Here is a 94,069-nt window from a genome sequence, read left to right as displayed (position 1 = left end):
CCCCACTACTAGGTAGATTCCCAAGCATTACTCACCCGTCCGCCGCTCTAATCAGTCCGAAGACCTTTCGCGCTCGACTTGCATGTGTTAGGCCTGCCGCCAGCGTTCAATCTGAGCCATGATCAAACTCTTCAGTTTAAATATAGCAATCTCTTCATCACCGAAGCGATAGATGAGATCAAATCTTTTTGAACGCAAATAACTTTTAACATCAAAAAATAATTCTTAACGTTAATACTGCTGCATTACTGCTGCTGTGGTCACTTGCGTTAATTTTTTACTTACAATTACACAAGCGCCCACACGCTTTGCTTGATCTGTCTTGTTAAAAAGCGATAAGAGCGTTAAGCTTCTTATCCTTTACCCTTTCCGGCTGCGCCGTATCGGGGTTGCGAATTCTACGCTTTTCAGTGTTGCTTGCAAGCTTTTTTTCGATTTATTTTTCAGTGTTTTTTCGGTGGCCTATCCGAAGATAAACAACCAACCAAACAACCCGAATGAATAACGAATCATCCTGCCCTCAGCCTGACTGAGCGAGGCGCGCATTATACGCAGCGCCAAACGCTTTGCAAGCGAGTGATCAAATAACCTTAAAGATAAAAACACTTTAAAAACAACAACTTGACCTACTCAACGGACGCCCTAGAAACCCTTCTCGATGACGTTTACCCCGTGAGGAGGCGCGCATTATAGGCACTTAAATCATCCGCGCAAGCTCTTTTTTATTAATGCTTTGATTTTTTACTCCGCAGAGTCTTTATTAGCCTCCGCAGGCGGCGCTTTTTCGGCCTTTTGTGCGCGCAAAAGGCCGAAAACCCAGGCCACCGGCCCCGAGAAACAATAAGTCACAGCCATAAGAAGAAGCATTCTTGCAGGATCAACTGTGACCAACACAAAGATCAATACCGCAGCAAACAAGACAACAAATGGAACCCGCCCCTTTAAATCCAACCCTTTAAATGAGGTGTAGCGAATATTTGAAACCATCAGCAAGCCAATGACAGTCGTCATTAACGCCAATGCAATAGACACCTCATAAGAAGGAACTGTATCCGACCAACTCCATACTGTAGCTGCCAAAATAGCCGCGGCAGGAGGGCTCGCCAAACCAACAAAATAACGCTTGTCGACAACCTCGACCTGAGTATTGAAGCGCGCCAAGCGCAATGCCGCGCAAGCACAGAAGATGAACGCCGCCGCCCAACCAAGCTTTCCTAAAGGCTCTAACCCCCAGCTAAACATGACCAATGCTGGCGCAAGCCCAAAGGAAACCATATCCGAAAGACTGTCATACTGAACACCAAACGCGCTAGTGGTATTGGTCATGCGGGCAACGCGGCCATCAAAACCATCGAGCATTTGGGCGGCAAAAATCGCCATGCCTGCATTAGCAAAATCACCATTCATACCCGAAACAATCGCGAAAAAGCCAGCAAAAAGAGCAGCAGTGGTAAATAAATTAGGGAGCAAATAAACGCCCTTACGGCGAATTTTCTTTCCCTTTTCCTCTACCTCTTCAACATGCTCATCCACAATCTGTGAGATTGGATGCTCTTCCACATCGTTAAAGTTGTTGTCATCTGGATTCGACATAATAAGTTCAACTCGCAATAGTTGGGACAATCCCGTTAAATTCACCAGCGCATCATACTCTTGCTAACGATGATGCCAAGCCCTGCCAGCAATAGATAGTTGCCACACCAATCACGCAGCCATCAATTAACACTTGGTATATTGATGGCTTGACCTGCAATAACAAATCGAGCCTTACTATGCGCACAATCGAGATTCCAGGCTACACCATAAAACGCCCTCTAGATAAAGGCGGTATGGCGACGGTCTATTTAGCAGTACAAACATCGCTCGCAAGGCAAGTCGCCATTAAGGTTATGAGCGAAGAGCTTAGTAAAGACCAAAGTTTTGCTGAGCGCTTTGACCAAGAGGCCAAAATAGCTAGCAGGCTAGCTCACCCTAACATTGTCACCATTTTCGACTATGGGTCGATTAGCACCGAGAAAGAGTCTACCTCGTACCTTGTAATGGCTTTTATTGACGGTCAAGACTTAAAAACACTGCAACCTAAACTTCCTTTGGTGACACGGTTACAGGTCATTCAAGATATTGCCAATGCGCTCCACTACGCGCACCAGCAAGGAGTTATTCACCGCGATATAAAACCACAAAATATATTGTTACAAAAAGATAGTCATCGAGCACTACTGACCGATTTCGGTATTGCTAAAGCCCACAAAAATACGCAAGAGCTCACACAAACAGGGATGACACTGGGCACCCCCCACTATATGAGCCCAGAGCAAGCTCTTGGCAAAGTGATTGATCATCGAGCCGACATTTATAGCTTGGGCGTGGTACTGTATTTTTTATTAACAGGGCAAACGCCCTACAACGGGGACTCCGAAGTAGAAATAGGTATTAAGCACTCTATTGACCCAATCCCCAATTTACCTGAAATATTCGCATGCTTTCAGGCCATTATTGACAAATCCCTCGCTAAATCTCCTGAAAACCGATACCAAACAGCGCAAGAATTTTCAGAAGCTATTGGAAGGGTATCGATCGACAACTTAACTACGTTGGTGCAGTCAATAAATAATCAAAGCGAAGCCCCAACCCAAATATCCACAGCACCACCACAATTACACCAAAGCACAAAAGAACAAAGCCGCCTAAATAATATTAAAACGACCGCAATCAGCACCGTCGTCACAACCACACTATTGCTTTTAGCATTTTGGTTTTTTCAGCCCATAATGCAAAAACAAGACGCACCCCCGCGTGAGCCTGAAAAAAAACGCCTAACACTTCAAACGGAGCCGGCACGAGCAGAAGCAAATAGAAACCGCGACACCATCAAAACCGCACTAACTTGCCAATACACAACAATTAATACTTGGGGGAATGGCTGGCAGGGACGTATATCACTATCGAATACGTCCAACCAAACGATTAACCAATGGAGGATTACTTTTACGCTGCCTTCAAATAGCCGTATTACAAATTCTTTCGTCACCCAAATTGCCAGCAACGAAAACGCAATAACTTTAACGCCGCACGACTGGAATAAGATAATAAACGCCAACACTACATTAAAACTAGAATTCCAAGGGAACGGGGCAGCACCAAACCAGTTAAGTGATCTACACTGTAATGGTTAATTAAAAGTACGTTTTATCTAATCACACAAGGATGCTAGTGATGATATTCAACCTTCGGTTTCTGCTGCTCGTTATATTTTTCTGGCTGTCACCACACAGTCAAGCACAACCACCACGGCTAATGCTGGCCAATACATATCACTTAGAACAAGCCATAGACTTAAGCGATTACTGGGTCAGCGAAAAACTGGATGGCATTCGTGCTTACTGGGACGGCACAGACCTTAAAACCCGCAATGGGAATACGATAAAACTGCCAGTCCATCTAAAAAACACACTACCCAACACACCTTTAGATGGAGAGCTATGGCTAGGCAGGCAAACATTTGACAAAATCAACGCGCTAATCCACACCCGCACACCCACTTCACAGCAGTGGCTCGGCGTTCAATATAAAGTTTTTGACCTCCCTCAATATGCAGGCGAATTCAACGAACGGCTATCGACTCTTCAGGCAATGTACGCAGAATCCCCTAATACTTTCTGGTCGCCAGTCGAGCAATTTAAAGTCGAAAACCAAACGCAACTGGAACAACATCTACTAGACATCGAAAAACTCGGTGGCGAAGGCCTAATGCTACACAAAGGCAGCAGCCTCTACGCCGGCACAAGAACCAATGATTTACTCAAACTTAAAAGCTTCCAAGATGCTGAAGCCGTAGTCATTGGCCATACTGCAGGCAAAGGGAAATACACCGGAATGGTCGGGGCACTTATCGTAAAAATAGAAGGTGGCGTAACATTCAATATTGGCACAGGCCTGAGCGACGCGGATCGCGCCACCCCACCAACAATAGGCAGTGTTATCACTTACAAATATTTTGGCTTAACGCATAAAGGCACGCCGCGTTTTGCCAGCTACCTGCGAACACGCACTAGCAAAGTCGCAAACTAGTGAGTCACAGCTATACTGTATAAAAAAACAGCACAAGGAAAGTTATGTCTCTTGCCGTTATTCATACTCGCGCGCTGCTAGGCGTAGAAGCCCCCTGCGTACAAACCGAGGTCCATCTCGCCAATGGTTTACCTGCATTTACCATTGTTGGCCTGCCAGAAACCGCCGTAAAAGAAAGTAAAGATCGCGTACGCAGCGCCATTGTGAATAGTCACTTTGAATTCCCTCAGCGCCGCATTACTGTGAATCTTGCGCCAGCAGATCTCCCAAAACAAAGTGGTCGCTACGATTTAGCCATTGCATTGGGCATTCTTGCTGCATCAGAGCAAATCCCTTCAACCCAATTGAACAATTACGAATTTATTGGCGAGCTTGCTCTAACAGGAGAACTACGCGGTGTTCGCGGCGCCATTGCTAGCGCAAAAGCCTGCGTCAACGCCAACAGAGTACTTATTTGCCCTAAAGCCAACGAACCAGAGGCCGCATTTTGCGCAGCACAAAATAGCCTAGTCGCAAGCACATTACTCGAAGTTGCCGCACACCTGCATCAACGCGTAAGCCTACCCAACCCAGAAGTTAATTTAGCCCCGCAAAGCGCTACAAGCTACCCAGACCTTGCCGATATAAAAGGCCAACTACAAGCCCGCCGCGCGCTCGAGGTTGCCGCAGCTGGGGGGCACAACTTGCTTTTTTTTGGCCCGCCAGGAACGGGGAAGAGCATGCTGGCAGCCAGGCTTGGCGGTATTTTACCGCCTCTTAGCAATGACGAGGCGCTGGACGTTGCCACTATTCAGTCAATCATCGGCAATAGCCAACCAGAGCTATGGCGCCAACGGCCATTTAGATCTCCGCATCACACCGCCTCTGGCGTAGCGTTAGTTGGCGGAGGCGGGCAACCAAAGCCAGGCGAAATCTCACTCGCCCATCAAGGTGTACTGTTCCTTGATGAACTACCTGAATTTCCACGCTCGGTCCTTGAGGTATTGCGTGAACCCCTCGAAAGCGGCCGTGTCTCAATATCGCGCGCCAACGCACAAGTCGAATTCCCGGCACAATTTCAACTTATTGCAGCAATGAATCCGTGCCCGTGCGGTTATGTTGGTGATCAAACACAACGCTGCCGGTGTAGCCCGCAACAAATAGCCCGCTATCGGCAAAAAATATCAGGCCCGCTATTAGACCGTATTGACCTACACGTACCTGTGGCCACCCTCCCGATTAGTGACCTACATAGCAAACCGCAAGGCGAATGTAGCGCAACCGTAAGAGCGCGAGTTGAGCACTGCAGGGCACATCAACTCCAGCGGCAACAGTGCCCAAACAGTCAGCTCAAGGGCAATTTATTACAGGAACATTGCAGCCTAGACCTAGCCAGCAAAAACCTACTTGCGCAAGCCGTGACGAAACTTAACATGTCTGCTCGTGGTTACGACCGCATATTACGCGTATCCCGAACACTGGCCGATATGGCTGGCGAAGCCCATATATCGGCAACACATTTAGGCGAGGCGCTCAATTACCGCGCACTCGACCGTTCACAGCAACTCTAAAGCAATGGCTGTCGCCTCACCACCACCAATACACAAACTCGCTATACCGCGCTTTTTTTGCTGCGATTGTAGCGCCGCAATCAGCGTTACAATAAGTCTCGCACCCGAGGCACCTAGCGGGTGCCCCAACGCACACGCACCGCCATGAATATTCACCTTATTGGCATCCAAAGCTAAGTCATGTATCGCAGCCATCGTCACCACGGCAAAGGCTTCGTTGATTTCAAACAAATCAACATCGGCGATATCCCAGCCGCTCTTCGCTAATACCTGCTCAATTGCCCCAACAGGCGCCGTTGTAAACCATTCGGGGGCTTGTGCATGCTCTGCGCAGGCTTTTATTTCTGCTAAAGGGGCAAGGCCTCGCGCTAGCGCTTCGCTTTTAGGCATCAATAATAATGCTGCAGCGCCATCGGCAATTGAGCTGGCATTTGCCGCCGTAACCGTGCCGCCAGTTTTAAAGGCCGGCTTTAAAGTGGGTATTTTTTCGGGCTTGGCTATTTCGATTGACTCATCACGCTCAACAGTCACTACCCCCTTACGCCCTTCAAGCGTTATTGGCGTTATTTCTGATTTGAAATGATTGTCATCTACCGCTTGCCGCGCGCGCCGCAGCGACTCTAAAGCAAAGGCATCTTGCGCTTCGCGTGAAAAACCGTACTTTTCCGCTGTAGCCTCCGCAAATACGCCCATTAGCTGCCCGCTATAAGCGTCTTGCAAGCCATCGGTAAACATGTGATCCAGCAGTTCACCATGCCCTAAGCGATAACCACTTCTAGCCTTTGCCAGCATGTGCGGCGCATTGCTCATACTCTCCATGCCACCAGCAATCAGTAACTTCGCGCTACCCGCTCGGATAGCATCTACGCCTTGCATAACGGCCTTCATCCCAGAACCGCAAACCTTATTCACCGTGGTAGCACAAACACTGGCAGGCAAACCGGCTTTGAGCACAGCCTGCCTAGCAGGCGCCTGCCCCACACCGGCCGGTAAGACGCAGCCCATAATAGCCGCCTCTATTTGATCAGACGCCAAATCACCATTTCGCAACGCGCCAGTGATAGCCGCCGCGCCTAAATCCGCTGCAGTGCAAGTACTTAAAGCCCCTTGCATAGCGCCCATAGGGGTTCTCGCCATGCCTACAATCACTACATTATCTAAAAGAGCCGTCATATTGCCCCTCCTTATTGAGTTCTCAGCTTAACGAGTTTGTTTTTTTATTTCACACTCTAACAGTAAAGTCTAACGGTTTAGCGTTTGCTTACTTGATGGTACACTTGCGCCCATTTTTTGGCTTACGTGAATACAATGGCTTACCCCTTGTTAGTGCGTGCGCCGCAACAAACGTAAACGCGGTAGACCGGCATCATGAATTTAAATTACCTAAGCTTTGAACAAGATATCGCCAAATTTGAAGGCCAAATTGCTGAGCTGAAGCTCGCCAGCACAGATCAAGATATCGACATATCGGATGAAATTGACAGCTTGCGACAAAAGCTCAAAAAAGAAACCGAAAGCATTTACAACAATTTAACCCCGTGGCAAACGGTGCAAGTAGCCCGTCATCCGCAACGCCCTTACACCAGCGATTACATATCGCGTATGGTTGACGATTGGGACGAATTGCATGGCGATCGTCACTTTGGTGATGACGCCGCTATTATCGGTGGCATTGGTCGTATTAACGGTCGCAGCGTAATGATTATTGGCGAAGAAAAAGGCCGTAGCGTACAAGAAAAAGTATCGCGAAATTTCGGCATGCCCCGCCCCGAAGGTTACCGCAAGGCTTTGCGTTTAATGGAAATGGCCGAACGTTTTAAGCTTCCAATTATCACCCTTATTGACACACCAGGAGCCTACCCCGGCATTGATAGCGAAGAACGCGGTATTAGTGAAGCCATTGCGCAAAACCTCGCCGTTATGAGCCGCTTGCGCACCCCAATCATTTGCACGGTTATCGGAGAAGGATCATCTGGCGGCGCATTGGCCATTGGCGTGGGCGACCACCTCAATATGCTGCAATACGCAACTTACTTTGTTATCTCCCCCGAAGGCTGCGCCAATATCATTTGGAAAACCGTAGAAAAAGCACCACTTGCTGCAGAAGCTATGGGTGTAACCTCAAGTAAACTTGAAGAACTTGGCATTATCGACGAAACCATTTTAGAGCCACTCGGCGGCGCGCACCGCAACCCCGATGAAATGGCCAATGCCCTAAAGGAACGCTTAAGCGCACAACTCGATGAACTTTGCGCAACAGACCCAGACGAGCTTCTAGCAAAACGCTACGAACGCCTAATGAGTTACGGCAACGAATAAACATCTAACGCCCTTCGGGGCGTTTTTTATAAGCGAAGAATGAGGACTAACACATGCATATCGTGATTACCGGCGCAAACCGTGGAATTGGATTAGCACTCACGCAGTACTACCTAGCACAAGGCCATAAAGTCACCGCCGTGTGCCGCCAAAATTCAAGCGCCCTTGAAGCAACCCAAGCACATATCATTAGCAACATCGATATGAGCAACGAGGCGACCCTTACCGATTTAACCCACCAACTTCAAGACCAGAGCATCGACATCCTCATTAATAATGCCGGCATATTGCACAGCGAAACATTGCACGAATTCAATTCAAACACTATCGAGCAACAATTCCAGGTTAATGCATTAGCGCCAATTAACGTCACCCGCATGCTACTTCCGCAATTACACAGCGGCAGCAAAGTCGCTGTGATTACAAGCCGAATGGGCTCTATTGCTGATAATGGTTCTGGCGGTTACTACGGCTACCGAATGTCTAAAGCTGCATTAAATGCTGGAGCAAAGTCGCTAGCGATCGATCTTGCACCGCAAGGCATCAGCGTTGCTATATTGCACCCTGGGTTTGTACAAACCGATATGGTTGGGCATGCAGGTGACATATCGGCAGAAACAGCAGCGCAACGTCTAGCGGCAAGAATTGAAAACCTAAAACCAGAAAATACAGGCACCTTCTGGCACTCCAATGGCGAAGTTTTACCCTGGTAATTCATTAACAACAGTACTCAATTATGCTGCCTGCGGCCAAAAAATATCTCGACCAATATGCCGAGCCTTTAATTCACCAAACCGCAGCGCAGCGCAGCGAATGTTTTGCCGGCGCACCAACAGCGTATACTCACGTTTTAGTTATACCCTCTTACAACGAAAGCACAGCATTTGTTCGCCGCCTAACAACACAAATATTTGATAGCTGCAAAAAGCTGCTTGTTATTGTTGTAATTAACCAGCCTAAAGAGCGACATCGCAGTAGCACGCGCTTAAATCAGCGTTTGTGGGACTTTTGTCATTCCTCCTTACAAGGCGCAAGCCATAAAAAGGGTATTTATTCCCTAACGACACGCAGTAGTAAACAGTGTGATTTTTTGTGTGTTGACCAATTTAGTGAAGGCATTTCCAGCAAACAGGGTGTTGGTTACGCGCGCAAATTGGGATGCGACATTGCTGTCGACTTAATCGCAAAAGGGTATCTCAGTGAAAACTGGCTACATTGCACCGATGCAGACGCAACCCTTCCAAACGACTACTTCAGCGCGCCTTCAATAAACAAGCATTACAGCGCACTAAATTATGGCTTTACACACAGTTTTGCTAAAGTACATAAAAGCCAACACCAAAAAACCACCGAAGCCGCCAGCCTACTTTACGAAAGCAGCATACGCTATTACTGCAAGGGCTTAACCTATGCGGGTTCGCCTTACGCTTTTACAACGCTTGGTAGCGCAATTGCAATTCAACCCAATTATTACTGCTTGGTAAGGGGCTTTCCAAAACGTGCAGGCGGAGAAGATTTTTACCTTTTAAATAAACTAGCCAAATTAGCGCCCATCTTTACCATGCCGCAAACGATCCAGCTCAAACCAAGAGCTTCGCTGCGCGTACCCTTTGGCACAGGGCCTGCTGTTTGCGCATTATTGAAGAATAATAAGCTTACTGACTTCAACCCTTGGGTATTTAAGCACCTCAAAGAATGGCTAGAGTTTTCCCCTAAATTGCATTCACACATCACCGACGTTAGTAACTCCCCGCTGGCCTCCCTAAGCCATGCTACGCAGCAAGCTTTAAGTGACATTAAAGTACAGGCATTACTCGAACATATCGGGAAGCAATCGAAGAATAGCGCTCAAACAGAGCGCATGATAATGGACTGGTTTGACGGCTTTAAAACCCTCAAGTTTATTCATGCACTAACGCACAACAACTACCCCAAAATGGGGCTAGCCGAATTACAAAAAAATAAATCTTTTAACGCGCTTTTCAGCAACACTTTATAGTCACAATTAAGTTTGCGGAAATGCGCAGTCCAAAGCCGCCAATAAATCGCGTTTAACTGCAGGCAATTCTTGCCCTGCATTGACAACTAAGTAACGTTCTGGATCTTGCGAAACGCGAGCTAAGTAACCTTTGCGCACACGCTCAAAAAAATCGACATCTTCTTTTTCAAAGCGGTCTAATTCGCCGCGTGCGGCTGCCCGAGCCAGCCCAACTTTAACGTCAACATCCAAATAGACGGTAATATCAGGGCGAAGTGTTTTTTGCACTAACACTTCTAATTGGGAAATTAATGCTAAATCCAAACCCCGACCACAACCTTGGTAGGCATAAGTTGCATCAGTAAAACGATCACTCAACACCCAAGTGCCAGCATCTAAATGCGGCTTAATTAAAGTATTTAGGTGTTGCGCTCTGGCTGCGAACACCATCAATAATTCAGCAGTCGCATCGACTGATTCATCCCTATTGGCTAGCAACAACTCGCGAAGCGACTCAGCCAACGGGGTTCCGCCAGGCTCTCGCGTTGCGACAAATGGAATACTGCGTTCGTTTAACCACTCTTTAATAACAGCAATATTCGTTGATTTCCCAACGCCCTCGGTACCCTCTACGGTAACAAATCGTCCTTGCATATTACTTACCTCCCTTCGCCGAAACGGAACTGGATGCAGCCGTTGGCGCAACAGGTTTAACCGTAGAGGAATAATCCGCTCTGCGCTTTAACTGGTATTTTCGAACCGCTTTATTGTGCTGCTCAAGCGTTGCTGAAAACTGATGGCTGCCATCGCCTTTAGCAACAAAATATAACGCAGCCCCATCGGCAGGATTTACAGCGGCTGCAATGGCTTCTCTGCCCGGGTTAGCAATAGGTGTCGGCGGCAAGCCTTTGATGACATACGTATTGTAAGGCGTGGGTGTCTCTAAATGTATGCGCCGAATACGCCCCGCATATTCATCCCCCATTCCATAAATAACTGTAGGATCGGTTTGCAAGCGCATCCTCTTTTGCAAGCGGCGAACAAATACACCGGCGATATCAGGGCGCTCATAGGGGACGCCCGTTTCTCGCTCAATAATAGACGCCATAATTAAGGCTTCGTAAGCGGAATCATACGGTAACGATGGCTGTCTACGCGCCCACTGACTTGCCAACTCTATTTGCATTTTATTGTAAGCGCGGCGCAAAACATCTAAATCGCTATCACCTTTTTCAAACCGATAAGTATCAGGAAAAAACCATCCTTCAGGGTTTAATTCAGAAATCCCCAGTTCACCAGCAATTTGCGCGGCAGTCATATCGCCCGTAATCTGCTTAAGCTTTGGCTCGGCCTTTAGCAAAGCAAGCCATTGCTTTAAGGTTAAACCTTCAGCAAAAGTGACGTTATAACTAATGACTTCACCACCTTGCAGCCGAGTAAGCAGCGTAATGGGCGATTCATAGGCCGCTAACGCATACTCCCCAGCCTTGAGTGTTTCTGGCTGTAAAAAACGAGCATACAGCCGCCAAACCAAGGGCCACCGCAATAAGTCGCGCTGAGTAAGCGCATTGGCTACGCTGCCAACGCCCTGCCCTTTTTCCACCACTAAAATGCGGTTTGATGCGGGAACTGCCTGCTCCGTTTGAAGCCATTGCCACAAATAGACGCCAGCAAGGCCAAACATAATCAGCAGCCACGCAACGATCGCAACTGTAACTCGGGTAAAGGTAGAATTAGCCATGAACAGATTGTAAATACAGTTGATGTGATTTTTGAAATTGACGACAAATATTGCCAATTGACCAGTTCACGATTTTTTTATTCGCAGCCAACTGTGTTACAGGCCAAAAGCCTCGCACACTATTGCCAATAAAAACTTCGTCCGCCGCCATTATTTCATTAAGCGAAACACAAGCTTCGCGCATATTAATATTTAACGACGGTACAATTTTTTGCTGCGCAAATTGTTTAAGCACACCCTCAACACCGCAATGCATTAAATGCGGCGTAATGACTTCGCCTTCACGCACTAAAAAAACATTATGAGACAGTGTTTCGATGACATATTCATCCGCATCTAACAGCAAAGGTAATTGACCGGCCGGTGCCCGATCGGCTGCCAATACGTATTCCAAGCGATTTAAATGCTTGAGCCCAGCCAATAGCTTTTGCTTTGCTAAACGCACATCACTAACGCATAAAGAAACACCATTTTGCGCTTCTGTGGATGGAGCCGCAGCAGGAAGCCACTGCCAAATGAGCGTTGTTTTGGAGTTTTCTGGGGGCAAATAACCTTTGCCGCCCGCACCTCGAGTGACAATAAGCTTAACAATGCCATGTAAGTTTGGCTCTTGTTTTTGAATATTATTTAAAAACGATTGGAGGTCTGCCAGTAATCGATTTTTATCGAGTGTAATGGATAAGCGTTCACAGCCTTTTAGCAGGCGCGCCCAATGCTGATCAGCTAACGCGCAAAGCCCTTTTTGAAAACGCATAGTTTCAAAAAGGCCGTCACCATAAGCCAAGCCTCGATCGGCCATTGGCAGGCTGGCACCGAATTCGCCATTCACCTGCCAATAACTTTTTAACTTTGCGTTAGAAGCGGTCATTATGCATCACTATCACAAGCATAAATCCCTCGATCAATGATTACTCACTCACCTTAGAAAAAACCAAAGTGCCATTAGTACCACCAAAACCAAAAGAGTTGCTCATCGCGACATCAATGGTCATTTTCTGGGCGGTATGCGGAACAAAATTGAGGTCACACCCTTCATCGGGTGAATCTAAATTAATTGTGGGCGGGGCAACTTGATCAACAATGGCCATAACACTAAAAATGGCTTCGATAGCACCAGCAGCACCCAACAAGTGGCCAGTCATAGATTTTGTTGAACTTACCGCTATGTTGTTGGCGTGCTCTGAAAACACACTTTTAACAGCAGCACATTCGGCTTTATCGCCAGCAGGTGTCGATGTTCCATGCGCATTAATGTAGTTAACTGCACTGGAATCCATCCCCGCATCGCGCAATGCGTTAATCATAGATTTTGCCGCACCGGCGCCGTCTTCAGGCGGTGAAGTCATGTGGAAGGCATCGCTGCTTGTACCAAAACCAGATAGCTCGGCATATATTTTTGCACCGCGCGCTTTAGCATGTTCGTACTCTTCCAGCACCAATACCCCAGCACCATCACCCAGCACAAAGCCGTCGCGGTCTTTATCCCAAGGGCGGCTGGCTTTTTGAGGATCATCGTTGCGTTTTGATAAAGCACGCGCCGCAGCAAAGCCGCCAATACCTACTGGGGTAGTGGCCATTTCTGCACCGCCACACACCACGGCATCAGCATAACCAAACATAATTTCTCGCGCGGCCAGCCCTATCGCATGGGTGCCAGTGGTGCATGCCGTTGTCACGGCGAGGTTTGTCCCTTTAAAACCATATTTGATCGACAGGTTGCCGGAGATCATATTAATGATTGAGCCAGGCACAAAAAACGGCGATACACGACGCGGCCCGCGCTCTTTAATTAAAATGGAGGTATCTTCAATAGACCCCAAGCCGCCAATACCAGAGCCAATCACACAACCGATGCGTTCGGCATCTGCATTGTCAACAGTCAGGCCGGAGTCCTCGATGGCTTGTATACCGGCAGCCATACCAAACTGAATAAACGGGTCGTTTTTTCTCGCCTCTTTTTCATTCATGTAAGGCGACAAATCAAAGTTTTTGACAGAGGCACTGAACTGCGTAGCAAAGGCGCTAGCATCGAAGTGCTCGATAGCGCTCACGCCACTTCGACCATTTACCACAGAATCCCAAGATTCGGCCACAGTATGTCCGACTGGGCTTACCATTCCCATCCCGGTGATTACAACGCGCTTGCGGTCCACTTTAACCCCCAAAAACCTTTATAAACCCATCTTGCACTCTGCCCACACAGTCAATTAACTTGAGCGGCCTGAGAATGCAGGATGTATACGTAAAAATGAAAAGCCCTTATACAACAAAAGCCGTGCTATTTGCATAGACGGCTTTCGCAAGAGCTAAAACTACGAAGAGCTAGGCTTATGCCAAGTTCTCGTTGATGTAGTTGATAGCAAGCTGAACAGTAGTGATTTTTTCAGCTTCTTCGTCAGGGATTTCAGTTTCGAATTCCTCTTCCAAAGCCATAACTAGCTCAACTGTATCCAATGAGTCGGCACCAAGGTCTTCAACGAAAGAAGCTTCAGTTTTAACTTCGTCTTCTTTAACGCCTAATTGCTCGGCAACGATTTTTTTTACGCGTTCTTCGATGCTGCTCATGTTATTTAGTAACTCCTAAAGTCGCTTTAAATGGTACAAAATTTAATAACAAAAATAACTACAAAATTTGTTGCAGTGCTAATGCAGATTAGACTCTGCCTCAACCCCATAAAATTTGTGCTTGTACACCGCCAACAATCACACAAACAACCCACATTTGGCGCTGACGGGGTAAACTGAGGCGCGCATTTTAGCGCGATTTTCTCAATGTTGTAATGCACCGCACACAATTTATTAGTTATAAGTAAAATTTGCTTTTATAAACAGTAAGTTAAAGCAGAAGACTTACAGCAAAAGCCTTCTCTAAATGTGTTACTGCATGTACATTCCGCCGTTTACTTGAACAGTTTCGCCCGTGACATAGGCTGCTGCATCACTGCATAAAAAGGCAACGACACCAGCAATTTCTTCTGGCTGACCTAGACGGTTCAAAGCAATGGATGACTCTAGTTTTTTGCGCTGCTCTTCTGGTAGCGCCTTAGTCATATCAGTATCAATAAAACCCGGCGCCACAGCATTAACAGTGATATTGCGCGACCCAACTTCTTGCGCCATTGAGCGTGCAAAGCCTGCAACGCCCGCCTTAGTTGCGGCGTAATTTGTTTGCCCTGCGTTACCCATGCAGCCAACAATAGACGTAATGCTAACAACACGGCCCCACTTAGCCTTCAACATCCCGCGCAAGCAGGCTTTTGTTAAACGGAAGATCGAGTTTAGGTTGGTATCAATGACATCAAACCACTCCTCATCGCTCATACGCATCAATAAGTTGTCTTTCGTAATGCCGGCATTATTGACCAATACAGTAACGGCCGAATACTTCTTGGCGATATCGGCCACTACAGCATTTACAGACTCGCTATCGGCAACATTTAAGACCATACCCTCGCCTTCAATACCTGAGGCGGCCAATTTTTCGCTAATAGCACTCGCCCCATTCGCGCTTGTGGCTGTACCAATAACAATAAAGCCATCTGCACCCAGTTTCTGCGCGATAGCCGCACCAATCCCACGGCTTGCACCGGTCACTAACGCTACGCGCTTTGCATCACTCATGTTTAACTCCTCACTATTATTGTTGTTCGCGCTTCACCCAATAAGGCGATTAAACAGCTAACGCCGCTGCACTACCCAAAGCCACACAATTCAAAGGCTTATGTATTCGCTTATTCAAACCAGAAAGCACCTTGCCAGGGCCGCATTCAACAACGGTTTCAACCCCTTGCTCGACCATAACATTGACCGACGCCACCCAAGGCACGGCAGAATAAATTTGCTGTATCAAGCGCTGCTTTATCCCTTCGGGATCAGATTCTGTAGATACCCCTACATTGTGAAGCACAGGTATTTTCGGCGCATTAAAAGTGGTATCAGCAATGTGCTTTGCCAAATTATCGGCTGCCGGCTTCATCATCGATGTATGAAAGGGAGCGCTAACGGCTAACGGCAAGGCACGTTTTGCACCGACCTCTTTACAAAGTGCCATCGCACTTTCTACTGCGGCAACTTCCCCTGCAATCACCAATTGGCCTGGCGAGTTGTAATTAACAGTTTCTACAACACCTTGCTCAGCCGCTTTTCGACAAACCTCCTCTACAACAGCATCGTCTAAGCCAATAATGGCAGCCATAGTACCCACTCCAACCGGCACCGCCTGCTGCATATACTGGCCGCGTAAGCGCACAAGCTTGATGGCATCAGCAAAGTCGATAACGCCAGCACACACCAGTGCAGACCACTCCCCTAAACTGTGACCTGCCAAAATTGCAGGCTGAGCCTTGCCTTGCTTTTGGTAAATACGCCACAAAGCAACACTGGCTGCTAACAGCGCAGGTTGAGCATTTTCGGTTAAACCTAAAGTTTGCTCGGGGTCTTCCTGCACCAAAGCCCATAAGTCGAAACCTAACGCCTCACTAGCTTGCGCAAATGTTTCTTCAACCTCGGGGTATTGTTGTGCCACATCGGCCAACATGGCGACACTTTGCGAGCCTTGCCCGGGGAATACAAAAGCTAATGCGTTATCTGTCATTTTCAAAACCTTAAATCTATTACAAATTTTAATCGTCGAACCACAAGCTATGCCGATTGCGATAGCCAACTCGCCAATAACTGATCTGGACGCCGCTGCGCCTGATCGTTAGCCACCCTTAAAGCAGCCTGAAACCCTTTGCCATCAGCACCGCCATGGCTTTTTACCACCACGCCTTTTAACCCCACCAACAAAGCACCGTTGTAACCTGCAGGGTCCAAACGCTTAAACCAGCCAATAGCCATAAGCCCAAGTAATGCCCCAAGAAACTTACGCCACCAAGAGGCCGCGAAATATCGGCGCAAATCTTGAATAAGATAGCGAGCCAACCCCTCACTAGCCTTCAGCGCCACATTGCCAGCAAAGCCATCACACACAACTACATTGGCAACGCCTTCAAAAATGGCATTACCTTCAACAAACCCCAAGTATTGGTAACGCGGGTCGTCTCGCAACAGTTTGTCCGTCTCTTGCAGGACCTCAGTCCCCTTTTGCAGCTCCTCGCCAACATTAAGCAGCCCGACCTTAACCGGAGCCACGCCTTCTACCTCCGCCAAGGCTGCGCCCATCAACGCAAATTCGCGCAGTTGCTTTGCCCCAACCTTAACGTTTGCACCTAAATCCAGTACAAAACAAGGCGCACCCGATACTGGCATACGCTTACAAATAGCAGGCCGTTCTATACCCTCAAGGGTTCCCAGTAGGTGCCTTGCCATCGCCATTAAGGCGCCGGTATTACCAGCACTTAAAACAGCTTGCATCTCACCACTAGCAACCGCGCTAAGCGCCAACCACATTGATGAGCGCTGCTTCGATCGCAAGGCAACGCCGGGCTTTTCTTCAGGCGTGACTATTTGCCCTGCATGAACTACGTTCAGCCGAGAAGCTACAGCGTTAATATCTAGTGTGCTCAACGAAGACTCTAGCGTGGCTTTATCACCAAACAGAGTAATATGGGCAAGAGAGTGGAGCTTTAGGAAAGAAACCGAAGCGCAAACGAACGAGTGGGGACTTTCGTCCCCACCCATTACATCAACAGCTAAATAAGTTGGCGATGCCAAACTTACTCGTCGTCTTGAGTATTCAAAACCTTACGGCCACGGTAAAAACCGTCTGGCGTAATGTGGTGACGCAAATGCTTTTCACCAGTAGTTGCATCTACCGACAAGTTAGTTGCAGTTAATGCATCATGTGAACGACGCATACCGCGCTTAGAGCGGGTTTTTTTCGACTTTTGAACAGCCATGGTGTACTCCTGGGCTTATTGACTTTGCGCCTCTCGGCGGTTTAGTTTTTTTGATCTTTACTACTATTGCCCTTCAAAGCGGCTAACGCTTGAAAAGGGTTGTTTGTTAATTCTTTTTCATTTTCGATAAGCTCTTCGTCACCACTACTTAACAAAGAGCTTTCTATACACAATTCTGGGTGCATGGGCGCTGTTGGTATAGCCAGCAGCAGCTCATCCTCTATCATTGCGTATAAATCTTCGGCTTCCTCACCCGCAATCCAAGGCTCTAGACGCGACGGTAATTGTTTTGCCTTTTCCTCATCCCAAACTACAGCCCAGCTCACCTGAATATCAACACTGTAGGGCATTGGCTCTAAGCAGCGCTGGCACTCTAGCGACAGCTGCCCGCTCACAGTACCTGCTACTGTGCGGTGGCGCTCCTGATCAAAACCAAACTCCAGCTCTACATTTAAACAATTAACCACGGCAGACGCCGCTGATAATCGCTGAAATCCATTCCCAGGTACTTCACCCGCGAGCAACACGGCCTGCGCACAAAATTTGCGCGGTTCAATGTACTGCGGAACTGTTCTTTTTGGGGTGTCATCTGACATAAGCGCGCGATAATATTGATTTGCAATAAGGATGTCAAAATTAATTGATCAATTTTCGACAAATGATTAAGCGTAGATCTCGGCCTGCAACTTCGCAAGGGCTGATTTCAACGCTAATAAATTGGGCGCAGTCACATTAATGTGACCCACTTTTCGCCCCGAGCGTACTTCTTTACCATACCAGTGCCAGTGATGATTGGCCCGCAACGCTTGCTCGGCAGTGGCTTGCACACCCAGCAAGTTCAGCATGCCAGCAGCGCCGCTCATCTCAGGCGGTGCCAACGGGAACCCCAATACAGCTCTTACATGTTGCTCAAACTGACCCGCCGGTACTGCATTTTGTGTCCAATGCCCACTGTTGTGTACCCGAGGCGCCAATTCATTCGCCACAATGCCTGACTCTGTTACGAAACACTCCATCGATAACACGCCAACATAATCCAACTCTTGCAACAAACGCGTAATATGGCGCTTCACTTCATCAGACTGCGCTTGCGAAATAGATTCGACAGGCACCACGCTGGTTAGCAATACGCCGTCGCGGTGAACATTCTCCGCCAGAGGGTAAACCTCAACCTGCCCTGCCGACGAACGCGCAGCCACAACAGACACTTCACACTCAAAAGGGACGACCTTTTCTAGCAGCCATGGACCCGAAGCCTCGGCGCCTTGCATTGATGCAATATCAGCCTCAGAGCGCAACCACCACTGCCCCTTACCGTCGTAACCATTTTCTTGTGTCTTAACAATAACGGGGTAGCCAAGCCGCTCTGCGGCGGGGGCAATCTCTTCCAAACTTGTCGCAGGGGCAAACTCAGCTGTCGGCACCCCCTGATCATTCAGAAATGTTTTTTCACGCAATCGATTTTGACTAATCCACACAGCTCTTGAAGACGGATAAACCGCGCAATGCGACGAGAACTGCTCGTAAAAATCGACATCAACGCCCTCTTTTTCTGTTGTGATAACATCAGGGCAACCCAAAGCCTCAAACAAAGAGGCGCACGAATCCTGCGGCCCAGCAGTCACAACCGAGCCCAAGCAATCCACACAGCGAGAATCCTCCCCTGGCAGCTTGAGAAAGCTGAACTCAACGCCCATTGCAATGCCGTCCAGCGCCATCATTCTAGCCAGCTGACCAACACCCAGTATTGCAATGCGCATCAGTCGATAACCTCCCAAGGCACGCTATCGGTTTGCTGCTGGCGCCACTCCTGTAAACGCTCAGCCAGCTGCGGATCTGTTAGCGCCAATATTTGCGCCGCCATTAAGCCAGCGTTGTAAGCTCCTGGCTCACCAATTGCCTGCGTCGACACTGCCACACCTTTGGGCATTTGCACCATAGACAACAAACTATCCACACCCTGCAAACGACCCGCAGGAATAGGCACAGCGATTACAGGTATCCACGTCATCGCCGCCGCCATACCCGCCAAATGCGCAGCACCGCCAGCACCGGCAATCAATACCTTCACACCGCGCTCTGGCGCACTTTTCGCAAATTCCAGCAGACGCTCAGGCGTGCGATGGGCAGAAACCACCTTGCACTCAAACTCAACACCCAACTCTGTCAGCGGCGCAGTTGCTCGCTCCATAATTGGCCAATCGGAGCGCGAACCCATAATAATATTGACGGGGATAGACATATTTACCTCAAACTGAAAACGGTTCGCTAATTGCGCATCTCTGCGCAAAATACCGCAAGCGACAAACCCGTAACAAAAAGAAAGCCGCGCATCATTCCAGAAAACACGAGCGCTGAAAAGTAGATTTTTTAATCAATGCCATATTAAAACTGTTATTGCTCAACCCGAAAGGGGCTGGATAACACTAAAAACACGACACCAGAAACAAAAAAAGCGGAGGAAAATGCCTCCGCTTTTCACCAAACGGAAACAAAACTAGCCTGGACTGCTATCAATAATATTCAGCAGTTCAGCCGTCTTTTGTTCCATCAGCTCTCGATCACCACGAGCTTCAACATTCAAACGAAATAAAGGCTCTGTGCTTGAACAGCGCAAATTGAAACGCCAGCGATCGAAAGCCATAGACAGGCCATCCACGTGCTCAATATTCAGCGCGTCACCCGCGTATTTAGTTTCAATTTGCTCGAGCAAGGAGGCCGTATCGGCAACGCGTCGATTGATTTCGCCACTACAAGGGAAAGCGGCAATACGCTCACCAATAAGCTCAGAAAAGGGAATATCTCGCTCGCTAAGCATTTCGGTAATTAGCAGCCACGGTATAGTTCCGTTGTCGCAATAAGCAAAGTCTTTAAAGTAATGGTGCGCACTCATCTCACCGCCATACACAGCATCTTCTAAGCGCATGCGCTCTTTAATAAAGGCATGCCCAGTTTTACTCTGCACCGCGCGGCCACCACTAGTTTCCACTAGATCAACCGTGTTCCATGTTAAGCGCGGGTCGTGAACGATGGCGGAGCCTTCGTGCTTAGCCAAGAAAGACTGCGCCAACAGGCCAACAAGGTAGTACCCCTCCATAAAGTTACCGCGCTCATCAAAGAAAAAGCAACGATCAAAGTCACCATCCCATGCGATACCCAAGTCGGCGCCGTGCTCTCGCACCGCATCCGCCGTTACCCCTTGGTTTTCCAGCAGTAACGGGTTGGGAATACCATTTGGGAAGCTCCCATCCGGCGTATGGTGAATTTTAATAAACTCGAACGGCAAGTGCTTTTCAATGGCATCTAACACCATTCCGGCACCGCCATTACCCGCATTAACAACAACTTTCAAAGGCTTGAGCTTAGACGTATCAACATACGTAAGCAGGTGCTCGATATACGCAGGGCGCATATCTTTGTGAACAACAGCCCCCTTGGCAGCCTCTTTGAAATTACCTGCTTCAGCCATAGCTTGAATATCATTCAAGCCGGTATCACCCGAAATGGGTTGCGAGCCTTTGCGGACCAACTTCATGCCGTTGTAATCCATAGGATTATGGCTTGCGGTTACACAAATACCGCCATCTACACCTAAGGCAAAAGTCGCAAAATACACTTCCTCCGTACCACATTGACCAATGTGCGTGACATCGGCACCACCATCGGTTAGCCCGTTCACCAAAGCATCCGTTAAGGAAGCGCTCGTCAAACGAATATCGTGGCCCACAACAACTGTCTTGGCACCCAAAAACTCCACATATGCGCGGCCAACCCTATAAGCAACATCATCATTCAGCTCATCAGGAACACGGCCGCGAATATCGTAGGCTTTAAAACAGGTAATCTTCATTAACTCACTTAACCTTTTGTATATATATTTTCGTAAACAAAATTTGTAGCATCTACAAAACCTTCGACACTACCGCAATCGAAGCGCTTACCTTTAAATTTATAACCCAATACACAGCCTTGCTTAGCTTGTGTTAACAAGGCGTCTGTTAGCTGCACTTCACCGTTTTTGCCCGGTGGGGTTTTTTCGATAATTTCAAAAATATCGGGAGTAAGAATGTAGCGGCCAATAATGGCAAGGTTCGTTGGCGCCTCTTCTTTTGTTGGCTTCTCAACCATATCAGAAACCTGATAAATGCCATCTTTGATGGACTCGCCAGCGATAACACCAAACTTATGAATCTGATCTTCAGGCACTTCCTGAATAGCGACAATACTGCAGCGAAACTGCTTATACAGCGCAACCATTTGCGATAGCACACCGTCACCGCCTTCATCGGCAACACACAGGTCATCCGATAAAACAACACCGAAGGCCTCGTCACCAATTAAACGCTTACCGTTCAAAATCGCATCACCTAGGCCGCGCATTTCACGCTGACGAGTGAAAGAGAATGCCCCTTTCGCCATGACGCCGCGAATCGAGCTTAAGTACTCTTCTTTTGCCGAACCCGCAATTTGATGCTCCAATTCATAGCTCACATCAAAATGGTCAGCAATGGCTCGCTTGCCACGCCCAGTGACAAAACCGATATCTGTTAAACCTGCACCTAACGCCTCTTCGACACCGTATTGAACCAACGGCTTGTTCACAACAGGTAGCATTTCTTTGGGCATAGACTTAGTGGCTGGCAGGAAACGAGTACCGTATCCAGCAACAGGGAATAAACACTTCTTAATCATAAAACTTCCTTAAAGATAATGATTGATTTGCTCGGCAGGCGCCGAATATAACACAAGGGTTATTTGTCATGTATGCAAATAGACGGCCGACTTCTACGCCAGCAAACAATTACCCAAAAGGCTTGGTGCTGGACAAGTACGCCCTAGGCGTTAGAATGGCAGCCCTTTAGTGACAGGCCTATGACAACAGGCCAAACCTCAAACCACCCAGGCGCACCATTTTGATGCATTTGGGCCCAGCTGCAAACATCTAACGAGTCACCTATGCACACCTTTGAACCAAAGTCCTCTTACGAGCGCGATGAACTATTAGCGTGCGGCCACGGCGAACTTTTCGGCCCAGGCAACGCGCAACTCCCTGTACCCAACATGTTAATGTTAGACCGGATCACCTCTATTAGCGCCACCAACGGTGAGCACGGTAAAGGCGAAATAGTCGCGGAGCTGGATATCAACCCAGACTTGTGGTTTTTCAGTTGCCACTTCCCTGGCGACCCGGTAATGCCAGGCTGCTTGGGCTTAGACGCCATGTGGCAACTGGTTGGATTTTTCCTAGCTTGGAAGGGTAATCAAGGCAGAGGTCGCGCATTGGGTTCTGGCGAAGTGAAATTCACCGGTCAAATTTTGCCGACGGCCAAGAAAGTGACATACCGCATCACCTTAAAGCGCGTTATTGAGCGCAAACTGGTCATGGGGATTGCAGACGGCTCGGTAGAAGTCGACGGCAAAGAGATTTACACCGCAAAAGATTTACGCGTCGGCCTATTCACCAATACCGATAGCTTTTAAGATCGACTCAATAATAAAACTTACCCGCTGCGTAAGGCAGCAGAGTAAACGACCCAATTGTATTTAAAGAGGCTACTATGAAGCGTGTTGTGATTACTGGTATGGGCGTTGTGTCTTGTATTGGCAACGATTTAGACACTGTTCTGGATTCACTGAAAGAAGGCAAATCTGGCATTCGTTTTAACGAAAGCTATGCCGAACAAGGCTTTCGCAGCCAAGTATCGGGGTCAGCAAACATTGACCTAGGTGATTTCATCGACCGCAAACAACTGCGCTTTATGGGCGATGCTGCCGGCTTTTCTTATGTAGCCATGCAAAATGCGATTAGCCATGCTGGCCTAGAGGCGCACGAAGTTTCTAACGAACGCGCAGGCATTATCATGGGCTCCGGCGGCGCTTCAACGCGCAGCGTTGTTGAGTCGGCCGATATCATTCGCAGCAAAGGCGTTAAGCGTGCAGGCCCCTACCGCGTCACCCAGACAATGGGCAGCACCACCAGCGCCTGCCTAGCAACACCTTTTAAAATCAAGGGCGTAAACTATTCGATATCATCAGCCTGCGCCACAAGCGCACACTGCATTGGCAACGCCATGGAGTTAATCCAACTGGGCAAGCAAGATATTGTTTTTGCCGGCGGTGGTGAAGAAGAGCACTGGACCCTAACGGGTTTGTTCGACGCGATGGGCGCACTATCAACCAAATACAACGACACCCCCGAACAAGCCTCGCGCCCGTACGATGCAGACCGTGATGGCTTTGTTATTGGCGGTGGCGGCGGCTGCTTAGTGGTTGAATCTCTAGACCACGCTCTAGCACGCGGCGCCACTATTTACGCCGAACTTGTTGGTTACGGCGCGACAAGCGACGGTTACGACATGGTAGCGCCTAGCGGTGAAGGCGCTGCACGCTGCATGCGCATGGCAATGGCTGGCAGCCAACTCCCTATCGACTACATTAACTCTCACGGTACCAGCACCCCCGTTGGCGACGTAGCAGAGCTTAGCGCCGTTAAAGAAGTCTTTGGTGACAACATCCCCGCAACGGCATCAACCAAGTCGCTAACAGGTCACTCGCTTGGCGCTACTGGCGTACAAGAGGCCATTTACAGCTTACTTATGATGCAGCACGGTTTTATCAGCGCCTCAGCAAATATTTCAACACTCGACGAAAAAGCCGAAGGCATGTCAATTGTACAAAGCATGCGCGAAGCTGAGCTCAATAGTGTAATGTCGAATAGCTTTGGTTTTGGCGGCACCAACGCCACCTTAATATTCAACCGTTACAACGGTTAAATAACGCTAGCACAACAAAAAAGGCCTGCAGTTTTAGCTGCAGGCCTTTTTTGTTTTCGAAGGGTTAAGCGTTACAACCTGTCCATTTTATCCAACACAACCGCTCTTATACCCGCAATTTCCATTGCAGATAAGTTACCCACCTTAGCCAAGTTAATTGAATGTAAGTGCAAGCTAGGGGTGCTTTGATCTAGCTCTCGTAAATCACCTTTAACCAGCATCGGCAGCAAGGGCTGATCTGGCGGCCTACGGCTATTAATTAAACGCAAGCCAGCATTTAAAGGAACAAGGCGATAAGGCTCTGCCCCTTTGCGCAAAGGAATCCTCAGCATCATTTTTTTATCAGCACTGTAATAATCGGGCACGATCATTAAACCCGTTGGTTTGACAGCATGCTCTGGCACCGAGTGAAAAATATCGTGGTGAGCAAACGGGTTGGGCAGAATAACAATTTTGCGGTTCTCCTCCTTCGGGAAGAAGACATTATAATTCGTGTAAATTTGCTCAACCGAGCCAGAATAAACACAGATTCGGTTTTCAAACTGCAACACAAATTCCTGCGCTAATTTCTGCTGCTTAAACTGGTCCAAATCCCAAACTAGATCGCGATTAGAACCACCACTTCCTTCGGTATTTTCTGGCTCAAAAGCTTGAGCAAGGTTTAAGTCTAATAGCGCCACAAGTATGCCCTCTGGGTATTGTCAGTCTATCGAATGTGAAACACGCAAAGTGGATATAGACCAATACACTCAAGGTTAGCGGAATAGTTCTAGAAATGAGACGAAGTTCACGCTCAGCGGGCGCTTTAAGCGCCAAAAGGAGGGGCAATACTAAAAGGCAGGGTAACCACCTTCCATGGTGATAAAATCTAACACAAGAACAATTAAAGGGGTTTACTGGTCAATAGCAATTACATCATCAAGCAAGCCAACAAGCTGACTGATTTTGTTATTACTTAACTTGCTGCTTAGCTCATCATAATTGGCCTGTACTTTAGGCTGCACCTTTTGATGCAGGCGCTTACCTTTAGCGCTTAACGATATAACCAATTCCCTTTGGTCTCCTGGCGATATTTTACGTAGCAAGATGCCGTCTTGTTCCAAGCGGTTGAGAATACGAGACAAGCTAGGCCCGAGAATTGCGCTCTGAGAAGCCAGTGTTTGCGCATTCAGCTCGCCATTTAAGTAAGTCGTGCGAATAACCCGCCACTGCTGCTCTGTTAGTTCAAAATTGCTCAGCGTTTGACGAGCAGCCAAAACTACGGACTCGCGCGCTTTCTGCAATAAAATTGGTAAGCTTTCAAAATCAACTTTCATATATTTTTCACACATCAACAAATTAGGAAAGAGGTTAAATATTAACCAATTGTTGATTTATGCGCCACTCCGTTATGTAACATGCACGCCAATTAATTCAAAAAAAACGTACTTTTGCATGAGTTTCCGACGAGTGACGCATTAGTTAGCATGATACATATACCATATGCGTTAACTTCAATGGTAAATACGTTCACTGAGCATACAAAGCTCCCAATTTAAAGGGTTAGCACTTAGCCAAGCGGCTGAAAAGCTGTCATTGCATCAAGGTTTCCTAAGCCATGCTTTTCAAATATAGAGCCAAAGTTACCTTGTTCTCCATGTAACGCCATGTAGTTTAGTACCACAGACTCCACTAACGAGTTCACGTTATTAGCCGCAGGGCTGGATGACGTTTCTACATCGCCACTAGCGCGCATAAAGCCAATTTGTTGGTTTCGCGCCTGCTCGTCTTCGGTGGCGCCGATTATTTGAGGCTTTTGGGTTGGGTTGTAAACCAAGAAAAAAGCACTGGCCGTTTGCTGGTTGTCTCCAGTCCATACACCCTTGCCTCTTCCGCCAATACTGTCATCGGTCATACCGTTGGAAAAAACGGAGCCATCACTAAACACATACATCATGACTGGCTTTTGCTTCTTAGCCGCATATTCAAGTACAGCCCCCATACAACGCCCAGCACGTAAATCTCGGCTCTCACCGGTGGCACGATCACCCGTGTGATAATCGTAGCCTCCCATGGTTATTGTGCCTGCCCCTGCATACGCACCAGCAACGCCATTGGATTGAAGCGGACCGTCCAGTACTAGCTTCATTACCGATGCTGTTTTACGGAATTCGCGATCGGCCATATCGGCAGCGCTAAAAATGCCTTCGTCACCCACAATTTCAGGGTCAGATAAGGGGCTTAAATCAATACCGCCAAACTGAGAAACAATATCGGCACTTTTTGCGTAGCTACAACGCACATGCTGTTTGATGATGTCGTCACGCACGCGTTGTGTTTCTACTGCGCTTAATTTTTCGTGGCTAATGCGATACATAGCTTCCATCACGGAAACCGTATCGTCCTTAGATAACAAGCCTACCAAGCCACCGGTATCTACCAGCCCGGTCACGTCGGTTGGGCGATCGACTTTGGTTGGGCGCGCAGAAGGATCAATCATGCTCGCAGGCGCCATAGAGTTCCCCCCAGAAACACTGCTTGAAGAGCCGCAAAGTGGCAGCAATGCTCCAGCGGCACCCGCCTTGTAAATACCATACATTGGGTTGTGCGGGTTATTACCCGTATCGTTTTCGCTGCGAGCCGCAATCACTGCACCATTAATTAATTCCCGAGTAGCTTCTGATGTCTTTTCCATAATGCCGGCAAGGAATTGTGAATCCGCATGAAAAGCTAAACCTAAGTCATCATTCACAAAATCGTTGGTATCGGTTGCAGGATTCACTACCGAAGGCACCATATCGCCAGGCAAGCCCTGCTTTGAATAGCCCGAAGCGCTAAGAAAGTCTTTTTGCCCGCCCGGGCCACCTACCAAAACATTAGAGCCCGCAATATTCGCCCCGCCCGCTAAATCAAAACAAATAAACGGGATTTTATTAGCCCCGCCGTATTCAAGCTGGCAATTGGCGCCATTTTCTCCGTTAAGCACATCGGGGGACAAAGCTGCCATAGCAGGGTTCGCCAACCAAGGTGCGCCCAAAACACTGGCCGCACCAGCGGCAAAACCTTGGGCAATAAAATCGCGCCGCGAACGAGGCTTGTGATGATCTGGGTGAGCAAGCGCTTGATCGATTTCAAAATGACGTTTTTTCATGGCTAATCCTCCTACTGCACCAACATTGCTGCACTGCCTAAAGCAGCAGCGCAAACAGCCGTTACGGTTGTATTTGTTGTATCCGCAGGGCAGCTATTACCGCACGAAGTCATTTGATCAATTAAATTATTTAGCTGTGTTGCCATCTGTAATGCAGACGGCCCAGAACCAACTTCATCACCTTCAGGCGTTTCAATCACTAGCACCCTCGCAAGGCCATCAACAATAAGGTCGCGCCCAGCCGCAGAGAATGCAGCAGATGGCTCAGCAGCAAAATTAAAGCTGCCAAACAACTGTGTACGCAACTCAGTATTTGCCACCAACGCACTGCAATAGGCAACCGCTAGCTGAGTAATTCCCATATGATGCGCCGGCAAAAAGCCTTCTATATTTTCATCGACAGGGAGTTGCTGCGTTACTTTTTCGTAAGTTTCTTTAACGGCAGGAAGCGTGGTGGCAACACCGGTCATTTGCGATAAGCTGGCATTAATTTCAGCAAATGTTTTAATGCCGATATCCGAAGATCGCAGCTCTTCAGATGTATCTTCTGGGGCTGCTAGCACAGGCACAACCTCTGCTGGGCGGTCATAAACCCGCGCCCCCAAAGCATCAAATGATAAAAAGAACTCGTCGTTTTCTTTACCTTGCTCAACAGGAATTAACGCGCCTATATTCGATAACTGCAAACCCTCACCCGCCATATAATTAGCTGATGAAATATTCACGTTAATATTCATAAACGCTTGCCCAATTGACGCCTCTCGGCCATTCACACCAATGCGCATTCCCGCTAAGGGGATTTCTTGCAATGGTACGGGTGGGTCGGAATCGGCTGTTTTATTGGGGTCTAAAATATAGAAAAACGGATTAGAAAATAAATAGCTGTAACTATCAAAAGGCTCCACTTCGAACACCACATAGGCATCAGTGCCTTCAGGTATTGCACCAGTTTGCAGGGAATCGGTTACCCGAAACAACATATAAAACTTTTCACCAACGCCAATATCATAATTCACGGCCACATCTTCGGCAGAAAGTGCACGGTTGTGGATAGCTAAAAAACGAATGGTGCCAAACCACGGATCATTAAGGTCAGGGTCGTTATAGGACTCAGTCCCCACTATTAATGCGTATGTATCATCCCAACTTCCAAGGCTACCTTCGCCAAGGTTTTCGGGGTCATCACTAGCCGCCAATTCACCATTCACATAAATCCGGCGGCCTTCAAGGATGTTAAACGATACAACCACATGCTGAAGCGTGGCTTGTAGTGCCTCATCAGCATTAGGGGTGGATAAACCAGGGGAGCCGACTTCATCAGTTTCGGTCGTACGGTTAAGGAAGTCGTAGTTATAGAGCGTTTGCCCCAGCGTTATATTGCTAATTTCTTCGCCACCCGCATAGCTAACAATATGCGCTTGCTCTTGGGTCACATTAGCTGGCGCCACCCAACCCTCTATACTGTACTCGCCTGTAAACGTAATTTGCGAATGCAGCTTTTCACTGGCGGCGGTTGTCGCTTGGGCGCGACCACCCAAAAAGCGCAGCCCCCATACACCACCCTCTAGCCAATCAACATCCCCAGTTAAGCGCAAATCCAAAGCAGGGTCTTGGCCGGAAGTATCAAACGCCCAATTGCCATTACCTGTTTTGAACTCGTACTTAGCAATAAGGTTAGGCTCTATACGGCCACCAGCACTGGCCACCAAACCATCAGGGCCTAACTGCAACGCATTACTAATGACTAAAGCATCGTCAATTTCGGTAGGCTCGATAGTTTCTGCAAAGGCAGCAATCGCAGCCTCCAGCGTATCAGCATCATTCTGGCAGTCTGCTGTCCAGCAGTTGTGCGACTCCTCTCTCAAACGAACCACCATGCGAGAGCGCGCTGGTGAACTCAAATTAATTTTGCTCTTTGCCGCCTCATAGGCGGTATCTACATTTTTGTCGGCGAAATAAGGCTGCTGTGGTGTCGAACCTGAAGGCGAGTGACAATCGGCGCAGTGCTCGATCAAGTAAGGCGTATGAATAATTTCACCAAAGCCCGCGCTATCGGCAGGAAAAGCACGGCTGCTGCCCGCGGCCTTCACTTCTGGTGGCGTTAATACAATAACATTGCCGCTTACGCCGGCATCATTCGCCCAAGCTTCTATCCAAGTGGTTAAGGTATCGGCACATACAGAGGCCTCCGTGCGCCAGCAGTTATGTCCCGCTGCGACCTTACTCACCATTGTAGATAACGACGGCGCCTGCAGATCAACGATAGTCAGCGCCGCAGAATAAGCGGCATCGATATTATCTCTGCGAACAAACTGAGGGGCTTGACCGCCTTCTGCATGGCAAGCGCCGCAACGCTCTTGCAACGCCAAATTGCTCCATACATTCACCAAAAAGCGCTGCACATCGGCCGATGTCGGGTTTGGGCCTTTATATTCGATGCGATTACCATCATCGACAACCGGCGGAGGCGGATTACTTTGGTTTGTCGGGGTGCTGTCGTTACTGCACGCAGCAAGTAAAAAGGCGGCAACAATGACGGCGCCGCGAATAACCTGTTGTAACTGTTTATTAACAACCATTAGTTATTCCCCCCCATGCAATAAACAGCTGCATCGCCAAACAACGTTTTCGCGTTGTAATTTGCCGCCTTAAAATTGGTAACCATTGTGGTAATGTGAGCGCGATCAGTGCCACTTTCGGGTTCGCGAAAACACATGGCGTTAAAGGCTTTTGTTGCTTGGCAGCTTGAAAAAGCCTCGCTGTAAGCAAGCTCTTTAGCCATAGATTTAGCACCAAAACCACTACCAGCCTCCGGCAATGTTGTATCCCACCCCAAACGCGCATTCACTCCCGCACGCCAGTAGTTGTCCCATTTATCATCAGGGGTTACATAACCGGGTTTAAAGGTAGTGCTATTGATGTGGTATTTAGCCTGAACACGCGTGCCAGTTTCTGGGTCTAGCTCGCCATCAACGTTGTATTCCAAAAAGCCATTTAAACCATCGGGGTCATTGTCCGCGTCGTAGTTATAGTTGTAATACGCAAATGCTTGCGCCAGCGGGTCCATCCCGTTGTGGCAACCTAAACAGCCATTTAAAAAGGCTCGGGAGTCGCCACCTGGCGAGCGCGATACATCTTGGCGGATGCGGTCGGGCGCGCGCGTTACATCATGTAATTGCTCGAGATCCAAGCACAGGTGATTTAATAACGTAAAGCGCAGCTGGGCGCGATTAGTGCCGGCCTTAAAGAAGGCTTGCGAGGCCGCTCGAGAAGTAATGACACCAGCAGTGGCTTCAGCAGGTAAACCTGTTGTTGCAGATTGAAGCGCGCGAACCAATGTTGTTTTTAATGGCAGCGCTTGCTCAGCGATTGCTTCGTAATGCCCATTACCTGTATTGCTGTAAGCCGGCGTAACGCCCTGACCAACATAAATCACATCATCAAATAAAACACTGCGGAAGTCCGCGCTATCGCGCACCAAACCAACAACAGTGGCAATGTAATCATTAAACGGCACAAAAACACTGCGATCGCGGTTTGTCCACGGTGCCGCCCAATTAACCAGCGTAACGTCATAAAAATTGTCGTTATCCATTGCAATGAGCGCTGCTGCCTGTGGATCTCCATCGGCGATTAGCTGCCGCATCTGCTCTAACACATTAGTTTGAGGGCTAGGAGGCACGCCGGCAATGCGCTCGTGCAAGCGCTTGGCTTGCTCAACGGGGCCTGCGTTAGCCCACATCGTAGCCAAACCAAGGCTCCCAACGATAACCCCCCTCGCGACGGGGTTAAATAACCGCTTAATATTCAACATATGTCCTACCTAGTAAAAATTTCGAGCATCTACGCCATTCGCAATACAGCTTGCCAGCAGCTTTTGTTCCATGCTGCCCAGACACCCATAGGATCTGGTGATTCCGGCGCCAAAAATAGACGCAGAGCACAGATAGTCGCCTTTCGAACCATAAAGGCTGGAAAATTGCTTACATATGACTCTCGGATTCAGTTCCGAACAGGTACAATAAGCCCGTTTTTAGAACCTCTATGGATAACGCATTCACTAGGGATATGAGCGCCGCTTAGCATTGACGCTAAAATGTCGGCAATTGACGTAAACCGCAGATAACGAGAAGCCCATGTTTCACTCTCTTCGCAAACTCGCTTTCATTTCGCCAGTTACCTTAACACTAGCGTTAGCAAGCGGATGCGATGTCAGCAATGGCACAGGCCCCGGCAAAGAGCAGCAACCCGACCCCGTAGTTGTCGATATTCCCATCGCGTTTATCGCAAGAGTAATCCCAATCGACGACGATCCAGATGCATTGGGCATGGCCGTTAGCCAAAATATTTTAGATCCTGCAGCATTCAACCCTGGCGCACGGCTTATCCTTAAAGATCGCGCTAAATACTCAGCAACAGAAACCGACATCACAAGCGGCCTATTCCCAGATCGATTAGAAGACCCAGACGACGAAGATAGCAACCTTGTGCCTGCGCAAATCGACATTAAAGACTTAGAATCGTCGCCCGATGGCGAAAAACTGCTTTTTAGCTTGCGCGCACCCGCAGACCCTAACGACGACAACCCGCAACCCACTTGGAACTTGTGGGAGTATTCCTTAGAAACTGGCGTTGCCGCACCGCTTCTTGATAGCGTGATTGCCGAGCAAGGCGAAGACGTATCGCCACATTATTTACCCGACGGCCGTATTGTATTCAGCTCGACCCGCCAAAAGCGTACTAAAGCCATCTTACTGGACGAAGGCAAAGCGCAATATTCCGGCCTTGACGAAAGCGCAGAAGCACACGCGTTTAACCTGCACGTATTCGACCCCCGAAACGATGACATAGAACAACTTACATTTAACCCCAGCCACGATGTGCAACCCACATTATTAGCCAATGGCCGCATTGCTTTTTTACGCTGGGACAATATGCCAGACCATAATCAAGTCAGCTTTTACAGCATTAAGCCAGATGGCTCCGACATTCAAAAACTTTACGGCTATAACAGCCAAACCACCGGCCCTAACGGCAGTGAGGCTACATTTTGGAATGCTCGCGAAATTAATGACGGTGAGCTCCTAATTAACTTTCGCAACCGCGCAAGCCGACACTGGGGCGGCGACATTGTAGCCATCAATACCAATGGTTTTACCGACCTCAATCAATCGAACCCGCAAAACCCTGGTAGCGGCAGCCCACAAAAGCCACTGTCGCTTATCCCCATAAATATTACCGAAAACAACCCCGACGTTTATTCCATTGGTGGTTTTTATAACTCAGCGTACCCGCTTAACGATGGCACCAACCGTTTACTGGTAAGCTGGAGCCCTTGCTTAATTAACGCCTTAAGCGAAGGGAAAACCTATTCTTGTACTGACGCATTCCTTGCCAAAGCCAATATTCAGCCAGCCACGCCCAGTTTTGGATTGTGGGTACTTAATTTGGATTTAGGTACGCAGCAACCGCTAAAGCCCGTCACACCAGAGGATAACGAGGTTTACACCGAAGCCATCGCGCTTTCGATCCAACCGCGTGCAGACAATATTATTTCCAACCTCGATAGCAATTTGGCAGAGGAAGGCGTAGGCCTAGTACACATTAGAAACATCTACGATATTGATGGCAACATGAGCCTCAATGTTGCCCCCATGCCGCACCTAGCAAACCGAAGTGAGCGCCCAGAACGCTTTATCCGCATTGTAAAAGCCGTACCCATCCCTGACGAAGACGCGCTCGACTTTAACCGGAATATTGCATTTGGTGAAAACGGTGAAAACTTTATGCGCGATATTTTAGGCTATGTCCCCATCGAGCCCGACGGCTCGGCCAAGTTTAAAATACCCGCCAATATGGCAATTGCCCTTAACCTTGTCGATGCTAATGGTAAGCGGCTACCTGATGCGCTGCATGAAAACTGGTTCAACGTGCAGCCTGGCGAACATTTTGAGTGCATAGGCTGTCACCAAAGCGGCAGTCTGCAACCCCATAGTCGCCGTGACGCCCAAGAAAGCTCAGCCTACCTAGGCGCTCCTTTTATTGGCATTGAATTAATAGACCAAAACGGTACGCCGGTGCCCGCACCGCAAACAGGGCAAACCATGGCCGAGCACTTCGCCGATGAACTTGGCGTACGCACACCAGCTATCGATATGCTGTACCGCGATATATGGACACAAAACAGCAGCAACCTAGAAGCAGATATTAGCTTGGCTTACGCCAGCATTGCCCCCAACGGCACTGACACCTTGCCGCCAGCCAACGACAGCTGCTCCACACCATTAGAGGGTGTCAGCTGGGAGCAGCCAACAACTTGTTTAAGCTCTGCAAATCCATCGCCATTTGCGCAACCCACCTGGAGCAGCGGCTGTCGAATCACCATCAACTACGAGCAGCACATTCAACCGCTATGGCAGCGCGACCGACGCACTTGCGACCCGCAACCCAACCCCGATGGCAGCGATAATGTACTCAGCGACAACACATGCATTAATTGCCACAGTAATGACAACCAAAGCGCCGATGGCATGCCATTAGCGCCAGCCGCTAGTTTGTACCTAACACAAACAATGCCTGTCATTAACGTCCCTAACGACCCAGACCCTAACGCAGTATCACAAAACAATGGCTGCGACCAAAACCGCTCAGATGATTTCTACGCATCCTATCGCCAACTACTTGTTTCACGACTTTCTCTCGAGCTAGTCGATGGCGAGCTGCGACCTGTGTATACTTCTGCCTATCAAGATGACACCAACGAGGATGGAGAGCCGATTCTTAACAGCGACGGCTCCGTTAGGCAGCGAGTAGTTAGAACCTGTACGCAGTTAGATGCTCCAGCCAATGCAGGCAACGCTTTTAACTCTGTCGGTTTTTTCTCGATTTTTGAAGGAAACGATCCAATTCATACAGGGATATTGTCGCCAAGCGAACGACGCCTTATTGCGGAGTGGCTTGACTTAGGTGGCCAGTATTATAACGATCCCTTTGTGGCGCCTTTAAACGACTAAGTATTTAATTATTCAATGATCAACTTAATACGCACATTGGGCGCTAGCCTGGCGCTGCTACTTTGCCTAACCGCGCAGTCGCAAGCCGCAACGCCACTACCTGAACACTGGCAGGAAAATAGAGCGCTGATACATACCGTAACAGTGCCCTATATTGACGTGCATACCTTCGCCGGCCGGGGCTACCCCATTTTCCACGTGGTAGAACAAAACGAAAAAGTCCTCATCATTAAGCGCCGTAACGATTGGTTCAATATAGAAACCCTTGACGGTAAGAATGGCTGGGTTGCCCGCAAATACATGGACGGCACAATTGACGAAAACAAAATTGCCGTCGACTTTAAGCACGGCGACTGGAAAGAGCACCACAACAATGCTTTTGAAGCCGGGCTAACGGCGGGAACACTAGAAGGCGCTATTGCTTACACTCCCTTCCTTGCTTACAGCTTTACAAAGAGTATTCGCGGTGAAATCAAATATACTCAAGCCTTTGGCGAGTTTTCTAACCTGAAGCTGGCCGCGATTAACGTCACCCATCAACCCTTTCCATCATGGCGAATATCCCCTTTCTTTAGAGTAGGTTCAGGGTTTATTCAGACCAACCCCAGCACAATCCTTGTACAATCCGAAGATAGAGAAGACCCTATTCTGACTGTGGGCGGAGGCTTTGTTTTTTACGCTTCTAACCACTTGGTGCTACGGGTGGAATACGATAACCACATAATTATGACCACACGTAACGTCAACGAGGAGGTAGAAGAATGGAAAGCTGGATTCGGCGTATTATTTTAGTCGCCCTAGTCAGCGGGCCGACTTTGAGCACAACGGCTTTTGCTCAAAGCACAGAGCAAGGGAAGTTGTTGGGCGATGTTATTCAACCCGATATCGAACGACGTGATGTTGATGAATCGATTATTGATTCAGAAAATTTTGAGTTCGGCTTTTTCGCTGGCATCATGAGTTTTGAAGACTTTGGCAGCAACGACGTTTACGGCCTGCGCCTAGCCTTTCATGTTACCGAAGACTGGTTTGTTGAGGCCAACTATGGCCTGTCTAAATTACAACCTAGCACTTACGAGCAACAGCCAGGCACAATCCCTATCCTAACCGACGACCAACGGGAGCTGAGCTACTATAATCTAAACCTCGGTTACAACTTGCTACCCGGTGAAGTGTATCTTGGTAATTTAGCGCTAAATAGCAGCTTTTATTTGGTATTTGGAGCAGGTAACACCCTGTTTGCGGATAATGATTACTTCACATACAATTTTGGCGGCGGTTTAAGGCTGTTCGCAACAGACTGGATAGCAATGCACTGGGATGTTCGCAACCACCTAATGACCCACGCTCTTTTTGGTCCAGAGAAGGAAATACAAAACTTGGAAACCCATATTGGGCTAACGCTATTCTTCTAACTAAATAACGTGTTACTAACGAAACAAGTTTAAACCCCATCGGAGGTATTACCATGAAGCACCTACTACTGACTATCGCTGCGGCGCTCTTTGCCGTCACCGTCAATGCTGGCGAACTCTCTGGCCCAGCACCAGATATCACCTTAAAATCTACCAAAGGTGAAAATGTTCGCCTTGCCGACCTTAAAGGTAAAGTGGTTATGGTGAATTTTTGGGCCTCGTGGTGTGGCCCTTGCCGCCAAGAAATGCCTTTACTCGAGAAGATGTATAACGACTACAAAGATGCAGGCTTTGTATTGCTTGGCGTCAATGTAGATGCAGAGGCAGAAGATCGCGATAAGTTTTTAAGCGAAACAACCGTAACCTTCCCAGTGTTAGATGATAGCGCCAATATCGCGACTGAAGAGTTCGGTGTTGAAGCTATGCCATCGTCTTACTTTGTGGATAAAGATGGCAACCTCGCTTACCTTCACAAAGGTTACAAGCCTGGCGAAGAAGCAGACTACATTGCCCAAATTAAAAAACTTCTTAAATAATTAACGATCGTTATCAATAATGCCTAAATCCGCCGTTTTGCTAGGATTGCTCTTCGCCCTTTCTGGCTGCACCAGTGTGCAGCCTTGGGTAAAGCCATACCAAAGAGGTTATCTCGCCGACCCGATTATGTCGTTTGAGAAAGACCCCGTTTCAAGCCGCTACATGAACCACGTTTATGAAGCGCGCGAAGCCGCAAGAGGCGCCGAAGGGAGTTCAGGGGGCGGATGTGGGTGTAATTAACCACGTGAAATTTACGCGACTATTGCTTTGTTTTTTGACATTTCTCGCCAATTTTTTAGTGCAAACAGCCTCTGCCGCCACGCTGCCAGAAGAGCGCACCGATGTGCTTTTTCACAGCTACGATGGCGGCGGCATTGAAATTACAGGCCCGTCTGTACTCGTTCGCAAAAACATCAAAGAAAAGGTATCTGTTTACGGCAACTATTATGTCGATCAAATAACCAGTGCCTCTATCGATGTGATTACATCAGGCGCTAGCGAGTATGAAGAGGAGCGCACCGAATACAGTGTGGGCGCTGAATACCTCTACGATAAATCGACCATTTCGCTTAGCACGACTCAATCGAGCGAAAACGATTACGAAGCCAGCACCGTAAGCTTTGATTTAAGCCAAGAATTTTTTGGCGATATGACGACCTTTTCATTAGGTTTTTCGCAAGGTGAAGACGTTGTTAGAAAAACCGGGGACCCCGAATTTGAAAGAGACGCAACTCACAGAAGATACCGCGTTAGCCTTAACCAGATTTTATCGCCCAAGTGGATGATGGGCATTAGCCTTGAGGCTGTCTCTGATGCGGGCTTTTTAAATAACCCCTACCGGTCAATACGCCACTTCAATGGTGATGGCAGCAACGCCGTTATGAAACCCGAACGCTATCCCGAAACTAGAAATAGTGACGCTGCGGCCGTTCGAACCATCTACCGCCTACCCTACCGCGCCTCTATCCGCGGTGAAGTGCGCACGTTCTCTGATAACTGGGGAATTAAAGCCAGCAATGCCGAACTGCGCTACCTTCACGCTTACGAAAATGATTGGACCTTTCAGGCCAACATACGCACTTACAGCCAAACTCAGGCTGATTTCTACTCAGATATATTCTCGTATAACGACTCTGAGCAAGAATTCGTAGCGCGCGATAAAGAAATGAGCGAGTTCGACTCGATGACGTTTGGCCTTGGGGTTTATTACGACGTTCCAAAGAAATGGTTGAGCTTTATCGACAAAACAACCATTAGCTTCCAGTTTGATCACATGCAGTTCGACTACAAAAACTTTCGCGATGCCTCACAAAGCATGGGCGATAGCGCAGAGTTTCGCCCGGGTGAAGAACCCTTATACGAGCTTAAAGCCAACGTTATTCGCTTTTATGTTTCGGTCTACTATTAAAAGTAGACCGAACCACTTTGCCTGTCCTGTGTATATGTAACAAGTATTGCGCAGGCCATGCTCAGCTTTCCGCCCAAGTCAAACCTGCTTATCACCCTCAAACCAAGGCGCGATGAAGTCCGGCCCATTCGCTTGCGTAGGCAACTCTGGGAAGTTGGGGTAATCAACGCCAACAAAATATAATCCCGTAGGCAAAGCTGTTGTGCCAGCTGCAGCGCGTGATTTCGCCGCTAGCACCTCGGCAATCCATTCCGGAGGCTTGGCTCCCCGCCCCACATCAATTAGGGAGCCGACAATGTTCCTCACCATGTTATATAGAAACGCTGTCGCTTTAATTTCCATCACTATAAACGCACCGCATTGCACAAAACGGATATGTCGGATATGCCGCACTGGGGTTGCGGCCTGACAAAGCTTAGCCCGAAACGAGCTAAAGTCATGCTCTCCCACCAAGTACTCAGCGCCGCGCTGCATCCTAGCGACATCTAGCGGATATTTTGTCCAACTGACATTATCTCGCATTAAAGCCGGTCTTACCTCGCTAGAGTAAAGCACATAGCGATAGGTACGGCCTCTCGCAGAAAAGCGTGAATGGAATAACGGACTGACATTTCCTGCCCAGTGAATTCTAATGGTATCGGGTAATTTGGTGTTAATGCCTTCACGCCAAGCTTTTAAGGGTCGCTGCGCTAAGGTATCAAAATGTACAACTTGCGCCGTAGCATGCACACCGGCATCCGTTCTGCCTGCACACTGCAGAGTAATGTCTTCATTTGCGATTTTGCTAAGCGCCTTTTCCAGCTCCCCTTGCACGGTGATTTTGGCCGATAACTGCCGCTGAAAACCTTGGTAGTGGGTACCAACATATTCAACTACCATCGCAATGCGGTGCATTTCTTCAGGCCAAGAAGCCAAGTCCCAAATTTCTGCATTTCGCCGATACTGCCACATCAATTACATTCTCTTTACTAGTCTGTATAACGCAAAAAAGCCCCGCACTTGAGTCAAGTGCGGGGCTTTTTAATAGAACAATTAGCCTAATTCAGCAAACAGTGATTCCGCTTCCTGCTTTTGCGCATCATTGCCTTCTTCTCGAATTTCCTCAAGCGTATTCAATGCAGATTCTGTATCCCCCATATCCACAAATACCCTTAATAAATCAATTTTAGTTGCAACTTCGTCGCTGTCACCGAGGAAGCCAGGCTCACTATCATCATCAGAGTCAGGATCAAAAGCGGGAAGTTCAACATCAGCCGCGGGCTGCTCGACGAGCGTCGTCACATCCTCAGCATCAACGCTAACATCAGTTAAAGCCTCAGGCTCAACAGTTGTCAACGCATCGTCGTTTTCAAGGGCATCATCAAGCTCTGCCAAGTCACCTTCGAAATCTGACGCTAGTTGATCTAAATCTTGATCGAGAGAATCTAAGTCAACATCAAGATCATCAACTTCGTCATCTGCGACTGACAGCTCAGCAGTATCTGTGCTTTCGTCCTCTAGATCTTCAAGCGAGAGATCATCCACGCCAAGGTCATCACCCAAGCTTAAACCATCATCCAAAGAAAGCGCATCGTCGTCCAAGCTTAATTCAAGCGCGGCAGCGCTGCTAGTTGCCGATGAAGGTGCGGCTAGATTGGTTAAATCTAACTCGTCGTTATCTTCTTCGACATTGCTCTCTCGCAGTTCAATATCTAGGTCATCGCCCAAAGAGGCGCCATCTAGCAAATCAGCATCGATTTCAACCGTATCATCATCACTTAAATCAAGCGATAGCTCAGCATCATCCTCTAAATCTAGCTCTAGCGCCGATGCTTCAAGGTCGAAACTTTCGGTCTCTTGCGTAGAATCATCACTTAACGCACTAAAATCTAAGTCTTCGCTAACACTTTCCTCTGAGGGTTCAGAACCAGCCGCTAGAGCCTCTAAATCGGCTTCGAGATCGTCGCTCTCATCATCTAGGTCAAGCTCTAAGCTGGTATCTAAATCGTCGAGGGAGAACTCTTCAGTGCTATCGTCCAGCACAGTATTGTCAATATCGCCCACATCAAGCACAGTGTCGTCGGTGCTGGTATCAACTTTAGCAGCAGCCGCTTCGATATCGGCCTCGCTAACAGCATCGAACTGCAGCGTTGTATCTAACTCATCAAAATCAGGCTCAGATTCTTGATCTAACGCCGCTACTCCAGCGCCAAGCATCGCAGAGCTAATTAAGCCTCGGAAGTCTTGTGCACGCTCTACTTGAGCCGGTGTGGCACTCTCCTCAAAAGCGGCAAACTGACCATCAAATGCTTCTAGGTTATCTTGCTTGGCAAATATCTCTAGGCGCTTTAGCTGAACCTCTGAAGGGTCTGCTTGTGTCGCGCCATCAAGTACGGCCAGAGCCTCGTCGTATTCGCCAAGTGCGATATGATTATCAGCAGACTCTAAAACCCCTTTAGAATTGTCATCATCAAGCAGCTGAGAACCCAAGCTATCTAGTGTAATTTCTGGCTCGGTAGTATCCAGATCACGCTCAAGCACAGTGTCATCGTTACTATCAAACTGGGCAACCGTTACATCATCAAGAGCCCCGTCGTGCTCACTTGATGCGGCAATAGGGTCATCATTTGGCTCCGCGCTTTCGTCGTAGTCGAACTCGTCGTCATCGTCAAAGCCGCTATTGCGAGTTAATAAGAAATAAACCAAGCCACCGATCAGCAATACCAAAGCGCCGCCGATAAAGATCAAGTTTTCCATGATGATATCCATGAAAGACTTTTTCTTAGCTGCGGGGGGTTCAACCGCTTTTACTGGTTCAGGTTTAACTGGCGCGGCCTCAACAGCGGGCTCAGAAGATGGCGCCTCTTGAGCCTCTGAAGTTGTAGCTGCCGCTTCGGCAGCCTCTTCTACAACGGCTTCTGTGGTATTGTCAGAAACCTCTGCGCTGTCTGTATCCTCTGCTGTGCTTGCATCAACGGCGCCATCATCAACCGCCAAAGCTTCTTGCTTTTGCTGCTCTTGTAAAGCAAGTTCAAGCTTACGCATATCGGCGCTAGCAACGTCTAGTAGTTTTTCCATGGTTTTAACTTGCTCGTCCATGGCTAAAACACGAGCATTCAAATCAGCGTTTTCACGCTTAGTCGCGGCAAGCTCTTCTTGTGTCGATAACAACTGTGTGCGCAGCGCTTCGCTATCTTGCTCGCCTTCACCGCTGCCACTACCCGATTTGCTGCCAGTAATATCAGAAGCCGAAGTCAGCTTAACGCGACCCTGAACTTGCTCGGCCGCTTGCCCGCGCTCTACATTACTGCGGCTGGCATCAATTTGAGCGGCTGGCGCACCCGCTTTGACATTGCGGTTTTGCGATGCGACTTCACGCTTCGCTTGGCGAGGATCGAAGTCGGTAATGTCTGTTTCTGACGGCAGGCGTAAAACGGCGCCGCGCTTCAACAGGTTGATATTGTTGTTAATGAAGGCATTCGGGTTCAGGCGCTGAATGGCCAGCATGGTTTGCTGGACGCTAAACTCATCGCCAGGCTTCGCCTTAGACGCAATAGCCCATAATGTATCTGTTGATGATACCGGCCCATAGGTATCGCCATCAAAACCCGACGATTGTCTGGGCGCGGGCTGACGCGCTGGCGTTCTCGTTTGTGTAACCGGCTGACGCGCAGGAGCTTGAGCTTTGGCAGCCTGCACCGCACGCGCGGGCTCTTTGGTGAATACAGGAAGGTCTAACAGAACGGTATATTCACGCAGCAATTTACCACTTGGCCATTGCGCCTGAACAATAAAATTGAGAAAGGGTTCTTTAACCAGTCGGTTTGATTTCACTCGAATCACGGGGCCATTGGGGCTTTCCATATCAACGGTGAATTTCAAATCATTAAGGAAGAAAGGGCGGTCTACGCCGACACGCTCGAAATCCTCTCGAGTACCCAGTCCTACTAGGATCTCCTGTGCGGATAACTCACGCGTTTGCAGAAGTTGTATTTCGGCTTCTAAAGGCTGATTCAAATGCGAGTTCATTTTGATCTCGCCCAGACCCAGCGCCAAACCGAGTGGTGAGGCCAAATAAGAAGCAACGCCTAGTAATATTGCTCGTGTGCGTAAACCCATAGGATAACCCTTGTTGTTTTTTATCGGGTGGCTAACCAGTTCCTGTCCCTGTACGCGAGGACACATGTACGAATGTAGCCCAAGTCGTATGACAATAAGCTATGTCAACTTATAGATGACAACCGTCTAAGTATTCAGGATAAACAGGCTTTTTTCAACTTTATGTCCAACATGACTATATAGATAGTCATTTAGATTCGGTTTATGCCATTGTTATAGTCGTTTTTAAGGCAATGTGTGGAGAAAAGTGACGTTTATTTGTACCCTCTCCAAAATTGAACGACGCTATTGTACAGACTAGGACAAACCTGACAATAACGCCGACAATAAGCTGCGAAGGAAAAGTTAGCCTTCTTGCAATATATTCAGCATGCGGCGAAGCGGTTCAGCTGCGCCCCACAGCAGTTGGTCACCCACAGTAAAGGCACTTAGGTACTCAGGCCCCATGTGCATTTTGCGTAAACGGCCCACGGGAACACTTAAGGTGCCAGTAACCTTTGTTGGAGTGAGTTCTTGCAAAGTAATGTCGCGCTCATTAGGAATCACCTTAGACCAATCGTTAGCCCCTTCAAGCAAGCTTTCGATGTCGCTCATTGGGACATCTTTTTTAAGCTTGATTGTTAACGCCTGACTATGACAGCGCATTGCACCGATGCGTACGCACAAACCATCAATATGAACAGTGTTGCTGCCGGAGGCTAAAATCTTGTTGGTTTCAGCGCCCCCCTTCCACTCTTCCTTGCTTTGGCCTTTGTCCCAAGCCTTATCAATATAGGGCAATAGGCTGCCGGCTAAAGGCGTACCAAAATTATCAGTTGGGAAGGCTTCGCTGCGCATCGTTGCGGCCACAGCGCTATCGATATCCAATATTGGGCTGCGCGGGTCAGCGAGCAAATCGGCAACGTTTTCTTTGATTGCCCCCATCTGGCTAATAAGCTCACGCATGTTTTGCGCGCCAGCACCAGATGCTGCTTGATACGTCATTGAGGTAGCCCACTCAACCAAACCTTCTTGGAACAGACCACCCAAGCCCATTAACATCAAACTAACCGTACAATTACCGCCAATATAGTTTTTAACGCCGTCTTCTAAGCCCTTTTTGATGCTGGCCTTGTTAACTGGGTCTAATACGATAATCGAGTTATCGACCATACGCAGACTAGAGGCCGCATCGATCCAATAACCATCCCAACCAGAGTCGCGCAATGGCTGGAAAACTTGATTGGTATAATCACCGCCCTGACACGAAACAATCGCATCCATTTCTTTTAAAACATCAAGGTCGCTAGCATCTTGCAAAGTAGGTACATCTTTGCCTACTTTTGGCGCTTCACCGCCGACGTTTGAGGTGGTAAAAAATACTGGATCGATATTCGCAAAATCATTCTCTTCGCGCATGCGGCCCATTAATACCGAACCCACCATGCCACGCCATCCAACAAAACCTACTTTCATTTTATATCTCCAAAACCTGTATCGAGTAACGTCTAATCACAAAACGGATACGATCATACGTCTACTTCTGATAATAATTTAAAACGAGGCGCATAAATTTACGGCGCCAACGCTCACTTACAGTGCTGCAACTACTGCGTCGCCCATTGCTTGACAACTGACTTTTTCAAAACCCTCGGTGTAGATATCCGCTGTACGCAAGCCTTTATCCAACACTTTACCCACCGCAGCCTCAATAGCATCGGCAGCGGCACTTTGATTTAACGAGTAGCGCAGCATCATGGAGGCCGAAAGAATCGTCGCCAACGGATTAGCAATACCTTGACCAGCAATATCTGGAGCACTGCCGTGTACCGGCTCGTACAAGCCTGCGCCGCTTTGGTTTAAAGAGGCAGAAGGCAACATGCCGATTGAGCCCGTCAGCATTGCCGCTGTATCCGATAAAATATCGCCAAACATATTGCCAGTAACCACCACATCAAATTGCTTTGGTGCGCGCACTAACTGCATCGCGGCATTATCAACGTACATATGGCTTAGCTCTACATCAGGATATTCTGGTGCTATGCGCTCCATCACCTCACGCCACAAAACGGTCGCTTCCAATACGTTTGCTTTATCCACAGAGCACACTTTTTTACCGCGCTTTTGCGCCATTTCAAATGCAGTACGGGCAATGCGCTCTATTTCGTGTTCGGCATAAACGTAAGTATTAAAACCCTGTTTTTCGCCATTTTCTAAAACGCGAATACCGCGTGGCTCGCCAAAATAAATACCGCCCGTTAATTCACGAACAATTAAAATATCGAGCCCCGCTACAATTTCAGGTTTGAGTGACGAAGCATCGGCCAACTGTGGATACAAAATCGCTGGGCGCAAGTTGGCATATAAACCAAGCTCGTAACGCAGCTTCAACAAACCTTTTTCAGGACGCTTAGCCGCTTCAATCGCATCCCATTTGGGGCCGCCAACCGAACCCATTAAAATAGCATCGGCTTTGCGGCATTTATCTAAAGTGCTATCAGCTAGCGGGACACCGTGAGCATCGATTGCCGCACCACCAAGCAGATCCTGCTCGTAATTTAAATCTAAACCGAACTTAGCATCGGCGGCTTTCAATACTTTAATTGCTTCATCAACAATCTCTGGCCCGATACCATCACCGGGTAAAACTACAATATTGGGCATTATTTTTTCCTAATAATTTTTATCTTAGCGGCACAAGCCATAAGCTTACCCACTCTTCACAAGCACCCTACTAAAGAGCCACTTGCGAGAGTTAATAAAGCTGAGGTGCGCGCCTGAATGTTTTATTCAGCTATTTAATATTTACGAGCCAAAATTAAATAACCAAGGAGCAGTTTTTTTGCGCGCTTGCTCATAGGCGGTAATTTTATCGGCATCTTGCAAGGTCAAACCAATATCATCAAAACCATTTAATAAGCAGTGCTTGCGGAATTCGTCCACTTCAAATGCCAACTCGTCGCCGTTAGGCTTAATAACCACCTGCCGCTCTAAATCAATGGTTAGACTGTAGCCTTCTTGGGCATACATTTCTTGAAACAACTGCTCGACAACCTCTTCAGCCAATACAATGGGCAACATGCCGTTTTTAAAACAGTTATTAAAGAAAATATCAGCAAAGCTTGGAGCAATAACCGCCCGAAAACCATACTCATCTAACGCCCAAGGCGCATGTTCGCGGCTAGAGCCACAACCAAAGTTTTTACGCGTCAATAAAACACTGGCACCTTGGTAACGTGCGGCATTCAGTGGAAAGTCGGTATTTAACGGACGCCCTTCATTGGGTTTTTCTGGCGAGCCTTCATCCAAGTAACGCAATTCGTCAAACGCATTTGGGCCAAAACCACTGCGTTTAATCGATTTTAAAAACTGCTTAGGAATAATTAAATCGGTATCCACGTTGGCGCGATCCATTGGCCCCACCAAACCAGTATGCTGTGTAAAAGCTCTCATTACACTTTCTCCATTGTACGAACATCAACAAAATGGCCAACAACACCAGCAGCGGCAGCCATGGCAGGGCTAACCAAATGCGTGCGACCACCGTAGCCTTGGCGCCCTTCGAAATTGCGGTTGGACGTCGATGCGCAGTGCTCACCGTCTTCTAAGCGATCAGCATTCATCGCCAAGCACATGCTGCAACCGGGCTCGCGCCACTCGAAACCGGCGGCAACGAATATTTTATCAAGCCCTTCAGCCTCAGCTTGTTGCTTCACTAAACCAGATCCAGGAACAACAATAGCTTCTTTAACCGACGCCGCTTTTTGGCGGCCATCAACAACGGCTGCAGCGGCACGCATGTCTTCAATACGCGAGTTAGTACAAGAACCAATGAATACGCGATCTACTTTAATGTCATTAATCGCTTGATCAGCCTGTAACCCCATATATTCAAGCGCGCGCTCAATACCCGCCTTTTTGACACTATCAGATTCATTGACAGGGTTTGGCACTTTCCCGCTAACAGGCAACACCATTTCGGGCGATGTTCCCCAGCTAACTTGTGGCTCGATTTCAGCGCCATTCAAAACGACGACCTCATCAAATTGCGCATCGCTATCGCTATGCAAGTCGCTCCACTCAGCAACCGCCATATCCCATGCATCACCTTTGGGCGCAAAAGTTTTACCTTTTACGTAATCTAAAGTGATTTGATCCACAGCAACCATACCTGCACGAGCACCCGCCTCAATAGCCATATTGCATACGGTTAAACGGCCTTCCATACTCATGGCTTTAAAAACATCACCACCAAATTCAATAGCATAACCAGTGCCGCCGGCAGTGCCTATTTTGCCAATAATCGCCAAAACCACATCTTTTGGGGTAATACCTGCACTTAATTCGCCATCGACACGAACCAGCATATTTTTCATTTTCTTCGCGACCAAGCACTGTGTCGCCAATACGTGCTCAACCTCGCTAGTGCCTATCCCTATGGATAAAGCCCCTAACGCGCCGTTAGTTGAGGTGTGTGAGTCGCCACACACAATTGTCATGCCCGGCAAGCAAGCGCCGCTTTCGGGGCCAACAACGTGCACAATACCTTGGCGCTGATCGTTGATTTTAAATTCTAAAATACCCAATTCATCGCAGTTATCATCCAAGGTTTGCACTTGGATCTTAGAGGTAGGGTCAGCAATACCAGCAATGCCACCGGCGCGCTCAACCGTGGTGGTTGGCACATTGTGGTCAGGCGTTGCCACTACGCTATCGACCCGCCAAGGTTTGCGTTTCGCCAAACGCAGCCCTTCAAAAGCCTGCGGCGAAGTCACTTCGTGCACAATATGACGATCGATGTAAATCAATGCCGAACCATCATCTCGCTGCGACACGACATGCAAGTTCCATAATTTGTCATATAACGTTTTACCGGCCATTGTTTTATTCCCAATAATTAGCGGCTAAAAAATATCACTCAACTGAGCGTGTTGAAATTTTAGCCTACCGCCGTACAATAACTCCAATTCATTATTTTTATAATTAACATTCCCCGGAGGAATGGTGGATATAGATACCTTAAGGGCTTTTGTCATTATCAGTGAATGCGGCTCTTTTTCACTTGCCGCCGAAAAACTGTTTATCACCCAGCCCGCCGTTAGCAAACGCATCAATGCGCTAGAAAGTTTGCTTGATACACGCCTATTCGACCGCATAGGAAAACAAGTGCAACTCACCGAAGGCGGCCAAATACTCCTGCCAAAAGCACAAAGAATTCTGGCCGACATACAAGACGCCGCTACCGCCGTGAAAGACTTAAGTGGAGAGGTACGCGGCGATTTACATGTAGCCACAAGCCACCATATTGGCTTACACAAACTGCCCCCTGTACTGCGCGACTTCGCCGAACGCTACCCAAAAGTAAATTTGCGCTTTGAGTTTTTAGACTCGGAAGTCGCCTGTGAGCGCGTACTGCAAGGCAAATGCGAATTGGCGCTCGTGACGCTACCACCGCAAATCGATGCGCCACTAGCCGCCACCGCTATTTGGCACGACCCGCTGGTTTTTATTACCAGCCGACAAAGCGCCATTGCCGCTGACTGCACGCTGGCCGAACTAAGCCAAACTCCAGCCATACTGCCCGACTTAAATACCTATACTGGCCAATTGATACACCGTTTTTTTAACGAGCAAGGGCTAAACCTCAACATCAGCATGGCCACTAACTTCTTGGAAACCATAAAAATGCTCTGCTCGGTTGGGCTTGGCTGGAGCGTTTTACCGGCAAGCATGCTCGATGAACAGCTAAAAGTACTCAATGTTCAAAGCTCAACGCTTAAACGAGATTTAGGATTGGTAAGGCACACGGGGCGAACACTCAGCAATGCCGGTCAAGCATTTATTGCACGATTGAACGATACAACGCCAAAAGCATCAAAGCTTTGAAATCTTCCCACAGACGACAAGAAGCATTTCTGATATAACAGCTGCTATAGAAAACAAGGGGATAATAATGAAAAAACTATTACTAGCATCCATGATAGCGTTCTGCGCGCCGAGTGCTTTTGCAGATTTTATTGGCGTGCACGGTTCTATATCGGGCTGGCAGAGCACTTTTAGCGGTGAGATTGCAGGCAAAGCCAAGCTTGTCGAAAGGGAAGGATTTGGCTGGGGAATCCCTTCATTTAAAGAGCGTGGATTCAGCAAAAACAATCAATTGTTCGGGCATATTGCTTTTGAACACCCAATTCCACTTCTACCGAATATTCGGCTCGATGTAACGAAAATTGCTGATAGCGGAACAAGTCTAGAGGAGGTTTTGACCAGAAGCTACGCCCAAATTGTTGACGAAAACCTGACTTTAGACTGGGATATATCACAGAATATTCATACCGAATTAAATATTGACGCCTTTGACCTAAGCCTCTATTACGAGATCTTAGATAACTGGGTGAACTGGGACATAGGCCTTAGCGTTCGTCAAATGACAGGTGAATTCATCGAATCAACTTATGCTACCCCCTCGCCTCGACAACTTGTGGGAGGCAATTGCGAAGTGGAAGGCTTAATCCAAGGGCAAAGCGGGTACTGCATCATACTCCCACTCTCCCAAACGACCGATATCGACGTAATACTTCCATTGCTCTACAGCGAAATACGCTTTGACCTGCCATTATCCGGATTTTTTGTTGGCGGTCGGGGCAAAGCCATTGCCTATGACAGCAACAAAGTCTATGACTATGAGCTTGAAGGCGGATACATGTTCGATATGAACGTAATGGAAATCGGCGCCGCTCTAGGCTACAGGAAATCGAGACTAGAAGCAGACGACCTAGAAGGCCTGTATTCTGATGCTTCGCTAAGTGGTTTTTACGGCAGCCTTAAAATCCACTTCTAGCAATTAATTTACGCTGACTGCCAGCTCCGCCTGCTTTACAGCCTCGCCAATGCGAGGCTCGTCTTTTGCTTCCATCCAATAGTAGCTAGCTCGATTCCAGCGGCCAGCAGTCTGGTAGCGGTAATAAGCAATATGCTTGCTATTGCCTACCGACTGCTGCTCTTTAGATAGCAGGTTTTGCGCCATTCGCGCTGATTGCTGCCACGCTAGCGCAGAGGCCTTTACATCACCCTCGCCAACATACGCAAAAGCAAGATGTTCACTTAACTGGCTTGCGCTACGCAGAATGCGCATCGATAGCAAGCGGTACGCTTTTTTCTCCTTAGCCACTGTTGCCGCTTCAAACTTGCCCCACAGTACCTCGCCATAAGCTTCAAACTGAGCAACAACATCAACGATTTCTTCACGGTAATCGCGCCATAAGTCTGCTGCTTCATCATCACCTTTTCGTAGCCGCTCACCTTCAGCTGCATTGCGCTGGGTGGTATACAAGCGCTTTATATTTTGATCGAGCAACTTGTGTACTTGCAATGCATCACCAAAAAACTGACGTTCCTCGCGATAACGCACGTTATCAAGGTCATCTTTAATTGACCACATCAGCATCACGACTTGCCGCTTATGCAGCTTCAAGGTTTTGAGTGTTGTCGCCTGCACCTGTTGATGTGTAGTCGACAACGCAACAGGCTTTGCCTTTGGGCCTTGCAAACCGCAATACTGTTTTGGCTGGCCATTATTGGCGACACAAGCGGCCTTAGCTGTTTGTTCAGCACTCAGGCACCGTTCTTGCCAAGCCGGCAAAGAAATAGCCTGGCAATCACAATTAACCAATGGGCATAGCTCCTGTGCTATTAGCAAAGCACTGCCACCTTTTATTGTAGCCAAGACTATAAACAGGCTAACGACACGGGCCAAAAGATATCGGCTGGTGCGCATATGGATTCCTACTATTTGTAAAATGAATTAATCAGAAGACCGCGCATGACGCCAAAAAAATTACACTGCACGGGTATTTTAGATAGAAGACGAAGTATACGCCAATTATTGGACATTTTCTGCACAAGCGTGAAATATTCACAACTCGCCGAAAGTCACGCAATTATGCTAAAGTCTCTGACTCGCAAGCATTAGCTGGCATCATGAAAAGCGCCACCGCAAAAGCCAGTATCGCCATAAAGGATGCGGCAATAAATGTAATCCCTCCCCCCAAATGCCAAAGCCAACCTGCCGCATAGGTACCCACCGCTGCTCCGCCGCCAAAACCGACTGCACTGTATAGCGCTTGCCCACGCCCCTGCAAAGCGTCCCCGAAGTAATTTCGCACTAACGTCATCGCTACAGCGTGGACCAAACCAAAGGTAAAGGCATGCCCCAACTGCACAATTAATAGCAGTATGATTTGGTCTGCAAACAAACCTATAACAAGCCAGCGCACTGCAGCCACGGCAAAGCACATTAATAAGCAGAGCTTTAAACTCACCGCAACCAATAACCGAGAAGCAAACACAAAGAGTACGATCTCGGCAATAACACCCACACTCCACAACAGGCTAATTACAGTGCGGCTATAGCCATAATCCTGTAGATGTAGCGTATAAAACCCGTAATACACACCATGACTAGCTTGCAGCAAAAACACAGCAATAAAAAAACCAGCAACTGTAGGTTTGCGCAACACAGCCCGCATACTCAAGCTTTTTTGAGAACCCCGATCAACTTTTGGTGCGTCGGGTAGAGTACAGCTTACGAACGAGACAAGTATTAGCCCCAGTATTAAACAAAAAGGTAAATAGTTAATCGACACTTGATCAAATAAAATACCTAGCGCCAGAACCATTACAATAAAACCGATGGAACCCCACAAGCGAATACGGCTGTATAGCGGGGCACGCTCTCCAAGATGACTTAAGGTTAAACCTTCAAACTGCGGCAATACCGCATTCCAGAAAAAACTAAAGACGAACGAAGCGATTAGCAAAACCCAGAAATTCTGCGAAAAAAGTAATGCCGTAAAACTGATTAAGGCACCAAACACCCCCACCCGAATGATCCACAAGCGCCTGCCCGTGGCATCGGCAATCACCCCCCAAACGTAAGGCGCGATTAAACGGGTAATCATCGGAATAGCAGCAAGCAAACCAATAACATGAGGCGCAAAGCCGATATTATCGAGGTACGCACTCCAATAAGGCGATATCCCGCCAATAACGGCAAAGTAGCCAAAATAGACAGCACTTAAACGCCAATAAGGCGTACCGGAAATCAATCGATAGCGCCAGGCACCACAGGGGCAATAGCTGGATTGGCACCGTTTTGTCCCCGCTGACGCAAGGCGTGATCCAGTAAAATAATCGCCAGCATTGCTTCAGCAATCGGTGTTGCGCGAATGCCAACACAAGGGTCGTGACGACCGGTAGTAATAATTTCTGCCGCTTGGCCATCAACATCAACACTGCGGCCAGGTAGGCGCAAACTGGATGTGGGCTTTAATGCCATATGGGCAACAATATCCTGCCCAGAGGATATCCCCCCCAGCACACCGCCCGCGTGATTACTTAAAAAACCTTCGGGCGTCATTTCATCACGATGCTCTGTCCCCTTCTGGGCGACAGAGGCAAAGCCATCTCCTACCTCAACCCCTTTTACTGCATTAATACCCATTAATGCATGGGCAATGTCAGCATCCAAACGGTCGAAGACGGGCTCACCCCAGCCGGCAGGCACGCCTTTAGCCACAACCGTTATTTTGGCACCAATGGAGTCACCCTCTTTGCGCAAAGCATCCATGTAGGCTTCCATCTCTGGCACTTTGTCCACATCAGGGCAAAAGAAGGGGTTGTTGTTAATCTCACTCCAATCCACTTTTTCAACAGCAATGGGGCCCAACTGACTCAAGTAACCCGCAACTTCAACACCAAACTGCGCCTTAAGTACTTTTTTGGCGAGCGCGCCAGCGGCAACACGCATGGCCGTTTCACGGGCAGAAGAACGTCCACCACCACGGTAATCGCGAATCCCGTATTTATGGTGGTAGGTGTAATCGGCGTGTGCCGGGCGAAATTGGTCTCTAATTTTGCCGTAATCTTTAGAGCGCTGATCCGTATTGCGAATGACCATGCCTATCGAGGTGCCGGTCGTTTTGCCCTCAAAAACACCTGACAAAATTTCTACTTCATCAGGCTCGCGGCGTTGAGTGGTATGGCGAGAAGTGCCCGGTTTACGGCGGTCTAGGTCGATTTGCAAGTCAGTTTCTGTCAGCTCTATCCCAGGAGGGCAGCCATCCACAATTGCGCCCAATGCAAGGCCGTGGCTTTCACCAAACGTGGTGACTGTAAAAAGTTTACCTATCGTATTACCGGACATAATTTTAAACCTTGGTCGACACTAACCTGCCAACATCGCGATACATTGGAAATGAATAAATAACAGGGGCGCGATTATACGCAATAACCACAAACCATGCGCAGGCAGAATAATCCTACTAGACAAACAACGCCCTCCACGCCCAAATCACTCCGAATACGCACAGTCAAAAGGACGCATGCGCCACTTTGTGAGACCAATCGCAATTATCCATAAAACATCAAACAAACGTATCATTAATACTTTGCAGTACTAAAAAACAATAAGTTTTGGGTTTAAAATGGGCAATGATATCGATTACACCTATTTGAGGGTTCATAATGCATCGCCCACTCCTACTTGCTTTTAGTGCTACATTGCTTAGTGCATGTGTTGCCACCACCGAAGAAGGCAGTTCTAGCTCCACACCTATCTCTAGCTCTAGTGAAGTCAGCAGCGCTCCTGCCAGCTCTAGCTCTGTGATCAATAATAGCTCCAGCAGCCTTCCCGCTAGCTCCAGCAGTGCAGCTAGCTCATCAGAACAAACCCTGAGCTTCCCCGTTGGTGATGCAAGTCGTGGTCGTATTTATTACACCGACAATTATAAAAACGAAAAACTAAACTGTACCGGCTGCCACAGCGACGATGGCAATGGCCCAGTCGCCATCATTACGGCCGGTAAATCCAGCTACAACTACAGCAAAGACGACCTTGGCGATATGCCGCTGGCTGAATACATTTACCGCTACATGCCAGACCCACTTGCCCCGGGCAGCTGCGACGAGCAATGCGCCGCCGACATTGCCGCCTATATTGATACTTGGGCAACGCAAAGCTCTAGCTCAACACCAACACTTACCTATAAAGGTAACATCTGTGACGATCGCGTCACCTATGGCGCCCGCCAGCTCAAGCTACTGACCCGCGATGAATACCAAAACACCATAGAGGATCTTGTCGGCATTGATTTTGAGATCAGCAATAGCCTGCCAGATGACACCTACATTCACGGCTTTAGCAATAACGTGGGCGCAAGCGTCACCGAGGTCCACGTTGATAGCTACCTTATCGCTGCCGAGCAAATTGCAGCCTGGTCAAAAGCCCGCGGATTTAACGGCATCGTTAATTGCGATAACACTACATCCGAGCAATGCGCTGCGGCCTTTACTCAAGGTTTTGCTAAAACAGCCTTCCGCCGCCCGCTAAACCGCGAAGAAATCACCGCAATATCTAGCCTGTTTGGTGAAGGCTTTATTGATGGCGACATTAACAACGGTATCGAAATGGCACTCACCGCCGTGCTTTCATCTCCCGCGTTTTTGTACCGCTCAGAGCAAGGTATAGCCGTATCACAAGGCGAATACGATGGCAGTCAATATGTCTTTACTGGCACCACTACCGAACTTAAAGCAACAGACCTACAGCACAACTTCGGTGAAGCCGGCGACTTAGACGGCGCTTGGAAAGTGCGCTCACGCGATAGGCAAGAAGCCAAGCTTGAAAAGCACCTTTCCTACACGGGTGCCGGCACGCTTATGGAAATCAAAGTTAAAGGCACCACCATTGGCGGCACCGTGCCCAAAATGACCGTTGCAGTAAATAGTTTTTCTCATGAAGTGCTTGTTGATTGGGCCGAATACCGCACAATTAAGGTTTACTTCCCAGGTATTAGCGGCCACCACGGTACGCGCATTGCACTGGATATCCGCAGCCAAAATTATGATGAATCCTACCTTGAAGTTCACACCGTGACTTACGGCGAAGCTAAGCTGCAAGAAAACGCACCAGATTTGGATGCCTACGCACTAACCCCATACGAAATCGCTACCTACCTTGCATACACCTATACCGGCAGCACACCTGACGCAGCGCTAATGGCAGCCGCAGAAAATAGCGAACTCGATACCGAAGCGCAAATTGCCGCACAAGTCGGTCGCCTTCTTGAGTCGCCACGGGCCAAAGCACATCTCGGCAATTTTGCTGCTCAATGGTTAGGCACCGACGGCGCACTAAGAGAAGCCAAAGACCCCGCTAAATACCCAGAGCTCACCGAGGAAATTCGCCAAGCAATGGTTCAGGAGGTTCGCGAGCTTTTCACTCATGTTGTACTTGATGATAACCAAGCGATTGATCAGTTCTTTGCAGCTGATTACACCTTCGCCAACGCAACACTAGCCAGTTATTACGGTTTAACCGGTGCTAACAGCAATGCATTTACCAAGATTGACGGCGGCGCAAACCGCGGTGGCATTCTTACTACCGGCGCTTTCATGACGACCTATGGCAACAACGACGAGACCTCACCTATTCGTCGCGCAGGAGCCGTTCGCGAGCGTCTATTGTGCCAAGATATCCCACCACCACCACCTGGTGTTGTTGTAGATCGCGAGGCGGCAGCCGCTGAACTAGCCAGTTTGTGGGAAGGTGGTCATATCACTAACCGCGAGCGCTACCACGAACTCACCAAAGAGGGTTCCTGCCAAGCCTGCCACAAAGAAATCATCAACCCACTGGGCTTTGGCATGGAAGATTTCGACACCATTGGCCGTCATCAGGATATCGACCGCAACGGTCTGATGGTTGATGCCAGCGGCGAACTGATTGGCTTAAGCTATGCTGGCGATGGCGCAAGCTTATCTTTTTACGGCGCCAAAGAGCTTTCGCATTCACTAGCCAATTTGGATAGCGCGAAGCACTGCTTTGCACAAAACTTATTCCGTTTTGCCATGGGCACAGGGCACGAAGTTATCGATGAAGACAACGAAGATTTAGGCGCCCTCACCGAGCAAGAACATGCTGATTACAGCTGCTCAATTGACGACATTACCGCCGCCATGATTGCAGCGGACAACAACCCTAAAGAAATTCTTAAGCAATTAGGTGCACTAAAGCTTGTGCGCTACCGCAAAGAACTTAACCGATAAGCGAAGGCCTAGACTCATGAAAAAACATCAATTTGCAATCGGTAGCCGTCGCTCTTTCTTTAAAAGCGCGGCTAAAATGGGCTTGTCGTCTGCGGCATTAAACAGCGGGTTACTTGGGGCGAATATGCTCTGGAGTCGCGGCGCACTTGCTCAGGAAGGGCCAGCCCCAAAACGCTTTATCACTATCCACATCACCAATGGCGCCCACCCCAATAACTGGCATGCCAAAGGCGAAGGCAGCGATTTCACCTTGCCACAAGGTAGTGCACCGCTGGGCATTAATGGCATACGTGAGCACTGTGTTTTTATTGACGGACTCGACGGCCAAGGTGGCCACGGGCCACACCACTACTGCATTGCGAACGATAAAAAAACCTCGCTCGATATTTACGCGGCCAATACCATTGGCGCAGAGACACCATTTAAATCATTACACTTAGCAGCCTACCCACAAGGCAGCTTGTCACGCATTAACGGTAATGGTATCCCCTTTGATTTAAACCCCGTCAAAGTTTACGACCGCATGTTCCCGGAAGCCCTAGGCGAAGGCGAGCGCGACTGGACGACCATACGCCGACAAGGCATTTTTGGTGCAAACCTAAAAATGCTGAATGAATTTAAAAAAGATATGAATGCCACGCAGCGAGATCGCCTAGATCTACACGCGGACTCCATTCAAGCGATGAGCGAGCGAATTCAACGCGCAGCTTCAGCCAGCGGGGGTGCAGCCTGCACTCGACCATTTTGGGATGGCGCTATTACCGATACCGAACTACTGGATAACGATGCCTTAACCGGTGCAGCCACAGAATTACGAACGCGCCTAAGCATGGATCTCATAGCGCTTGCTTTTAAGTGTGATTTAACTCGCGTAGCTACTTTCAGCTTTGGCCACTCTCAGGCCGATGTAGTATTGCCAACAGGCTTCACCTGGCATGACGCACAACATGGCTACAACAACCACTTAAAGAACCCGCAAGGTCGCGCTTGGTTTTCTGAGCAAATGGTGTATCTGATGAATTTATTGGCATCCGCACCGGATACCGATGGCCGCACGTTACTCGACAATACTTTAATTTACCTAACCAGCGATATGGGCAACGGCTCGGCCCACGATAACGCGCGCATGCCCGTTGTATTAGCTGGTGGCTTGGTTAAAGGCGGGCAAGCAATCAACATGGGTGGAGCCTTCTGGAATCCACTCTTTGATACCATTGCCGATGCGCTGGGCATTCCATTAGATGCAGCGGATTATCCGCAATACGGTAACGGTGCAGGCCCTATCAGCGGGATTGTCGCTTAGCTTTTTAGCACCAGTACATAACGCAAAAAACCACCGAAAGGTGGTTTTTTTATGCAAGCTCGCTTATTGAGCCCAGCTCTCCCCCCCCCTAGCTAAGCAAGGGTGCGCTGAAAAAATTGCTGCGCTTTTAGGTACATTTCTAAAGCTAACGCAGGGTCATAGCGTTCACCTTCATCGCGCATAAATGCATGCTGAGCATTAACTTCTTGCCAAATGTAATTCAAACCAACCGTTTGAAAGTGCTGATACAACTTTTGCCGCCCCTCTAAAGGTACGTGCGGATCTTGCTTACCAAATACCACATAGACTTCACCAGCAATATCTTGCGTGCGCTCAAAGGAATTATTGCCTTGGGCACTTGGCAAGGTATCGCTGTGAATATCGGTAGGGTACAAACAAAAAGCGGCCTTGATGCTTGGATTTAATGCAGCGCGGAACGCAAGGTGACCACCAATACAAACCCCCATCGCACCAACATTTCCAGTGCAGTAATCTTGAGCTGCCGCAAAGTTAACAATTGCCTGGGTGTCGCTATCATGCCCTTCTAGCGGCTTTGCCCATTTATCGTTATTGCCTTTGTCTTTACCCGCATCATCGTACCCAAGCACTGTACCCATAGGGTTTAGCTCGTGAAAAACTTCAGGTACAACAACAACAAAACCCAAGCCAGCAAGAATATTGGCAGAGCGCGCAATCGGTGCAGTAATTTGGAAAATTTCAGAATAAAAAATAATACATGGAAATTTCCCCTCAATAGCAGGGCGAAAAACCTGAGCCTGCATAAGACCAGTAGGGGTAGGCAGTTGAACAAATTCATTTTGAGTAATCATTAAGTCGTCTCTACAAATCAAGCGTGGTTTAAGTGTCCAGCAAATAACTCTCGGCTTTTCAGCGGTTTACTACCCAGTAATGGCAATAGCAATATGCGCATCATTCGCTTCATCGCGCTACGGTGTCGGTTATCCGTAAAATTTCGCTCGGCCATTGCAGCAATAACCGCTCCATCAAAAACAGGCCACGCGGGATTACCCGCCTCACTAAAACCCGAGTGAATATCTAAATAATAACTTTTATTTTTTTCAAGCGGCTCGCCAGTATTAGCATCCGCACTAAAATCTACTAAATACCCCAATTCCTCAAGGACGAGCAACTCAAGTTCGCGCAATAAAGGCTCCACTTGAATAAGCACATTACCGCTAGGCTCAGCCCGTGAAATTGCGTTTAGGTGACCGAGTGTTTTTTTGTAGGTATCGTACACAGCAGGGCAGGACTCACCTTTCGGCATCAAACGCTGTAGTAATTCATTAATATAAAAACCGCAATATAACGCATGGCCAAACATTGCCGGGGGGCCATGCTGTGCCAGCTCGTAATCCGTTAAAGTTTTTAGCGGCTTGCCCCCCACCCAAGAAACCAGCGCTGGGCAAAATACCGAAAAAGCAGACTTTTTTTTACTGGGGGCTCGCGCAATGGCACCCACCACACCAAAGTCGCGCGTTAAGAAATCAACCAGTAAACGACTATCACTGATTTTTCGCGAGTGCAGTAAAAAAGCAGGCTGCAGCTCAATGCGCACTATTACTGATCCAGCCCTAGGCTGCGCAAAGCGCGTGCACTGTCAGACCAACCCGACATAACTTTCACCCACAACTTTAGCATCACCTTAACATCAAGCATTGCTTCTAAGTCTTTACGTGCATCTATGCCAATTTTCTTAATTCTATCGCCTTTATCACCAATAATTATACGCTTTTGCCCCTCTCGCTCAGTAAGAATGGCGGCACTAATATGAACGATATCGCCCTCATCCGCATAATCTTCGATCTCTACCGCCACCTGATAAGGTAACTCGGCACCAAGCTGGCGAATAATCTTTTCCCGCACAATTTCCGCTGCCATAAACCGCATACTTTTATCGGTAACTTGGTCTTCAGGAAATATATGCTCACAAGCAGGCAAGCGTTTGACAATTTCTTGCTCTAACACATCAAGGTTCTGCTCTTTCAGAGCAGAAACCGGAATAATTTCAGCCGCGTCAATTTTTTCAGCAATGGCTGCAAACGTTGGCATTAATGCAGATTTATCATCGACCTTATCAACTTTATTCACCGCAACAATTACGGGGCAGCTGGAGGCGGCTAGGCGCTCAAGAACAATAGTATCTTCGTCAGTCCAAATGTCGCGCTCAACAACAAAGATCACCAGATCCACATCCATTGCCGCCGAAGAGGCAACGCGGTTCATGTAGCGGTTGATGGCTTTATCTTGGCTATGATGCTGACCCGGCGTATCAACAAAAATCATCTGCACATCATCTTCCGTGCGAATACCCAAGACATTGGTTCGAGTTGTTTGAGGCTTGCGTGATGTGATACTAATTTTTTGCTTCACCAAGTGATTAAGCAGCGTTGACTTACCAACATTCGGCCTTCCGACAATGGCAATAAAACCACATTGCGTATCGGGTAACGAACTGACACTATCCAATTTTAAGTACCTCTAACATTGCTTGCGCTGCCATTTTTTCTGCTGCTTTGCGATTACTCGCCGTGCCGTGCGTCACTTCTTTACTCACAGAAACAGAACAACTTACGGTATATGCTTGGTCGTGAAGTTCACCTTCCACTTTGATCACCTCGTAAGCCGGCAGGTTTTTTTTTCTACCTTGTAGCCACTCTTGCAAAATAGATTTAGCATCTTTGGTTGAATTAAGCTCTAAGCTTAACGACGCTAAACGTTTCTCGAACCAAGTAAGAATCAACCCCTTGACCACATCCATTGAGGCATCAAAATAAACAGCACCAATAATCGCCTCAACGGCATCTGCAAGAATGGACGCGCGCCGAAACCCGCCGCTTTTCAATTCCCCTTCGCCAAGGTTAAGGCTATTACCGATATCAAATTCCAACGCGATCTCAGCAAGGGTTTCCCCTTTGACCATCAGGGCACGCAAACGGCTCAGCTGCCCTTCCCGCGCCTGCGGAAAACGCTCAAATAAAGCTTCAGCAATGGTGAAATTTAAGATGGAGTCGCCCAGGAACTCTAGGCGCTCATTATGATTTGCAGAGAAACTACGGTGTGTCAGGGCGGTATGTAGTAACTGGGCATCAACAAACTGATAGCCCAGTCTTTTTTGCAGTCGTTCTAAATTAATTTTTTTCACTCGGGGTACAACATTCATCCGGTTTTGAAGAATCTAAATGGTTTTTAAAAGATAAAACGATATCTGCATTAGCTAGAAAATTGGTACGAATTTCGTAATCAACTTTGATAATCGTACGTTCTTTTAAACGCTCGACCTCTAAAGCACTTGTAATTACACCATTGCGCACGCCGTTAAGGCTGTAATATTTGCTCAACTCTGAACTAACTTCACTTTTGCGAATATCTTTAAGATCATCAGGGTGACGTTCTGCCAGCGCCTCTAGGCCTTCAACCACAAGGTAATTATCGTAATAAGCTGGCGCCACAACATAGGCGACTTTAAATAACAGTGTAGCCAGTAACAGCGCAAAAATAATACCTGCAGCAGAGTAGCCCGACTGTTTAAAGGGTGATTGGTGTAATCGATTTGATTTGTTATTCATCACTGACCTACTCATTCAAAATACAATCATTATTATTGTGTGCCGCAGTGCATTCATTTAAAAGCACAATTACTGAATTGCACCACTACGGCTGAAGCTAGGCAAACTGGCAAGTTCAGGCCAATGCATCCAAACAGCAAAGGCTTTACCGACTAAGTTTTTCTCCGGTACAGCCCCCCAAACACGGCTATCTCGACTATTATCTCGGTTATCCCCCATCATAAAATAATGACCTTCAGGAACAACCCAACTACCGTTAATGCTCAAGCTTGATGGTTGAGTGCATTTTTGCACATTGTGCACTTTTTCACCAAGCGTTTCCTTAACCACTTTGAGAACATCACCACGATAACTGCACAATTTTTCCTCTTTAGAGCCTGGTATATCGGCGAACTCTTCAGCCGTTAGCTCGTCGTACTGCTGCTTTTCACCATTGATGAAGAGTTCGTGATTCACATAGCGAATTTTATCGCCGGGTAATCCCACTAAGCGCTTAATGAAATAGCGATCCTCATTCGGCGGGAAAAAGACCACAACATCACCGCGCTTAGGCTCTGTTACATTAAAAAGCTTTGTCCTAAAAACAGGCATACGTACACCATAGGAAAACTTATTCACCGCAATATAATCGCCGACTTGCAATGTAGGGATCATCGAGCCAGAGGGAATTTGAAACGGTTCTACCAAGAAGGAGCGCAAAAAGAAAACCAAAAATAAAACAGGAAAAAAAGACTTTGAGTACTCTACAAGCGCAGGCTCCCGAGCTTCCTTTTCACGTTTACGCGCAAAGACAAAGATATCCAACAACCAGATCACACCCGTTACAGTAACGGCGACCATTAAAATGAGGGGTAAATCTATATCCATAATACGACCCTTTTAGCTATCGACTTTAAGCACAGCCAAGAACGCATCCTGAGGGATTTCCACACGCCCTACTTGCTTCATACGCTTTTTACCGGCTTTTTGTTTTTCTAATAGTTTTTTCTTACGCGTAATATCACCGCCATAACACTTAGCCGTAACGTTTTTGCGCAATGCCTTAACGGTTGTTCGCGCGACCACCTGGCCACCAATAGCGGCTTGTATCGCCACATCGAACATTTGGCGTGGAATCAGCTCTTTCATTTTGTCTGCCAACGCTCGGCCTTTTTGATGCGCTTTATCACGGTGCACAATTAATGCGAGGGCATCTACTTTTTCGCTATTAATTAACACGTCCAGTCTCACCAAGCTGGCGACCTGAAAGCGCTGAAAGCTATAATCCAACGAAGCATATCCTCGGCTGACAGACTTTAAGCGATCAAAGAAATCCAAAACTACTTCATTCATGGGCAGCTCGTAGACCACTTGAACCTGAGCCCCTAAATACTGAATATCTTTCTGCATACCGCGCTTTTCTATACACAGCGTTATAACAGCACCTAAATAGGTTTGTGGGACAAGGATGTTAGCCTGCACAATAGGCTCGCGCATCTCATTAATCGTACCCAAATCAGGCAGCTTTGATGGGTTGTCAACGTAAATCACATCACCGTTATTACACTCCACCTCAAACACAACCGTCGGTGCCGTTGTAATCAGATCGAGATCGTACTCCCGCTCTAGACGCTCTTGGATAATCTCCATATGGAGCATACCCAAAAAGCCACATCGAAAACCAAAACCCAAGGCATCTGAGCTTTCTGGCTCATAAAATAATGAGGCATCATTTAGCGTTAGCTTAGAAAGAGCATCACGGAAATTCTCATAATCGTCCGAGCTTACTGGGAATAAGCCCGCATAAACCTGCGGCTTAACCTTTTGAAATCCAGGCAACGCACTAACATCTGGGGATGATGCATGGGTGATGGTATCCCCAACTGGCGCGCCATGAATATCTTTAATGCCTGCAACAATAAAACCTACCTCGCCTGCATGCAGCACACCGGTTTCGTGTCGCTTCGGCGTAAAAACACCAACGCTATCAACCACTTGTGACTTACCGATGGTCTTGGAAACGATTTTATCTTTAACTTTAATGGTGCCCTGCTTAACCCGCACAAGCGAAACAACACCCAAGTAACTATCAAACCACGAGTCAATAATAAGCGCCTGCAACGGTGCATCGACATCACCTTGCGGTGGTGGCACAGAAGTGACCAAGACCTCTAATACATCTTCAATCCCCAAACCACTCTTGGCCGAACAGCGCACGGCATCAGTAGCATCAATTCCAATGATGCTTTCGATTTCGTCTGCTACGGCTTCTGGATTGGCCTGCGGAAGGTCCATTTTGTTTAACACGGGGATCACTTCGAGGTTTTGCTCGATTGCGGTATAGCAGTTTGCAACTGACTGCGCCTCTACACCTTGCGCGGCATCCACGACCAACAGCGCACCTTCACACGCAGCCAAAGAGCGCGAAACTTCATAAGAGAAATCAACGTGACCGGGAGTATCAATAAAGTTAAGTTGGTAGATATTGCCGTTTCGGGCTTTGTAGTGCAGCGTGACGCTTTGAGCCTTAATAGTAATGCCGCGTTCGCGCTCTATATCCATAGAGTCTAAAACCTGAACGTTCATCTCACGCTCAGTTAAGCCGCCACAATGCTGGATAAAACGGTCGGCAATGGTTGATTTACCGTGATCAATATGGGCAATGATCGAGAAATTACGAATATGACTTAAGTCGGTCACTGAGATTAAAACCTGCTTCGAAAAAACGGTGAACACCACCGAAATGGTGGTGAAAATTGCGCGCAGTCTATCTCATTTAAGAGGCTCATGCCATGAATACCATTAGCCTGAGTTGGGATTTAGGTAAGGTGCACAACAGCTTCATCAAGCGATAAGCTCGAACGCAAAACTAGCGGTTGCAGACGCTCGTCGTTTCGCCAGCGGTACAATATGCGATTAGCCACCCAGCCGCCAAAGAACAAGCCAACCAGCGCAGCTGTGGCAACAACCCCATCACCGGCGTTAGCACTAACAATAGGTGCCAATAACACACCGCTAATCAAGCCAAGCAACGGAATTAAATACATCACCAAAGCCACCTTAACAAACGCATTGCGATCAACCGCGAGATCGACATCTTGCCCCTCGCGAAAGGTCTGCGACGCTAATTCTGGTGATAGCAGCGCTCTAACTGCCACTTGGTTTGCCCCTAGCTTTGCAAGCATAGAGGTGCCGCAGCCCGATTTAGCTTTACAGCTACCACAAGCGCTAGCTTTGTCTGCGGCCACCCACAACGATAAACCGTCCGCATCCGCAGTAAGCACACGGGCACGTTCTGTAATCCAACGCTCACTCACTTAAGGGCCCGCCTGATAAGCAACAGAAGAAGCCACTTTGCGCGCAATCGCCGGCGGGACTTCTCCAACCACAGAGACTTTAAAAGAATGCTGGTTCAAAGCAACCATCGTCATAGCCGCTACTGTCGCGCCACGCTGAACAACCCCCACAGCACCGGACACGCGCTCAATAGGAGAAACAAATATTGATATTGACGCCAAGCCATCTGTAAAACTCATTACCGTTTGGTCATCATTAACATCTACCCGTGCTGCCACAAAACCCGCAGGAAGCCACTGCGGACGCCAACCTTGCCAGGATTCTGGTGCAGAGCACGCCGCTTTCGTAAAAGCGAGCCGCTGTGAGGCGTCCCCTACAGGCGTTGTTTTTTCGATAGGACCGAGCGTCAACTCAACAAACTGAAAGCGCTCGAGCACCTGCCCGCGCTCGCCCGTTAACGTTAGCATTAAAGGCAGGTGTGACTCTCGATCAATACCTAAGGTAAAACCGTAACGGTGAGTATCTTTAGGCGTAATTTTTACAATATCAACGATTCGATCGGCAACTCTGTTTTCACCAACGTTTTGGAAATCGTAATGCAATCCTAAGCGCTCAAAGGGCGTATTACCCTCTTCGGCAAACAAACGCATGGCGGCATTGCCGCAGTAATTGCTAGGCAAACTGCGAGAAAAATCGCGAGGGCGGCCACTAAGGTGACGGATGCGCTCTTGGGTACCTTGCTCTTGCACTAAACGCTCAAAAGCCAAAGTTTCCAAAGGTCCACCAAATTCATAGGTAAGCGTACCCTGATAACTTTGCTCATCAAGAGCGTGCGCCATAGCCAATAATTGTTGCTCGGCGCTGGTATGAGAGGGACTTTGCGCGCCTTCTGCAGCGTATGCTAGCCCTCCTGAGCCGCATAACACTAAAGATAATAGCGAAGCCGCAATATGTCGGCCCGCGCGCGCTGTTACATTTATCATCAATACTTACTCGGCGGGCGCCATTTTTGCCGCCCGCGCCATTGGCATCAAGCCAAATTTACCATTTTCCGCGCTTAGCTCCGCATGCTCTAAAAATAACTGCTGCAATTCGGCATCGACTTCTGCATTACTCAAAAACTGTTGTTTAGTAGGAACAGCCGCCTGAATCTTACGCTGCGGCTCAGCTAAGGTGCCCAAACTCACATTGCGAGCAACAGGCGATGGCAAATCAAAACCGACTGGGGCAGAAACCACAGGGTCTTGCGCAGCCACCAAGGAGGTGTCATCGGCACCCCCTAATAAGGAGCCGTTTTGCGAAAATTGAACACCCGCAACCACCGCAAATGCAACCGAAGCCGCAATAGCCGATTTAGCCATCCAATCTCGCCACTGACTTTTCACCGGCTTGGCCGGCTCGCCCTTAGCAACAGCTGACCCAGTGTTTTCATGATCAGCCTCAGCGTGAATAGCAGCGCTAATACGCCCGCTTAGATCACTAAGCGATGGGGAGCTAAGCTCTTTACGCATAAGCGCACCGGTTAAATGGTAACGTTGCCACTTCTCGCTCAGCTCTGGATCACTGACCATGCCCAGTAAGCGGCGACCTTCAAACTCGCTTGCCTCGCCATCGACTAGCGCGGATAAGCTTTCGAGCGTTTGCTCTGAAGGTGATGTTGTATGTGTTGATGTCATAGTTGCCGAGACTCACTCTATAAACCGTTAAACAAAAGATACCGTTACAAAAACGCAAAAGCATTTGCCAAAACGGCATACCTCGCGCTTTCAAACACCCTGCCACACGCATGCACAAGGCTTAACTCTAAAGAACAAAAAACAATCAATCTGTTAAGGCTTGAGACTCTCGTATTAAGTAAAGTTCAGCCCAAAATCACACTAAATTAATAGCAAAACACAACACTGTTAACAGCTAGCGAATTAGCGGGCCAATGTGCTTGTCAATCGCTTCACGTGCCCTAAAAATGCGAGAGCGTACGGTACCTATTGGGCACGACATCGCCTCGGCTATTTCTTCATAGCTCATGCCATCCATTTCACGAAGAGTAATGGCCATGCGTAAATCGTCGGGTAGCCGTTCAAGCGCCTCGTAAATAGCTGCTTCGAGCTGATCGGTTGCCATGCGGCTTTCCGGAGTTTCGTTATCGCGCAGTGCCTCGGCACCGGCGTAAAAGTCAGCCTCTTCAGCATCTACATCCGAAGCTGGCGGGCGCCGGCTACGAGAGACCAAATGGTTTTTACTGGTATTCACCGCAATGCGATACAACCAAGTATAAAACTGGCTATCGCCTCTAAAGTTGGCTAGCGCGCGATAAGCTTTAATAAAAGTTTCTTGCGCAACGTCATGGACCTCTGCAGAGTCTTTGATAAAACGGCTAATAATTGCTTGGACTTTATACTGATATTTTAGTACCAGTAAATCAAAGGCATGCTTATCACCCTGCTGAACGCGCGCCACAAGTAGATCATCCGCCGACGGCTGATCATTGGTGGCTGGCACGGAAGGCTCGGTCATAGCCGACTCCCTATTAATACTCATTTTATTAGTCTAACCACCGCAATTGAGCTGCCCTGCTAATCAAGGCATATTATTATCGCTCTACAATTGCCCCAAACTTGGGTGCGGCACCGAATTGCCCTGCCCTACACATCACCTATGTGTTATCTATGGCAAAACAAGCCAGTTCCAACGCATTGCAGAATTGTTTGTATCCACTAAAGACTTTGGGAGTGTTGCAAAGTTCAGCCTCTGGCATTAATAATGGCCAGTCCTGATGAGCCAGCTCATTAAACAATCGTTGAATAGTTAAGGCAAACCCTTTCGTGACCAAGCCCATAAGCGCATCTAAACCCTCATTAAATAATACTGATAAAGCGTTACACCATTGCGATGTCCTCGTGATTGGCAGCGGCGCAGCAGGGCTAAGCCTTGCGCTACATTTAGCTAAGTACGCAAAGGTTACGGTTCTAAGCAAAGGGGCACTAACAGAAGGCTCTACTTGGTATGCGCAAGGCGGCATTGCCGCTGTGCTAGACGACCACGACTCTACCGAGTCGCACGTCAAAGATACGCTGGCTGCCGGCGCCGGTCTATGCCACCAAGATGCAGTCGAATTTACCGTCGCCCGCAGTAAAAACGCCATCAAATGGCTAGTCGATCTTGGCGTAGATTTTACCCGCTCGGCGGAAGGCGATTTTCACCTTACCCGCGAAGGAGGCCACAGCCACCGACGTATTATCCATAGCGCCGACGCTACGGGCAAAGCCGTACACTCCGGCCTGATCAATAACGCACTAACCCACGCCAATATCCAACTGCAAGAAAACCGCGTTGCCCTAGATCTAATTAAACAACCCGACCCAATCACTAAAAAACTACGCTGCGTAGGTGCTTATGTACTCAACCGCAGCGAAGACACCATGGAATGCTACACCGCTAAAGCTGTAGTGCTAGCCTGCGGTGGCGCCAGTAAGGTGTACCTGTATAGCTCTAACCCAGACAGCGCAAGTGGCGATGGCATCGCCATGGCATGGCGGGCGGGATGCCGCATTGGCAATATGGAATTTAACCAATTCCACCCAACATGCTTATACCACCCCAAAGCTAAATCGTTTTTAATGACGGAAGCCTTACGCGGTGAAGGCGCCGTACTCAAACGCCCAAATGGCGAGCGCTTTATGCCCGACTTTCACCCGCAAGCCGAGCTTGCGCCACGCGATGTTGTCGCCAGAGCTATCGACCACGAAATGAAGCGTCTTGGCGCGCCCTGCATGTATTTAGACATCAGCCATCGTGACCCAGCTTTTTTAGAAAGCCACTTCCCCACGGTGATGGAGCAGTGCAGAAAATTCGGCATTGATATAACAAAAGAGGCCATTCCGGTTGTGCCCGCAGCCCACTATACCTGCGGCGGCATTGTGGTAAACACCCGCGGCCAAACGGACCTTAGCCACCTTTATGCCATTGGAGAAACCTCTTTTACCGGCCTTCATGGTGCCAACCGAATGGCCAGCAATTCGCTATTAGAATGCATTGTCTACGCACAGTCGGCCGCAGAAGACATTATTGCCAAGCTTGCCAGCACACCGGAACCCGCCCCCTGCAAACCCTGGGACGAGTCACAAGTAACCAATTCCGATGAGGACGTGGTGATCTACCACAACTGGGATGAAATTCGCCGCTTTATGTGGGATTACGTCGGTATCGTTCGCACCCACAAACGCTTGGAGCGCGCATTGCGACGCATTCAATTGCTGCAATCAGAAATCCACGAGTACTACGCCAACTATAAAATTAGCAGCGACTTAATCGAACTGCGCAACCTAGCAATGGTAGCCGAGCTAATTATTCGCTCCGCCATGCTACGCAAAGAAAGCCGCGGCCTGCACTACTCGCTGGATCACCCAGAACAAAGCGATATCGCCAAAGATACCCTTTTAGTACCAGCAAACTTTGCCGACCAAACCATCTTTATTTGATAAAACAGCATTTAATAAAGCCGCGCCAAGCTTAGGCGCGGTTGCGCAAAATAATGGGTGTGCGACGAGGTAACTGTCGTTTTAACGCCATTACCTAACTCTGGTCACACTTAGTACGTCGCTTAAGCGTGAATCGTGCCTTACAATTAGGGCAGGCGCTCGCACGCTTGAGACTCATAAAAATAAGGCAACCCGACGTGAAATTAGCTTTACCCTTATTACTCAGTTTTATTAGCTCTTCGGCAATCGCCGGCAGTTTTGGCACCTACGACCCACGCAGCCAAGCTATGGCAGGAACAGCCGTTGCCATCGGCAGTGTCGGCATGGCGGCCGGCCATAACCCTGCATTGTTGGGCTTATTCGACCAAGATGAAGACAAAAGCCGCAATGGCCATTACTACCTTCCCTATGCCGTAGCAAACGTTTCGCAAGTTGCGATCGACAGCCTCCAACTCATAGAAGACGAACTCGATATCGCTTTTGACTCAGCCTTAGACAATTACAACAACAACCCTCAGCAGGACAATGCCGCTGCTGCCAGCATTGCCGCTCAGAATTTAGAAAACGGCCTAACGAGCATCGCAAACAAAGATTTTAGCTTCAGCGCGTTTATCCCCCTGATTGCAGTTTCTGAGCCCTCAAAAAAAGGCGGTGGCGGCTTTTATCTGGGCTCACGTATAGAAGGCGGAGGCCGCAGTTATGTACCAGATGAAGACATTGAGCTATTCGATGACTACGTCGAAGCACTCGACAATGTCGCCAACGGTGGTTACTGGCGTGACGTTCACCCTGAACTATTCAATGCCGATGAAGATTATGTCGACTTCGCACCACCGCCACTGAACGACCCTTACGATCAAATCGAGTCCAGCGCCGACTTACGCGGGTTAATCATTAACGAAGCTGCCGTGGCCGGAGCACTAGGATACGACTTTGATCGCATGCGCGTCGCTGTTGGGGTAACCCCTAAAGCCATGCAAGTGCGTGTATTTGATGAGTCGCGAGAGGTTTCTAAAGACAGCCTAGAAGTCGAAAACAGCTCTAAGCCCCACCTCATGTTTAACGCCGATATTGGCGTTGCCATCGAATTTGATTCCGGCGTGCGCCTCGCTTACGTCGGTAAAGACTTATTTTCACGCTCATTTACCAGCAGTACCGGCGCTATTATCGAACTCAATACCAAACATCGCATGGGCTTAGCCTACCTAACCCCAAAGTGGGAAATAGGCATGGACTACGACATGCAGGTCAATGTACCTACAGCTAACGAACAAGCCGGCCAGTTTTTATCTTTAGGCGGTGAATACCGGATCTTTCAACGCTACGCCTTACGTGCAGGTTATCGTTACGATACAGATAACCAACTGCCTGCAGCGACCAGCATTGGCGTTGGTGCCCACTGGGGCCCGGTATACCTTAATGCTAGCTACCTGCGCAGTGCCGAGGAGCAAGGAGGCGGCCTACAATTGGGTTTTGCCTTCTAAACACCCCCAAAGCCAGCCCAAGCTTGCGTTTGGGCTGCTAAAATAGCGCCCCGCATTTAACTTGAGACACCAAATGACCCCTGTTACTACCGCCCCCCTTTGGCGGCGCTTTGCCGCACTTGGTTACGACAGCCTAATACTACTCGCTATTAGCATGGCCTATGGCGGCCTAGTAACAGGTTTAGGAGCCTTTGCCGGAAATGCCAGCGCTGCCGGCCCCGACTACCAACCCATGTTTAAGACCGGCGGCGCTGGTGAGCTTGTTTTATTGGGCTGGATTATAAGCCTTGCCAGCTTTTACATCGGCTTTTGGTACCGCTCTGGGCAAACCGTAGGTATGCGCGCATGGCGCTTAAGCCTAGTAGATATAAACAACCCCAACCAACACCCAACATTTGTGCGCTGCTGCCAGCGAGCAGCGTGGGGAATACTCAGCTTTGCTTTAGCCGGCATCGGTTACTGGTACCGCTTTTTTAACAATGACGGGCAGTGCCTGCACGACAAATTGACGCGCACTGCTGTAGTCGTCTTGCCCAAGCCAAGCAAGCCCTCAAAAACCTGAGCATGTGCAGCTATGCTCGACTGCACTTTTGCATAGCGCGCCGGCATTTCTCTCTACAGAGCCTTGCAAGCTATTGCCGCTAGGGCTAAATTCTGAGCAGCGATTAGTGTTGCAACCACTTGGCCACTTCAACCTTAGGCGCGATACCACTCCCCCCTTGCTCTGCCAAATACTGACAGGCGGTGCTAGTAACAAGGTCACCTGCGAGATATTTCTGCTCGGCTGACCAACGGCCAGCCCTGAAGCCCATTTACCTTTGCAAAAACCTCATCAGCGCTTAGTTTTAAAGGTAAGCCAATTTACTTGGGCTGTGCTTTTTATCCTAATCCCCTGCACGAGTAGTGCTCGAGTCCAAAGACCCAGCAAGCACAACAACTGTCGCGAGCACACAGTTAAAGTTCACAACAAAATAAAGGCAAGCAATAGCGACAATGAAACACCTCCAAACCGAAGAGCAAGCGCAACCCGATGCTAATTCAAAGCGAAAAGCTGAACGCTTGCACACCACTCCAAAAGGAAGTTTCAGCTCATGGCAAGGTGTGTCCCCGACGATGGCCACACAGTCCGGCGCAACGCTTATAGGGCTTATGATCGGCATGTTAATTTCAATTATTAGTGTCTTGGCAATACTCACGCTCTATAAAAATCTAGTTCACGTATCCATTGATGCGGCAGAGGACGCATCCCACGACGGGCAAGTAGCGACGGCATTGATCACGGCTCAGCTCGAATTGCAAAGCGCGGGGTACGGAATAGAGAACGCCGATGGTTTGCATTTGAACGCCAGCGACGACGGCTCCGAAATACGCTGGCGCTATTATGAAGATAGTCAGTATCAATGCCGCGCTATTCGCGAAACCGTCATTGATGATCGCTCTCGGTCACTCACGCTTTTTGAGGGTGATAAATTCTGTGATGCGACAACGGAGTTAAGTGCCGTTGAATGGAAACCGCTAAGCACACTCACAAAGATTGTTCGCCAGCAGGCCATAACCGAACAGCTATTCACTTTTAGTGTAGGCATAGGCGAATGCTCACCTTTCGGCGTTGGAGCTACTTCTAAACACTTGATCGCCACAATGGCTGCCGTCGGCAGTGCCGACCTGCATAACAGCACCACAGATATTACCGCAACAAATTACAGCCTGTGCGTTGTGAGCACTCACCCCAGTTGATATAAACCAACACCAAAGACGCAGACCATGATGAATATTTCTCAACCACTGCAGCACAAACAAAACGGCATGGCGACGATTCTCATTATTCTCGTCGTGGGTATTTCTCTGATGGCTTTGTCGATGAGCATCGTACACAACGTTAAGAGCACTCAACAAAAACACATCGCGGCAAATGCTACCGCGCATGTCCAGCCACTGGCATGGACTGGCGTCGAGGTTTTTCGCTCTTACCTTGAAAACCTCTCTGAAGACGAGGTGAAAGCACTCGCCCCTAGCGCTAATAAAATCCCTATTAGTGTTTCAACCATTAAGGATGCCAACGCCGTAATAAAGGCGGATATTCTAGAGGCTTCGACTGTTGTCCCGGACGGCCTATTTGAGTACTACCGAATACCGGTCAGAATTACGGCCTTTGATCACGTTGCCGACGCCAGCTCTACCGTAGAAGTTGTTTATTATATCGCTCCACCCGGAGGGAAAAACTGCCTAGATTGCACCACCCTTGAGGCAACACTGGACTTTCGTGATGACCTCGAACTAGAGGGTAATCTTGGTGTTAAAGCACCGTCGGGGAAAACCGCTACTTTTAACGTAGACGGTAGCATTAGTGCTACTAACATTAGCCTAAACCATATTAATTATCTGAACTCGACCGGGAATATTACCCTTAGTTCCGGAACGTTTATCGACGAGCTTTTTTCCAATGGCGATATAAACTTAAGTGGTTCGGCCAGCACCTTAAAAGCCTCTGCATTAGGCAACGTAAACTTAACCAGTCAAGCCGCGGCAGATATTATAGAAACAAATAGCAACGTCCTTTTGCAACTGAGTGGACAAGCTAGAACGTCTATCGATGCACTGGGTATTATTCTTAACGACAGCACCGCCACTCAAGGTGCAGCGACAGCAGGCAAAGATATTTTAATCCCTGCAACTGGCGGCTCTATGACGCAAGCCTCTGCGGTCGGAAACGTAGACATCGCTGGCGGATCGATGACGATACCCGCCATTAAGGCGCAAGGTAATGTCGCTTGTCCAGGAAGTTACTGGAAGAACTTTGACAGCATACGGGCCCAAGGAATCGCCATTAACTGCCCCATCGATAACCCCAATGCAAACAATCCTATAGATTACGACATTGTCGATAACACCCCGGTAACGATCAAATTAATGACGCCGCTCACGCCCTTTTCCATGCCTAGCCCGACTGTCAATGTTTGGCCGTTAAAAGATTATGCTAATTACGTTTTCACCCCAGAAGGCAATAATATGCGCGTGCTAGTTCGAAATATTAATGGCCTAGAAAATGGCAATTATTACTTGGCCGACTATCCGCAAAATGGTCGCCATTTTAAAAACTACCTATGCAAAGAAATCAACAATGCGGGCACCTGCGTTACTCCGGCAACCCCTCAAGAAACAAGAACATTGTGTTATGGTTTTTCAGTAAGTGATGCATGCCTAAGCTATGACTCCACTGAAGACCGCTGGACATTTAACGGTAAAAGTTTCGCCCCCGGTATTATCTGGCTCGACGGAAACTTAACTTTAGATAACGGATTTTATTACAATACATTTCTAGCGACCGGCAATATCGACACTGCAGGTGGGATGAAAACCTCTGCATCTAATTTCGCCAGTTTTGCCAGCACTTGTGAATTAGACTACCCAGAGAATAAAAATACCACCGGCGATTTCGACGAACTATACCCGGTTAATCTTTGCAATATTAGCGGCTCAGCAATGCATTACAATCCCATCGGGAACATTGCCCTAGCCTCCGGCGGTACGCCTCCCGGAGAATCAACCTATGCCGGCGGAATTATTAACCTAGGGTCGAGCAATGAAATTAACGGTACCCTATTAGCGGGAGAAAACCTCATTACCCACGGCAGCACAACCGTTAGGGGGTACATCACTGCCGCATCAGAAAGTGGCAAAAAGCCGGGATTAGACAACAACACATTGGGCGGGTCAACAACCATCGACCTAGAAAACCTTCCAGAGGGGTACGACCCCAGTACAGTACCACCAATGGAACCCGTAGATCCCGATGACGATTCACAAGGCAAGGGGTTTTCCAAAATCATTTGGGCACGTTACTTATAAAAAATCGCCCTTAACGTAAATCGTTGAAGGGCGTATCGAAAAGAGTGCACCTGCCGGCAAGTATTGCTATTCTCCAAGCTTTCTCTGCCGATAAATTTTTCTGTGCAAAAAAATTCCTCATTATTAACCTATCGCCAACTGATACAAAAAGCTTGGCCCATAATGCTCGCCAATACCGCCCTCCCGCTATTGGGGCTTATTGATACCGCCATCATTGGTCACTGGGGTGGCACCACAGATTTAGCGGCTTTAGCCATTGGCAGCTTGGCATTAAATGTTATTTTTTGGAATTTTGGTTTTTTACGGATGAGCACTACAGGCTTTATTGCGCAAGCCGAAGGTCGCCAAGATGATATAGCCAAAGCGCAAACGCTGATCCGAGCTACCGTAATCGCACTAAGTTTTGCCGCGCTATTATTACTGTGTAAAACGCTTATTACGCAAACGGCACTCAGCATTTTAGCCCCACCATTTGACACCCACAATGCGGCATTTAACTACATTAATATTCGCCTTTGGGCGGCACCGGCGAGCCTAATCAATTACGTTGTGGCGGGCTATTTAATTGGCTTAGCGCGCAACCGCATACTTTTGATATTGCAGGTTTTCTTAAATAGCACCAATGCCCTACTCGATATACTACTAGTACGTTTTTTTGACATGGGAATTGAAGGTATCGCTATAGGAACTGTTATCGCAGAATATAGCACTGCTATTTTAAGTTTATGCTGGCTCGCCAAAGGCCAAGCAATTATATTCCAAGCAAAGACCACCAAAAACTTATGGTATAAAACCGCTATATTTTCACTGCTAAAAAGTAACCGCGACATTTGGTTGCGTACATTATTTTTATTAGCAGGCTTTATTGGGTTCACCCATTTCAGTGGTCATTATGGTTCTTCGCAACTCGCAGCTAACCATATACTGCTACAAATTATTTCATTCTCGGCCTTCTTTTTAGACGGTTTCGCGAACGTTACCGAAGCGTATGTAGGAAAAGCCATTGGCCAAAAAAACAAAAAAGTGTTTAGCCATATTGTTCAACGAACTAGTGTTTTAGCGTGCATAACAGCCATCGCCCTAGGTACGTTATTAATCATGTTTGGCCAAAGCCTTATTGCCGCACTAACAGATTTACCCCACATCCAAACAGTAGCGCTTGCATACCTGCCTTTTGCTGCAGTTTATATCGCGGTGTCTTGCGGAGCATTTCAATTGGATGGCATTTTTATCGGCGCTGGCGCAAGTGCAGCGCTCAGAAATGCCTCTATATTATCTACCAGCATAACTTTTTGTTTATGGCTTGGGTTACTGCCAGGAATAGGCATGAAAGGCCTTTGGCTGATATTTGTGGTATTTGTTGTTTTGCGCAGCCTATTTTTAGGCACTTATTTACCACAGCTGATTAAACAGCACTTTCCTGTAAATGCTCGCTAATTAACAAACCCAGCGTAACAATACGCGCATTGGATAACTGACGATAATCAAGGTAGGGGCACACGATAAGCTTGTGCTGGGTATTTACAGCGAAATGAGCATCTAGCCACGTTAAGGGCGGCAGGGCTATAGCCGCCGCGTAGGTTTTACCTGTAACTATTTTAATATGTGAGGCTTGAATATCTGGAGGGCTGAACAGTAAGGCTTCGCGCGAATGCGCCTTTAGCAGATGGTTATCGCGATAATCTTGCCAACAGCTAGCAGTATTCACAGTAAGCTCTGGCCATTTTAACTGCCACAGAATTTTCGCAAAAACATTAAACGCTTTGCGCCAATGGTTACTATTGTTGGCCACAATATTTTGTAACTCGCCGGCTACCAAGGGTTGCAAAGTATTTAAAGAAGGATAAGGAGCATTTAATGGCCTGTTAGCAATATAAATTGCCAAGCGAGCCTTTGATGCCCCTAAACCAACAACCGTCGATTTTTTCATCAAGCGTATTAATCGATTATTCGATATTCCGCAGAACGCGCGTGCGCCTCCAATGACTCCGCGCGAGCAAGGTGGCTAGCCACCTTACCTAGTTGGCTAGCACCATTTTTAGAGCAATAAATAATCGAACTACGCTTTTGGAAGTCGTACACACCCAACGGCGATGAAAAACGCGCGGTGCCGGATGTTGGCAATACGTGGTTGGGGCCAGCACAATAATCGCCCAGCGCTTCGGATGTACTCACGCCCATAAATATAGCGCCAGCATGGCGAATATCATCAACTAGCGCTTCTGGGTCGGCAACGGCCAGCTCCAAATGCTCTGGCGCAATGCGATTACTCACTTCAACCGCTTCACTTAAACTACCAACCGCAATTAAAGCGCCCCGTTTTTGCAGCGAAATAGTCGCTATTTCGTTGCGCGCTAAAGTGGGCAATAATTTTTCGATGCTCGCTTGCACCGCATCCAAATGCGCTTGATCAGGCGAAATCAAAATAGCCTGCGCATCTTCATCGTGCTCGGCTTGGCTGAACAAATCCATTGCCAACCAATCGGGATCGGCGGTGCCATCAGAAATAATGAGAATTTCGCTTGGCCCAGCAATCATGTCAATATCCACAGTACCAAATACCGCACGCTTGGCTTCCGCAACATAAACATTGCCAGGGCCAACGATTTTATCAACCTTGGGAATAGTTTGCGTACCGTACGCCAATGCTGCGACCGCCTGTGCACCACCTATGGTATACATGCTGTCTACCCCTGCAATCGCTGCGGCGGCCAGAACCAATTCGTTAACCTGCCCTGCAGGAGTCGGTGTAACCAAGGCAACATCGGGCACGCCAGCGACTTTAGCCGTTACTGCAGCCATCAAGACAGAAGACGGGTAAGCCGCTTTGCCACCGGGGGCATAAACACCAACACGATCCATTGGGGTAACTTTCTGCCCGAGTTGATTACCCATTTCATCGGTATAGCGCCAGCTTTCTTGCAATTGATGTTTGTGGTAACTCGCAATGCGATCGGCCGCGGCCTGTAAGGCGGTGCGGTCTTGTTCGCTGATATTGGCTAACGCCTGCTGCAGGCGCTCTTGGCCGTAGACTAGCTGGCTCATGCTGCCGGCAGCTAGTTTATCGAACTTATGGGTATATTCTAAAACGGCCTCATCGCCACGCTTGCGCACGTCGGCTAACACGCCTTTCACAACAGATTCTACCTGTTCATGCGTGCCCTCCTCCCACGCCAACAACGCGCTTAATTGCGCATCAAATGTGGCATCGGATGATGTAAGGCGTTTGATAATCCCGCTAGACATAGTGACCTCTAGTAAACCAATAAAATAAGTATGAAATTGTAACAGCTCTCACGGCGCCACGAACAAAACCGCGCATTACTTTGGCTCGGCATCACTCGTTGCGCTGGGCAAAGCAAATTCGCTGCGCACAGCCTTAGCTGCCACCGTGCCAGAACCTAACATGATGCCAACCCAGCGCGTTTCATCAAAGCTTTCCAGTGCGATTTTTACTGTCATGGTCAAAGGAATAGAAAGCAACATGCCGATAGAGCCTAATACCCAGCCCCAAAAAACTAACGACAAAAATACCACCAAGGCCGATAAGTCTAAGCCTTTCCCCATAATCCGTGGCTCCAATACATTGCCAATCACAACATTAACCACCAAAAAACCCATGCCCGCTAAAACGGCATCACCCACACCCAGCTGCACCAACGCCAATAATACAGCCGGCACTGCAGCTAAAATAGAGCCTAACGTGGGAATAAAATTTAACAAAAAAGCCAGCAAGCCCCAAAGCACAAAGTAGTCAACACCGAGCGCCCACAACCAAATCATAATAAACAGGCCAGTAACTAAACTTAAACCCGACTTAATCGCCATATAGCGATTTACAACAATTTTAAAGCGATTAAGGGCTTCGAGCGTTTTTTGATAATTAGCGCTAGCCAATTTGATTTTATCGCTAAAGCCAACCTCTTCTGCCAAGATAAAAACCACGGTTAACAATATTAAAAAGGCATTGGTCATCATATTGCCAAGGTTGGCTAGTGCGCTGCCCGCAAAGCCTAAAACGGCCGATGGGTTAAAGCTATCTTTTAGCTGCGAGACTTCAATATTCAGCCCCAAACTTTGCAGCTTTATAAATAGCCCAGCGGTTAATTCTGTTAACCGCAACTGGTACTCGGGTAAATCTTGGCGGAAGTTTCCAATGGCTGAACCGACAACCGTGCCCACACCTAAACTCGCCACCACAACCACGCCAATAATCATAAAAATGGCGATGCCATTGGGCACACCGCGATCTTTTAGCCACACCAAAGCTGGCGAGCACAAAACAGAAATAAATAGCGATAATAAAAATGGAACAAGCAACGATTCAGCCGTGCGCATACCCGCCACAACAATAACGAAACACGCCGCACCAAATAAAAAACGTACCACTGGCGATGAAGACATCACATTAATCCTTGTAGCGTAAGTTAATCAATAAATAGGGCCGGCGCTATTGCCATTGCGGCTGACGCGCTTGGTACCTATTAGTTAAATACTGGCGAATCGCCGCGCAATCTTTATCGTGATCGCCAGTTAGCGTCCACACTTTTTCGAGAACAACGCGCTTGGTCGGGTAATCCCAGGCTACCAGTATCACCGGCACATTGGCCGATTCTGCAACGCGCAAAAAGCCGGTTTTGTACTTTTCAACTTTAGTCCGCGTACCCTCAGGGGTAATAAGTAACCAAGCCTTTTCTTGCGAGTTAAACCACTGCGTTAATGAACCCACCATACCACCAGATTGCCTACGCTCTACCGGCACACCACCCAACCACTTAAACAATCCGGCAAAGGGCCAAAAAAAGGCTTCTTTTTTCATTAAGTACGACGCCCTAAGCCCCAAACTTAATACCACTAACATGGCGAGAATAAAATCCCAATTAGAAGTATGCGGGGCAGCAGCGACAATCAATTTAGGGGTATTGGGAAGCTCACCGTCGGCACGCCACCCAAGCAGCGCTAATAAACGGCGTCCTATCCACCGCGTAATGGCATTTCCTTTGCGCGGTGCTTGCGGTGGTAATTGTGTGCTCACAATTTAGTGCTCTCGTGTTGCTCTAAAACGTACTTCTGGGTAACGCTCTTGCGCTAACGACAAATTAACACGCGTAGGGGCCAAATAGGTTAAATGCCCGCCGCCATCGATACTGAGATTGTCAGCGCATTTGCGCTTAAATTCATCAAACTTTTTAGGGTCTTCACAATCGACCCAGCGCGCTGTGGCCACATTAACAGGTTCGTAAATTGCTTCCACTTTGTATTCGTCTTTTAGGCGATAGGCAACCACTTCAAACTGCAGCACACCCACTGCGCCAACAACTATATCGTTGTTATTTTTGGGGAAGAATACCTGCGTACTGCCCTCTTCAGATAGCTGCTGAAGGCCTTTTTGCAAGGCCTTGGTTTTAAGTGGATCTTTCAAACGAATACGGCGAAACAACTCTGGGGCAAAGTGTGGAATACCCGTAAACTTTAAGTCTTCCCCTTCGGTGAAGGTATCACCGATTTGAATGGTACCGTGATTGTGCAAGCCAATAATATCACCCGCACGGGCCACCTCTACCGCACTGCGATCGCCTGCTAAAAAAGTAACGGCATCGCTAATGCGGATGTCCTTACCTAAACGCACGTGGCGCATTTTCATGCCTTGATGGTAATTACCCGAACACACGCGCATAAACGCAATACGGTCGCGGTGTTTAGGGTCCATATTGGCTTGAATTTTAAATACAAAGCCGCTGAACTTTTCTTCTTCGGGTGCGACTTCTCGCGGTGCAGCTGGGCGCGCTAAAGGCTTAGGTGCGCACTCAACAAAGCCATCGAGCATTTCGCGTACGCCAAAATTTCCTAGTGCTGTACCAAAAAATACCGGGGTTTGCTTACCTTGTAAGTACGCCTCCATATCGAACTCTGGCGTGGCACCGCGAACTAGCTCTATCTCTTCACGAACATCATCAATGTAGGGGCCCATCAGCTCTGCAGCTTCTGCGCTATCTAAACCTTTAATTTGGATGTCATCGGGAATCATATGTCCCTGACCTTGAGTAAAAACATGGATGGTATCGGTGACCAAGTTATAGACACCTTTAAATTCTTTCCCCATGCCTAACGGCCAGTTAATCGGCGCGCAGGAAATCTTGAGAACGCTTTCAATCTCGTCAAGCACCTCGATTGGATCGCGAATATCGCGGTCCATTTTGTTAATAAAGGATAAAATAGGTGTATCGCGCAGACGACATACCTCCATTAACTTGATGGTCCGATCTTCCACACCTTTGGCGCCATCAATCACCATCAATACGGAATCCACAGCCGTTAAGGTACGGTAGGTATCTTCAGAGAAATCTTCGTGACCGGGGGTATCCAGCAAGTTAACAACGCGGCCCTTGTACGGAAACTGCATAACCGAGGAGGTCACCGAAATACCCCGCTCTTGCTCCATACTCATCCAATCAGACTTGGCATGAGGGCCTTTTTTGCCCTTAACTGAACCGGCGATTTGGATCGCCTGCCCCCAAAGCAAGAGTTTTTCGGTAATCGTAGTTTTACCGGCATCCGGATGCGAGATGATAGCAAACGTTCTTCTCTTATTGATTTCATTGATAAAATTGGCTTCAGCCATGTATCTAAATTCCCATTTTGTACAAGTATTTGTACAAATAAATAAAGTTAACTCTAAGCCTTGATTTCCAAGTTGTCTGCCACGGCCTAAAGCCAGCAAAACCTCCCGTCAAAGCATTGAAAAATTTGAGCGCTAGTCTAGCAAAATGACTAAGCGTTATAAATCAAACACCCAGAACTTCTTTTAGCTTTTCTAGCGCTAGCTTATGTTTATCTTCTGGCATTTTGGCCAGATTAATCTGTTTCCATTTAATGGCCGGAAGATCACTTACATCGTCTAGATTAAGTAATCCCCAATCCGGCTCACGGTTTTTAAACGATAGTAAAAACGCTTTTTCACTATCTGTTAGCCCTTGATGAATAAGCTCCACCAAACGCTCTCGAACGGCTACCAGCTCTTCAAGCGGTACGTCCGTTTCGGCCATATTTGAAAATTCACCTGCATAGACGGCTGATATATCTTTAAATTGCGGCCTGAGCAATTCGGCCATTGGGCGATTGTGACTAGCGAGATAGATAATGAGCGCTTTTCGTATCTCGTCATTCAGACCTTCATTTTCCAAGAGCCACTTCACATCAAATAAATCTCTTGGATGTTGCCTGTCTAATGCCGCGCAAATCTTGCCCGCATAAAGATCAGCTAATGCCACTACAGGCACTTCAGCATAACCAAACTCATCTTCTACAGCGGCGCATACTTCCATCATTTGCGGCTCGTAAACTGTGCCACGTAGCACGGGTGAGAGTTCTACTTTTATCTGCACACCATTTCGGCCAACAATCAGTCTCAGCGCATCGCGCTTTGACTTATAAGCTTCTGTAAGCTCTACATCTTTAAATGCGGCTTTCAAATCTGCACTAATGGCATCTAGCGCTTCACTAATATCCTGTAATGCTTCATCACGGCCTTTCATCGGCAGATAGACCAGATCAATATCCACTGACAAGCGCGGAAACTCTCTAACAAACAGATTAATTGCCGTACCGCCTTTAAGTGCGAAACATTCTTGCTTGGCGACAAAAGGTAAAACCTGCATCAATAACTGCACTTGCTTGTAATAAATACTGTTTCTATCCATTACTAGCCTTCGCTTTCCATAGCCATATGTGACGGCACAGTGATTAAATAATCTGTATCCAGCTTTCCGCTTTTGGCGACGACACGCTTACCTGAGCCTAAATCATAATCCTTAACGTTTAGCTTGCTAAACCAAGGATAGGATTGACGTTTAGCCAACCAGAAAAACAAGCGCTTAGCCTTTACGCTCTTACAAGCTTTCAAAAGCGTATCGAGCTTTCTGGGCGATAAATTCACGAGCCCTTGCATAAGCTCGTCAGCATGCTCAAAGGTCACGCTCTCTGGTAAATCCATCAATAACTCTAATATCGCTTTCTCAGGGCATGAGAAATATACAGACGGTAACTCCGCCTCCCACTTGTGCTCTTTGATAAAAGCTTTGTCTGATAACAAACTTTCAGGCCATAACCTGCTTGTACTGTGCCCTTCAAACTCAAAAGGTAACGACAAGCGCACCATCCATGTCGGCAATTTACCAGCCGCATAGAGATGAATATGCGTTTTATTGCCTAATGACAGATATTGCGATAGACCAGATAAAGAAAGCGCCGATAAACCACCGACGACTACAGGCGGCACACTAGCCCCCTCGTCTTTCTCCATACGCTGCATAGAAGCAACTACGCCTTCCCAGCTCACAGAGCGAGAATACTGGCTATATACACCGGTTGCGAGTAACAACAAGGTTTCTGTTTTTACGGCATTATCTATAGCATGAGCGCTCAAGCCCTGCTCTACCAGCCACTTTTTAGTGGCTAACATGCCATAAGGCAAAAGCGCTTTAAGCGACTGCTTATATGCGCCTTTTACACCATCGTCCTGTAAAGTTGTGCTATTCACTAAGCGCACTGACCTTTCTATAATTTTTGGCTATCAAGCCCACTAAAACATCTAAATAGTTTATTATTTAATCTATTTGCGGCGTTAAGCGCCGTAAACATCAATGAATCTAAACTAACATGGTTCAGATAAGTTTACTAATGTTATTTTATCCGGCGTTAAGCGCCGTATTAACAACTAAAAACAAACCGAACAGGTTTAATAAAAAGTGTTTTTAGGTACTGAAAGTACCGAAAACCAGCCTTATTCAAACTTTTGGGGCTTAAGCTTGGATCACATATACAAGACAAGCGAAGCATGAGCGGTACAGGCCGATAGGCCTCTTAAGCCCCAAAAGCGCGCAAGCGTTACCCTTGCCCCAAAGGGCAAGGTCCACCAAGCCTAGTTTAGCCTCAAGCTTCTCAAAAGCTTGCTCAAACTGCTCATGTGTTACATCAGCGTATTCTGGCGGGTTAAAGGAAACAGAAAACATCGGCTGGCGACATCGGGTCCCTTGGGACACCGCATCGATTTCAGCCAAAGCCGCGTGTAGTGAGTTTCCAATCATCCCGCGCGTTTCGTACAAAGTCACGTGATCATTATCCTGCGCGTTTGTTAGGTGATTTGCCAAATTACGATAACCACCACGCTGGGAAGCTTTAATGATCATGTCTTTGTACCTCTGGCGTGTCAGGCTCTTTGTCTCGGTATCCCAGAACGAGCATGACACCCGCACGCACCTCAGCGAGATCAATCAGAGCTTCTTTGAGCTCTGGAATTTCAATTGATCCCTCTGTGTGCAGTGTGCGTGTGAGCTGGTTGAGATTGTTGCCGACGCTACCAAGCGCACCTAGCAGACGTGCTAACTCGACACGGTTCGAGTTGTGGACGGCGAAATCTGCGTGGAGGAGTGCCTAGAATGACGGACTTACAATCACCAGTCATCATCCGGCATACATTTAAGCCGCTCAAATAAGCGGCTTATATCATCGCCGCCAAAACCGCGATATTGCAAAAAGCGGTATTGCTTGGCTCTTTCTTTTTGATCTTGTGGTATGGCTTTAAATTTTTTTCGCCATGTTCGCTCGATAAGAATTTCCGCGGCAAAATCGCCTTGTGCTTGTTCAGCTAGAATGGCCTCGCCAATGGAAGCATTTATACCTTTAAATTTTAGCTCTTGAATAATGCGCCGTTCCCCCAGCCCGCGGTATAACCTTTCGCGGGTAAAGGCCACAGCAAATCGCTGATCGCACTGATACCCAAGCTCAACCAAACGCGCCAAAACCTGTGCGATATCGGCATCAGTACATTCAAATTTACGCTTTAATTTTTCGCGCAGCTCCGCTTGGCTATGCTCACGCCGCGCCAACAGCTCTATCGCTTTATTGTATAAATCGCGAAAGTTTTCGGGCTGCGTCGCTTTTGGGTCGTTCATAATTACTTTTTTTAGGCAATAAAAAAGCGCTGCAGTAATACCGCAGCGCTTTTTGTTACTTAACCCTAAAGTTAAGCATCTTCTTTTTCATCAGCTTCGGCTGCTGGCGCTTTAAGTACTTCACCTAGCAGTTTTTCTTTAATTGTATTTTCTAGGCGCTCGGCAAGCTCTGGGTGCTCCCGTAGGTATTGAATAGAGTTTTGCTTACCCTGGCCAATTTTTTCACCTTCACAGCTATACCAAGCACCCGCTTTATCCACCAAGCCCAGCTTTACACCGTAATCGATCACTTCCCCTAAGCGGTTAATGCCCTGACCATAAAGAATTTGAAATTCGGTTTGCTTAAAGGGCGGCGCAACCTTATTTTTAACCACTTTAACGCGTGTTTCCGAGCCGACGACTTCATCGCCCTCTTTTACGGCACCAATACGACGAATATCCAAGCGCACAGAAGAATAGAACTTAAGGGCATTACCGCCGGTAGTGGTTTCTGGGTTGCCAAACATTACGCCAATCTTCATACGAATTTGGTTAATAAAGATGGCAAGGCAATTGGCGTTTTTAATGTTACCAGTTATTTTTCGCAGTGCTTGCGACATCAAGCGCGCCTGCAAACCCACGTGGTGATCGCCCATTTCGCCTTCGATTTCTGCCTTTGGCGTTAGCGCCGCAACAGAGTCCACCACTAGCACATCTACCGCGCCAGAGCGTACAAGCATATCGGCAACCTCCAACGCTTGCTCGCCGGTATCGGGTTGCGACACAATTAGGTCGTCAACATTCACGCCAAGCTTTTCAGCATAAATGGGGTCCAGTGCGTGCTCAGCATCAATAAAGGCGCAAGTACCGCCTTTTTTCTGTGCTTCGGCAATAACTTGTAACGTTAGTGTTGTTTTACCAGAAGATTCAGGGCCGTAAATTTCAACAATTCGCCCTTTAGGCAAGCCACCAATACCTAAAGCAACATCTAAACCTAAAGAGCCCGTGGAAATACTGGGGATGGCTACGCGCTCTTTATCACCCATGCGCATAACAGTGCCTTTACCAAACTGGCGATCAATTTGAGTGAGAGCTGCGGCTAACGCCTTTTCTTTATTTGCGTCCATTAAGGTCCCCTTATGGATAAATACGCTTATTGCGTAAATACGGTGTGATAAGAAATCAATTACTAACTAGCCCGCCTACAGCAGGCCCGTGATCAGACTGGCTATTCTATAGTCTTCACTGGAATGTTTGAAGGATAAGACAGAAACACTGGTTAAGCAACCATGAATTGTATATTTAACCAGTACTTTTCAAATGCTGCGACAAACCCGCCAAAGCAAATAGTACAGCCTGCTCCCGAACGCTATCTCTGTCACCCTGAAAACACTGGGTTGCTTGAATGGCATCGCTTGGCGTGCCCCACGAAAAACACACGGTGCCCACCGGCTTTTGAGCAGTAGCCCCACCAGGCCCTGCTATACCCGACACGGTAATACCATAATCGGCTGACGATAAAGCGCATACACCCAATAGCATCTGTGCTACTACAGGCTCACTTACAACACCATGCTGCGCAATAAGCGCTGTAGGTACATTCAATAGCTGCTCTTTGAAGCGATTACTGTAAGTTACAAGCCCAAGCTCTAACCAAGCAGAGCTACCAGAAACCGCAGTAATTGCCGCCGCGATAGCACCGCCAGTACAAGATTCGGCTATAGCCACAGTTGCCCCACGCTGCTGTAAGAGTACACCCAGCGTTTGTGCGGCTTGTTGTATTTTTGAGTTAATTAGCAACGCTTACGACCTTAATATTTGACCAAATACGCCAATCATTTTTACTGGATAAAACGCATCACGCAGTGACCTCTTCCGCTACAGCTATACGCTGCTGCGCCGATGGTTTTCGCCACAAGCGATTAAGCGCAGCCATTAGCTGCCCCACATCCAGCGGTTTTGTCAGGTACTCGTCAAAGCCGGCTTCCAAGCCTTTAGTGCGGTCATGGCTCATCGCGTTAGCCGATAGCGCAATAATTGGAATGTTACGCGTCAAGGTGTCGGCGCGTAGAATCTCAATGGCTTCATAACCATTCATACCCGGCAAATTTATATCCATAATGATAAGGTCTGGCTGGCTTACTCTAGCGGCGAAAACGCCTTTAAAAGCATCGCAGGCTATTTCAACACTAATACCTTGATAGCGCTCAAATAGCTTTTCAATTAAGCGCTGGTTAGCTTCGTTGTCCTCTATGTAAAGCACTTGTTTGCTACCACAATCAAGCAGCTGTAAAGACTCTACCGAAGGCGTCGGTACAGGCTCGGTAACGGATGGAAGCTCACTCATCAAGGGAAGCTCCAACCAAAAACAACAACCGCCTTCATCGCGGTTATAAAAACCTATATCGCCCCCCATTTGCACCACTAGCTGGCGCGTAATGACTAGCCCCACGCCACTGCCTTCAATTTCTGTTTGCTCAGCGCCTAAGCGACAAAACGGCTGAAAAACTTCATCGAGCTTATCTTTTGGTATTCCCCGGCCGGTATCATGGATTTCTACCCGCATGCGCCCCTGATCGGTAAATACGCATTCCACATTCACTTTGCCAAAAGGCTTGTTGTACTTAACGGCATTACTAAGCAGGTTGAGAAAGACTTGCTTGAGACGAATTCTATCGGCGCTTACCCGCTGATGTGTTACCGCCTGCATGGCAAGCTTCATTTGAATAGACGATTCATCCGCTCGCGGCTGCACATAGCTTAAGCATTCGGATAAAAGCTGGCTAGGATCAACGGGCTCCATGCTCATATCCATTCGGCCGGCTTCAATTTTGGCCAAATCCAAAACATCACCAATTAAGGTCAGCAAATAGCGCCCCGCCTTAGCAATTTCAACCACGTTATTGCGCTGTTCGCTAGAAAGCTTTAAATCGCTTTCAAGAATATGAGAAAACCCCAAGATGGCGTTCAGTGGGGTTCTCAACTCGTGACTCATACTGGACAAGAAATCAGACTTCGCACGGTTAGCTGCCTCGGCTTGCTCTTTAGCGGCCAATACGTGCTCTTCTGCCTCTTTGAGCTTGGTGATGGACATGTTGGTGCCAGACATACGCATAGGTGCGCCTTTTTCATCAAAGGCCATATGTCCTCGCCCGCGAATCCAGCACCAGCTGCCATCGCGGTGGCGAATGCGGTATTCCACATCAAAGGGTTCTTTAGTTTTAATGTGACGATCTATGGCGGCATCAAACATTTTGCCGTCTTCTGGATGCATGCGCTTGCGCCACGCTTGCAGGCGATCGACCCCTTGCGTCACAACATCGTCTTTTTCGGTATACCCCAACAACTCCCAGCAACGGTTAGAAAAAGAGAAGCCGCTCTGCTCTGCGCTCCACTCCCAGAAGCCATCATTAGACGATTTAATAATGCGCGCATGCCGCGCCTCGCTTAATAGCAGCGCTTGCTCGGCCTGTTTGCGCTTAGTGACATCCAGGGCAATGCCACTGATGTAATACACCCAACCGGTTTCGTCGCGGGTTGTATCGGCGTGCATTTCCGTCCACACCCAACCGCCGTGTTTTTTACGCACCCGATAAGCAACCTGCGTCGGCCCGCCTTCGCGCAAGGTTTTGCGAATGGTAATCATTAATCCGGGAAGATCATCAGGATGAACGTATTCAAAATAACGACGAGACACGTTAATTTCCTTAACGTCTTTATCGCTATAGCCTAAAAATGCCCAATAGCCGCCACTCCACGTAATGCAGTCTCGGCTTAGGTCCCAGTCGAAATAACCATAATCATTGGCGCCCTTAAATATGCGTCGGTGACGCGCTAAACGCTCATCATCGGTAACGGTTTCGGTGCGGTTTTGACGAAACCAGCGCCAAGGCTTAAAAAAAGAGGAAATATGCATTGGTTATATCAAACCCTATACCCAGAAGAATCGATGCTTATGGCAAACCACAGCAAGACTATACTACAGGGAAACGACGTTTTCTTTGCGGGAGGGCACATGGGCATAGCGCAACTAAGCAAACAAATAGGGAAAAGTGTAGAGCACGAACTAACACTGATTTTTGCCACAATGGGCGATAGTTACTTACCCGAGGAGTCACACACCCATATTCCCACAAGCGATTACGATCCAGCCCCCCAGCAAGGCATGGATGCCAGCGGCTACGCGCCTCACTTTGCGGCTCCGCACCACAAAAATACACAACCTCACTAACGCAAAAAGGCGCTGCCGTATCGGCCGCGCCTATGTATTTATCCGCTGCATATAACTAATTCGCTACTCCGTATTTGTAGACCTACACGCACAGCAATGTCATTAACTTAGCGGCAGCCGACAATTTTTCTGGACTCGCTCAAGCCAATCCATGGGCGCTCCGCACGCGCTCCCGGCGCGTGAGGGTCCTGAAAAATCACCGCCTACCGCTTAACTTGCCTTAAGTTAATGACATTGACACGCACAGACGTGCACCACAAATACCACTATGATGTTTGAGCCATTGGTACTTGGACGATAGGTTCTGGGCAGTGAAAATCTTGTTTCACATCGCCATCATCAACAGAATACAAGTGCACATCAAACCCCCACAAGCGGTGAATATGGCGCAGCACCTCATCGGCTCCTTTTAACTCTAACGGCATGCGGTTGTGGCGAGTATGGTGCAAAGTTAAAGAACGATCACCTCGAACTGCAACGCTGTAAACCTGAATATTAGGCTCTCGGTTGCTTAAATTGTATTGCGCCGATAACGCTTCTCGCACTATGCGATACCCGCTTTCATCGTGAATCGCCGCGACATCAATAGTCTGATTTTTATCATCATCTAAAATGCAAAACAACTTAAGATCGCGCATTAATTTGGGGGATAAAAACTGCAGAATAAAGCTTTCGTCTTTGAAGTTACGCATTGCAAAATCAAGAGTTGTTAACCAATCGCTACCGGCTATTTCAGGAAACCATTGTTTATCTTCATCCGTTGGATTTTGGCAGATGCGTTTAATATCCTGCATCATATTAAACCCTAAGGTATAAGGGTTTATACCGCTGTAATAACGGCTATTAAAAGACGGCTGATAAATAACCCCAGAGTGTGATTGCATAAACTCCAGCATAAAACCTTCAGTAATTAAACCGCGGTCATACATCTCGTTCATTATGCTGTGGTGCCAAAACGTTGCCCAACCTTCATTCATCACTTGCGTTTGCTTTTGCGGGTAAAAGTATTGTGCTAACTTGCGTACAATACGCACCACTTCACGCTGCCAAGGCTCGAGTAACGGCGCGTGCTTTTCAAAAAAATACAATAGGTTTTCTTGCGGCTCTTCTGGTACTCGCCGACTTTGCTCTTCTTTTTTATCGATACCGTCAATAGGTATGGTTCGCCACAAGTCGTTCACTTGCTGCTGCAAATATTCTTCGCGTTCTTTTTGCCTAGCTTCCTCTTCATGCTGCGAAAGTGGATAAGGCCGCTTATAACGATCCACTCCGTAGTTCATTATTGCGTGGCAAGAATCCAGCAAATTCTCTACGGCATCCACGCCGTATTTTTCTTCGCATTTAGCAATATAGTTTTTAGCAAAAACCAAATAATCGATAATGGCCGAAGCATCCGTCCAAGTTCGAAAAAGGTAGTTGCCTTTAAAAAATGAGTTATGCCCATAACACGCGTGCGCAATAACCAGCGCCTGCATCATCATGGTGTTTTCTTCCATCAAATAAGAAATACAAGGGTCCGAGTTAATCACAATCTCGTAGGCTAGCCCCATTTGACCGCGTTTGTAGCCCTGTTCCACGCCCAAAAACTGTTTACCATAAGACCAGTGGTTATAGCCAATGGGCATGCCGACAGACGCATAAGCATCCATCATTTGTTCTGAGCTGATAATTTCAATTTGGTTGCGATAAGTATCCAGTTTGAAGTCTTCTGCGATTACGCTAATTTCTTTGTCGTAACGCTGAATAAGATCAAACGTCCATTCCGAACTAGTAGAGATGGGCTTGCTCATAATTTAGGCCGCCTTCTTTTGGAACAACTCACGGAATATCGGGTAGATGTCTGCTGCGGTCACTAGGTGACGCATAGCAAAAGCATCAGGAAATGCCTTTTGTACCTCTTCGTAAGCATGCCAAAGCGCTTGATGATCCCGCGGTGTGATTTCAATATAGGAGAAATACTGCACAGCAGGCATTATGTTATCGATAAGTAATTTATGGCAGTGTGTCGAATCATCATTCCAATTGTCGCCGTCAGACGCTTGGGCGCCATAAATATTCCACTCGCTCGCGGGATAGCGATCTTTGATAATTTCATCCATCATCTTCAAAGCGCTTGAAACAATGGTCCCGCCTGTTTCACGGCTGTAAAAGAATTCTTGCTCATCCACTTCTTTTGCGCTGGTATGGTGGCGAATAAACACAACTTCGGTTTTATCGTAATTGCGCTGTAAAAAAAGATACAAAAGCAAAAAGAAACGCTTAGCGACATCTTTGGTAGCTTGATCCATCGAGCCCGAAACATCCATAATGCAAAACATCACAGCTCGTGAACGCGGCACCGGGTGCTTAACCTGCAAGTTGTACTTAACATCAAAATCATCCAGCCAAGGTACCGCCTTAATTTTTTTGCGCAGCACTTCAATTTCATCGCGTAGAGTATCGGCCTCAGCTTCGTCCAGTTCGTTAGCTGGTGGCGTTATTTCTTCTAACCGCGCCTCTAGCGCACGCAATTTTTTGCGCTTTTTACCGGTTAACGCTATGCGCCTAGCATTGGCAGACTTAAGTGTTCGAACAATATTAACTTGCCCAGGGTTACCTTCATTACTAATGCCGGCACGGTGGTATTTAAACTCCTCATCACCGGCGAGTTGGCGCTTAACTAAATTTGGTAGCGCCAAATCGTCAAACATAAAGTTTAGAAATTCTTCTTGGGTGATCTGAAAAACAAAATCGTCATCGCCCTCACCGGAATCACTCGCGCCACTACCACTGCCGCCACCAGAGCCTCCGCCTTGCGGGCGCTTAATTTTATCGCCACTAACAAACTCTTCATTGCCTGGCAATACGCGATCGCGACGTCCACCATCGCCATGGCTAAACGTGGGTTCGCTAACATCTTTCGAGGGTATAGATATTTTTTCGCCAGAATCCAAATCGGTAATAGAGCGTTTATCAATAGCATCGGATACGGCCTTTTTGATATGGCCCCGATAACGGCGCAAAAAGCGCTCGCGATTAACAGTACTTTTGTTTTTCGAATTTAGGCGTCGGTCGACTACATAGCTCATAAGCTCTCCTGCAGGGGCCCAAAGGCCCCAGTAACGTAATTAAGCAGTAATAACAACTACTGCGATTTACGCACGCGCAGGTACCATTCAGACAATAAGCGAACTTGTTTTTCCGTGTAACCTCGCTCAACCATGCGATCCACAAAATCTTGATGCTTTTTCTTGTCCTCTTTGCTCGATTTTGCACTAAACGAAATCACCGGCAACAAGTCTTCAGTATTGGAGAACATTTTCTTCTCGATGACTGTTCGCAGTTTCTCGTAGCTATTCCACGCAGGGTTTTTGCCATTATTATTAGCCCTAGCGCGCAAGACAAAATTAACAATTTCATTACGAAAATCTTTAGGATTGCTAATTCCGGCAGGCTTTTCTATTTTTTCCAGTTCTTCGTTTAACGCTACACGGTTGAGAATCTCACCGGTTTCGGGGTCTCTAAACTCTTGATCTTGAATCCAAAAATCGGCATAGGTCACATAGCGGTCAAAGATATTCTGACCGTACTCGGCATAGGATTCCAAGTAAGCTGTTTGTATTTCTTTGCCAATAAACTCTACGTACCTTGGCGCCAAGTATTCTTTAATAAAGCGTAAATAACGCGCTGCGACTTCTTCGGCAAATTGCTCTTGCTCTATACGCTGCTCAAGCACGTATAACAAATGCACTGGGTTTGCGGCAACTTCGGTTGGGTCGAAATTGAAAACCTTAGACAGTATTTTGAATGCAAAGCGCGTAGATAGGCCATCCATGCCTTCGTCAACACCAGCCATGTCTTTATATTCCTGTAAAGACTTTGCTTTAGGGTCGGTATCTTTTAAATTCTGCCCATCATAAACCCGCATTTTCGAGAAGGTATTGGAGTTTTCTGGCTCTTTTAAGCGCGACAACACGGTAAACTGCGCCAACATTTTCAGCGTATCTGGCGCACAGGGGGAATGCGCCAGAGAACTGGTTTCGAGCAGTTTTTCATAGATATGAATTTCTTCTGATACACGAAGACAGTAAGGCACCTTAACAATATAAACACGATCGATAAACGCTTCGTTATTTTTATTGTTTTTAAATGTTTGCCATTCAGACTCATTCGAGTGCGCAAGCACAACCCCCTCAAAGGGTATGGCACCCAAGCCTTCGGTACTATTAAAGTTACCTTCTTGGGTAGCCGTTAATAATGGGTGCAGCACCTTAATCGGCGCTTTAAACATCTCGACAAATTCCATCAAGCCTTGATTGGAGCGGCACAAGCCGCCAGAAAAACTATAGGCATCAGGATCGTTTTGGGGGAATTCTTCCAGCTTTCGAATATCGACCTTACCCACTAACGAAGAAATATCTTGATTGTTTTCGTCGCCAGGCTCTGTCTTAGAAATTGCTGTTTGGTCCAATATAGAGGGGTAAACTTTCACGACCTTAAATTGGCTAATGTCGCCACCAAATTCGTGCAGCCGCTTAACAGCCCAAGGCGACATAATGGTTTTAAGGTAGCGCCGATGAATTCCGTAATCTTCTTCAAGAATAGCCGCATCTTCATCAGGGTTAAAAAGCCCCAAGGGCGATTCAAAAACTGGCGAGCCTTTAATGCAGTAAATAGGCTGCTTTTCCATTAAGCTTTTAAGTTTTTCGGCTAACGAGGATTTACCACCGCCAACAGGCCCAAGCAAATAAAGAATTTGCTTTTTCTCTTCCAAGCCTTGTGCGGCATGCTTGAAGAAGGAAACAATCTGCTCGATGGCCTCCTCCATGCCATAAAATTCTTCAAAAGCTTCATAACGTTTAATAATTTTATTTGAGAACATACGGCTTAAGCGTGGCTCGCGAGCCGTATCCACAAGCTCGGGCTCGCCGATTGCAAGCAGCATTCGCTCAGCAGCACTGGCATACACCGAAGGGTCCTTTTTACATAAATCGAGGTATTCTTGAATACTCAGTTCTTCTTCCTGAGTCTTTTCATAACGCTGCTGATAATGATTAAAGATAGACATAGCTGGCTCCTCACTCTCTGGCAAACCCGTACTGCGGTTATTCTTACCACTCTATACATCGGACAACCGATACGGCCACATAGTTCTGATTGATACTTACCTTACAAGATACAAAAAATGACAATCTGATATTACTAATCGTACTCAACTACTCTAAAAGTAGACCAAAAAACTCTACGACACCTAGATAATTTTAGATTCTTTGTCGCCAATAGCCGTATTCAATACGCGACTTCAAAATACCGTCAAAACGCTGGCATGGCACGACGCCACCCAATCGGACATACAAGAAGCAAGCCATCAATTCGCAATGCATCCCTAGTTATTGTTAACCTTAAAGCTATGCCATAATAATGTTTTTGACCATTGGATAACCCATGAAGATATTAGTAACCGGCGGCGCTGGCTACATTGGCAGCCACACCCTAATAGAGCTAATCGCCGCAGGGTTTGAGGTCTGTGTTGTAGACAACTTATGCAACAGCAGCGCCGAATCCCTTTCTCGCGTAGAAAAAATCACACAGCAAAAGATTCCGTTTTACCAAAGTGATGTCACCGACCGCAACGCACTACGCGCCATTTTTGAGCAGGAAGGTAACATTGAGGGCGTGATTCATTTTGCCGGCCTAAAGGCCGTGGGGGAGTCTAACGAGATTCCACTGCGCTATTACCACGTTAACGTGGAGGGCTCTGTCGCCGTTGCCGAAGTTATGAACGAATTTGGCGCAAAGCATTTGCTATTCAGCTCTTCAGCTACCGTTTACGGCGACCCGCACACGGTCCCCATCAAAGAGGACTTCCCTACAGGTGCCACCAACCCCTACGGGCGAAGCAAGCTAATGGTAGAGGAGATTCTGCAGGACGCCTGTAAGTCACCTAAAAACGCATTGAAGGTTGGGTTATTACGTTACTTCAACCCAATTGGCGCCCACGAAAGCGGTACCATTGGTGAAGACCCAAAAGGCATTCCCAACAACCTGCTACCGTTTGTTGCCCAGGTTGCAGTGGGCAAACTACCGCAACTGCGCGTATTCGGTGACGACTACAACACAACCGACGGCACTGGCGTACGCGATTACATTCACGTGGTCGACCTCGCCCGCGGCCATGTTGCTGCACTACAAAAACTCACGAACAAAGCTGCCGGCAGCTATGTTTGGAACCTTGGGACTGGCCATGGTTATAGCGTTCTTGAGGTCGTTAAAGCTTTTGAAAAGGCTTGCGGCAAAGAAATCCCACTTGAAATAGTGCCGCGCCGTACTGGCGATATTGCCGCTTGTTACGCCGACCCCTCTTTTGCCAAAGCCGAATTGGGCTGGGTTGCGCAATATGATATTGAGCGAATGGTAAAAGACACTTGGCGCTGGCAATCGAACAACCCTAACGGTTATCGCGACTAGTCCATCGCGTAGCACCATAAAAAAGGGCCGCTATTGCGGCCGTTTTTTACAGCAAGGAAGCATTACTTTAATAGCGCTTCAATTTCAGCCTCCACCTGTGCGGCTATTTTGTCGTTATAGCCGGTATGCAAAGCCACAATTTTGCCATTTTCATCAATAAGCGCCGAAGACGGCATGCCAGGTGGCTGCACCTTTTCACCAATGTCATCCGCATCGCCATAAAATACACCAAAGTTAGCTGGCACTGATTTTAAAAACGGGGCGACTTCGCTGGTGTCTTCATCAAGGCTAATCGCCGTTACCGTCAAACCTTTAGCACCGTACTTTTCGACCAAAGCGTTCATAAACGGAAACGACTGCTTACAAGGCCCGCACCACGTCGCCCAAAAATCAACATACGTTAGCTTGCTTCTAGAGACCTCTGCCGAAGAAGTTGTTGCAGAACCATCTACGTTTGTTAGCGCAAACTCAGGCATAGAACCGCCCTTCTCCAAACTAAAGGCCGAACTCGATACCACCAATAATA

The 94,069-nt window shown here is 47.9% G+C and carries 84 protein-coding genes and 1 rRNA gene (2 of these 85 running past the window's edge); 26 read left to right on the top strand and 59 right to left on the bottom strand.

Annotated features, from left to right (window positions below; all coding sequences use genetic code 11):
- Both MARGE09_RS04995 and pssA read right to left on the bottom strand, forming a co-directional pair.
- Positions 1-138: ribosomal RNA gene (locus MARGE09_RS04995) — 16S ribosomal RNA — on the bottom strand; it reaches 1,396 nt to the left of the window's first position.
- 603 nt (positions 139-741) lie between these two features.
- A complete protein-coding gene (gene pssA / locus MARGE09_RS04990) occupies positions 742-1,593 on the bottom strand; it encodes a CDP-diacylglycerol--serine O-phosphatidyltransferase (RefSeq protein WP_236986250.1) in 852 nt (283 codons plus the stop codon).
- 179 nt (positions 1,594-1,772) lie between these two features.
- Here pssA and MARGE09_RS04985 point away from each other — a divergent pair, with 179 nt between their 5' ends.
- The 3 genes from MARGE09_RS04985 to MARGE09_RS04975 are packed head-to-tail and all read left to right on the top strand — an operon-like array spanning position 1,773 to position 5,621.
- Positions 1,773-3,176, top strand: a complete 1,404-nt coding sequence (locus MARGE09_RS04985) for a serine/threonine-protein kinase (RefSeq protein ID WP_236986249.1) — start codon at positions 1,773-1,775, stop codon at positions 3,174-3,176.
- 40 nt (positions 3,177-3,216) lie between these two features.
- Complete coding sequence (locus tag MARGE09_RS04980) at positions 3,217-4,071, top strand: DNA ligase (RefSeq protein WP_236986248.1); 855 nt, start codon at positions 3,217-3,219, stop codon at positions 4,069-4,071.
- A gap of 44 nt (positions 4,072-4,115) precedes the next feature.
- Positions 4,116-5,621: a YifB family Mg chelatase-like AAA ATPase gene (locus tag MARGE09_RS04975; RefSeq protein ID WP_236986247.1), complete on the top strand. Its 1,506-nt coding sequence runs from the start codon at positions 4,116-4,118 to the stop codon at positions 5,619-5,621.
- Here the strand turns inward: MARGE09_RS04975 and MARGE09_RS04970 are convergent.
- A complete protein-coding gene (locus MARGE09_RS04970; protein ID WP_236986246.1) occupies positions 5,607-6,794 on the bottom strand; it encodes a thiolase family protein in 1,188 nt (395 codons plus the stop codon). The two genes, MARGE09_RS04975 and MARGE09_RS04970, sit on opposite strands and share 15 nt — an antisense overlap.
- Before the next feature lie 195 nt (positions 6,795-6,989).
- Here MARGE09_RS04970 and MARGE09_RS04965 point away from each other — a divergent pair, with 195 nt between their 5' ends.
- The 3 genes from MARGE09_RS04965 to MARGE09_RS04955 are packed head-to-tail and all read left to right on the top strand — an operon-like array spanning position 6,990 to position 9,939.
- Positions 6,990-7,940, top strand: a complete 951-nt coding sequence (locus MARGE09_RS04965; RefSeq protein ID WP_236986245.1) for an acetyl-CoA carboxylase carboxyltransferase subunit alpha — start codon at positions 6,990-6,992, stop codon at positions 7,938-7,940.
- A 53-nt stretch (positions 7,941-7,993) separates the two neighbouring features.
- Entirely contained in the window at positions 7,994-8,653 is a 660-nt protein-coding gene (locus MARGE09_RS04960; protein ID WP_236986244.1) for an SDR family oxidoreductase, read from the top strand.
- Positions 8,654-8,676: 23 nt separating this feature from the next.
- Positions 8,677-9,939, top strand: coding sequence for a hypothetical protein (locus MARGE09_RS04955; protein ID WP_236986243.1), 1,263 nt, complete (start codon positions 8,677-8,679; stop codon positions 9,937-9,939).
- Between the two features lie 6 nt (positions 9,940-9,945).
- Here MARGE09_RS04955 and tmk read toward each other — a convergent pair whose 3' ends face one another.
- The 14 genes from tmk to galU all read right to left on the bottom strand — a co-directional run bounded on the left by tmk (position 9,946) and on the right by galU (position 22,191).
- Positions 9,946-10,572, bottom strand: a complete 627-nt coding sequence (gene tmk, locus MARGE09_RS04950; protein WP_236986242.1) for a dTMP kinase — start codon at positions 10,570-10,572, stop codon at positions 9,946-9,948.
- A 1-nt stretch (position 10,573) separates the two neighbouring features.
- The gene (mltG, locus tag MARGE09_RS04945) at positions 10,574-11,659 is read right to left on the bottom strand and encodes an endolytic transglycosylase MltG (RefSeq protein WP_236986241.1); all 1,086 of its coding nucleotides are present in this window, start codon (positions 11,657-11,659) and stop codon (positions 10,574-10,576) included.
- On the bottom strand, positions 11,652-12,527 hold the full coding sequence (gene pabC, locus MARGE09_RS04940; RefSeq protein WP_236986240.1) for an aminodeoxychorismate lyase: 876 nt from the start codon (positions 12,525-12,527) through the stop codon (positions 11,652-11,654). Before pabC ends, mltG begins: the two co-directional genes overlap by 8 nt.
- A gap of 40 nt (positions 12,528-12,567) precedes the next feature.
- Positions 12,568-13,812, bottom strand: a complete 1,245-nt coding sequence (gene fabF, locus MARGE09_RS04935; RefSeq protein WP_236986239.1) for a beta-ketoacyl-ACP synthase II — start codon at positions 13,810-13,812, stop codon at positions 12,568-12,570.
- 175 nt (positions 13,813-13,987) lie between these two features.
- Positions 13,988-14,224 carry an acyl carrier protein gene (gene acpP / locus MARGE09_RS04930; protein ID WP_053980485.1) on the bottom strand — a complete coding sequence of 79 codons (237 nt, stop codon included), beginning with the start codon at positions 14,222-14,224 and terminating at the stop codon, positions 13,988-13,990.
- A gap of 312 nt (positions 14,225-14,536) precedes the next feature.
- Positions 14,537-15,280, bottom strand: a complete 744-nt coding sequence (gene fabG / locus MARGE09_RS04925) for a 3-oxoacyl-ACP reductase FabG (RefSeq protein WP_236986238.1) — start codon at positions 15,278-15,280, stop codon at positions 14,537-14,539.
- Positions 15,281-15,329: 49 nt separating this feature from the next.
- Complete coding sequence (fabD, locus tag MARGE09_RS04920) at positions 15,330-16,253, bottom strand: ACP S-malonyltransferase (RefSeq protein ID WP_236986237.1); 924 nt, start codon at positions 16,251-16,253, stop codon at positions 15,330-15,332.
- A gap of 47 nt (positions 16,254-16,300) precedes the next feature.
- Complete coding sequence (plsX, locus tag MARGE09_RS04915; RefSeq protein WP_236986236.1) at positions 16,301-17,314, bottom strand: phosphate acyltransferase PlsX; 1,014 nt, start codon at positions 17,312-17,314, stop codon at positions 16,301-16,303.
- A gap of 2 nt (positions 17,315-17,316) precedes the next feature.
- On the bottom strand, positions 17,317-17,499 hold the full coding sequence (rpmF, locus tag MARGE09_RS04910; RefSeq protein ID WP_236986235.1) for a 50S ribosomal protein L32: 183 nt from the start codon (positions 17,497-17,499) through the stop codon (positions 17,317-17,319).
- Between the two features lie 41 nt (positions 17,500-17,540).
- Positions 17,541-18,095 carry a YceD family protein gene (locus MARGE09_RS04905; protein ID WP_236986234.1) on the bottom strand — a complete coding sequence of 185 codons (555 nt, stop codon included), beginning with the start codon at positions 18,093-18,095 and terminating at the stop codon, positions 17,541-17,543.
- A 66-nt stretch (positions 18,096-18,161) separates the two neighbouring features.
- Entirely contained in the window at positions 18,162-19,259 is a 1,098-nt protein-coding gene (locus MARGE09_RS04900; RefSeq protein ID WP_236986233.1) for a 5-(carboxyamino)imidazole ribonucleotide synthase, read from the bottom strand.
- A complete protein-coding gene (purE, locus tag MARGE09_RS04895; protein ID WP_236986232.1) occupies positions 19,259-19,741 on the bottom strand; it encodes a 5-(carboxyamino)imidazole ribonucleotide mutase in 483 nt (160 codons plus the stop codon). The genes MARGE09_RS04900 and purE overlap by 1 nt, the downstream gene beginning before the upstream one ends.
- A gap of 255 nt (positions 19,742-19,996) precedes the next feature.
- The gene (locus tag MARGE09_RS04890; protein ID WP_236986231.1) at positions 19,997-21,349 is read right to left on the bottom strand and encodes a phosphohexomutase domain-containing protein; all 1,353 of its coding nucleotides are present in this window, start codon (positions 21,347-21,349) and stop codon (positions 19,997-19,999) included.
- Positions 21,350-21,357: 8 nt separating this feature from the next.
- Entirely contained in the window at positions 21,358-22,191 is an 834-nt protein-coding gene (gene galU / locus MARGE09_RS04885; protein ID WP_236986230.1) for a UTP--glucose-1-phosphate uridylyltransferase GalU, read from the bottom strand.
- 264 nt (positions 22,192-22,455) lie between these two features.
- Here galU and fabA point away from each other — a divergent pair, with 264 nt between their 5' ends.
- Both fabA and fabB read left to right on the top strand, forming a co-directional pair.
- Positions 22,456-22,980, top strand: coding sequence for a 3-hydroxyacyl-[acyl-carrier-protein] dehydratase FabA (fabA, locus tag MARGE09_RS04880; protein WP_236986229.1), 525 nt, complete (start codon positions 22,456-22,458; stop codon positions 22,978-22,980).
- A gap of 77 nt (positions 22,981-23,057) precedes the next feature.
- A complete protein-coding gene (fabB, locus tag MARGE09_RS04875; RefSeq protein ID WP_236986228.1) occupies positions 23,058-24,272 on the top strand; it encodes a beta-ketoacyl-ACP synthase I in 1,215 nt (404 codons plus the stop codon).
- Positions 24,273-24,343: 71 nt separating this feature from the next.
- On the opposite strand, the gene MARGE09_RS04870 is transcribed toward fabB, so the two are convergent.
- From MARGE09_RS04870 to MARGE09_RS04850, 5 genes are all read right to left on the bottom strand, one after another.
- Positions 24,344-24,952 (bottom strand): hypothetical protein, encoded by a 609-nt coding sequence (locus MARGE09_RS04870; protein ID WP_338040744.1) that lies wholly within the window; start codon positions 24,950-24,952, stop codon positions 24,344-24,346.
- Between the two features lie 213 nt (positions 24,953-25,165).
- Positions 25,166-25,588, bottom strand: a complete 423-nt coding sequence (gene hpaR / locus MARGE09_RS04865; protein WP_236986227.1) for a homoprotocatechuate degradation operon regulator HpaR — start codon at positions 25,586-25,588, stop codon at positions 25,166-25,168.
- A 233-nt stretch (positions 25,589-25,821) separates the two neighbouring features.
- Positions 25,822-27,402, bottom strand: a complete 1,581-nt coding sequence (locus MARGE09_RS04860; protein WP_236986226.1) for a general secretion pathway protein GspF — start codon at positions 27,400-27,402, stop codon at positions 25,822-25,824.
- 11 nt (positions 27,403-27,413) lie between these two features.
- Positions 27,414-29,981, bottom strand: a complete 2,568-nt coding sequence (locus MARGE09_RS04855) for a LamG domain-containing protein (protein WP_236986225.1) — start codon at positions 29,979-29,981, stop codon at positions 27,414-27,416.
- Positions 29,981-31,216 carry a hypothetical protein gene (locus MARGE09_RS04850; RefSeq protein WP_420828086.1) on the bottom strand — a complete coding sequence of 412 codons (1,236 nt, stop codon included), beginning with the start codon at positions 31,214-31,216 and terminating at the stop codon, positions 29,981-29,983. Before MARGE09_RS04850 ends, MARGE09_RS04855 begins: the two co-directional genes overlap by 1 nt.
- Before the next feature lie 322 nt (positions 31,217-31,538).
- Here MARGE09_RS04850 and MARGE09_RS04845 point away from each other — a divergent pair, with 322 nt between their 5' ends.
- From MARGE09_RS04845 to MARGE09_RS04820, 6 genes are read left to right on the top strand one after another with little or no spacing between them, the layout of a single operon-like run.
- The gene (locus tag MARGE09_RS04845) at positions 31,539-34,415 is read left to right on the top strand and encodes an HzsA-related protein (protein WP_236986224.1); all 2,877 of its coding nucleotides are present in this window, start codon (positions 31,539-31,541) and stop codon (positions 34,413-34,415) included.
- Positions 34,416-34,430: 15 nt separating this feature from the next.
- Positions 34,431-35,207, top strand: a complete 777-nt coding sequence (locus tag MARGE09_RS04840) for an SH3 domain-containing protein (RefSeq protein ID WP_236986223.1) — start codon at positions 34,431-34,433, stop codon at positions 35,205-35,207.
- Positions 35,177-35,830, top strand: coding sequence for an outer membrane beta-barrel domain-containing protein (locus MARGE09_RS04835; protein WP_236986222.1), 654 nt, complete (start codon positions 35,177-35,179; stop codon positions 35,828-35,830). The genes MARGE09_RS04840 and MARGE09_RS04835 overlap by 31 nt, the downstream gene beginning before the upstream one ends.
- Before the next feature lie 53 nt (positions 35,831-35,883).
- A complete protein-coding gene (locus tag MARGE09_RS04830; RefSeq protein WP_236986221.1) occupies positions 35,884-36,366 on the top strand; it encodes a TlpA family protein disulfide reductase in 483 nt (160 codons plus the stop codon).
- 19 nt (positions 36,367-36,385) lie between these two features.
- Positions 36,386-36,607 (top strand): DUF4266 domain-containing protein, encoded by a 222-nt coding sequence (locus MARGE09_RS04825; protein ID WP_236986220.1) that lies wholly within the window; start codon positions 36,386-36,388, stop codon positions 36,605-36,607.
- Positions 36,543-37,775, top strand: coding sequence for a DUF3570 domain-containing protein (locus tag MARGE09_RS04820; protein ID WP_236986219.1), 1,233 nt, complete (start codon positions 36,543-36,545; stop codon positions 37,773-37,775). The genes MARGE09_RS04825 and MARGE09_RS04820 overlap by 65 nt, the downstream gene beginning before the upstream one ends.
- A 78-nt stretch (positions 37,776-37,853) precedes the next feature.
- On the opposite strand, the gene truA is transcribed toward MARGE09_RS04820, so the two are convergent.
- The 6 genes from truA to leuC all read right to left on the bottom strand — a co-directional run bounded on the left by truA (position 37,854) and on the right by leuC (position 46,732).
- A complete protein-coding gene (gene truA, locus MARGE09_RS04815) occupies positions 37,854-38,726 on the bottom strand; it encodes a tRNA pseudouridine(38-40) synthase TruA (RefSeq protein WP_236987452.1) in 873 nt (290 codons plus the stop codon).
- Between the two features lie 81 nt (positions 38,727-38,807).
- On the bottom strand, positions 38,808-41,873 hold the full coding sequence (locus tag MARGE09_RS04810; protein WP_236986218.1) for a FimV/HubP family polar landmark protein: 3,066 nt from the start codon (positions 41,871-41,873) through the stop codon (positions 38,808-38,810).
- Positions 41,874-42,218: 345 nt separating this feature from the next.
- Entirely contained in the window at positions 42,219-43,328 is a 1,110-nt protein-coding gene (gene asd / locus MARGE09_RS04805) for an aspartate-semialdehyde dehydrogenase (RefSeq protein WP_236986217.1), read from the bottom strand.
- Between the two features lie 117 nt (positions 43,329-43,445).
- A complete protein-coding gene (gene leuB, locus MARGE09_RS04800) occupies positions 43,446-44,516 on the bottom strand; it encodes a 3-isopropylmalate dehydrogenase (RefSeq protein WP_420828085.1) in 1,071 nt (356 codons plus the stop codon).
- 141 nt (positions 44,517-44,657) lie between these two features.
- Positions 44,658-45,305, bottom strand: coding sequence for a 3-isopropylmalate dehydratase small subunit (gene leuD, locus MARGE09_RS04795; RefSeq protein ID WP_236986216.1), 648 nt, complete (start codon positions 45,303-45,305; stop codon positions 44,658-44,660).
- On the bottom strand, positions 45,305-46,732 hold the full coding sequence (leuC, locus tag MARGE09_RS04790; RefSeq protein ID WP_236986215.1) for a 3-isopropylmalate dehydratase large subunit: 1,428 nt from the start codon (positions 46,730-46,732) through the stop codon (positions 45,305-45,307). Before leuC ends, leuD begins: the two co-directional genes overlap by 1 nt.
- Before the next feature lie 121 nt (positions 46,733-46,853).
- Between leuC and MARGE09_RS04785 the strand changes: the two genes are divergently transcribed.
- Positions 46,854-47,738 carry a LysR family transcriptional regulator gene (locus tag MARGE09_RS04785; protein ID WP_338040743.1) on the top strand — a complete coding sequence of 295 codons (885 nt, stop codon included), beginning with the start codon at positions 46,854-46,856 and terminating at the stop codon, positions 47,736-47,738.
- A gap of 67 nt (positions 47,739-47,805) precedes the next feature.
- Complete coding sequence (locus tag MARGE09_RS04780) at positions 47,806-48,690, top strand: porin family protein (protein ID WP_236986214.1); 885 nt, start codon at positions 47,806-47,808, stop codon at positions 48,688-48,690.
- A 3-nt stretch (positions 48,691-48,693) separates the two neighbouring features.
- Here MARGE09_RS04780 and MARGE09_RS04775 read toward each other — a convergent pair whose 3' ends face one another.
- From MARGE09_RS04775 to aroC, 3 genes are all read right to left on the bottom strand, one after another.
- Positions 48,694-49,626 (bottom strand): hypothetical protein, encoded by a 933-nt coding sequence (locus MARGE09_RS04775; protein WP_236986213.1) that lies wholly within the window; start codon positions 49,624-49,626, stop codon positions 48,694-48,696.
- A 163-nt stretch (positions 49,627-49,789) separates the two neighbouring features.
- Complete coding sequence (locus MARGE09_RS04770) at positions 49,790-50,956, bottom strand: MFS transporter (protein WP_236986212.1); 1,167 nt, start codon at positions 50,954-50,956, stop codon at positions 49,790-49,792.
- Positions 50,953-52,053, bottom strand: coding sequence for a chorismate synthase (gene aroC, locus MARGE09_RS04765; RefSeq protein WP_236986211.1), 1,101 nt, complete (start codon positions 52,051-52,053; stop codon positions 50,953-50,955). The genes MARGE09_RS04770 and aroC overlap by 4 nt, the downstream gene beginning before the upstream one ends.
- A gap of 320 nt (positions 52,054-52,373) precedes the next feature.
- On the opposite strand from aroC, the gene MARGE09_RS04760 reads away from it, so the two are divergent.
- Complete coding sequence (locus MARGE09_RS04760) at positions 52,374-54,956, top strand: DUF1592 domain-containing protein (RefSeq protein WP_236986210.1); 2,583 nt, start codon at positions 52,374-52,376, stop codon at positions 54,954-54,956.
- Positions 54,957-54,972: 16 nt separating this feature from the next.
- Positions 54,973-56,259, top strand: a complete 1,287-nt coding sequence (locus MARGE09_RS04755; RefSeq protein ID WP_236986209.1) for a DUF1552 domain-containing protein — start codon at positions 54,973-54,975, stop codon at positions 56,257-56,259.
- A 92-nt stretch (positions 56,260-56,351) separates the two neighbouring features.
- Here the strand turns inward: MARGE09_RS04755 and MARGE09_RS04750 are convergent, their stop codons facing one another.
- From MARGE09_RS04750 to rpoE, 11 genes are all read right to left on the bottom strand, one after another.
- Positions 56,352-57,089: a dienelactone hydrolase family protein gene (locus MARGE09_RS04750; RefSeq protein WP_236986208.1), complete on the bottom strand. Its 738-nt coding sequence runs from the start codon at positions 57,087-57,089 to the stop codon at positions 56,352-56,354.
- Between the two features lie 17 nt (positions 57,090-57,106).
- Complete coding sequence (gene recO / locus MARGE09_RS04745) at positions 57,107-57,835, bottom strand: DNA repair protein RecO (protein WP_236986207.1); 729 nt, start codon at positions 57,833-57,835, stop codon at positions 57,107-57,109.
- Between the two features lie 2 nt (positions 57,836-57,837).
- Positions 57,838-58,746, bottom strand: a complete 909-nt coding sequence (gene era, locus MARGE09_RS04740) for a GTPase Era (RefSeq protein WP_236986206.1) — start codon at positions 58,744-58,746, stop codon at positions 57,838-57,840.
- Positions 58,739-59,422: a ribonuclease III gene (gene rnc, locus MARGE09_RS04735; RefSeq protein WP_255711854.1), complete on the bottom strand. Its 684-nt coding sequence runs from the start codon at positions 59,420-59,422 to the stop codon at positions 58,739-58,741. The genes era and rnc overlap by 8 nt, the downstream gene beginning before the upstream one ends.
- Positions 59,409-59,846: a DUF4845 domain-containing protein gene (locus tag MARGE09_RS04730; protein WP_236986204.1), complete on the bottom strand. Its 438-nt coding sequence runs from the start codon at positions 59,844-59,846 to the stop codon at positions 59,409-59,411. Before MARGE09_RS04730 ends, rnc begins: the two co-directional genes overlap by 14 nt.
- Positions 59,847-59,915: 69 nt before the next feature.
- The gene (gene lepB / locus MARGE09_RS04725) at positions 59,916-60,713 is read right to left on the bottom strand and encodes a signal peptidase I (RefSeq protein WP_236986203.1); all 798 of its coding nucleotides are present in this window, start codon (positions 60,711-60,713) and stop codon (positions 59,916-59,918) included.
- A gap of 12 nt (positions 60,714-60,725) precedes the next feature.
- Complete coding sequence (gene lepA, locus MARGE09_RS04720; protein WP_236986202.1) at positions 60,726-62,525, bottom strand: translation elongation factor 4; 1,800 nt, start codon at positions 62,523-62,525, stop codon at positions 60,726-60,728.
- A 119-nt stretch (positions 62,526-62,644) separates the two neighbouring features.
- Positions 62,645-63,142 (bottom strand): SoxR reducing system RseC family protein, encoded by a 498-nt coding sequence (locus tag MARGE09_RS04715; RefSeq protein ID WP_236986201.1) that lies wholly within the window; start codon positions 63,140-63,142, stop codon positions 62,645-62,647.
- Positions 63,143-64,105, bottom strand: coding sequence for a MucB/RseB C-terminal domain-containing protein (locus tag MARGE09_RS04710; RefSeq protein WP_236986200.1), 963 nt, complete (start codon positions 64,103-64,105; stop codon positions 63,143-63,145).
- A gap of 6 nt (positions 64,106-64,111) precedes the next feature.
- On the bottom strand, positions 64,112-64,798 hold the full coding sequence (locus tag MARGE09_RS04705; RefSeq protein WP_236986199.1) for a sigma-E factor negative regulatory protein: 687 nt from the start codon (positions 64,796-64,798) through the stop codon (positions 64,112-64,114).
- A 235-nt stretch (positions 64,799-65,033) separates the two neighbouring features.
- Complete coding sequence (gene rpoE, locus MARGE09_RS04700; protein ID WP_236986198.1) at positions 65,034-65,636, bottom strand: RNA polymerase sigma factor RpoE; 603 nt, start codon at positions 65,634-65,636, stop codon at positions 65,034-65,036.
- A gap of 320 nt (positions 65,637-65,956) precedes the next feature.
- On the opposite strand from rpoE, the gene nadB reads away from it, so the two are divergent.
- The 6 genes from nadB to MARGE09_RS04670 all read left to right on the top strand — a co-directional run bounded on the left by nadB (position 65,957) and on the right by MARGE09_RS04670 (position 74,370).
- Positions 65,957-67,600, top strand: coding sequence for an L-aspartate oxidase (gene nadB / locus MARGE09_RS04695; RefSeq protein ID WP_236987449.1), 1,644 nt, complete (start codon positions 65,957-65,959; stop codon positions 67,598-67,600).
- A gap of 197 nt (positions 67,601-67,797) precedes the next feature.
- Positions 67,798-69,084, top strand: a complete 1,287-nt coding sequence (gene traF / locus MARGE09_RS04690; RefSeq protein ID WP_236986197.1) for a conjugal transfer protein TraF — start codon at positions 67,798-67,800, stop codon at positions 69,082-69,084.
- Positions 69,085-69,157: 73 nt separating this feature from the next.
- Positions 69,158-69,646 carry an RDD family protein gene (locus MARGE09_RS04685; protein ID WP_236986196.1) on the top strand — a complete coding sequence of 163 codons (489 nt, stop codon included), beginning with the start codon at positions 69,158-69,160 and terminating at the stop codon, positions 69,644-69,646.
- 431 nt (positions 69,647-70,077) lie between these two features.
- Entirely contained in the window at positions 70,078-70,821 is a 744-nt protein-coding gene (locus MARGE09_RS04680; RefSeq protein WP_236986195.1) for a PilW family protein, read from the top strand.
- A gap of 27 nt (positions 70,822-70,848) precedes the next feature.
- Complete coding sequence (locus MARGE09_RS04675; protein WP_236986194.1) at positions 70,849-72,933, top strand: DUF4097 family beta strand repeat-containing protein; 2,085 nt, start codon at positions 70,849-70,851, stop codon at positions 72,931-72,933.
- Between the two features lie 102 nt (positions 72,934-73,035).
- A complete protein-coding gene (locus tag MARGE09_RS04670) occupies positions 73,036-74,370 on the top strand; it encodes an MATE family efflux transporter (RefSeq protein WP_236986193.1) in 1,335 nt (444 codons plus the stop codon).
- Here the strand turns inward: MARGE09_RS04670 and MARGE09_RS04665 are convergent.
- From MARGE09_RS04665 to MARGE09_RS04610, 13 genes are all read right to left on the bottom strand, one after another.
- Positions 74,339-74,863 (bottom strand): DUF6942 family protein, encoded by a 525-nt coding sequence (locus MARGE09_RS04665; RefSeq protein WP_236986192.1) that lies wholly within the window; start codon positions 74,861-74,863, stop codon positions 74,339-74,341. The genes MARGE09_RS04670 and MARGE09_RS04665 overlap by 32 nt on opposite strands.
- A gap of 8 nt (positions 74,864-74,871) precedes the next feature.
- Positions 74,872-76,179, bottom strand: coding sequence for a histidinol dehydrogenase (gene hisD / locus MARGE09_RS04660; protein WP_236986191.1), 1,308 nt, complete (start codon positions 76,177-76,179; stop codon positions 74,872-74,874).
- A gap of 75 nt (positions 76,180-76,254) precedes the next feature.
- A complete protein-coding gene (locus MARGE09_RS04655) occupies positions 76,255-77,337 on the bottom strand; it encodes an AI-2E family transporter (protein ID WP_236986190.1) in 1,083 nt (360 codons plus the stop codon).
- Between the two features lie 46 nt (positions 77,338-77,383).
- Positions 77,384-77,968: a lysophospholipid acyltransferase family protein gene (locus tag MARGE09_RS04650; RefSeq protein ID WP_236986189.1), complete on the bottom strand. Its 585-nt coding sequence runs from the start codon at positions 77,966-77,968 to the stop codon at positions 77,384-77,386.
- A 3-nt stretch (positions 77,969-77,971) separates the two neighbouring features.
- The gene (locus tag MARGE09_RS04645; RefSeq protein WP_236986188.1) at positions 77,972-79,555 is read right to left on the bottom strand and encodes a peptide chain release factor 3; all 1,584 of its coding nucleotides are present in this window, start codon (positions 79,553-79,555) and stop codon (positions 77,972-77,974) included.
- 163 nt (positions 79,556-79,718) lie between these two features.
- The gene (locus MARGE09_RS04640; RefSeq protein WP_236986187.1) at positions 79,719-80,633 is read right to left on the bottom strand and encodes a nucleotidyl transferase AbiEii/AbiGii toxin family protein; all 915 of its coding nucleotides are present in this window, start codon (positions 80,631-80,633) and stop codon (positions 79,719-79,721) included.
- 2 nt (positions 80,634-80,635) lie between these two features.
- A complete protein-coding gene (locus MARGE09_RS04635) occupies positions 80,636-81,472 on the bottom strand; it encodes a type IV toxin-antitoxin system AbiEi family antitoxin (RefSeq protein ID WP_236986186.1) in 837 nt (278 codons plus the stop codon).
- Between the two features lie 262 nt (positions 81,473-81,734).
- Positions 81,735-82,121: a hypothetical protein gene (locus MARGE09_RS04630; protein ID WP_236986185.1), complete on the bottom strand. Its 387-nt coding sequence runs from the start codon at positions 82,119-82,121 to the stop codon at positions 81,735-81,737.
- The gene (gene mobC / locus MARGE09_RS21800; RefSeq protein WP_476703469.1) at positions 82,111-82,308 is read right to left on the bottom strand and encodes a plasmid mobilization relaxosome protein MobC; all 198 of its coding nucleotides are present in this window, start codon (positions 82,306-82,308) and stop codon (positions 82,111-82,113) included. The genes MARGE09_RS04630 and mobC overlap by 11 nt, the downstream gene beginning before the upstream one ends.
- Positions 82,309-82,385: 77 nt before the next feature.
- Positions 82,386-82,886: a regulatory protein RecX gene (locus MARGE09_RS04625; RefSeq protein WP_236986184.1), complete on the bottom strand. Its 501-nt coding sequence runs from the start codon at positions 82,884-82,886 to the stop codon at positions 82,386-82,388.
- Between the two features lie 71 nt (positions 82,887-82,957).
- The gene (gene recA, locus MARGE09_RS04620; protein ID WP_236986183.1) at positions 82,958-83,992 is read right to left on the bottom strand and encodes a recombinase RecA; all 1,035 of its coding nucleotides are present in this window, start codon (positions 83,990-83,992) and stop codon (positions 82,958-82,960) included.
- 175 nt (positions 83,993-84,167) lie between these two features.
- Positions 84,168-84,665 (bottom strand): CinA family protein, encoded by a 498-nt coding sequence (locus MARGE09_RS04615; RefSeq protein ID WP_236986182.1) that lies wholly within the window; start codon positions 84,663-84,665, stop codon positions 84,168-84,170.
- Positions 84,666-84,723: 58 nt separating this feature from the next.
- Positions 84,724-86,781: a PAS domain-containing protein gene (locus tag MARGE09_RS04610; protein ID WP_236986181.1), complete on the bottom strand. Its 2,058-nt coding sequence runs from the start codon at positions 86,779-86,781 to the stop codon at positions 84,724-84,726.
- On the opposite strand from MARGE09_RS04610, the gene MARGE09_RS04605 reads away from it, so the two are divergent.
- Positions 86,776-87,096 carry a hypothetical protein gene (locus tag MARGE09_RS04605; RefSeq protein WP_236986180.1) on the top strand — a complete coding sequence of 107 codons (321 nt, stop codon included), beginning with the start codon at positions 86,776-86,778 and terminating at the stop codon, positions 87,094-87,096. The two genes, MARGE09_RS04610 and MARGE09_RS04605, sit on opposite strands and share 6 nt — an antisense overlap.
- 266 nt (positions 87,097-87,362) lie before the next feature.
- On the opposite strand, the gene MARGE09_RS04600 is transcribed toward MARGE09_RS04605, so the two are convergent.
- The 3 genes from MARGE09_RS04600 to MARGE09_RS04590 are packed head-to-tail and all read right to left on the bottom strand — an operon-like array spanning position 87,363 to position 92,143.
- Positions 87,363-88,886: a SpoVR family protein gene (locus tag MARGE09_RS04600; RefSeq protein ID WP_236986179.1), complete on the bottom strand. Its 1,524-nt coding sequence runs from the start codon at positions 88,884-88,886 to the stop codon at positions 87,363-87,365.
- 3 nt (positions 88,887-88,889) lie between these two features.
- Positions 88,890-90,164, bottom strand: a complete 1,275-nt coding sequence (locus MARGE09_RS04595) for a YeaH/YhbH family protein (RefSeq protein WP_236986178.1) — start codon at positions 90,162-90,164, stop codon at positions 88,890-88,892.
- Positions 90,165-90,220: 56 nt separating this feature from the next.
- On the bottom strand, positions 90,221-92,143 hold the full coding sequence (locus MARGE09_RS04590) for a PrkA family serine protein kinase (RefSeq protein WP_236986177.1): 1,923 nt from the start codon (positions 92,141-92,143) through the stop codon (positions 90,221-90,223).
- Positions 92,144-92,520: 377 nt separating this feature from the next.
- Between MARGE09_RS04590 and galE the strand changes: the two genes are divergently transcribed.
- Entirely contained in the window at positions 92,521-93,543 is a 1,023-nt protein-coding gene (gene galE / locus MARGE09_RS04585) for a UDP-glucose 4-epimerase GalE (protein ID WP_236986176.1), read from the top strand.
- 62 nt (positions 93,544-93,605) lie between these two features.
- On the opposite strand, the gene MARGE09_RS04580 is transcribed toward galE, so the two are convergent.
- Positions 93,606-94,069: the 3' portion of a TlpA family protein disulfide reductase gene (locus MARGE09_RS04580; RefSeq protein ID WP_236986175.1), read on the bottom strand. It continues 19 nt past the right edge of the window; 464 of the gene's 483 nt are visible here — the last part of the coding sequence; the start codon falls outside the window, past its right edge; its stop codon occupies positions 93,606-93,608.

The organism is Marinagarivorans cellulosilyticus (assembly GCF_021655555.1).
GTDB lineage: Bacteria > Pseudomonadota > Gammaproteobacteria > Pseudomonadales > Cellvibrionaceae > Marinagarivorans > Marinagarivorans cellulosilyticus.
This window is presented reverse-complemented; position numbering and strand designations above follow the sequence as displayed.

Coding starts and splice junctions, on each gene's coding strand:
- pssA (WP_236986250.1), bottom strand. CDS start 1,593: ATGTCGAATCCAGATGACAACAACTTTAACGATGTGGAAGAGCATCCA.
- MARGE09_RS04985 (WP_236986249.1), top strand. CDS start 1,773: ATGCGCACAATCGAGATTCCAGGCTACACCATAAAACGCCCTCTAGAT.
- MARGE09_RS04980 (WP_236986248.1), top strand. CDS start 3,217: ATGATATTCAACCTTCGGTTTCTGCTGCTCGTTATATTTTTCTGGCTG.
- MARGE09_RS04975 (WP_236986247.1), top strand. CDS start 4,116: ATGTCTCTTGCCGTTATTCATACTCGCGCGCTGCTAGGCGTAGAAGCC.
- MARGE09_RS04970 (WP_236986246.1), bottom strand. CDS start 6,794: ATGACGGCTCTTTTAGATAATGTAGTGATTGTAGGCATGGCGAGAACC.
- MARGE09_RS04965 (WP_236986245.1), top strand. CDS start 6,990: ATGAATTTAAATTACCTAAGCTTTGAACAAGATATCGCCAAATTTGAA.
- MARGE09_RS04960 (WP_236986244.1), top strand. CDS start 7,994: ATGCATATCGTGATTACCGGCGCAAACCGTGGAATTGGATTAGCACTC.
- MARGE09_RS04955 (WP_236986243.1), top strand. CDS start 8,677: ATGCTGCCTGCGGCCAAAAAATATCTCGACCAATATGCCGAGCCTTTA.
- tmk (WP_236986242.1), bottom strand. CDS start 10,572: ATGCAAGGACGATTTGTTACCGTAGAGGGTACCGAGGGCGTTGGGAAA.
- mltG (WP_236986241.1), bottom strand. CDS start 11,659: ATGGCTAATTCTACCTTTACCCGAGTTACAGTTGCGATCGTTGCGTGG.
- pabC (WP_236986240.1), bottom strand. CDS start 12,527: ATGACCGCTTCTAACGCAAAGTTAAAAAGTTATTGGCAGGTGAATGGC.
- acpP (WP_053980485.1), bottom strand. CDS start 14,224: ATGAGCAGCATCGAAGAACGCGTAAAAAAAATCGTTGCCGAGCAATTA.
- fabG (WP_236986238.1), bottom strand. CDS start 15,280: ATGAGTGATGCAAAGCGCGTAGCGTTAGTGACCGGTGCAAGCCGTGGG.
- fabD (WP_236986237.1), bottom strand. CDS start 16,253: ATGACAGATAACGCATTAGCTTTTGTATTCCCCGGGCAAGGCTCGCAA.
- rpmF (WP_236986235.1), bottom strand. CDS start 17,499: ATGGCTGTTCAAAAGTCGAAAAAAACCCGCTCTAAGCGCGGTATGCGT.
- MARGE09_RS04905 (WP_236986234.1), bottom strand. CDS start 18,095: ATGTCAGATGACACCCCAAAAAGAACAGTTCCGCAGTACATTGAACCG.
- MARGE09_RS04900 (WP_236986233.1), bottom strand. CDS start 19,259: ATGCGCATTGCAATACTGGGTGTTGGTCAGCTGGCTAGAATGATGGCG.
- purE (WP_236986232.1), bottom strand. CDS start 19,741: ATGTCTATCCCCGTCAATATTATTATGGGTTCGCGCTCCGATTGGCCA.
- MARGE09_RS04890 (WP_236986231.1), bottom strand. CDS start 21,349: ATGAAGATTACCTGTTTTAAAGCCTACGATATTCGCGGCCGTGTTCCT.
- galU (WP_236986230.1), bottom strand. CDS start 22,191: ATGATTAAGAAGTGTTTATTCCCTGTTGCTGGATACGGTACTCGTTTC.
- fabA (WP_236986229.1), top strand. CDS start 22,456: ATGCACACCTTTGAACCAAAGTCCTCTTACGAGCGCGATGAACTATTA.
- fabB (WP_236986228.1), top strand. CDS start 23,058: ATGAAGCGTGTTGTGATTACTGGTATGGGCGTTGTGTCTTGTATTGGC.
- hpaR (WP_236986227.1), bottom strand. CDS start 25,588: ATGAAAGTTGATTTTGAAAGCTTACCAATTTTATTGCAGAAAGCGCGC.
- MARGE09_RS04860 (WP_236986226.1), bottom strand. CDS start 27,402: ATGAAAAAACGTCATTTTGAAATCGATCAAGCGCTTGCTCACCCAGAT.
- MARGE09_RS04855 (WP_236986225.1), bottom strand. CDS start 29,981: ATGGTTGTTAATAAACAGTTACAACAGGTTATTCGCGGCGCCGTCATT.
- MARGE09_RS04850 (WP_420828086.1), bottom strand. CDS start 31,216: ATGTTGAATATTAAGCGGTTATTTAACCCCGTCGCGAGGGGGGTTATC.
- MARGE09_RS04845 (WP_236986224.1), top strand. CDS start 31,539: ATGTTTCACTCTCTTCGCAAACTCGCTTTCATTTCGCCAGTTACCTTA.
- MARGE09_RS04840 (WP_236986223.1), top strand. CDS start 34,431: ATGATCAACTTAATACGCACATTGGGCGCTAGCCTGGCGCTGCTACTT.
- MARGE09_RS04835 (WP_236986222.1), top strand. CDS start 35,177: ATGGAAAGCTGGATTCGGCGTATTATTTTAGTCGCCCTAGTCAGCGGG.
- MARGE09_RS04830 (WP_236986221.1), top strand. CDS start 35,884: ATGAAGCACCTACTACTGACTATCGCTGCGGCGCTCTTTGCCGTCACC.
- MARGE09_RS04825 (WP_236986220.1), top strand. CDS start 36,386: ATGCCTAAATCCGCCGTTTTGCTAGGATTGCTCTTCGCCCTTTCTGGC.
- MARGE09_RS04820 (WP_236986219.1), top strand. CDS start 36,543: ATGAAGCGCGCGAAGCCGCAAGAGGCGCCGAAGGGAGTTCAGGGGGCG.
- truA (WP_236987452.1), bottom strand. CDS start 38,726: ATGTGGCAGTATCGGCGAAATGCAGAAATTTGGGACTTGGCTTCTTGG.
- MARGE09_RS04810 (WP_236986218.1), bottom strand. CDS start 41,873: ATGGGTTTACGCACACGAGCAATATTACTAGGCGTTGCTTCTTATTTG.
- asd (WP_236986217.1), bottom strand. CDS start 43,328: ATGAAAGTAGGTTTTGTTGGATGGCGTGGCATGGTGGGTTCGGTATTA.
- leuB (WP_420828085.1), bottom strand. CDS start 44,516: ATGCCCAATATTGTAGTTTTACCCGGTGATGGTATCGGGCCAGAGATT.
- leuD (WP_236986216.1), bottom strand. CDS start 45,305: ATGAGAGCTTTTACACAGCATACTGGTTTGGTGGGGCCAATGGATCGC.
- leuC (WP_236986215.1), bottom strand. CDS start 46,732: ATGGCCGGTAAAACGTTATATGACAAATTATGGAACTTGCATGTCGTG.
- MARGE09_RS04785 (WP_338040743.1), top strand. CDS start 46,854: ATGGTGGATATAGATACCTTAAGGGCTTTTGTCATTATCAGTGAATGC.
- MARGE09_RS04780 (WP_236986214.1), top strand. CDS start 47,806: ATGAAAAAACTATTACTAGCATCCATGATAGCGTTCTGCGCGCCGAGT.
- MARGE09_RS04775 (WP_236986213.1), bottom strand. CDS start 49,626: ATGCGCACCAGCCGATATCTTTTGGCCCGTGTCGTTAGCCTGTTTATA.
- aroC (WP_236986211.1), bottom strand. CDS start 52,053: ATGTCCGGTAATACGATAGGTAAACTTTTTACAGTCACCACGTTTGGT.
- MARGE09_RS04760 (WP_236986210.1), top strand. CDS start 52,374: ATGCATCGCCCACTCCTACTTGCTTTTAGTGCTACATTGCTTAGTGCA.
- MARGE09_RS04755 (WP_236986209.1), top strand. CDS start 54,973: ATGAAAAAACATCAATTTGCAATCGGTAGCCGTCGCTCTTTCTTTAAA.
- MARGE09_RS04750 (WP_236986208.1), bottom strand. CDS start 57,089: ATGATTACTCAAAATGAATTTGTTCAACTGCCTACCCCTACTGGTCTT.
- MARGE09_RS04730 (WP_236986204.1), bottom strand. CDS start 59,846: ATGAATAACAAATCAAATCGATTACACCAATCACCCTTTAAACAGTCG.
- lepB (WP_236986203.1), bottom strand. CDS start 60,713: ATGGATATAGATTTACCCCTCATTTTAATGGTCGCCGTTACTGTAACG.
- MARGE09_RS04710 (WP_236986200.1), bottom strand. CDS start 64,105: ATGATAAATGTAACAGCGCGCGCGGGCCGACATATTGCGGCTTCGCTA.
- MARGE09_RS04705 (WP_236986199.1), bottom strand. CDS start 64,798: ATGACATCAACACATACAACATCACCTTCAGAGCAAACGCTCGAAAGC.
- rpoE (WP_236986198.1), bottom strand. CDS start 65,636: ATGACCGAGCCTTCCGTGCCAGCCACCAATGATCAGCCGTCGGCGGAT.
- MARGE09_RS04685 (WP_236986196.1), top strand. CDS start 69,158: ATGACCCCTGTTACTACCGCCCCCCTTTGGCGGCGCTTTGCCGCACTT.
- MARGE09_RS04680 (WP_236986195.1), top strand. CDS start 70,078: ATGAAACACCTCCAAACCGAAGAGCAAGCGCAACCCGATGCTAATTCA.
- MARGE09_RS04675 (WP_236986194.1), top strand. CDS start 70,849: ATGATGAATATTTCTCAACCACTGCAGCACAAACAAAACGGCATGGCG.
- MARGE09_RS04665 (WP_236986192.1), bottom strand. CDS start 74,863: ATGAAAAAATCGACGGTTGTTGGTTTAGGGGCATCAAAGGCTCGCTTG.
- hisD (WP_236986191.1), bottom strand. CDS start 76,179: ATGTCTAGCGGGATTATCAAACGCCTTACATCATCCGATGCCACATTT.
- MARGE09_RS04655 (WP_236986190.1), bottom strand. CDS start 77,337: ATGTCTTCATCGCCAGTGGTACGTTTTTTATTTGGTGCGGCGTGTTTC.
- MARGE09_RS04645 (WP_236986188.1), bottom strand. CDS start 79,555: ATGGCTGAAGCCAATTTTATCAATGAAATCAATAAGAGAAGAACGTTT.
- MARGE09_RS04640 (WP_236986187.1), bottom strand. CDS start 80,633: ATGGATAGAAACAGTATTTATTACAAGCAAGTGCAGTTATTGATGCAG.
- MARGE09_RS04630 (WP_236986185.1), bottom strand. CDS start 82,121: ATGATCATTAAAGCTTCCCAGCGTGGTGGTTATCGTAATTTGGCAAAT.
- MARGE09_RS04625 (WP_236986184.1), bottom strand. CDS start 82,886: ATGAACGACCCAAAAGCGACGCAGCCCGAAAACTTTCGCGATTTATAC.
- recA (WP_236986183.1), bottom strand. CDS start 83,992: ATGGACGCAAATAAAGAAAAGGCGTTAGCCGCAGCTCTCACTCAAATT.
- MARGE09_RS04605 (WP_236986180.1), top strand. CDS start 86,776: ATGCATTGGTTATATCAAACCCTATACCCAGAAGAATCGATGCTTATG.
- MARGE09_RS04610 (WP_236986181.1), bottom strand. CDS start 86,781: ATGCATATTTCCTCTTTTTTTAAGCCTTGGCGCTGGTTTCGTCAAAAC.
- MARGE09_RS04600 (WP_236986179.1), bottom strand. CDS start 88,886: ATGAGCAAGCCCATCTCTACTAGTTCGGAATGGACGTTTGATCTTATT.
- MARGE09_RS04595 (WP_236986178.1), bottom strand. CDS start 90,164: ATGAGCTATGTAGTCGACCGACGCCTAAATTCGAAAAACAAAAGTACT.
- MARGE09_RS04590 (WP_236986177.1), bottom strand. CDS start 92,143: ATGTCTATCTTTAATCATTATCAGCAGCGTTATGAAAAGACTCAGGAA.
- galE (WP_236986176.1), top strand. CDS start 92,521: ATGAAGATATTAGTAACCGGCGGCGCTGGCTACATTGGCAGCCACACC.